Here is a 115,343-nt window from a genome sequence, read left to right on the forward strand (position 1 = left end):
CGCAAAGGCGCTTGTCCCGCACATTCCGGCCAGCCTGTAATTGTACCGGGTTCGATGGGCGCGCCCTCTTATTTGCTGGTTGGGAAGGGGAACGATCGATTTTTGCGATCGGCTTCTCACGGTGCAGGTAGGGCGCGATCGCGCTTCGATATGAGTCGCGCAGGTGCTGACAAAACTGACTCCGCTTTGGGATTAACGGGCGTAGATTGCATTACCTGGCGCGAAGAACGCAGAATCGAAGAAGCACCGACGGCTTACAAGCCAATTCAACCAGTAATTGACATTCAGGTTGAGGCGCAAATAGTTGGTGCAGTCGCTAAAATGAAGCCAGTGTTAACGTTTAAAGCCTAGGAACGGGGCATTTGAGAATTAAAAATTAAACAAGGGTAAGGTGCGCGCGGATCGCCCTACTAATTTTTAATTCTCGACCCTATTTCCGATGCCCAATGCCCTATGACTGATTCTCAAGCATCACCAAATCAATCAAAACCTGTCCATCCCCTAAAGCGGCTGCTGAAGTACGGGCGCCGCTACCGCCTGAAAGCTTGGCTGGCAAGTATCTGTTCGCTGCTGAATAAATTCTTCGATTTAGCGCCGCCAGCATTAATCGGTATTGCCGTTGATGTGGTGGTGAAACAGCAAGATTCTATCCTCGCTCAGTGGGGCATAAAAGATGTCTTTTGGCAACTGGCAATTATCACTCTTTTGAGCGCGGTTGTTTGGACGTTGGAATCTCTTTTTGAATATGCCTATGATTATTTGTGGCGCAATTTGGCTCAGGATATTGAACACGATTTGCGTCTGGAAGCTTACAGCCATTTACAGGAATTAGAATTAGCTTATTTTGAAGAACGCAGCACGGGCGGTTTGATTTCTATTCTCAATGATGATATCAATCAGCTAGAACGTTTTTTGGACGACGGTGCTAATGAGGTGATTCAGGTAATTACAACGGTTGTTGTGATTGGCGCGGCTTTTTTTGCTGCTTCTCCTGGTGTTGCTGGGCTGTCCATGCTGCCGATACCTTTTATTATTTGGGGTTCGATCGCCTTTCAAAATCGCCTCGCTCCTCTCTATGCTGATGTGCGGGAAAAGGTGAGTTTTCTGAACGGGCAACTGTCGAATAATTTGATGGGAATTACTACTATTAAAAGCTTTACTTCCGAAGATTATGAAATTCAGCGCATCGAAACACAAAGCCAAGCTTACCGCCAAAGCAACCGACGGGCGATCGTACTTTCGGCAGCTTTTATTCCGCTGATTCGGGTTGTGATTTTCTTGGGGTTTATTGCAACGCTATTTCTGGGCGGTTTGGAGGTGGTGGCGGGCAAATTGTCTGTGGGAACTTACAGCGTTTTGGTGTTTTTGACGCAGCGGTTGCTGTGGCCGCTGACTCGCCTGGGAAATACTCTGGATCAATACCAGCGCGCAATGGCTTCTACTAATCGGGTGATGAATTTGTTGGATACTCCGATCGCAATTCGCACGGGTGATATTCGGCGGCCGGTTAGTTCGATTAAGGGTGAGTTGGAATTTAAAAATGTGACATTTTCTTACAATCAAAGAAAGCCGATTTTGCAGTATTTTTCCTTGACTCTGCCGGCGGGAAAAACTACTGCGATTGTTGGCGCTACTGGTTCGGGAAAAAGTACCTTGGTGAAACTCATATTGAGGCTGTACGAGGTACAGTACGGGAATATTTATCTCGACGGTATAGAATTAAACAACCTAAATTTAAAAGATTTGCGGAGAGCGATAGGATTGGTGAGTCAAGATGTGTTTTTGTTTCACGGTACGGTGGCAGAAAATATTGCTTACGGCAGTTTTGAGGCAACTAATCTAGAGATAGTAAATGCTGCTAAAATTGCAGAAGCGCACGAGTTTATCGCCCAATTGCCGGACGGTTACAACACTATTGTAGGGGAACGCGGTCAAAAATTGTCGGGGGGTCAGCGGCAGCGAATTGCAATTGCGCGGGCTGTTTTGAAGAATCCGCCGATTTTGATTCTGGATGAGGCTACTTCAGCGGTGGATAACGAGACGGAGGCGGCAATTCAGCGATCGCTCGAACGAATTACCAAAAATCGCACTACAATTGCGATCGCCCACCGTCTTTCTACTGTCCGCAATGCCGATTGCATTTGTGTCATGGAAGAGGGGCTGGTGGTAGAATCGGGGCAGCACGAACAACTGATCGAACAGGACGGAATTTATGCGGCGCTCTGGCGCGTGCAATCTGGTATAAGATAGAAACGCAGCGGTTTTGGGTAATTGCTAATTGGGAATTGGGAATTGGGGATGGGGCATTGGGCATGGGTAACTAATGACAACTGCCAACTGCCAACTGCCAACTGACTACTGACTGCTGACGGTAAAATATTAGTTTATACAAACAAGAAGAGAAAATGTTTCTATTTGATAGCCCTGAATCCAAACCCAACGAAAATAGCTGGAGCCGGAAATTAGATAAATTCGTGAAAGCTAATCAAAATGAATTGGCTGCTTTGGCTTGGGGGCTATTTCTGGAAAGGGGAGAGGAAAGCGAGGAGATTTTGGCAATTGATGTTGCAGAAACTGCGCGTTTTGTGTATTGTAAGAAAGAGGCGGTTGAGGAGTTGAACCGTCAAGTGAGAAGTCATATTCAGGAAGTTGTAGGTGTGTTGAACGCTCACAAGCCTGAGACAGAAGTGGCGATTTTGGCGATCGGGGAAGGTCAAATTAAGTTAATTTTTTTTGAACCTAAGCCTGAACCTCCTGTGTGTTTTGAGGAAGCTGCTACAGATGTGGATACATTGTTGGCTAAGCTGGAACAGCAGATGGTTGAATATATGAAATAGGACTTATATCAAATCCGGTGGCATCGGAATTGATATTACCTACAATCAGGAGACGACGCCGTGCGGTTTCCCTACAATTAATCGCGCGATTGTTACATCTGTTATGGAGGAAAATTGACTATTTTGGGGTAGGCAAACGGCATTGCCGTGTCCTCAGTTGCCGTATTGTCGATGGCTATATCCGATCGCACTCAGAGGGCAATTTCATCCCACAGCCTCTTTCAATCCCTCGGTTAGCTCAACTGCGTATCAGCAATAGGCAAGATGCCTGTTCCACAAAGAGTAAACCCGGACTTATTATCAATATCAGAATAACCAGCAATCAAAATAACCAGCGGGGGGCGAATCGTCCTGAAAAATTTGAGCTTTGTCTAAAGTAGGTACAGCCTCTGCCAACTCTCTACCTACTTTTACCTCAAGCGCCCTGTATGTTAATGGAAAGGAAAATTGATGACTATCTTGCAAATATTTTGCCTTAGCCACAATCTCATCTTTCTCCAAAATCTGGCTGTTGCTACCAATCAAAATGCTATTACTTTCCTGGCAAACACACAGGCACACCTGAGAAAACACACTTTGAAAAGTCGTGATTTTTTCGGCATAAAACTCATCTCTTTGCAGCAGATTTGCTAGTACAACTCCCTCGCTTGACAAGTGTTTTTCGCAGAGGTGATAAAATTCTTTGGTGGATAGGCGGTGCGGAAAGTAGCCGTTGCCAAAAGCTACGTCGATCATGATGATATCGTACTGACTAGCGGATTTTTGCTGCTCTAAATACTCTCTGCCGTCTTGAATTGTTACCGTCAGCCGGTCGTCCAATTTCACCCCAAAACACTTTTTAGCTGCTTCGATCGCGATCGGATCGACATCCGTACATTCTATAACAGTTTCCGGCAAATAGTGGTGCAAAACTAAGGGAATTCTGCCACCGCCAAATCCAGCCATATAGATTCTTTGAGGTTGGCTTTGCCACACTAAACCCAACATCATCGCCTGAGTATATTCAGATACTAGATGTAAAGGATTGTTGAAATCGAAAACAGATTGCAGTAAATCTGTTTGCTGATTTACTTTTTCTACTAAAGATAGCTTAATGTGCGATCGCTCTTTTGTGACTGCAACATAGTGAACACCAGACTCTTTGCAAAAAATAACTTTGTCTGGCTGTTGCTGCAGCCAAGCCAGCCGCTGTCCAATAGCGGATAAATTAATAGATTGCCAAGTTTTGTGTTCCTCAATCATCTGATTTTAAATTTTATTTAAATGCGATATTCTCTAAGAATATAGCCTCATCCAGGCGGTTTCTACCAAAATGGCTGAGTTGCCCGGTATCTGCGAAGAAACCGGGTTTCTAGTCAAGGCTGGCGCAAGTCATGTTCTCATTTTTCAGCAGGGCAGGGGAACTAGAAGACCAGAGAAATTAAGCCGATTACAGCCGCTTGTAGGCTACCAATTCCAAACCTGAAACCGAAAGTTCCACTTTTTGCCAATCTTGCTTGTCACCTTCCAACTTTTCAAAGGCTGCTGAGGTTAGCAAAATCTCTCCCCGTTCCGCCAAATCCTCTCCCAGCTTGGATGCGAGATTAAATTCCGATCCGTACATATCCTCTCCTTCCAGCATCAAAACATCGCCACAGCCAATACCAATACAGAGGTAAATATCCATCTCCGGCGGCAGTGTCGTGTTGACAGCCGCTGTGTGTTTCAAAGAGTCGCTCGCAGCTTCCACCGCCGATTTTACATCGGGAAAAACTGCAAAAATATTGTCTGCTTCCTCCTTAACTACAGTGCCACCGTATTCGGAAATTATCGGTTTGACAATTCCGTGCATCCGGTGAATCATTGCCAAAAAATGAATAATTCCGTGGCGGACTGTCGTGCGCGAAAATCCCGACATATCCATTACTAAAATTGCGTAATTTTTGCGAAAAGTAGTATTGATTTTTTCGTCAATCTCAGCCATTCTTTCGGGATATTCGTTTCTTTCTTGCAGCAGCTTTTCTAAGTTAGCGCGGTTATTTGTTTTCATTTTTGTTTAATTAAATTCCCAATCTCGACACAGTTCTTGAGGGCGGCCAGCAGGATGCACTGCACAATTGATGCCATCCTTACCGTAATAATAATCGCACACTTTGCAAGGTTTAGTTTGCTCTAATTTTTTCATCAAAATTGCCCGGATTTTCTGGACTCGGTTGCGATACTTATTTGCATTCGAGTGACTCGGTTCAATTGTCAAAGCTTGCTCGAAAGCGGCTAAGCTGGAATCGTACAATTTAATAATTTGGGCGCTGTATTTTGTCCAAGCATGGGCATGGCTTTGATACAGTTCGACTGTACTTAAGTTTAAAATTCCGTATTCTGTCCAAGCGTCGGCTGAAGCTCGATCGAACTTAATATTGGCATTGAGCAAAACTTTTTTGATCGTTGCCAAAAGTTCCCTCGGCTGCCAAGGTTTGCTAACATAAGCCTCGGCGCGATCGCCCTGGAACCTCGAAAATAAAGCTAACTGCTGTCCCTTGCCTGTTAAAAATACCACCGGTATGTTCCGAGTTTCGGGATTAGCTTTAATTAAACGACAAACCCCGTAGCCGTCCAGACGGGGCATTATGACATCTAATAATACTAAATCAGGGCAATTTTTCTCAACTTTAGCCAGCGCTTCCACACCGTCTGATGCCTGAATTACATTCAATCCGCTGCATCTCAACTGATGTGAAATGCACTCCCGCTGGCTGCGGGAATCTTCCACCACTAAAACTGTACTCATCACTCCCCACCTGGTTTTTGAGGTAAACTTGTTCGCTGCTTCGAGTCACCCTTGCTGACATCAGTTTACCCGCATTGGATGAATTTATTATCACTGGCGAGCTAAACTTACTCAAATTGCAACAAATCTTAAACTGGGGAGCGAAGGCAATAGTTATCAAAAAATGCTGGTTGCTAATACCCTGATAATTGTTGAAGGTTTAGGCGGCAAATATTCGGCTTTTAAGCCTTAATAACGGCAAATCATACTGATATCGGACGACAACCTTGTTGAATTGCAACAGATAATCGGCTACTGTATACGTTGAAGTTCTCAAGGACGACAAATGAATCGATTGCTCCTCACTTTATTGGTAAGTCCGACGCTGTTTGGATCTGTGATGTCTTTGAGCGCGATCGCAAATCCCGCTCAAATTGGCGAAACACCAAGCCAATCGGCTGATTCGCCTCAATGCGTGCGATCGCCCCACACTCAGCGCATGACTTGCGTGCGCCTCCCAGCCAAAGCTACTGCTGCTAATTCTAAAGTAAGAATCAGTTGGCAGCGGCCGGGTGACGAACAGGTAGCAATGCTGGATTTTACGGAAGAAGAAAGTGATGCGGCGGCGGCGCTGTTTGGCTGCGACTGCCAGGCGTGTATTAACTCGCTGCGGCAGTTGCGCGGTTTGCCACCTCTGGATCTAGCTTCTTGAGGGTTATCCGACAGCATAGGAAGTCAGGGTTAAAAACCAGGTTTCCGATCGCTGCGCGCTTTTGAGTGCTTTTAGCTTTTTCACATTTAGAGAAATTGTAGTCAATTTGTTGCAGGATTTCTAGAGTTTTTTTATCTCTCAAAATCGGGTCTCTACTTTTTAGCTAGAACTTGTTTAAGTTGATAAGTTGCTTGCTCAATTTTTTCGATACTACCTGGGTTGACCAATCCGTAGTAGTCAAAAACGTAAACTCGATTATTTTTTGTGGCTGTTAGTTGATTCCAAAATGAATCAGATTTAAATTGGTCTAAAATTCCTTCTCCCCGATCGACTACAATGATAACTTCGGGATTAGCCTCTAAAACCTTTTCCGCTGAAAGCGTCACGTAGCCTCGCACGGGGCTATCTCCTTGCAATTGGGCTGCGACATTTTTCACGTTAAACTTACCCAGCAAATCTCCAGCCCAACTGCTTTGATTCGGCGATAAAATCGGTTGTCTGCTTACCAAAACTAAAGTGGCGGGGTTTTGATTTGGGATGTCTGATAAAAATGTTTGGTAGCGTTTTAACAGAGGTTGGGGATTCGTATTGAGGGATTTAGCTAAAGTGGTTGTTAACTCTTCTAGCGATTTCCAGCTATCAACTTGAGTTAGTAAAGTTTTAATTCCAAGCTGCTGCAATTTTTGCATTGTTTGGTCGTGAAATCCCGACGCACCTACCACCAAATCCGGTTTCAATGCGATGATTTTTTCCAGATTGGGAGGGGTGCGTTCGGCAGTGACTGCGGTAATCCCTGTAAATTTGGGGTTGCTGCTGACTAATGCGCTGCCGGGAATTCCTACAAGTTTGGTTGGGTCGAGTTGATGGATAATATCGGCGGTTAAAGGTGTTAAAGCTACAACTTTTTGTGCTGATTCGCTGTTAGTTGTTTGTGGTTGATTTGCTGGTGAACCAGCAGGAGTTGATTGCTGAATTTGGGGTGAAGTGGCGGCGGAGCAAGCGGTAAATGCTAAACTCAGCAACAGGATAGCGGTACGATAAAAAAAAGTTTTGTACATAGTTTTGGGTAGAGTTACAGCGAGTTTAGACCAGGTTGAGACAGAATTGACGGGAAGTGCGATCGCACTCAGAAATGATTGTTGAGGGTTGACTGTTGACGGTTGACTGTTTGGATATTTGAACAATACCGATGCAACCGGAAACGATCAGACGGGAAGTTCGATCGCACTTTAGCGCTTAATGATTTAAATATCAATAGTTTACGGTAGATTTTGTATAAAAAACCGCCTTTCTTGCCTGAATGCGGATTTTTTAAGTATCTCTTAAGTTTTATTCGACCCTTTGCAATCAAGACTAGGCAATAGCTTAAAGCCTTTGCCACTCAGATAGAACAGCGGATGGTGGCAATAAGTTAATAGAAATAATTATGAATAAATTGAGAAATTAGTGCGAGCAAAAGTTTATATTTAGCATAAATTTATTAACTCTGAAGAGTAGGAGCGATCGCACAAATCTGCAAGCCTACAGAAGTTTCTAAAATGATAGCTTCTACGCCAAAAGTCTGAGCTAAATTATCAGTAGTTAAAACTTGTGCGGGAGTTCCTACACAAAAAAGTTCCCCTTTATTTAACATAGCAATTCGCGAACTGTACCTAGCAGCTAAATTAATTTCATGCAGCACCGTAATAATCCTCAATTTGTGTTTTAGATTTAGTTGGTTAAGCAAATCTAACAATTGCAACTGATAGCAGATATCTAAATAAGTAGTAGGTTCATCTAATAGCAAAACTTGCGGATTTTGAGCCAAAGCTAAGGCGAGGAAAGCGCGCTGGCGTTCGCCTCCTGAGAGTTGTTCGACGGGGCGATCGCGAAATTCCTCAATCCCTGTTTGACTGATAGCAACTTCCACATTTTCTGCATCTTCCTTGCTCAATTCCCACTGCCACCAACCCTGATGAGGAGAACGCCCCAAACTAACTAATTGCCGTACCGTCAAACCTTCGGGTATTGTTTGGTGCTGCGGCAAAATCGCTAATTTTTGAGCGACAACAGCAGCAGGTTGAGTATGAATTGCTTTGCCATCAAGCAACACACTTCCTTGCTGTGGAGTTAGGATGCGGCTAACTAACTTCAAAAAAGTAGACTTACCAGAACCGTTGGCACCGATGAGACTCAACCACTCACCAGGTTGTAAAGATAAAGTGATGTTGTGGGCGATCGCAACTTCGCCGTAACCACCAGTTAAATTTTGAATTTCTAAAGACATTAGATTTTGGTAATGGGTAATTGGGCATGGGGCATGGGGCATGGGGCATGGGGCATCGGGCATCGGGCATCGGGCATTGGTTACTAATAACTAATAACTGATGACTAATAACTAATAACTAATGACTAATGACTAATGACTAATGACTAATAACTAGAACGCCGATAAAGCAGCCAGACAAACAGGGGAGAACCCAACAAAGCCGTCACCGTACCCACAGGCAATTCTACGGCACCCAAACGAGCCAAAAAATCAGCAAAAGTCAACACCCAAGCACCGGCGATCGCACTCAACGGCAACACAAACCGATAATCATTACCAACCAACAAACGCACCCCGTGAGGCACAACCAATCCCACAAAACCAATCAATCCGCCGATGCTGACAGCACTCGCAGCTAGCAAAGTAGCAACACCCCCAATCAACAAGCGCGATTGCACCAGCGAAACCCCCAAACCAACAGCTAAATCGTCACCCAAAGCCAGCAAATTTATCGATCGCCCTAAAAAACATCCTAACAGCAAAGCACCCAAAATATAAGGCGCAGCCACCTGCAAATCCGACCAACCGCGACCGTTCAAACTACCGATCAACCAATTCAAAGCAGCTTGCAAACGGCTGTCTTCAGCTAACAGCAACAGTGTAGTTTGTATTGCCCCAAACAGAGAACTCACAGCCACACCAGCTAAAACCAAACGTTCCACAGAAATCCCCGTTTTAGTTTTTCCCAAAAAGTAGACCAGCATTGAAGTTAAAATAGCACCTATCCAAGCCGCCAAAGGCACCCAAGTTTGAAATATTCCCAAAGTCAGCATGGTAATCGCAACCAACCCCGCACCCGCCGAAATTCCTAATACAAAAGGATCGGCTAAACCGTTGCGGAGCAAACCTTGCAGCAAAGCCCCCGACATTCCTAAAGCCGCACCAACCGTCAGCGCTGCCGCCACTCTGGGCAAACGCAATTCCCAGAAAATAGTTTGATTGACAGCATCACCTCGGTGCAGAAATGCTTGCCACAATTGATCGGCACTCATCGGCACCGCACCAAAAGAAAGCGAAAGGGCGATGGTTAATAGCAAACCCAATCCTAAGAAGACAACGGCCTGAAAAACTCGATATTTTAGCCAGATTTTTTGCAGCTTCACTACATTACACCACAATCTTGATTAACAGCACTAAATACCATATTTCCTCGGTTGAGAATGCTCGAACTCGTTAACTACAATAACAATAACCGATTCACCTGAAGACGGCTTCAGTAGGAGCAGATGAGCAGGCGATCGCACCCGCCGCCAAAATTAAATGTATAATATTAACGAAGTAAACCGCTACCAGTGAATCATGTCCGCAAACACCGCGCTACCCCCAGCCCTAGCTAAAATCGTTCAGCGCTTTCAGCGACATTCCGATCCAAAACAGCGCTACGAACAACTGCTGTGGTATGCCAAAAGACTCCCAGCATTTCCTGAAAGCGACAAACTGCCGGAAAACAAAGTTTCTGGCTGCGCGTCGCAAGTTTATGTTACTGCAAATTTGGCAGACGGAAAAGTTTTGTATCAAGGCGATTCAGACGCTCAGTTAGTCAAAGGATTAGTTGGCTTGCTGGTGGAAGGTTTGAGCGGATTAACGCCTGCTGAAATTGTCACCATTACCCCAGATTTTATTCAAGACACGGGATTGAATGTGAGTCTGACACCTTCCCGCGCTAACGGATTTTACAACATCTTTCAAATGATGAAAAATAAGGCACTTGCTTGTGAATTGACCAAGCAAGCCGAAGCAAATTAAAAGAATAAACAGCCATGACTCAAACTACAAATTTAACAAAATCAGGTTCTGGCAACTATCCCGCCGCAGTTCAAGAATATATCTGGAATTGGGAAAAAACGCAAATCAAAGTTATTTACGAAACCATAGGACAGGGAAATCCTGTATTGCTGCTGCCTGCTTTCAGTACGGTTTCCACGCGAGAAGAAATGCGTCCTTTAGCAGAATTGTTAGCTCATAAATTTCAAGTCGTGAGCTTAGATTGGCCGGGTTTTGGCGACTCGGATCGCCCGCGAACCGACTATCAACCGCAATTATACCATCAATTTGTCAAGGATTTTGTTGAGGCAATTTTTAATAGTCCGGTTGCTGTAGTTGCTGCTGGTCACGCTGCGGGTTATGCGATGCAGTTAGCGCAATCACAGCCGAATGTTTGGTCAAAGATTGTGTTAGCTGCACCGACTTGGCGCGGGCCTTTGCCGACGATGAGCAAACAGCAAAGCGGATGGCACGGAATGGTGAGAGAATTAGTACGATCGCCCTTACTGGGACAATTTCTATACAAACTCAACACTGCACCGTCATTCCTCAGTTTGATGTACCGCCGCCACGTGTATGTTGATGCAGCTAAAGTCACGCCGGATTTCATTCAAAATAAGTGGAAAATTACGCAAAAACCCGGTGCTCGCTACGGTCCCGCTGCCTTTGTGACTGGTGGTTTAGATACGGCAAAAGTGCGATCGGAATTTACAGATAAATTTCAACAATTAGCCGTGCCGGTGATGGTTGTAATTGCTGAAAATGCGCCACCAAAATCAAAGGCTGAAATGGAAGCATTAACAGAATTACCGGGTGTTGAATCGCGAGTTATTCCTGGTTCTTTGGGTATGCACGAAGAGAATGCAGAAGCGTTAGCAAATGCGGTTAAATCTTTTATTTGAGAGAATTAAGAGAGAATGAACCGCAGAGGGCGTAGAGAACACAGAGGGGAGAAGGGAAGAGGGGATGAATGCAAGCTGTTTTTTTTACGTTAGTTTGGATGGTTTGCTATTGGTTTTGTCTGCCAGTTTATGCTGTCGGAGATTCGCCGATGGTCAATTTGCCAAAGAGTACGATCGAAGGTGCGATCGACTTTCACATTCATTCTTCTCCTGATGTGATTCCTCGCAGGTTGGATGATTTTGAGGTAGCGAAATTAGCTGCTAGTGCGAAGATGAAAGCTGTTGTATTGAAAAATCACTTTGCGAGTACAGCAGCGCGGGCAGTTTTGGTGAATAAAATAGTACCAGAAATCAAAGTTTTCGGGGGAGTTGTTCTCAATAAGTCGGTAGGGGGAATTAATCCCGAGGCTGTAGATGCAATGCACCGCATCGGTGGCAAATACGGTAAAATAGTGTGGTTGCCAACGGTTGATGCTGAGCATCACTTGCAGGTTTTTCACAAGTCGGGAATTGGGATTAAAGTTGCGGAAAATGGCAAGGTTTTACCGGAAACAGCAGCGGTGTTGAAGATGGTAGCCAAAGAAAATTTAATATTGGAAACCGGTCATATTTCCTCAGAAGAAGTGATGGCAGTTGTCGCTGAAGCCAACCTGCTCAACATTAAAAACATCCTGATTACCCACGCAATGGCGGATGTACCCGGTTTATCCCTAGAAAATATGCAAACAGCCGCCGCAGCCGGAGCTTTCTTAGAACTCGCATTTGTGAACGATTTGATGGGAGAAAATGCCGCTGATGAGGCACACAAAAACTGGCATCAAGTTTCTATTACTAAGATGGCAGCAGCGATTAAACTAATCGGAGCAGAGCATTTTGTTATGAGTACGGATTTGGGAAGAGAACCAGATCCTTTGCCGGCGGAAGGTTACAAATTATTTGTGGAAAAATTGATAAATGAAGGCCTTTCTCCGCACGAAATTGATTTAATGACGAAACACAATCCAGCTCGATTGTTAGGCATTTAGAATTGGTAATTGGGTATTGGCAATCGGGGATTGGGAACCGCTAATTGGGAATTCTTTTCCTTCTTCCCTCTTCCTTCTTCCCTCTTCCTTCTTCTTTCTTCCTTCTTCTATTCTTGATTGCCTTTGCCCTTCAAGTATCCGTTATCTGCAATGCGCCAAGCACCCCCAGCATTGCCCGTTAAATCGCAATCTTCCACGGTAGCAATGCCATCTCTGTAAACGGCGATCGCCTCACCTTCATTACCATTAATCCGACACCGGCGCACGAGCAATTTTCCTCCCAATCCGACACCTATTCCCAAACTGCCGTTGTCAAAAATACTGCAATCTTCCACCGTTGCTTTCCCATTATCCGATATAAAAATTCCGTTCCATACCCCATTATGAATTTGACTGCGGCGGAGGATAGAATTTGTATCAGGGCCGCAAATTCCCACCACAGAATAGTCTGCAGAAGTGATATCGCTGTCTTCTATGATTAACTCGCCTTTGCGAATATCTACAGCGTAATATTTCCCAGTGGCCCTCAGCGTTAAACCCCGCACTAAAGCAGTATCAGTTGCCATTTTTATGCAGTTTGAGTTGATACTTTCAACCACAATGCTATCGACCTCTCCGCTGCCGATAATTTCTACCGATTGGTCGAGAATTAAACTTTCACGATAAACGCCTGGATGCACGTCAATGCGCGTGCCGGCTGCTGCATTTTTCAGCGCTTCGCTAATAGTAGTATAATCGCCTTGACCCTGCTGAGAAACAACAAATCCTTGACTCTTCCCAACTTTGGTATCTGAAGTAGATGCTTCAATTTGCTCTGATTCCGAGTCAAAATGCTCAGATTGTAGATCCCCCGCTTCTGAAAGTTGCGATGTTAGCTGCAAGCGTTCTTGATAAACTGTCTCTAGTTGGTGTTCTAACTCGGATACTTGAGATTGAAGTTGAGCTTGATTCTGGTTTGCTGTCTCGATTTGACTTTGGAATTCCGACAGTTGAGAATAAAGGTGCGATCGTTCTCTGTTAGCAGTTTCTAGCTGAGATGTCAATTCATCGCGACTTTGACGCACACTTTCTAACTGACTTTCTAAGTCGGATACTTGAGATAGAAGTTGAGTTTGATTTTGATTAGCTGTTTCGATTTGACTTTGCAATTCCGAGAGTTGAGAAGTGAGCTGAGATTCCAATTCAGAGCGAGTTTGACGCACCCTCTCTAGCTGAGCTTCTAAATCAGATACTTGAGATTGAAGTTGAGCTTGATTCTGATTGGCTGTGTCGATTTGACTTTGGAATTCCGAGATTTGAGAAGTGTGCTGAGATTCCAATTCAGAGCGAGTTTGACGCACGCTCTCTAACTGATGTTCTAAGTCCGATACTTGAGATTGAAGTTGAGTTTGATTCTGATTGGCTGTCTCGGCTTGATTTTGAATTTCCGAGAGTTGAGAATAAAGTTGGGAGCGTTCCGTGTTAGCTGTTTCTAGCTGAACTTCTAATTCAGAGCGAGTTTGACGCAGGCTATTTAGCTGATTTTCTAAGTCCGATACTTGAGATTGAAGTTGAGTTTGATTCTGATTAGCCGTCTCGATTTGACTTGGGAATTGCGAGATTTGAGAAGTGAGCTGAGATTCCAATTCAAAGCGACTCTGACGCACACTTTCTAACTGTTGTTCTAAGTCCGATACTTGAGATTGAAGTTGAGTTTGATTCTGGTTTGCTGTCTCGGTTTGACTTTGGAATTCCGAAATTTTAGAAGTGAGTTGAGATTCCAATTCAGAGCGATTCTGACGCACACTTTCTAATTGGTGTTCTAACTCCAAAATTTGAGATTGAAGTTGATTTTGATTCTGGTGGGCTGTCTCGGCTTGACTTTGAAGTTCCGAGAGTTGAGCATAAAGTTGCGAGCGTTCTGTGTTAGCACTTTCTAGCTGAACTTCTAAGTGAGAGCTAGTTTGACGCACACTATCTAGCTGAGATTCTAAGTCGGATACTTGAGATTGAAGTTGAGTTTCACTCTGGTTTGCTGTCTCGATTTGACCTTGCAATTCCGACAGTTGAGAATAAAGGTGCGATCGTTCTGTGTTAGCAGTTTCTAATTGAGCTTGCAGTTCTGATAACTGAGACTGGAGTTGCGAGTTATCTCCCTCCTTGCGATGTATCTGAGACTCCAATTCTGACAACTCAGACAGCAGTCTTTCTCGCTCTAAAACCACCATTTCCGATTGAAGTTGTAGTTCATGAACTTGAGAGTTTAACTGCATTTTATCCAGATTAGCAGCTTCTAACTGTCTTTGCAGTTCTAATACTTCAAATGGAGGTTGCTGTGCTTGTTCGCGAGCAGTTTGCAATTGAGAGTTTAGTATTTCGCGTTCTTGCTCTGCACTCTCCAGTAGAGCTTGTAGCTCTGACAATTCCCAAGTAAATTGCGATCGCTCTGCTTCCACTAATTCCAGTTGAGCTTGCAAACCCGACAGTTGAGACTGAAGTTGCTGCCGCTCTTCAATGGAGCGATCGAACTTAATTTGAATTTCCGACAATTGGTACTGTACCTGCAATCTGCTTTGGCTAGCCGTTTCCAACTGACTCTCAAATTCAGATAGCAGAGCGTGAAATTGAGAACGTTCTGCATCCACCGTCTCTAACTCTGCTTGCATTTCCAGCAATTGAGCGTTAAGTTGCGATCGCTCCTGCTCCGCAACTTCTAACTGCTCTTTCAGTTCTGCCACTTCTGCTAACTGGGACTCAGATTGTTGAGCATTTTCTAGCTGAAACTGCAAATCAGCAATCAGAGCATCAATTTGCGATCTATCGCGGGCAATTCCTGCCAAAAATTCTTCCATTTCCGACACTTGATTTTTTAACAATTCTTGCTCGCGAGTCACAGTTCCCAACCGACTTTGCAACTGAGACAATTCAGAATTTAGCTGATTTTCATTCTGCACCTTTTGCCGCAATTCCGAAGTTCTGGCATCCAACTGAGCAGCCAAATTCGATATAGCTTCCTGCGAACCCTGCATCCGCACCAAATTGCGTGAATTTCGCTTATTCAAAATTAGCCAGCACACTAATGCCCCGCCTCCAAATCCTATTAATAAAAGTAATGCTTCCATTTGTTTTATCTAATTAAAATAAATTGAGTTATTTTGATGCTGACCCAAAAACGGGCATCCACAAATCGCTATCTTATATCGTTTCCAGTTCCATCGGAATAATAAAATTGAGCCAACAGTTAACACTCAACCATTCAGTTTTGCGACTCCGACTCAACAGTCAACAGTCAACAGTCAACAATCATGAGGAGTGCCACCGGAATTGATATTACTCAAAGCTATCACAACTTGCCAGCCTGTGTTCACTTGGCAAAACAATTTATATTTCTTTACAAATTCCTTTTGTTTACAGGTAAGGTGCGCCCAGCGCACCCTGCAAGTCCAATTAATGAAGCAAATCCACAATATGAGGAATAATTCCGATATGCTGAGTCAACAAATAATCCAACCTATCCGCCAGTAAACTAAAAATTAAATCGTTATAGCTCATCCCGTATTCCGCCAAACCTAAAGCTACCAAACTCGTCACATTTTCCCGTGGATGTTTCAGATCCGGTTTGGGATTTGCTTCCAAAACATAAAGCGAGCCATCAGAATCACTTCGGACATCGATCCGCACCAAACTGTTCAAACTAAACTCCCAATAAATTTTTCGAGCTAACTCAATTAACTCTTGTTTTAGTTCAGGTTCGTCACCGCCCATCAACCGTCCTCGGTCGGCCGTAATCGCCTTTTGATCCATAGAAGTAAAGATGCGTTCTTCCGGCTCCAGCACCCGCTCTACAGTCGAAAAAGCAAAGGGTTGGGTATTTTTATAAAATCTGCCTTTAGCATAAGTAACATAGCCGCAGACCGCTACACAAAATTCTCGTCCCGGCAAATACTTTTCAATTAAAGCAGTATTGTGAGTGTCTCGGTGAACTTCCGAAACCGCCTGAGACAAACCCTCAATATTGTCTACAAAATGAACGTGCAGTGAAGCGCGACCGGATACTGGTTTGACAACAAACGGCCCTTGATAGTCACCAAAAGCAATGGCAAAACGCTGATGCAAATTAGGATGCAACATTCCTTGAGAAGGATGCCAAGTCATAAACGGAGCAGTTTTAATTTCGACTGATTGCAGTTCCCGCTTAAAAGCGTGTTTGTTATCTAAAGTTGAACTATTTAAAGGATTGTGACCGACATAAGGCATTCCCAACATTTCCAACAAGGCGGGAGTGTGACAAACAGGATTGTATCCCTGGACTCCGCCAGTATTCAGCCACACTAAATGGATATTTTTCTGTTTGAGTTGTTCCGGCAACTTCATGTCGTCAGGTATGACAAAGACTTGCTGAAAGCCAATTTCTACTAAGGCTTTAGCAATTTCGCGGGCGACAACTTCGTAGCTCTTCCAAGAGCGGGGATTGTGAGTTTTGTAAATCACTGCTCCGGGGCGAGCGCAGTCGCCGCCGAACACTACCGCAATCCGCAATTTAGCAAACAGCACCTCCAAATATTGAGGAAGCAAACAAAAGTCATAATGCCAGCTCTTCATGCCCATTGATGTGGGAATCATTTAAGTATTTTTTCCTTTGTATTTCATTTTTTAGCCACCGAACCGCTAGATTTCCCCAAATATATTCCCGCCAAAACCACAGAAAAAGAAAACCAATTAAACAAGCTCAAACTTTCTGAAAATAGCACCCAAGCCATAATAGCCGTAATTACGGGTTCTAGCAGCAGGAAAAAAGCTACAAATTCCGAGGACAAACGACCCAGACTGTGGATAAGCAGTCCCTGACCGAAAGCTTGGCAAATCACCGCCAAAGCAATTACAGTCAGCCATCCCTGCCAAGAATAAGGGAAAACTCGATCGCCCGCAAGCAGAACCAGTGGCAAAACCAATATACTGCCAATGAAACATCGCCATATCAATATAGTTTTTGCCGGAAACTTGGTTCGCAAATGTTCTGAAATGAGCAGATTTCCTGCATAAAACATCGCCGATAAAAGAGCAGCAAAGTCGCCGGCAAGATTGTCTCCCGCAGTTTGCAAATCGTCGATTCCGATCGCAATTGCGCCACACAAAGCCACCGCCAGTCCCACCAAAAACCTGTTGTCAAAGCGCCGCCCCAACAGGAGCCATCCCCCCAAAGTAGTAAATAAAGGAGTTAAGTTTCGCAGTACAGTAGAATTAGCGACATTAGTCTGACTTAGTGACCAGGCCCAGAAAACCACAGAAGCAGAAGAAACCACGCCTACGGCTGTTAACAGCATCACATCCTGCAGAGTGTAGTTTGATCGCTCTTCAACTTCAGCCCCAGACATTCGGCGACGCGCAACACCCGCACCATTCCATAGTCCAAATACTACAGTTGCTATCCACAAACGGTTAAAAACAGTAGCATTCGGGCTGATTTCCCGTTCGCTCAACCTAATAAAAATCGCCGCCAGCGACACCGCTAGCAGCGCCGCTGACAGCGAAACGATCGCCCAAATTTTGCCTTGACTTTCAGCTAATTCACCGTTTTTTAAACTGTCCGGCTTTCCCAAAACAATAGTTTGGTCTTCAGTTGTTAAGGCAGAGTTTAGCTCGGTTTTTTCCAAAATATTGTGCTGACGTTCAATATTTGGCTCTGGCAATTCCAGTTTTTTTGACATTCTTAAGAGTTCCAATGAAGGCAAAAGGCAGTTGTGTAGGATGCGTGACCAAAGAATATTTTGGTGGCGAAGGGAATAACTCAAAAGTCACGCACTCTACTTACTAGGGCTGCAAAAACTATTTTTTAGAGTTAACAGCAGCTTAGGTTGAAGGTTTAACAGAAAGCCTTGTCAAAGCCTCCTTTAGTGCCGGTGGCAATTGCCGGATAATCTTGTTCTTGTCGCGATCGACACCAACCAAAGTTACCTGTGCTGTCACATATAACTCCTGAGTATCAGCCGATCGAATTTCGTAATCCCAAAGCAGCCGCACACCCTCGGTAGCAGCGATCCGCGTTCTGACTGCCACAGATTGACCCATTTGTACAGCCCGGTGGTAGCGCAGCGAAAGTTCCACCACGGGCAATTCCAAACCCTGCGCCACCCAGTCTGCATACTCGATGCCGAGAGAGCGCAAACTTTCCACCCTAGCTTCCTCCATCCAAGTAATATAAGTACCGTGCCAAACCACACCGCTGTAGTCAGTATGGTGAGGATACACTCGCACCAAATATTCAAACCAGCCCTCAGAGTCCATCCCGCGCCGATTTTGAATAGCACCAGCCGGTGCGAGTTCTGGTTGAGTTCGATCGTTCTCTAACACTTTACAAATCGTTCCAAAACGCTACATTTCTACAAATCATAAGACAAACTTCAGGCTTATGCTTGACAGTAAGAAACTAGAGTACCAACGCCCTAGTTTAACGTCGCACAAGAAAACTCAACTGTTTTTACCGCCAAAACCATGATAGAAAAAATTTTAGTAGCCGTAGCCGGTCGCGGCTTGTGCGAAGAGATGTTTAATATGTTGATGGACATCCCTTCCTTGCAACAAACCTCTGTCACCGTCTTGCACGTCGTGCCGCCCCAAGTAACCTCCGATGGCATGGCTGAGAAATTGGAAGAAGGAGGAAAGATTTTAGCACAAGCAGTCCAGTCTTTGAAAATAGATCCCAGCAGAGTCAATCCTCGGCTCAAACAGGGAGACCCGAAAACCACAGTTTGCCAAGTCGCAGAAGAAGAACAATCCGACTTAGTAATTATGGGTTCCCGGGGACTCGGACGGCTGCAATCGATTTTGGAAAACTCAGTAAGCCAGTACGTTTTCCAGCTAACATCTCGACCGATGCTGTTAGTCAAAGACGACATTTACGTCAAAAAAATCAAGCGCGTCATGGTAGCGGTAGACAAATCAGAAGCTGCCAAACAGTCATTGCAGCTTGCGCTATCTTTGGTCAAAGAAGTCAGTGGCGGAGAGATAATTTTAGTACACGTCACCAAAGATTTGACGGGAAAAGCCAGCGAAGATTTAACAGCAAGTGCTGAAAAAGACCCCGTATTAGCTCCGGCAGTAGCGCTAACCAAACAAATGGGAGTTAGCTACCGCTGCGTGAGTGCTACAGGCAAGCCAGGGGAAGAAATTTGTCGGATTGCAGACGACTTGAATGCCGACTTGTTGGTAATCGGTTCCCCGGATCGGCGCCCCAGCGTTGCCAAAAACTTTGTGGATATCGATCGACTCCTGGGAAATTCGCTATCAGACTACGTGCGAGTTTATGCCAACTGTCCCGTCTTGCTAGCCCGCACAGTCGGCTAGAATCTCATCGTTAAGAGTTAGCAGCTAAAACTCAACAGTTAATAAAAAAAGCGCCTCAGCAAAAAGCTGTTGGCGCTTTTTTTTGCAAGCAGCAAAGCCAGACAGAAATAGCAGCAGTTGCTAATCTTTTCTACCTTGACGGCTAGCTGTTTGAATGTACAGAATGATTAGAAAAACACTGGGAACCAATACAAACAGAATGGTTGCCACAAACCCTAAATCGTTAACTTCCATGAAGACGCTCGCCTCTATCGGAAAATAGAAAAACACACACAACTAGGATATCACTCAAAGGCAAAAGGCAAACTCGAAGACAGAAGAAGAGCTTACCGACAAGCCTCGAAACCCTCTTTCTGGCTGGATGCCTTGCTGCCCAATCTCTTATTTGTCCTAGAAACCAAGTTTCTTTTCCTAGATCGGCAAAATGCGTGATTATACAGTGAAATAGGAAAAAAAACAAAATTATTGCATTCTGCATTTTTCTTTCCTTCTGCATCTCTAGCATCTCTAGCCTTCTGCCTTCTGAAACTCACGGTTTAGTCTTCACGCTCACCTGGCCATTGACCATAGCTTGACAAGCCAACCGATAGTTTTCGGGCTTTTTCTTGAGCTTGCGGTTCTCAAAGTCAGTGCGGGGCGACAGATTTTCACTGCCCTCGACAATTTCCACAATGCAGGTGCCGCATTGACCGTAGCCCCCGCAGTTCATCATCTTTCCCGAAAATGTGTACAAATCGATGCGGTTTTCTAGAGCTTTGAGTCTCAAATTGGCTCCGTCTGCTGCGATGACTTCCTGATTTTCCTTCACAAACTTGATATTGGCCATTGCCGATCCCTTAACGCAGTTGACATGGAACTCTATTACAAAATATTAACTAATGTGTCGGACGTTTAATACAGGATGTCCAATTGATCTGGTAATTAAAGCTCGCCCCAACTCAATCTCAAGGAGCATCCGAGAGGTTATTAGTCGGAAGATTGCTCACAGCCCGCTGGAGAGACGAAAGCCCCAGGTTGTAGGTGACAATTGCCGACAATCGGTTTCTCTCAGCCCTAGTCAAATCAGTTTCCGCCTGAATCACATCCGTCTGAGTACCCACACCAGCTTGAAACCGCAGTCTCGCCAAACGCAGAGCTTCCCTCGACTGCAAAACCCCCGCCTCAGAAGTTTCGATATTCTCAAAACTCGACTCTAAGCCAAAATAAGCTTGTTCCACTTCCCGGCGCACCTGATTGCGGAGTTGGTCAAATCGACTTTCGGCGATCGTAATATCAGCATCCCGCTGTCTCACCCTGGCGTTCGCCGCGCCCCCATCGAAGATACTCCAAGTCAGACTCGCCCGGATCGAATAACCATCGGCCCAGCCGCGAGCAGCAAACGGGTCCGGGTCGTCAGGGTCTTGCCCCAGCACGTTGTAACTACCCCCAACACTCAGTTGAGGCAAACGCCCCGCCTGAATCGATCGCCTCTGCTGCTTGCTGATATCCCTCTGCACCAACTGCTGTTCCAACTCGGGGCGATTCCTAAAAGCCTGCACGATACTCTCTTCCAAAGACAGCCTCCAAGAGCCGGCTTGCTCTACCGGATCGGCCGCTGTCAAGTTCGTTGACTGGCTGATATTCAAAATCTCAGCCAGACGCCGCTGGGCAACTCGCTGATCGCGGCGGGCTACTGACAGTTGTTGCACTTCGTTAGCCAAATTTGCCTGAGCCTGCAACACAGCAAACCGGGTTCCCACCCCTGCCCGTTCCAAGGCTTCGGCATCCCGCAAACTTTGCTGGGCATTTCTGACCGAAGCTTGGCGGATGGCAACTTGTCCGTCCGCGTTTTGCAAGTTGTAGTAAGCCTCAGCAGTGTCGAAGCGCAGTTCCTCGGCTTGGCGTTCCACATCCAGTTCCCGAAGGCGCACCTGTTCCTCTGCCGCGCGGATGTTAGCGCGCCGTCTTCCGAACAAATCGATGTCGTAGCTCAACTGCAAAGTGCTGTTGAGACTGTTGCTGCCGAAATTTGTGCCGGCTTGGGGGGCGGGCTGCCCGGTTCCATTAGCCCGAGAGTTTAACTGGCGCTGCAATCGCCGGACTCCGAGTTCTCCGCCAGCAGTCATTGAACGGCTGGCGTCCATTTGAAAATTCAGGTCTGGATAAAGAGCAGCTTGCTGTTCGCGCAAAGCTGCTCTGCTTTGTTCCACTTGCTGTCCGGCGATTTGCAAAACTTGGCTGTTGCGGCGGGCGAGGTCGATCGCCTGCTGCAAGGTAATTGACTCAGTTTGCTCGATCCTGACATCCTCGGGGTTTGTCGGAAACAGCAGCGGATTCGGGTTGGGTTCCAGGGAAGCCGGAGGATTGGTGTTTAAAAGACCCCTCGGAGGGAGAGGGGGGAAACTTTCGTTCGGAGTGCCCCGGAGAATGGGTACCGGGGAACTGGGCACAGGAATATTGTTGGGAGGGTTCGGGGAAGGCTGCTGAGCGTCTTTCGGTTCCAACCCTCTTAGAGGTGTCGAACCGCCCTGAGACAGAGTTGATGGGGAAGCCGGAGCAGCCTGTTGAGGCTTTGATGCTTGCTCGGGCTGGGTTCGAGTTGATGCGATCTTTGCTCCCCCTTGCTGCTGAGACTCGGAGGTTGGCGGGTTAAGGGCGATCGACTGTTCGGCCTCTGATGCTGATTCTGCCGCTGTGTTCGAGGTCGATCGAACATTCTGCCCTAATTCGAGCTGATTGCTAAGGGCGGAACTGTCCTGAGGTTGAGCAGGAGTCTGTGCTGAAGCACTCTGTGCGGCGTTGCTGAAAGTAATTGCAGCACCCACTCCGACTACGATGATTTGACGAAAAACACGCATAATTTTTTAATTACTCTGCAATCCTAGAGACAATTTTAGAGCAAGATTGAGGTCTCAAGTTTCTAGTCTGTAGCCTGAACTCGACGGTTACAAGTCACAATTACCCTACTCATCTTAACTTTTGAATGTTCGATTCAAAATTTAGAATTTAACTTCAGCATTTGCCAGACCGATCGCCGCCGAGATTAGTTCCTCTACTCCGCTCACCGGCAAAATCCGGGTTTTCAGCGAGCTGGCGAGCTGTTCGAGGGTCATGTCGTCTAGAAAACGCGGTTCCCCCTGTTTTAGCATCACCGACGGCAGCAGGATACCATCTCCCAAGTCTCGCCCCTGCAAAGCTTCGAGCAAATCTTGCCCGGTGAGCAAACCCGTAACAGTGATAGTTTGTCCCCAGTAGTGGCTGCACAGTGCTGCCATGTTGACGGACAAGCCGGGAATTTGGTTTAGTTGTTGTACGATCGGCTCAAAAGCTTTTTCTACAGCATTCCCCACCACCCAAACGAACTTGCGCTCTGGATCGACTTGCATCGGTTGCAGCTTCTCAAAAGCCGTTTCAAACTGCTGGATAAACTGGCGGATAGAACCGACACCGTTACCGATTTGCGGATAATCTTCGTAATCGGCAGCCGACGGCAAATCTAAACCAGCTATTAAAAACCACTCGTCAGCCAGCCAAATGCACCGCGATTTAGAATTCTGCTTTTTAGCTTTTGCGCCGCCTTTTCCTTGACTCAAAAGCACTTGAATTTTCTGCACTTGTTCGATTACTTCTCGCGCCTTTTCCGCAGTTACTGCGATTAGTTCATCTTCTGGAGGGCGAAAGCGAGTTAAACCCACCGGCACGACAGCCACCGATGCTACAGCCGGAATATTTCCGGTATGAAACTTTGCCAAATCTAACAAAGTGCGTTCTAAATGTTCCCCATCATTAATACCGGGACAAACAACTACTTGAGCGTGAATTTGCAAGCGGCGTTCTTGAAACCATTTGATTTGTTCGAGAATCTTCCCAGCGCGAAGATTTTTTAACAGCCTAATTCGCACTTCCGGTTCCGTAGCGTGTACCGAAACATAGAGAGGAGAAAGCCGCATTTGTTCGATTCTGTCCCACTCTTTTTGAGTCAAATTTGTGAGAGTGAGATAGCTGCCGTAAAGAAAGCTGAGGCGGTAGTCATCATCCTTAAGATACAGAGTTTCCCGCTTGCCCGGAGGCTGCTGGTCGATAAAGCAAAAAGGGCAGCGGTTGTTGCACTGAATTAGTCCATCGAAGAGGGCGGTTTCAAATTCTACTCCCAAGTCTTCGTCATACTCTTTTTCTATTTCTAACTTGTGAGTTTTGCCTTTGGCATCTAAAACTTCTAGTTCGAGAAATTCATCGGCGCACAGGAATTGATAGTCGATCAAGTCGCGGGGTTTTTGACCGTTGACAGCAATGATGGCGTCGCCAGCATCAAATCCAATTTCGGCGGCGATGCTATCGGGGATGACTTTGCTGATTAGGGCTGGTCGGGTTGATAAATCGCTCATATTTATTAGTTAGTGGTTGTTTTTTATTGGTTATTTGTTATTAGTGGGACTCTGTTACACTTGTTTTTAGTTGATACAACTTAGGCTATTTTATCGCCAACGATGACAGCGATTGGAACCGCATAATAAATCTCCTCGCCTTTGAAATGCGCGCCAATTCCGAGACTATCAACACCAATATCCTCTCTAAAAATTTCTCTGATTTTCTGGTCATCGCCGGGGTTGGGAAAAGAAGCAGCTAACTGTTGTTCTAGCCCAAGTTCTACCTTGTAAAAAGCCAATTTAACATTTTGAAGATTGGCATCTGCGACTAATTTTGGAAACTCTTCCAGAGTCAAGGCGCGAGTATGAGAGGGATCGCGCAACTTCTCAATCCGGTCATAAGCATTCACTTTATCCGCTGGCAAAGCAACATCAGCAATCAGGATTCGACCACCTGGACGACATACGCGAACCATCTCTGATAGAACAACATCTGGCTGCAAAAAATGATGGAAAGCGTAACGACTCAGAACAATAGAAAAAGTAGCATCGGGAAATGGTAGTGTTTCAATATCTCCTTGTTGCCAGGACAGATTAATCAAGTTTTTCTGTTGCGCCAGAATCTGGGCTTGTTCGAGCATCGCTGGTGTGATATCAATGCCAGTAACGTGACTGGCAACTTCCGCAAAAGCACAACTAACAATACCTGAACCGCAAGCAACATCTAGAACAGTGTCTTTGTCAGATACACTCGCCATTTCTCTGAGCAGGTACAGAGACTCTTGATTTGTGTGAGCGTACAATTTAGAGAATGGAATTGCCTGACGAGTGAACTGGTCGATGATGGATTCCTGATGTGCGGTCATAGTTTAGGATGTGGCTAGCGGAGAATGTTTACAGTTTAACTTGTCTAGGCTGAATTTGGCGATCGGGCGATCGCTAAATTCCGCCGAGGCGAGTGAATCGTCTTTAACAGAATTGACTTGTGTGGTTACTTAATAAACAGCATTATATTTTTTCCATAAACAGTCCTGCAATCGGCACCTTAAAAGTTATTTCGGGTAGCTGAAGCTACCATCCGAGTTGCACCGCTTGCCGTATCCATTGTGCTACATCAGAGGGTCTTACTGGTATTTCAGAGTGATTTATACTCCCGTTTTGAGGATGAGGTCGATCGGTGAGGATAACTAACACGCCCGCCCGGTTCTTCAGCGTGTTCGACAGCAACATGAAGATTTCCGCCCTGAAAGCACTCTTGTGTATAAGTAGGTTGTCTGCGGATGAGCCAGATGAAAGGCTTCCCATCAACTAGGATTTTTCTTGTTCCTTTTGTCGGTATTGACATAGTTTGTTTCAGCTTAAATATTTCAGCATTTTCAATAAGCATTTATCCACCGAATTTTTGACTAAAAACATAGGTTTTGTTGCAGAGTTTTTGCTCCTAACCGGGTTTATGTGACAGGCGCAAAATCTCAGTTTCAAGCAACCTCAATCATGATATTAAACTGTGCTTTCTAAATCTTCTCCGTCAGATGAAAAAGCGGTAATGTTTCTTCGGTCATTGCTTGCTGCCAAGATTGGTGAAAGCTTGCTGCTCAATTTCCTACTGCTTTGCATGGGCATATCATATCATGTCCGGTGTATTACCAGCGATCGAGACGGTTTGTAGTGCGGACTAAAGTCCGCAGGATTTTGCGGACTTTAGTCCGCACTACGAACTTGATGATGGTTATTTTAGTTTCCCACGATCGCATACCACAAACTCAGCATCAGGCACAAACTCGCTAAATGTTGTGGAATCAAAGATTTAATTGAGCGCTTGGCAATTTTTTGAGTTACAAATATTGTAACTAATAATGATACAATCAAAGTGAAACCTTGCAAAAAACTAATCACTGCTGGATCGCCAACAAAACTCGGTAAATCATCTCTAATTTGTCCGAAAGTGGCAAAAGTTACGGGAATTACTCGACCGCCTTCCTGCAAACCCAATCGCCAATAGTGAGCCAAACTACCGCCCCAGACTAAGGGTAAATAACCGTAGGCGAGAGAGACAAATGAGAGGGGTTTGTAGGTTGTAAATGGCATGGTTTCTGCTTGTCCCAATCGATAAATTGCCTGCATGATTGCGTAGGCAATTAGGGGAATCATCGGCGGGATAATTAACACTGCTATCGACAGTCCTAAATGAGGTAAAAATTGCTCTAAATTGATGCCCAGTCCCAACCAACTATTTATCTCCTGCAAGCGATGCAGATAAATACCGCCTAATAATAGAAATAACAGGGCAACTTCATAACTGTGAGGAACGTGGGTAGTCCATAATTCGATGCCGGGAGGGCGCAGATTTAATTCTACCGATCGATGCGGACAAGCTTTCAAGCAAGTCATACACAACACGCAATCTTTATTATCGGTTAATTGGGCGGGATGGGAATAAATCGGACAGCCATTAGTAGTTAATCCTTCCCCCAAGCCGGGGCCGCCTTTGTAACATTGGTAGGTGCTGCATTCCGCCGCGCAGGTTCCTTGTTGGGCGCGAAGTTCGATAATTGAGAGTTTAGCAAATAATCCATTCATTCCCCCGATCGGGCATAAATAACGACACCAAAATCGTCGCTCGAAGATTAGGGAAAAAATTACCGCCCCGGCGGTGATGAGCAACAACAAACAACTGGATAAATAGGCGGTATTTTCTAAATTCCACAACTCTTCCCACAGAAATATCAGAGTAAATAGCCCAAATAGAAGCCAGCCACCCCATTTCTCGGCTTGTTGGCGCGGCCATTTATTGAGAGTTCGAGGGAAAATTTTCAGCGATAGTTTTTGGACGATTTCCCCATAAATCATAAAAGGGCAAAAAGCACACCACAATCGTCCGATGATGGGGAATAATAATAAAATTAACGGCCACCACCACGCCCAAAAGATATTTAGGGCAAAATTATGTTGTCTATCTTGGGGAGCAACAAACAGGATAATTACCACCAATGCAAACACCCAGGTGGTAAACCAATAATTCACGCGATCGGGATACCAATCGCTCCGTAAAAATTGCCTAAATTTTGGATAAATATTTAATAAATTCAGCCGAAACTTTTGTTTCTTTGCTGCTTGGGCCCAAAACACTTCTTCCGTTAATACCTGACTCCCCTGTGCTTGAACTAAGGCGCGCTCGACCATTCCCTGCAATTCCTGCAAATTCCCTGGAAAATCGTAGGCTTGTAAGCGGCGAATTGCTTCCGGTGTAACTTGGGGCTTGACTAATTTCTTTTTGCGACCAATGATATTGAGATAATAGTTAACCTGTGCTTCTAAATCTGTTTTTCGCACCCGCAAGGATGGGACTTTAATCTTGTGTTGTGTCAGCTTATCTAGCTTGGGCTGCACAATTTCTGAGATTAAAATTATCCGGGCCTTACTAGGACGCGGTGGTCGCGGTATTTGTCCTTCCTTAACAACTGGCGTATAGGTTCCCTCGGTTAATAATTGCTGAATTTGGGGGCATAATTGAGCGGGTAATTCTTGCACGTCATTTAAAATTAACGTCCCTTCTCCCAACCATTCCAATAACCCCGGTTTGCCGCCCAACCGCCCGAATAATTCCGCTCCATTGCTTTGAAGTAAAGCACTTTTAATCTGAATAATTGGCTCGTTGCGGCGATGGGAACCGAAATGAATTAAAGCAGCTAAATTATCCTTTTCTAAACCAGGTTCGCCAGAGATTAATACCGATCGGCTGTCACTCGATGCCGTGCGAATTTGTTGGCGCAATTTCACTGCATAACGACTATTGCCAATGACTCCCCGTCTCGCCCTAGGTACTAGATAGCTGCGGAGGGCATTTTGACGCTCTCGTTCGTAGGCAATTTCTGCTTCTAGCTGCTCTAATTTCGCCGCCAAACGTTGAGCGTAGGCTTCGGCGATCCGTGGATATCTTTCTAGCAAAGCACGCCAGCGATCGGCACTAATTACCCAAAATTGACATTCTGTCCGAGTTATAATTCGGCTATCTGCAGGTTGTGATCGCTGGAGGGCAGATAAATTCACGATCGCCCCCGGCAACAAACTACTCGCCCACATTAATCCCGGTTGTTTGCTGCGGTAGCGATCGGCTTGTCCCCGTTCTAAAATATAGAGATTAGTGATAGGCGTATCCTCAATTACCACTCGAAATCCGGCGGGAAAAGTTGCCATTTCCATTTCACCCGCGATCGCCTGTAAAATCTCGCGGGATAATATGCCTAATTCGGTACTCTCTTCGAGCCAGTTAACTAATGTTTCGGTAGACATCGCTTAGCGTCGGCGAAAGCCGAATCGTGATAGTTGGTGTAGCATATAACAGATTCCAAGTTTATGAAGCACACCCCAGAAACCCGGTTTCTTTGTACCAATAGCTGAAAACTGCTATATATTATAGTGCCAAAAATCCTCATCATAATTCCAAGTTAACCTCAGCCATTGTTGAGTTCCATCAACGAGAGTTTTTCGTTTGAGTAAAGCCACTTTTCAAAATTCACTTTACAGCGTCCCCACTCCTTGTCTGTCATTGCAAACCAATCAGTATCCCTATTTCTGCCACGAACAATCATATGTTGTCGGAAACGCCCTTCATAGAGAAATCCCATTCTGGCGGCCGTAGTTCGGCTAGCATGATTAAGTGCATCGCATTTCCACTCAACTCTACGGTATGAATGGCCGTCAAAAAGATGCTGAAGTAATAAAAACTGTGACTCTGTATTAACTTTACTTTTATGTACAGCAGGGCTAAACCACACATGACCGATTTCTGCTCGACGGTGATTGGGAACGATCGCTAGTAATGCGACAATCCCCACTTGAGTATTACTGGAGTTTTCAAAGACTGTCCAAGTCAAAGGATCTGACTTACCAATCATTTCTCTTTCCATCCAGTATTGCATGGCAGAGGGACTTTCAAACGGACCATAGAACAGATAGTGCCACACCGCTTGCTTTTCACGAGTGCCATGCGAGATCGAATAGAGTTCACCTACATCTCTTGTTGGAACGAGGGGCTTCAGCGTGACAAATTGACCCTTGAGTTGGATATATTCTGGTGGTTGCCAATTCTGTTGCTGCATAATTTTTTATCGTCGATCTACAGCATTTCTTAGCAAGAATTTACTGCTCGATTATAGATTACAATGAAACTGTATAACGACCAAGGTTAGTAGCGGCAGATAACCTTTGCATGACTTCCACAAGCAGGATAAACTTTCAAATTTCCAGTTGACAGGTTGCCACTCAAATCCGCCCCGATCGCAAATGTCCGATACCCGGATACAGAAAATGATAGGCCAACATTAACGTGCGATCGCCTGCAATTTTTTCCTGTACAGCTTGGCGGGTAGTTGCAGCCATCTCTCGATCGGCATCACAACTTAGCTTCCAGTGTGGGTTCCATAAATTAATCGTATTAATGTGAACCGTAACTGAGTCATTAAGTTGATTATATCAGTTCACCATCTTTAATCTTGGTCTCATTTTCAATAGACTCAAAAAATTGCGAAATCTGTTCAGTAGATATGATGTGATAAACACTTTTGCTACTTCGCGCCCGATCGATATATTGGCGATATCATTGGAGTTAAATATTTGTGAGACAACCAAAGCACGCGGTAACCGATCATCGAACCCTTGAATATTGGACTATTTTCTGGCCAGCCTTCGGGCGGATTAAAGTAAGCCGAGATCATTCGTTTAGTCACCCACCAGAAATGCACGTATAGCGGTAGATCGACATAAACCAGAGTATCCGCCTCATCAAGTCGCAGCCAGACGGTTTCCATGCAACCAAACCCGTCAATAATCCATCTGTCAGTCTGCCAAATTTCCTGATGGGCGCGCTTCTAGTGTTCCTGTGACACCTCAACGCCGCCCGATCAATATTTAATCTTGTCCAAGACGTAAAGCGGCAACCCAGTGATGTCGGATAATCTCTTGCTGAGAGTTGATTTACCGCCTCCAGGGTTGCCAAATACTGCTACTTTTTTCACAGCCACTCTCCTTTTAGCGTTACCGAAATTAATAGGATACAAGCCCCATCCTTAGCTTGACGGCTTTTCTATACTACAATAATTACGTAAAGTTTTTCCACGTCAATGATACTTTTAGAGTTTAAGGCTAAGGCAAAAACAACTCAATACGCTGCTGCAGACGAAGCGATTAAAACCGCTCAGTTTGTCCGCAACAAATGTGTCCGTTTTTGGATGGGCAACCGAGGTGTGGAACAAAAAGATATGTATCGTCACAATACAGCGTTGAGAGCTGAATATCCCTTTGTCAAAGCCTTAAACTCTCATGCTTGTCAAGTTGCAGCTCTTACGGCATATATAGGGCAAAAAAGTGTGAGTAAGGTGCGAGGGCGAGCGATTGCTTTCTTACCCATTACCGGACATAACTCACCGCCCTTGAGAAGGGCTATAATTAGGTTCAAGTCAGTCCTATTTTATATATTTCGCACTGCCCCACCTGCGAGCGCCGTTAAAATGGCTACGCCAAAAGCTAGCCGATACAATACAAATATCCACGTCTTTTGAGTTTGCAGGAACTTCATTAGCCAGGCGATCGACAAATAAGAAAACACAAATGCCGAAATCGTTCCCACTATCAAAGCTGCAACTCCAGCATCGCCGATTCCTTGTGCCAAATCACCCTTTAATTCCACTAATCCAGCCAGAGTAATCGCGGGAATTCCCAATAAAAAAGAAAACCGCGCGGCAGCAGGTCTTTCCAATCCCATGAACAATCCTGCTGTTAGAGTGGAACCCGATCGCGAACACCCCGGAATCAATGCGATTGCTTGAGCTAATCCCATCAAAATACCGTCTTGAACAGTTAACTTTTCAAAAGTGCGATTGCGCTTGCCAATTTTTTCTGCTGTTGCTAAAAGTAGCGACATGACTATCGAAGCAATGGCGATGCTGGCCAAACTCCTGAGCGGCGACTTGTCAAAACCTGGAACCAATGCCTTGATTAGCAGCCCAAAAAAGGCTAGAGGTATTGTTCCCAAAACAAATCCCAGCGCCAGTTGAAACTCTTGCGATTTGTAGTCGCGCCGCACCACAGCATCTACAGCACCCAAAGTTATAGTTGTCAAGTCTTTCCAGAAATACCAAAGCACTGCGACAATACTGCCCAACTGAATTACAGCAGTATAAGCAACCCCCGGATCGCCCCATCCCAGGGCGATCGGCACTACCTTCAAATGAGCGCTGCTGCTGATGGGCAAAAACTCTGTTAATCCTTGTATAATTCCTAAAACAATCGCCTGCACCAGATTGATGTTAGCAGGCCCGGAAACCTCAGCAGCGGGCGTTTGGGCGAGGAGTGCGTCAAGCAAAGCTATCATTAGTTGTGAATTCCCAGTTGTCAGTTTCTAGTAATCAGTTTAATTTAAGATCATGCAGCCTTCTGGGAAGCTAGAAGCCCACCCCACCACAAATAAATTTTATTGTGGCGCGGACTGGAACTGTCCGCCCCTGAAAAGTCGATGATCGCAAATAGTGATCTTCGGCCTGTAGAATCGCCTTGTCGATCGCAAGTATCAGCAATTTATGATCATCGAGCCGAAACTACTTTAACCTATTCAACAACCTTTGCCTACATTTTGCTGATAGACTTAGGAAAGTTTTTGCATCTGATTTCGCTTTCGTTACAGCAACTGCCCACAACCTATGATATTTCCTGAGAACAAAAATTCAATTGTTACTGCTGCTTCTGGCATCCGCTGGCTGAGGCGAATCTTGTCAGCCAGTCTTGTAACAGTAGCGATCACACTTAGCTTCATACTGCTAAGCGGCACGGCGCCAGCTTTAGCAACTCTTACGGACGATCGCTTTGACGGTACAATCTTTGCACTCTACGCCGGCAACGGTTCCCTAGTTCCTCCTAAAGTCAAGATTGCAGATTCTTTCAAACGCCATAAACCCGTACTGTTAGTTTTTTACACTGATGACAGCAGCGACTCCAAGCAATACGCGATCGTCGTCTCTCAACTCCAGGAATTTTACGGCCGCGAAGCCGATTTTATGCCCATAACAATTGACTCTTTGCCTCCGCAACCGTCACCAGAAATCACCGAACCGAGCCATTATTACGAAGGTTTCGTACCTCAAACTATCATCCTAGACCAATCGGGGAAAGTAGTTTTTAATGAGAAAGGACAAATACCATTTGAACAGGTAGATGATGCTTTTCGGAAAGTATTTGACTTGCTTCCCAGAGAAAAATCTATCCCGCTCAAACGCCGTGTCGTGAACGAACTCAATATCGAATTGTCGAAGTAATAGGTAATGGTAATTGCTAGTCGCTATAGCAATTTTCAAGGAGTCCTTAACGAGAGTTTTGTTGTTTTATATTGGGTAAGGTACGCAATGCGCGCCCTACATTTAGGGTGATACAGTCAACAGTCAACAGTGAATCATCATTCTGCCTCAGTAATTCTTTACAAACACCATCTCGGGTATCAGGGCAAAATGGACGTGAACTATTTAAACTTTAAACAATGAGTAGAACCTTAATTCCTGTGATTCTGGCCGGTGGTAAAGGCGAACGTTTTTGGCCGCTGAGCCGCAAGCAGCGGCCCAAGCAGTTTTTGAGTCTCGACGGTAGCGGCAAGAGTTTGCTGCAGGCTACTGCGGAAAGACTTTTGGAATTAGGTAACGGTTGGGACGATTTGTGGGTGGTAACGTCGGAAATGTTGGCTGCGGGGGTTCGCGAACAGTTGCCACTGTTACCACCGGAGAATTTGCTGGCGGAACCGGAGGGCCGCGATACTGCGCCAGCGGTGGCCTGGACTGCTATAGAAACTGCGAAGCGTTACGGTGAGGATGCGGTTGTTGGTTTTTTCCCGGCGGATCACTGGATTGGGGAACCACAGGAGTTTATCAAGACTTTGGAGGCGGCGGCAGAGTTGGCGAAAAATCAGGATGCGATCGCCACTTTGGGAGTAAAACCGAGTTATGCTTCGACTGGTTACGGCTACATCGAACAAGGCGAGGAAATTGGCAGTTTTGGGGGTTTTCCGGCTTATCGGGTGGCCAGGTTTACGGAAAAGCCCGATCGCACCACTGCTGAAGAATTTGTCGCCAGCGGCAAGTTTAGTTGGAACGGCGGCATTTTTGTATTTCGAGTCGAAACAGTCTTGACAGAATTGCGAAATCATGTACCGGAAATGATGGCTGCTTTGGAAGCAAAAGGCGCACAGGCTTACTCGGAATTAGCCAAAATAAGCATCGATTACGCGCTGATGGAGAAGACGCAAAAAGCCTGTGTTCTGCCCGTAGGCTTTAGCTGGGACGATTTGGGAGATTGGAATGCCATCGGTCGTTTGCTGCAAGGAGACAAACCGAATGTGGAATTAGCAAAACACGTCGGAATTGACACCAAAGGCGGCATTTTCTATGCAGCCGATGAGAATGAGGTGATTGTCACCATTGGTTTAGAAGATGTGGTAGTTGTCAGAGATGGCAATGTAACTTTGATTGTGAAAAAGGACAGGACGCAGGAGATTAAACAGGTAATCAAAGTGTTGGGAGAAGATGAGAAATTGAAAGACTTGCTGTAAGGGTAGCACAACACTAAAAAAGCCGGTTCGTAGTAAGGACTTCAGTCCTTTATTACCCAACTTGAAAACAAGAACAAAAATCCTTACTACGAACTTTTGGACTAAACCCAATTCACAGCCAACTTATTGATTAGAATCTACTTTCTTCTTGAAATGCTGAGCAAATTCACTTAATGAGTTATTTCGGGCGATCGTTTGATTGTTAATCTCTAATTTTTCTGCAATTTTCTGTGAGTAATTTTCCTCATATTGCGACTTTTTTAAATCCCTTGGTTGAAGTTGAGGATTAATCTTTTTGAGAATGACTTTAGAGAAATCTACTAAATACTCTTTAGCATTTTTCCCCCCTGATTCTGCTTCGATTATTAACTCAGTTCTACCTTTTTGAAATTTTTTAGCCAACTTTACCCATTGCGGATCGCTTCTAGTTTGCTGATTTTTCCTAAAGTAGCAACAAATGCCTAGACAGTCAACTAATAACCAAGCTTCCAGTTCTTGACGTATCATAATCAACAAAGCTTTACCTTGAGATTGTGCTACAACTCTATTAATTCTATTAATTAAAGAATTAGGTTCTTGCAAACGTTTAGCTTCTGATTGTACGCCATCTGCATCCAGCAAAAATATGACCAATTCACTACTTTTAAGGTACGTATCAACTGCTTTTTTTAATCCGTCAGAGTCGGTTTTTTTTATAGCTTGATTGAAAGCTTCCTTAGAACTGTCCAAGACCGTTATATTAGAGTCATAATATTCAACAATTTTTTGAGCTATGCAGCAAACAGTTTTACTATCAAAATCTGACTCTGGAGTCCAAATACGAATACTACTCATGCTATTTTTCTAAAATTTCTTGTAGTAAATGACTGTGATAAACTGCACTGCCTACTCCAAAGTCTCTCATCCATTCAGATAAATCATCCCGACTTTTACTCAACTCATCTAAAAGAAATGCTTGTGTTCCAAAGCCATCTCTTTTGCTGAGGAGAATTACAGAAACATCCGAATTTATTGCCTCCAAATTGAAACAGTCAAGTAACTGAGAACTATGAGTTGTAATAATTACTTGCGTTTTTTTAGACAGTCTTTCTACTACAGATGCAACATCTCTTAAAATTCCGGGATGAAGATTTCGTTCTGGCTCTTCAATACCAATCAGCGTAGGTAGCTTATCTTCATGAAGTAGGGTATAGTAAGCTATAATTCTGAGAGTGCCATCTGACATATTAGATAAGGGAACCTCTAAGCTATCTTTTTCCAAGACTTTAACAATAGTCTCTCCTTCTTCTGTGACGCCTGACTTTAAGCTGATACCCATACAGCTATCAAGTTCTTGACTGATTAAGTCAAACTTTTCTTGCTTGTTTTCAGCCCAGTATTGTAAAACCTCTTGAATTTTCCTACCTCGGCTGCCAAGACTAGGAGTATTTTCTGGTGCGATGGGAATATTGCCACCAATCACAAACATGGCGCTTCTTCTCATCAATTCAGGATCTAGATTGTAGAAGTCCCAATTTTTAATAAATTCTGCTAGTCTTGCAGTAAATGGTTTGTCTCCAAAATCACCAGCAGACTTTAACGCTAAATTACCAGCTTTGGATTGATAGATTTGAGAATTTCTACCATTTTCATCTTTGACTTTACCTTCGCCATTTTTGATGTCTATTACTTTAGTTTTACCTATAAAAAGTGTTTCTTGAGAATAAAAAGGTTTTCCCGCTCCAAGATCCACAGATACAGTATATTCTGCTGTTTTTCGTTTTTCTTTTACGGTAATAGAGAAAGCCAAGTTTTCTTGTACCCCCAACTTTAACAAGTTTTGCATAAATTCAGCCGGAGGAGGGGAACCGGCTTTCAGCATATAACTTATAAGAGCCAATGCTGCCAAAGAGTTCGATTTCCCGCTAGAATTACAGCCTACGAGAATCGTTAAATCTCTAAAATCCAACTTGACATCACCTAAGCTCCTAAAGTTTTTGATATTTGCTGATACAAGTTGAATGCTCATAGGTTCACCTAATTAGTAAGAGAATAAAATAATTTCAACGTCAACAAGACGAAAGCCCGATCGCTACTTTTGCGTAACATATCATTTATAAAACTCAGAATAATAGAGTCTATAGTACCATCAGGAGTAATAGCAAGAGCCTGATCGCCCCTCCCTCCCATATCCCAAAATTCGATCGCGCCCCATTCCCACCACCCCCAAGTTATTCTTCAAGACACTGGTCAGCTTGGTTAACAGCCCTATCCTAGTAGTTATATAGCCCTTAAACCCGATCGACCCGGAAGCCCCTTGTTTAGCCTAGTTCAAAACACTTCTGGCAAAGGAGAAATTCTAGAGGTCGTCTTCCGCAACGGTTGGGGCTACATGAAACCTGTGCTTGTCGCAGAAAAAACGTGATCGCGGGCGAGAACCCAACGCCATCACCCTTTTTCGGCACACTATATGTAGTGTGCCGGAGGAAGTCCTGACTATACAGAATCCCCCTTCGCCGACTTTTGCAATCCGAGTTGCACACTATGACGATTCCAGCCAAACATCGTTTCGGTTTGACGGGCTCACCCTCCCAAGTAGTCTGGCGCCACTTTCGCCAAGAAGTCTCGTTTGCGGCTTCCCGTTAAGTTTTGGGCTGCATCGAGGAATGTCGCAAATCATTGCATCACTCAGCATCTTCTGGCTTTTTTGCGATCTAAAAAGGAGAGACAATCGCCAATCGTGGCATTGCCTCTCCTCTATTCTGCCTGGGACTTTATTTGTTCCCAAGTCCCCAACTATTAACCGTTCCTCAAGAAGGATTAATCAATCAGTTGCGGCGTAGGAACTTGTGCATTAATCTCGGCCTGAGAAAACGAGGGCAGGGTCCAAGTTGTCTCACCCGCTTTAAAAACTTTAGCAGGGGCAACATTCAATTGAATACCACCCGTTGCTGCACTCGTTGTAGCAATTAGCTGCGTACCATCTACAACCTTAATAGCAACCGGTTCAGCCAAAGAAAGTGGCTGAGCCGCCGGGCCGAAAGTAGCTTGAGTCCCTGCTGGCAAGTAAATACCATCGCAATCCCAATCATCATCTGTAATCTCACCCGCTGCCAGGAAATAAAGTTGCGTCGGCGATTTTTTCGGCTTATTCGCATAAACTGCCAGCGTTTGCCCGGTTTGATTGCGGCACTGAGCCCGCTTTTTAGCAGTTTCGATCACGTACTTCTGCATTTGCAATTCGGCCAACCGCTGTTGGTACTGTTCAGGCGTATAACCCGCAGTCGAAGGATCGCTCTGAGCTGACAAAAGTTGATTCAATTCCTGTGTTACTTCCGCATAGTCAGCCCCCTTTGTGAAATCTTTGCCTGCCCAAGAAGGCTGAGCTACAGCTAAGTTTACGAAAAGCACTAAAGCCACCAGAATTAGTTTGAAAAACTTGCTCATTTTTGTTGTCCTTTGTGTAAGAAATCAGAGTTTGTTCTTAGAAAACCCCTCCACTTTGCTGAAGTTATAAATTATTTTTTAACTTCAGCAAAGTGGCGGAAACTTGAACTCTAGCTTGCCTAAATTTTTTCGACTTTAGGTGCAGTCTCTAACGATTGATAACTGTCTTTAAGCAATATCAGCAGCCACAAGCAACTGATAGCTAAAGTAACTACCGTTAAACCGCGATTCTCTAGAGTATGGCTATCGAGCAGGATCAGCGTACCCAGACCCATTAAAACGAAGGGAACAAGGGAATTACCGTAGCGGACAAGTAGGGTCGCGATCGCGCTCATGCGAGTTAGTTGATACGCCACATAACACCAGACACCCACTAGCAAGAAAAAGACGCTCAGAATCACTAGCAGGCTATCCCAAGTGCAGTTGGCAAACAACGGGACATAAATCCCCACATTATCACCTCCATTAGCAAATGTCACCGCAGCTACGCTATAAGTTTGTGGCGATAAAAGACTAGCAAAGATAGTGGATTGAGGCGAATCTGTAGCAGTATTTTCATCATCAGCCTCTGTATCTCTATTTAGCAGGCGGCTGACTCCAATGGCAATTGGTACTAACCCCAACATCCCCACCCAAGGGCGCGGCACCATCATACAGCCAAAGAAGCTAGGAAGACTAAGCAGCACCAGTGCTGCGAACCCAAGATATTGTCCTGTAACAATGTGTTGCCGTCTAAAAACAGCATTGACTTGGGAGAAAAACAGCAGCAAGATGACAATATCATCTAAATTTGTGGCGGCGAAAGCTGTAATACCTGTGGAAATAGCGGTAATGAAGGGGTTCATATCTAACTGCCTAGATTGTGATGCTAGTATGGCTGGAAGAATGCCTGAGATTAATTGATTTATAGGTTTCTTAGGTTAAAACTGTTACTTAACAGATTGGCGAGACTGATGCTCTCATTCACTGGTTAGTAACGTCGCTTGTCACAGCTTGAAATAGCTTAACGCGGATACCGAATGTGTTGATGGCTTTTGAGTTGGAAGTGAAATTGGCATCACTTCTGCATATTTTGATGAGTAAAAGTTCGATTTAAATACTTGGGGAAGTAGTATGGGAACCTCAGCCTTCTGCTTCTGCTCAGAAACAGACGGCTTAGCTGCTTCATTAACTTCGGTAATTGCCTTAACGGGGGCTGGCATCACCATCTCTTTGATGGGACTGACAGATTGCTGTTGCTGATTGAGCTTTTCCATTAAGTCAGGAATGTGGTGGCTTAATCGATCGAGCTTTTCGTGCAGCAGTACCACATCGTGAGCAGCTTTGAGATTAACTTGATGATTGTAGAGGTTTTGTTCGCGTTCGGCATCCGACTGGCGGTTTTGACTCATTAACACAATCGGTGCAGTGTAAGCAGAGGCAAAGGAGAATACTAAGTTGAGCAGGATGAAGGGCTGCTGATCCCAGTGAGGAAGGCCCGGTGTCAGGTTCGCGCCCACCCACCCGGCGAGGATTACTGTCTGTCCAATCAAAAAGGGCCACGAACCCACTTTCGCTGCTAGGGTATCTGCTAACTGCTGTCCGCGAGTTAAGGTTTTTTCCTCTGGTTTTTGAGGCGTAAGCTGTAAAGGTCTTTGATGGCTGGGGGTTTTCATTTTTGCGTTAACGCTGTTGGATAAAGTGGATTTCATGGCAAACCTCACGGGTGAATGTCTAGTTGAAGCTGACTGCTTAATGTTCGCTGGCGTTTTTCTTTGATGCCTTTACTTTAGTCAAGCTCCACTCATAAGAGCAAATGTTCTTTTTTATCAAATCAATCACTTCAATTTATAGACTGGTTGGGAAATAGTAAAGCCAAAGTCAAGATTGGTAATTTATCCAGAGGCGGCAAAGCTAGAAGTTTAGAACCAATCCCAGCAGATGACTGTGATACTCAGTGGCAGACAATTCTCGTTTGCCTTACTCGGTCAACTCGGCTGCAAATATGACGTGGAAGAAACTCAAACCAATTGTACATTTGCTAGAAACGACCTATGAAAAGGGGATTAAGGTTTCATCTCAGGAACTAGAAGAGTACCTCCGGTTCTGGCATCGCTCCGAAATCCTGCCTAAATGGGATATCACAATTGTTCCCACTTGATTGGAGCATAAAAACTCAGGTCTATTTTAGGCTCAATTCGCTTCAAGCGTTGTTCAATTTCTTCTAACCGCTGTAGTACGACAATAAATGCTATACATGAGACAGTAAAAGTGAGGATACTGACCACTGAACCACACTGAGATAGTAGAGTTGATACTTGAGAAAGATTAGAGTTTACTTCACGCAACATAGCAACTACTTCAGGCGGCTGCTTCTGTGCATCCCGCATCACACCGCCAACTCGTAGATACTTCCCACTATTCTAAACCTTCATTACTCGACTCAAAAATTGTAAATATTACATCAACTGCACTCATCTTCTTGACCCTTCCTAAATCTGAATATTTACTTTACTTATATAATTAAATTTATTGACGTATAATTTTTTAATTATAAAAATATTATGTATGCTTTAAATGTATATTACTATGAGGAGTAAGGCCGAAGCCAAAAACCGATCGCCCCCACACCCGAAAGCTGTCACGCCCATTCCCACTATTTCCCCCAAGTTATTCCCCAAGACACTGGTCAGCCCGGTCAACAGCGCTATCCTAGTAGTTATATAGCCCTTAAACCCGATCGACCCGGAGGCCCCTTGTTTAGCCTAGTTCAAAACACTTCTCGCAAAGGAGAAATTCTAGAGGTCGTCTTCCGCAACGGTTGGGACTACATGAAAAGCCTCCTAACCGGCCGCAAAACCGACGCACCCAGTCTCCCAACTCCAGCAGTTCTCCGCAACATCCTCGTCGAATTAGGCCCAGTATTTGTCAAATTGGGACAATTGCTGAGCACCCGTCCCGACCTTTTACCGGCCAGCTACATCGAAATCCTCTCCACGCTACAAGCGGAAGTACCGCCCGTACCGTGGTCACAAGTAGAAGCAATCGTCCGCCAGGAACTCACACAATCTCTCGAAAATACCTTCGCCAAATTTAACACCGAAGCCGTCGCCGCAGGTTCGATCGCCCAAACCCACAAAGCTACTTTAAAAGACGGCCGCGAAGTCGCCCTCAAAGTTCAGCGTCCCGGTATTGAGATTGTCATCGAACAAGACATCGCCGTCCTCCGAGGTTTGGCAGAACTTGTCATGCTCACAGACTTCGGTCAACAATACGATATTGTCGCCCTAGCTGAAGAATTTGCGATCGCCCTGCGTGCAGAACTAGACTTCATTCAAGAAGCCAGCTACACAGACGAACTGCGCCGCAATTTATCTAAAAGTAAATGGTTTGACCCCACACAAGTTGTCCTACCAGAAATTAACTGGGAGTTAACTACAAAAAAACTCTTAGTAATGGAGTGGCTGAACGGAGTCCCGATTTTGTTAGGCGATTTGCAAGGAGTTCGCCACAAAGGAGATATAAATGCCGAACGCGAAGAAATTACAACGCTACTTTGCCGCGTTTTCTTCCAGCAGTTATATATCGACGGATTCTTTCACGCCGACCCGCATCCCGGCAATTTATTTTATCTAACCGACAGCCGGATAGCTTTGCTGGACTGCGGCATGGTCGGCCGATTAGACCCGCGCACTCAGCAGAATTTGACAGAAATGTTGCTGGCAATTGTAGATTTAGATGCTCAGCGCTGCGCTCAATTAACTTTGGAAATGGCAGAATTTGCTCAGCCGACAAGTTTAGTTAATCTAGAGAACGATTTGGCTCGAATGCTACGCAAGTATTACAATGTGAGCTTGTCGCAAATGAACTTGTCGGAAATTTTTTATGAGGTGCTGGAAATCACCCGCAAAAATAAAATTCGGCTGCCCAGCAATCTCGGTTTGTATGCAAAAACTCTAGCGAATTTGGAAGGACTGGCGCGCTCTTTTAATCCCAGATTTAATATTGTAGAGCAGGTCAAACCGCTGATGACCGATATGTTTCGGCGTCAGTTATTAGGAGATGACCCGATACAAGCTCTGTTGAGAACAGCTCTCGATCTCAAAAGCTTATCTTTGCAATCTCCGCGACAGGTGGAAGTGCTTTTAGACCGGGTTACTTCGGAAACTTTGAAGTGGAATTTGACACTAAAAGAACTCGATCCGCTACGCCGCACTCTGGGGGATTCTGCGAACCGACTTTCTTTTAGTATTGTAGTGGGTTCGCTGATTGTGGGGGCGGCAATTATTTCTTCTAACGCGCAAACTTCTCAGCTATCTTTTCTGAGCACTGGTTTGTTTGGGACCGCGAGTTTTTTGGGTTTTTGGTTAATTATTAGCATTCTCAGATCAGGGCGTTTGCGGAGTTGATGGCAAAGAGGAAATGGGGCAAATCCGGAGATATAGCAATCCTTTCGGGAAAGGCGCAACTGGCTTTTTTTGTGAACGAATCGCGAACACGCTATTGACGCGAATCTTGAGAATAGAAGAGAAATATTTCACAATTGATGCCAGGAGTGCTATAGCATCCTCAACTATTAAGCAACATCTCTGACTTAAGATAGGCGATCGCCCGCAGCAGCTAAGTCTAAGCTAGAAATTGTTCCATAAACCTAATTGAGGAAAAAAAGATGAGTAGCGGTCACGCCAGCCATAAAGGCTCTTCCACAAAACCCAATACCAACACTAACGGTCAAATTACATCCCCTGAAGACCAACCCGCTGATCCGCTAAATCAAGAAACATCCGGTTATCCGTTCCATAACGAAGCAATGGAAAATCCTGTTGCCACCGCGCGGCCCGACGAAGAGGCTGATTCTCGCCAAGAACAGCAATAGTTATATCGATTAAATTGGCATCGATATGCTATCTGCAACGCGGTTGATTAGAGGTTTGATAAAAATTAGGTTGGTACTAATTACATCTTGCACTTCCAGAGTCCGCCAGCGATTTCAATCTCTGCCGGACTCTTTGGGCAGGTTCAGTAGTACCTAAAAACTTCAAGACTAAGAACTCAAGTCCTTATGAAAAACCTATTTAACATAAAATTAAAGTTAGGGATTATTGCTAAATGAGCGGGATTAACCAAGTAGTGGAACAGGAAAAATTGCCGGAATTGGGATTAGTTTGTATTACAACATCCGATGCAGTGCGCTTTCGCACTGTCACCCGGAAGCGACTTTTACAGCTTTCGGGAACTGAACAAGAAACGGTATTGCGCGAGCTTTATACAGACAACTTAAAACGGCTTGACAAAGCGATCGACTTCTGTTTTGCTAATCAAATTAAGCTCTACCGCATGACTTCTGCACTGTTCCCTTTTGCAGATACAGATTTGGGGGAAGCAGTGCTACACTCCATGACTGAGGAATTGCGGAATACGGGCGATCGCGCTTTGTCTTTGGGCATCCGTTTGGTACTCCACCCCGATCAATTTGTCGTGCTCAGTTCCGACAAGCCTGATGTCGTTGCAAACAGCATTAAAATTCTCGCCACTCATGCTTTAATTTTAGATATCTTGGGACAGCCCCGATCACCCCAGGCACTGATGAACATTCACGGCGGCAAGAGCGATCGTACTTCGCAACTCAAGTCAGTCATCCGCGATTTACCCGAATCAATTCGATCGCGCTTAACCTTTGAAAATGACGAATACGCTTACAGTTCCTCGGAAATTTTAGAAGTTTGTCTCGATACCGGCGTACCAATGGTTTTTGACGCCCACCACCACGTGATTCACGAACATTTAGAAACTTACGACGACCCCAGCGTTGCGGAAATGCTCGCAGCAGCCCGCAAAACTTGGTCTGTTCCTGAATGGCAATTAGTACACATATCAAATGGCAGAGAATTTTTTGCCGACCCGCGCCACAGCGATGTAATTACAGAAATGCCTAATTGTTATTATCAGGCTCCTTGGATTGAAGTAGAAGCTAAATTCAAAGAATTAGCTATTGAAAAGTTGCGCGCCGAATGGTTGTCTGCGAATGTTCCACAATTTAGCAAGGTGTCGTAGGGGCGGGTTTTACAAACCATCTTTGCCTAACACCAATAATCTCGAAAACCCGCCCCGCCCAACGGTAAATCGCAATCTACCTTTTTGTTAATACCAATTATAAATTATGTGCGGAAGATTCACTTTAACTACTTCAGGTCAAATCATCGCCGAGTTCTTCAAACTGTCGGAAGTTCCCGACATCAAACCGCGATACAATATCGCTCCAACTCAATCTGTTGCCACAGTAACAGTTGAAAAAGAAAAAATGCAGCGACAGTTTCAATTTATGCGATGGGGTTTGATTCCAAGTTGGGCAAAAGACATGAAAATGGGCAGCAAGATGATCAATGCGCGATCGGAAACAGTAGCCGAAAAACCTGCTTTTCGCAGCGCCATCAAGCACAGGCGATGTTTGATAGTCGCTGACGGCTTCTACGAATGGCAACAGCAGGGAAAGAACAAACAGCCTTACTATTTTCAAAAGGCAGACGGCGAACCTTTTGCGTTTGCCGGTTTGTGGGAAAATTGGGAATCTCCAGAAAAAGAAAACATTGTATCTTGCAGTATAATTACTACCGAGGCTAACGAAACAGTGCAGCCGATGCACGATCGAATGCCAGTGATTCTCCCCGACAGCGATTGGGAACAGTGGCTAGATCCTGCTGTTAAAAATGCTCAGGAAGTTTTGCCCTTGTTAAAGCCCTATGCGTCCGAAGCCATGAAAGCAAAAGCGGTAAGTGCGATCGTCAACAGCCCCACTAGAGACACTCCCGAATGTATTAGCGATCGGCAATAAATCATTGGATCGGAGAAAACCGAGATAGTTTGAGTTATGATCTAAAATGATGTTTGAGTTGTAGCTTTGGTTTTATAAGGATCAGTTTAACTCAGTTGTTATTTGCTCAAACATTTTTTTAATCTTAACATCAGTTAGAAGACTAAAAATATGATCGGATACGTTACACTCGGTACCAACGATATTGAAACGGCAGCAAAGTTTTATGATGCTTTGCTTGCTCAAATTGGCGCTCGACGATTCATGGAATTCGAGGGATTTATCGCATGGAGCGTTTCTCCAGAGCGACCAGCACTTGCTATTACAAAACCCTTTGATGGTAACAGAGCAACTGTTGGGAATGGAGTAATGATAGCTCTTCAAGTTGACAGTCCCGAAAAAGTCAACTTAGTTTATAACAAAGCGATCGAACTTGGGGCTAAGGATGAAGGAGCGGCGGGGCAAAGAGGCGTGTTGCCGGGGTTTTATGCGGGATATTTTCGCGATCTTGATGGGAATAAGCTGAACGTGTTTTGTATGACTGAGCCAAACACTTAAGATTTTTATTTTTCGTGAGGCTCTCAGAAAAAAAGCTCTTTCCGATAATTAGCTATTAGTTATCAATCCATAAATAAGAGTTGATAACTAATAACTAATAACTAATGACTAAATTAACTGTCGTACATCCGCGCTTCAGCCGCCTCGGGATTTTCCTCGCAATACTGGTCAAAAGCCGTTTTCTCAAGCTTCATCGATCGCTGGTGAGAAGCCTCAGCCTGCATTTCCTCTACAATATCCCACGCTACCGCGCACTCTCTAGAAGTAGCGCCTTTCTCGGCACAGATAGTTCTGGCATCCGCGATCGCCTGTTCGATTTCTTCGTCAAATAAAATACTCTTCGGCTTCTCGACAAAATCGCTTTTTGTCAATATATCCGTGACCGAAATAATGCCCACTAGCTCGTCCTTAATCACCGGCGCCCGGCGGATGCGGGTGTTCGCGAACAACCTAGCCACGTATTCCACGCCCAAGTCTGGATTCACCGTGATGCACGGTTTGGTCATAATCTCGAAGACGCGGACTTTTTTGGGGTCTACTCCGTAGGCTGCTACTTTATAGACAATATCCGTTTCCGTGACAATGCCGTATGCGTCTTGTTCGTGGCGACGTTCGACAATTAAAGCGCGCAAACACAAATCGTTCATCATCGCCACCGCTTCAGCTACCGTTGCTGAACCGCGAATGGTAACAACTTCTGTTGTCATAATATCTTGGGCTTTCATCATCATTTTTTATTGTTTCCCGCTGATAAAGTCTACTGCGTCCCGATTTGGGGCTGTCCATTTGATTTGTGATCATCATTAGGACTTACCCTCCGAAACCCGGTTTCTACCAAAAGATTGGGTTTAGTAACGATAAATCCGGTCTAGCCACCAGGTTTCTGAGAAATCGTGCGATCGCAAACTAATCATAAAACCTTTAACGGCACTCGGGATGACAAGTTGCCTGAAACAGCCCCTCGCTTCCCCGGAACCTCTGGACTCCGCGATTTAGCGCTCAGACGGGGCTAGCGTGCGATCCTCCAAGCAAGAGTCAAGTATTGGGGCGATCGCTCTTTGAGCTTGTTGGGATCAGATTTTCCAGCCCCAGTCTCAAAGAAGCAAAAGTTAACACAAACTAAGCAAGTGCTTGCGCTCGCAGAGATCCCCGCCTCTGATAAACTTGATGGCTGGGAGTGCAAAAGAGCACAAGGCACGCATCAGCAGTTGGGAGGATCTAGTTCGTGGACAATGTAATCGGTTTAGAGATTATCGAAGTAGTTGAGCAGGCAGCCATCGCCTCCGCTCGCTTGATGGGCAAAGGCGAGAAAGATGAAGCCGACAGAGTGGCTGTAGAAGCCATGCGGGAGCGCATGAACAAAATTCATATGCGCGGTCGCATCGTGATCGGCGAAGGCGAACGCGATGACGCACCAATGCTTTACATCGGTGAACAAGTAGGTATTTGTACCCGCGAAGATGCCAAAGATGTCTGCAACATAGATGAATTGATCGAAATTGACATCGCTGTTGACCCCTGCGAAGGTACTAACCTGGTCGCTTACGGTCAAAACGGTTCGATGGCAGTTTTGGCAATCTCTGAAAAAGGTGGTTTGTTTGCGGCACCGGATTTCTACATGAACAAATTGGCTGCTCCTGCGGCTGCTAAGAATCATGTAGATATTCGCAAAACGCCGACTCAAAACCTCAAAATTATCTCTGATTGTCTCGGCCGCAGTATTGAAGATTTGGTGGTGGTGGTCATGGATCGCCCCCGACACAAAGATTTAATTAATGAAATTCGGCAAGCGGGTGCAAGAGTTCGGTTGATCAGCGACGGCGACGTTTCGGCAGCGATTTCTTGCGCGTTTTCTGGTTCCAACATCCACGCACTTATGGGTATTGGCGCTGCACCCGAAGGTGTGATTTCCGCAGCAGCAATGCGCTGCTTGGGCGGTCACTTCCAAGGACAGTTAATTTACGATCCGGCTGTTGTAAAAACTGGTTTGATCGGTGAAAGCAAAGAGAGCAATATCGCTCGACTTAAAGACATGGGCATCACAGACCCAGACAAGATTTACAATGCTGAAGAGTTGGCATCTGGAGAAACAGTTCTGTTTGCAGCTTGCGGGATTACTCCCGGAACGTTGATGGATGGAGTTCGCTTCTTTGGCGGTGGCGCTCGCACTGAAAGTTTGGTAATTTCTTCTCAGTCAAAAACTGCTCGGTTTGTGGATACAATCCATATGTTTGACCAGCCGAAATCTTTGCAATTGAATTAGTGATTAGTTAGTGGTTAACAGTTAAATGTTAACAATTAACAGTTAACGGTTAACAGTCACCGATGATTAGCAATTAGCGATAAACTAAGAACTAATAACAGGTGACTGTTAACAACTAAGAAAGAAATAGTGACAAATCACAGATATGAATATTGCAGTCGTAGGTCTCAGCCACAAAACAGCGCCGGTAGAAGTTCGCGAAAAACTAAGCATTCCAGAACACAAAGTTGAAGCGGCGATCGCCCAATTGCGCGGCTACCCGCACATTCAAGAGGTTGCTATTCTCAGCACTTGCAACCGCTTAGAGATTTATATTGTTACCAGCGAGTCGGAACCGGGTGTGCGAGAGGTTATTCAGTTCCTTTCAGAATGCAGTAAAGTTCCTTTGCAGTCTTTGCGCCCTCACCTGTTTATTTTGCTGCACGAAGATGCGGTGATGCACTTGATGCGAGTCGCTTCTGGTCTCGACAGTTTGGTGCTCGGAGAAGGACAAATTTTGGCTCAGGTGAAACAAACTCACAAACTCGCCCAGCAGTACAAAGGTGTAGGCAGAATTTTAGAGCGCTTGTTCAAGCAAGCTCTCACAGCAGGGAAGCGAGTTCGCACAGAAACTAGCATCGGTACCGGTGCAGTTTCGATTAGTTCGGCGGCAGCAGAATTGGCTCAAATGAAGGGTCAGCATTTAGCAAGCAGCAAAATTGCAATTATCGGTGCTGGCAAAATGTCGCGGCTTTTGGTGCAGCATTTGCTCTCAAAAGGAGCTAGCCATATTTCGATCGTTAACCGCTCTGTGCGGGGCGCCCTGGAGTTAGCCGGTCAGTTTAAAGATGCTGAATTGCACCTGTATCAACTCTCGGAAATGATGCAGATAATTGCCAATTCTGACTTGGTTTTTACCAGTACGGCAGCTACCGAGCCACTGTTAAATAAAGCTAAATTGGAATCGGTTTTAGACCCGAATCGCCCTTTGATGTTGGTGGATATTTCTGTGCCACGCAACATTGACTCAGATGCGAATGAACTCGCTAATGTGCGATCGTTTAATGTGGACGACTTGAAAGCAGTGGTAGCTCAAAATCACGAAAGCCGCCGCAAAATGGCAATGGAAGCTCAGGGCTTGCTGGAACAGGAAGTAGAGGCTTTTGATCTCTGGTGGCGCAGTCTGGAAACGGTTCCTACTATTAGCTGTTTGCGGGATAAGATAGAATTGATTCGGGAACAAGAGTTAGAAAAAGCTTTATCGCGTCTGGGTTCGGAATTTTCGGAGAAACATCAAGACGTGATTGAATCTTTAACAAGGGGGATTGTGAATAAGATTTTGCACGATCCGATGGTACAGTTGCGCGCTCAGCAGGATATTGAGGCGCGGCGACAAGCGATGCAAACTTTGCAAACACTGTTTAATTTGGATGTGGATGTCAATCAGCAGTACAGCTAGCTGGAGTTTTTTCGATTCAATTTTCGATTCACATTCGGTTAATTGCACGTTATATGTGTAGGGACTTACGCATTTGTCCGTTGCTATCAGCTTAGCACTCAACTATCAGTTAGACAGGGTTTCAAGCGCTGGCTCAAAGCTCAAGTCCTATTGCATAGGATTGAAGAAGTGATTAGTTAATTACTCTTCATTCCGAGGACTCGATCTATTAGCATTGGACTTACGTCTAAGAGTGAGGTTTTGGGTTAAGTTGACAGATATGGGCAATGCAATGTCCCTACTTCTAGCTGATTGTTATGACTTTAAGAAGGCGAATTTATCCCTTAATTTTATCGATTGTAGGGTTGTGGCTGGTTTTGGAGTTTGCCTCCCGCATTGCGGCAGAAATTCTCTGGTTTCAGGAAGTTGGATATCTTCAGGTTTTTCTATTAAAGCTGAAAACTCAAGGGTTGCTGGGGACGATCGCAATTGCTGTTTCTTCTGTCTATTTGCTCGGAAATTTAGCTTTAGCCCGCCGCCTGCAACATCCCGCAGAGGAAATGAAATCGCCGGTTGCGGGGGCGCTATTCGCTTCACTGAGGGCTAACAAAGCTGGGAAGAATTACGAATTACCTGTTGCTAAATCCCAAATTACCTTTTCCTGGCTGCTGTTGACGGTATTCGGATTGAGTTCGATCGCAACTTTTATAGTAATTCACTGCGGGCTGTTAGCTGCAAACAGCCTCACCTATTTCGGTATAGCTGGCAATTTGCCTGCACCGCCCGTGCAGTTGGGAATTGAGTCAATCCAGCAAATAGCTGTGCAGCTATTTTCTCACTGGTGGCAGTTGGGCTTGCTGGTGGGGGCAATGTTAGCTGTGGCAATTAAGCCTGATTTTTGGCTGCAGGCGATCGCCCTTTTTCTCAGTTTGGCGATTGGGCTTATTGTCGCCAGTCGCTGGACAAATGTTTTGCAATATTTTCACCCTACTAATTTTAACACAACCGACCCTCTTTTTAATCAAAATATTAGCTTTTATGTATTTATTTTGCCAATACTAGATTTGCTAAGCTTCTGGCTGACAGTTGTATTTTTGTACAGTTTAGTATCTTGTGCTTTAACATATTTGCTGTCGGGAAATAGCCTGAGTCAAGGGAGATTTTCGGGGTTTTCTCGATCGCAGCAGCGGCACTTGTACGGCTTGGGTGCAGCTTCAATGCTAGCCGCCGCATTCCGCTACTGGCTGGGGCGCTACGCATTGCTGTATTCGCGGGGAGACGTTACTTACGGGGCAAATTATGCTGACGTAACGGTACGGCTGCCCTGCTACGGATTTTTGAGTATTTTGGCGGGGGCGATCGCACTTTTGATGCTGTGCCAGGTTTACCAACTCAAAATTAAAAATGAACTCATAAAAAAGATTACTTTAGCGTGGATAACTTTAAGTTTATTGGGAAGTTTGCTGATGCCAACAATTGTGCAGCAACTCCTAGTTAAACCCAACGAACTAGCACGAGAAAAGCCCTACATTCAGCGCAGTATTGCCTTTACTCAAGAAGCCTTTGACCTCAACAATATAGAAATAAAAACTTTCGATCCCGCCGGAAAACTTACTTATGCCGACTTAGAAAAAAATAAACTTACTATTAGCAACATCCGGCTGTGGGACAAGCTACCGCTGCTGCAAACCAACCGACAGTTACAGCAAATCCGACCCTACTATACATTTCCTGATGCGGATATCGAGCGCTACACAATCAAAAATGAAAAAGCAAAAAAGGGAGATGCTGAAAGCCAACAAGTGTTTCTGGCAGCGCGGGAATTAGATTACACAGCAGTTGCCCCCGAAGCTCAAACTTGGGTAAACGAACACCTGGTTTACACTCACGGTTACGGTTTTACTATTTCTCCGGTAAATACAGTCGGTGTCGGCGGTTTACCCGATTATTTTGTCAAAGATATTGGAGTTGCAGCCCAGAAAGGAGAGACTGCTTTGGAAATAACCAGCGATCGAATTCGGGCCAGTATTCCGATCGGCTACCCGCGAATTTACTACGGCGAAATCACCGATACAGACGCGATGGCGCCCACAAAAGTCCAAGAATTCGACTATCCCAGCGGCGAAGAAAATGTTTACAATACTTACAGCGGTAAGGGCGGAATTGCGATCGGTTCTAGGTGGCGGCGCTGGCTGTTTGCTAATTATCTCAAAAATTGGCAAATGGCGCTGACGCGCAATTTTACGCCAGAAACTAAATTACTGTACCGCCGAAATATTAACAAAAGAGTCCGGGCGATCGCTCCTTTTTTGCGCTACGATTCCGATCCGTATTTAGTAGTAGCAAACGCCAATCTTAGCAATGATGATATAGAAAAAGAAAAAGATGAAAATGGCAACAAGATTAAACCTTCACCCTCGGCTACTGAGAAATCTCCCAACTATCTTTATTGGATTATCGATGCCTATACAGCGAGCGATCGCTATCCGTATTCTGACCCGGGAAATCATGAGTTTAACTACATTCGCAACTCCGTTAAAGTAGTGATTGATGCCTACAACGGGTCTGTTGACTTCTACGTTGCCTATCCCTCCGATCCGATTATTAACAGTTGGATTTCTATCTTTCCTGGACTCTTCAAACCCCTTGACAAAATGCCTCCGGCTCTCCGCAAACATATCAGATATCCAGTAGATTTGTTGAGCCTTCAATCCGAACGTTTGCTAACTTATCATATGGATGACCCGCAAGTGTTTTACAATCGGGAGGATTTGTGGCGAGTTCCCAATGAAATTTATGGCAGCGAACAGCAGCCCGTAGCACCGTATTATTTGATTACGAAACTGCCAACGGAAGCAGCAGAAGAATTTATTTTGCTGCTGCCATTTACACCAGTAAGTCGCAACAATTTAATTGCTTGGATTGCAGGACGCTCGGATGGTGGGGATTACGGAAAATTGCTGCTGTATCTGTTCCCCAAACAGCGATTAGTTTACGGCCCCGAACAAATAGAAGCTTTAATTAACCAAGATCCCGTTATTTCCGAACAAATATCTCTCTGGAATCGCCAAGGTTCCAAAGCACTTCAAGGAAACTTATTAGTAATTCCCATTGAACAATCTTTACTTTATGTGGAACCTCTTTACTTAGAAGCAGAACGGAATAGTTTGCCAACTTTAGTCCGAGTTATTGCTGCCTACGAAAACCGCATCGTCATGGCAGAAAATCTTGACTTGGCACTCAAGGCACTTTTTCAGCAACAATCTACCAATAAACCCGCAATTGTGCGACCTCTAGAAGGAACTGAACCAGCTTTAAAGAGTGAATGAGATAAATTCCGGTTACACTCCTCATGATTGTTGACGGTTGACGGTTGACAGTGAACAGTCAACTCGATTTTATTATTTCTATGCAACCGGAAACGATATAAATTACTGCGATTTATGTGCGCTAGCAGCCTTGATATCCTGCCACCAAACATTGACATAGGGCCACATCAATCTCTCGTCTTCTTCAGAATCTAGTTTCACAGTCACCTCATAACGGTCAATATGCGTGAGTTCGCCTGTTTGGCCATTCAAATACAATTGTTTGGGATTGTCAGTGATAATTTCTACTCTTTGATTCAACAGCGGCAGCATCTGGAAAGAAGAACCCTGAAACGGATTTTTGCCTTTGATCAAATAGCCGCCCATCAAAGAGAAGTACATTGAAGCTAGGAAAAATACTGTACATAAACCCACAATTACCAGCGTTTTTTGTTGTGAAAAACTGGTATAAACGCTCGTATATCCTACGATAATAGTTCCAAAAAACAACAAATTTGGCACGTACAGCCCATCTTCCAGAAACACGCTACCAAAAAACATCAGGGCTACCTGAAAACCAAATAATGCAGCCACCCAACTCCACCCAGTTAGCAACGATGCAGATAGTAGCCAATTCATTGCTAGAGTAAGGGCGATCGCCATTGCTATTGCCCCAAGTGGTGCTGCATAATCGTACTGTCTGAAGGGAATAAGAACAAAAAATACTAAAGCATACGCAAAACCCGCAAAAGCTAGTGCTAATCCACTAATTATTTCGTTCCCGTTCCGCATGGCGATGGATTTTTAGAGCACTAAAGTGAAGTGTTCATCTTCTATTGTGATAGTAGCAGTTGAAAATTCCCAGCGGACTAAGGCCAGAAATTCTAAAGGCCAGAAATTCTAAACGTAGGGTGCGCCACAAGAACCTTACCGCTATATTTAGGGGAGGGAACTAATTTGTGAACCAAGCGTGCTATTCCAGTTTCCCCAGGTGCAAGATTAACGAGGACAGAAATCACAAGTCAGCCGTATCTGAAGGTGAAAGTTTCAGAAAACCAGATTATTTAGGGTCGATCGACTTAACAAATTGTTGCACAGGCTGTGGTAGAGCCGGCACAAAAGTCTTTCTAAAACCCCTAACATCGAACACTCGCCACAAAATACCTACCGCTACCGTCAAGAAAAATAACGCTCCCAAAAAATTGAACACAGTAGACAGAAAACCGCTGTTCCTTTTTTTCGGAGGTGTAATATGTTTAATGCGATAGACAGCCGGCTCGTAATCTCTCGACTCCTCGCGACTGCGCCGCGGCGTTTTGGGGCGCGAACTCGCACTGCGCTTCTCAGTCAAACCCGTTTTATTAGTTTTAGTAAAACTGCTAGCCGACTTCAATTCAGAAGCGCCGCGGGTTCCCGTTAACTGGCTAGCAGAAGCCCCCGTTTTGCCTACAGCAGCATCCTGAATTCTGCTGTTAGGGCGCTGAGTCGATTTGCGTTCGGCGAGGGTACGCATCAAACTTTGCAATTGCTGAGTCGCCGCCGGCGGGCGTTCTCCTTTCCTCGCCCAATTTAACAACATCGCCCCGGTAATCCCGCAGAGATTCGTAGCGCCTACAGAAGCCAGCCGCTTCAGCAGAGGCTGGCTGTTGGACACAAAAATCACCAATGCGTCCGGGTGTTCCTGAGCCAAACCGTAAACGCACTGAGCCGTAGCCACCACGAGCATTGCTGGCTTGCTTTGATTTTTAATCGAAGGTTCGAGAGCTCGGTGTGTTTCCTGAGCGTCAGTTGCAATCCAGCCGCTGTCGGCAAAAAATCGCATAAACTCTCTAGCTACTTGCTCTTGAGCTTTTTCCACCGCTTGCCCTGTCAGACGATCTATTTCGTCGTACACTACTTCCGGGATATAGCAAGTTCCCACCTTGGAATATTCTTGCCACACTTGGGTTCTGCCAGTCATTAAAACATCTGCATCAAAAGTTACCAATACAGGAGGAAGTTGATTAGCCATGACTTTATCCTATAGGCTCAGATAAGTTATTTAAACTTAATCGATCAAGTTTAAACAAATTTTGGGTTATAAATAAATCAACTTTTGGTAGTAGATAAATTGCCCTGGGCAGGGGTCTTAATTGGAACTTAGTAGTTAGGAACCCGATCGCCCTTCATTTCCCAGTTTGATCGCTCAATTCCTATATTCCACTAATTTACCGCAACCCAAGAGCCTATTACCAAAGATGCCCGACTACTGCTAGTTCCCGATTCCCAGACGGCCAGCCAAAGCCGGAGTCAAAGGCAACAGGGCAGCAATCATCAAGAACAAAGCTAGCAAACCCAAAGCCGCGCGAGCGTCGTCAGGCTCAGTCAGCTCGTTGAGGCTCGGCCGCTCCAAATTCCGCTGTAAAATCAGAATCACGATCGCCCAATACAGAGCCAAGGGGTTAACTAAAGAAACGATGGCCAGCACCACAAAAGTCGCTAAAGTAGTGCGACTGGCTATTTTCCGACCGTAGATGGCTTGCACGATTCTACCCCCGTCCAACTGTCCCGCCGGCATCAAATTAATCGCCGTTATTACCAAGCCCAACCAACCGATAACTACCAGCGGGTGAACGTCAACAATCTGCTGCTGCAACGCCGAACCCAAAACCACTTTTGCCAAAGTTCCCACCAAAACCGAGCCCTTGAAAAATTCTGCGGGAATTTGAAACAAACTGCCGGGGTGAGACAGCAGCAAACCCGTTACCAGCATTAGCACAGAAACTATCCCTCCAGCGGCTGACCCGGCAAAAGCGATGTCAAACAAAACTTTACGGTTGGGCAGCAGGGACTCAAAACGGTCGAGCGCTCCAAAACAACCTATCTGCAAAGTTGGTATAAAAAACGGCCAACTCAAGCCAACCTTGTACCGATTTGCCAGCACTCGGCGAGCAATTTCCCCAGAGCCTAAAACCGCCCAAATTCCGGCTGCAATTGGCAAAACTTCTAGATATCTAGCCGGCGAGTTAAAGAAATCGAAACCTAGCAGCAAACCGCCTGTTTCTAAGCTAGTAGCAATTGTTGCCAGCATTAGCACGACGGCTAGGATTTTTTGAGACACGGTTGTTGGCTGCGGGTCGTTGGTGCTGGGCAAGATAATAACTACCGGCTTATCGTCCTGATTTTCTACTAAAAATAGGCGGTAGCGATCGTTTAATCTTTCTTCCAAACTTGCCGTCAAACGTGAGTGTACTTGTTCAGGGTCTCCCCGGAGATTGCCTTTCAAGATTACCCCATCTTGATAGGGAATCGTTTCTGTGGCAAAGAAAGTATCAATTCCAAAGATGCCTTTAATTGCCTTGAGGTCTTCAACTGGAACGGGAATTATTTCTGATTCATTATTCGCAGGCGACGAGGTGACGATCTTAATGGTTTCTGGGCCTGGTGGTCGCTGCGACTCAGGGGCCGAGAAAGCATCGCTTTGGGACTTTACCTCACCAGCATCCGGCCGTGGCAGCACTGTATCGGATGCAGCCTTACGCAATTGCCGACCCAGATAAATGTACAATCCCGTCGATGCCACTAGCAGCAACAATACCGCCACTAGATTGAGGTAAATTCCGGCGGCGAACAAACCAAAGAACAGCAGCCAGGGACTCATCAGTGCAACAGACTGCAACCAAGCCAAAATTCCCAGTTTGCCAAAAGGTCTGGCGCGATAAAATCCCCAACCCAGAATTCCCATAGCAACCAATACGAGCGCAATTGTTGCCGTATTTTCCGATGCAACTATAGGCATTCCGGTTGCTTGCGCCAATAGGGGCTGTAATCGGTCGATCGCGCTGCGGTCGAGTAATAGCATTAAATTTTGGGGAATATGAAATAGAGTTGCTGGGAACATATCCAAACCTGTCGGAAACTAGCCTGATTATTAAGGATAACCCCTGAGTGCTACTCGGCCCACAACCTGCTGCTGGTGCTGTTTAAACATCACAGGATCTGGGCTATTGACACAATAGACTTTTTATGATACCACATCCGCTGTGGCAAGCCTATACTCAGAAGGGTAGCAGTGTCTATCGCCCGGAAGCGGCAAGATTTGCCGCGGTTTGGCAGGGGGCGCTTTTTCACGGATTTGTTTCGGATTCGGGCAGGGGAAACAAATCCGAAGCAAATAAGATCTCAGCCGCTGTTTCCTTGGTGGTAGAAAAGTGCTGAAACCCTTGATGTCATTAAATTTGTGTAACGGGTACGGCAGGACTTGAACCTGCGACTCGCTGCTTAGAAGGCAGCTACTCTATCCAACTGAGTTACGCACCCAACTCAAAAATCGCTAACAAGATTATTGTATCGGTGCAGTGTGCGATCGAGCAAGTAAATTATGTGATGACTTACGCAGAAAGCGCTTTGATGTACAAAAATATGGCGTGCAGCGCGATGGGTCGGGAAAAAAAAACCAAGGTTATGAGAGTGTCTGTGCCTCCAAGACTCTATCTGACAAAAGCTGGAGGACTCACCTGCAAACAGCACAATTGTAAATTTACAATCAAAACTAGGTAGGACGTGAACTCGGGTAAAGTATTTAGAGGTCGAGGTGAAACCCAACTATTTGGTCGATCGGCTCTCTCTCCCAATTAAGACGGAACTCAGACAGCACAAGAGTCACAGGTGCTTTTTCCCAGATTTCTATTGGTTATGTTAACATCCCCTAGTGGCAAAGCCTAAAACGCTGACCGCATTACCTAAAAACCAGAGCTCGTTCCCTGATTTTAGGTATGAGTTGAGACAGAATGACTAATTGGCTGATGTTTAGTTATGTTTGCTAACATTCTGCTCGACTTGATATTTGATAAAAATGTGGTAGAACTAGGATTGAAAGACTCAGGTGAAAATCCCTGATGCTAAGGAGCCTCTATATAAGCTTCCTCTACGGCATCAAAGCAAAACAGTCAATCGCCCGCTCGGCACGAGCGCGAAAATCAAGCGTTGCCAGTACAGCAGTCGTAAATTGTGCGCGGGGGATTTTCCTTCGTGCATTGATTTATACGCCCAGGCTGAGAGACTATCTCAGCTCAGATATTTGTTAGCATTTGTTAGCAAAAAAGTATCGGAACGCTTGAGGAGAGAACCATCTCTAGGTGATCGGGAGCAATCCTGCTAATTTAAGTGGACTCGCTGAATCAAGAATCCCTTTGCCTTTAGGCATGGGGAGTGTCAAAAGCACAGCACCTCGGCCATGACAGGAGTCAAATCGCAGTGTCATGTTTATTCTGAAACGGCAGGATGTTGAAATAACAAATTTTCAACACCCAAAACGGGATCAACAAATTCCCATTCTCAATTATCAGGGGCAGACTTTTCGCCTGATCAGCGCCTTCAACGGCAAGCAAGCAGAAGACGCCAGAGCCTTGTGGCGGGACTTAACCGACAACCGAGGCAAAGCCTGTGTTCTGCTAGAAGAGCCGGATAGATATAGCGTCTGGGGAAAAGTCCGTTTAGATCAGCTTGCCGGTGAAGAACCGGCAGGGAATGAAGCAGCCAAAGCACCACTGTTCGCGCAGGGTTGTCTGCTGCTCCTCCAAGCTGTTTACTTCGATGTAGAAGACCTCTTAGGCGCAAGGCAAGCCACATCGTTTCAGAAAGATATCGCCAAGGTATTTCAGCAGGGAAACTTCCCCCAGGCAGACTCCCCTGATGCGATCAAAAACTGGCTAACCGTTAGTCCCTTGCAAACTCACAAGGTGCCTCCTTGGCAAGAGCAGCATCTCAAAACCTTATTGCAAGAACTCCACCGTTTGGGGAAATCGTATTTTGGCAATACGGACTTTGCTGAGGGAGTCAGCGATGTGCTGCAAGATATGCCCGGCCCGGATCGGACTCAGTTTCTAGATTGGCTGAAACAATCCGCCCTCAACAAATTGTGGATCGCAGGATAGAAAATCTTTGACAATTGCTCAGACAATTGGACTGAGATAATTTAGCTTAGATAATTGCACTGTAGGGGGTACGCGATATACAGGTGGGATTGCCAACTTGTATTGACCAACCAAATTGTTGATTCGATTTGGATGCCACCTATGGTCGGGCAATTTAACTAAGTTTCGATCGCAGTCCCCACCCACAATCATTGATATAAGTGGGGAAGTGTGAAAGCAAAAAAAACAGATACCTCAACATTTGAGGGTAGAATTTCCGAGATAGATTGGGTACTGTAAAAGCCTTAAGGGTGGAGACATATACCGTATTTCTATCATTATATTTCCGGGTACAAGATCGACTAACGACTGATTCCTTGAATTAGTAAATAGATATTATTCTTACTTAGTCTTTCTAGAGTGTACGAGGGCAAAAGTCCCCACGACACACTGAGGACGCCAGTTATTCCGGAAGCGTCAGAGCAAGGTTTTTTTAAGGTTTTTTGGCGAAAGCATCCTCATCTAGAATCAAAGATTGAGATGGGGTGCGTTCAACCGCTAGTTAGGTCTCGTGGAATCCCTATGAGTAGCACTTCAGAAAAGTCATCTACATCTTCATCTTTACTGTCAGCTCAGACCCTAGTGATTGCGGGCATTGTCTGGGCTGTCATGGCGCTGCTGTTCTTTTTGCTGTTCAGCGTCCCCCTCTCAGCAGAAGAAGGTTTACCTCTTTGGTACTCGATCGGCACTTACATTTTTGAATGCGGAGCATACTTGGGAGCGGCTTTAGTCTGTTTTAGAAACTGGCAAAGCCCGCACATGGTCAGCGGGCGCAACGTCTGGCTGGGCATAGGTCTGGGGATGCTGTTCTATTTCATAGCAGGCGTGCTTTTCGGGATTTGGGAACTGTATTTCGAGTTAGACCCGGACGTGTCTCCTGCGGATGCGTTTTATCTGGGCAGCTATGTGGTCCTGATCGGGGGCATGGTTGTAGCTGTGACTTCCAAGCGACTGAATCTAGAAATTTGGCAGTGGGGTTTGTTAGCGGGAATTGCAGCCTTCGGCATTGCTGTAGCTATCTGGGTTGCTGCACCTGACTCTTGGAGGGCCCAGCTAGGAATGGCTCCTGCAGCCACTCAAGAAGTAGTGACAGAATCTGAACCAGCAACCACTGCAACAGGAAGAGCGCCTGCTTTGGAAAATTCCTCTAAGTTGCAGGCAAAAGGAGCAACAGCGACTGATCCTGCATCAGCACCCGAAGAAGAAGAAGCAGAAATCAAAGCTCCCGCATGGGTGATGGCACTAGACAAGCAACTGGCGCCTCACAAAAATGCAATCAATTTGTTTTACATCGTCGGGGACGTTTTTCTGCTGATTATTGCTACTGCATTGCTGCTGGCGTTTTGGGGAGGACGTTTTTCCCAATCTTGGAGAATGATTGCGGCTGCAACTTTTTCGCTTTACATCGCAGATATGTACTTTAAATGGCGCGATACTCAGGCTGAGGGTAGTTATCAAAGCGGCAGTTTGCTGGAAGTCTTTTTTGTTTTCAGCGCCATCCTGTTCGGAATAGGAGCTATCTTGGAACATGACATCTCAACCCGTTCTCGCCAGAGCAGGCGCAGTCGTCGCGCAGCGTAGCGATTAGAGATTGGGGTTGCTTCGGCAAGCGATAGGGAAGCGAAAGCTTTTTTGCCCTTGTCTGCATCTGTGAGCTTGAAATCGAAAATCAAAAATCACAGTTCGCTGACTGCTAGCCTGCGTCTTTTCACGTCTTTTTGCTGGAAAACTTGGCATGACGCCTACAAAACTCTCCGATTCAGACAAACGCGAACTCATCAGGCTGTACCGACAGTCCAACGAGAATACTATCACTCTGGCAAAGCGCTACGGAGTGAGCAGTTCGACTGTAAGGCGCATCCTTCAGGGTGCTTTGTCGGAGCCGGAATACGAATTTCTAGTCCAGCAAAAACAAAAGCGTTTGTCCGATCGCACAAGTGTTTCTGAACCGACAGAGGCGACTACTGAGTCGTCGCCAGATGGCGAAATCGATCCTGTAGCTGTCCCCCTGTCGGAGTCAGTCCCTGTCCTGCCGTCAGCCTCAAATTCGAGACCGACGATCCGAAAGCGTTCTGAATCAGTCCCTGAACCAGTTGCAGAATTGGATGTTTCTGATGTGCCAGATGCCCCAGCAGCCAATCTTGGCGCTCAAAGCCACCGCGCTGTTGTGACTGGTGAACTAAAGGCAATGCTGCCAGCAGAAGGGCTGCTGGCAGGTGAAGACTTTAGCGATTTCGAGGACGACGATGAGGATGATGAAGACGATTTAGATGACGACTTAGACGAAGATGTAGAGGATGAAGACTCTCTGTCTGAAGGTAGTCTCCTCGGTTCACTATCGTCGAGCGAGTTGATCGAGCTTCGGGGTACAGGACTAATTCAAGTTTTGCCTTTAAGCGAAGCATCTCTGCCCAAAATTTGTTATTTGGTGGTCGATCGGGCAGCCGAGTTAATCACCAGACCTCTAAAAGCTTTTGGCGAACTGGGTCAAATTCCGGCGGCGGAAATTCGCGAGAAAACCCTGGCAGTGTTTGACAATCACCGAGTGGCGCGCCGATTTGCTACTCGCAATCAAAGGGTTTTCAAGATTCCTGACAGCAGTATGCTGCAAAAAGCAGCGCCTTATTTGCGAGCTAAGGGAATTACTCGGCTGCTGATTGACGGTCAGGTATATTCCCTCTAAGGGCTCAAATCTATTTAATATTGTACGGTGTCGGATTCTTCTGGATTTGCCTGAAATTTAGGCCGTGAGTTTTGGGAATCTGAAAGGTTCCACAGCGGTTGCAGTAGCGCACCTCCGATCAGTCCTGCACTCAGACTCATTGCCAATACTACTCCTACTGGCACTTGTATCGATTGAAAAAAGATAAAGTTTAAGGATACTGGGGCGGCGTTTTGCACTGAGATAATGCCGATCGCGCTTACTAAAATTGCTACTAAAAAACTAATGGCGAGCAGAGGAATTGTTTTCATAAACCGGTTGACAGGCTAATAATTTAACTTGTATATTTGTTTTATAATTGAAATATATGTGAAATTTTTATTTTTGCAAACACCCCATTATATAACAATATACAATAAGATTAGGGGAAAAGTCAAGTAGAGACGGAAAAAATAGAGAATTTTTTAAATTAATTAAAAATTAAACTAACATAAATAAATTTACACTTCCCAAACTTAAACAAATCCAAGTGTATTGCAAATATATAACTTGCCCAGCAGTATCGATGATTAATGTTCAGAGGCTTTGCCAGAGTTATCAAAAATACGTAAGGTGCACCGAAGCGCACCTCACAATCCCAAGCGCTAGGGGAAAAACCCCCGTTGGAATAGGTAGAAATTTAAACAGGTTCTAACTGGGAAATTACCTTTTCCATGTGTTGGGCAACTTGGCTTTCTTTTTCCACAGAATTGGTTTCCATGTAAACGCGCATCAAGGGTTCGGTTCCCGAAGGCCGCAGCAGTACCCAGCCACCGTCTTCAAGATAAAGTTTAATCCCGTCTTTGCGGCCGATTTCCTTAACGCCGATACCTGCTATTTCTGTGGGGGGATTCTTGGTAAAAGATTCCAAAACGGCTGCTTTGTGGGCTTCTTCTAGGTGCAAGTCCAAACGTTTGTTGTACAGGGGGCCGTCGGCTTCTTTAATGGCTTCTTCGACTAACTGAGAAAGCGGTTTGCCTTCATAGGCGATCGCCTCAGCAACTAGCATATCAGCCAAAATCCCGTCTTTTTCGGGAATGTGACCCAAAACGCTCAAACCGCCAGATTCTTCGCCACCGATGAGTACCGCAGTTTCCCGCATTTTTTCGCCGATGTATTTAAAACCGACTGCGGTTTCGTAGATTGTTAAACCGTACTTGGCGGCCAAATTGTCCAGCAAGTGGGTAGTTGCGACTGTACGGACGATCGCCCCAGTCAATCCTTTATTCTTAACCAAGTGACGCGCCAGCAGCAACAGTACAGTATTTGGAGTCAAGACATTTCCCAACTCGTCAACAATACCAAAGCGATCGCTGTCGCCATCGGTAGCTAAACCCAAATCCGCCGAATCCTTCTTAACAGCTTCCACCAACTCAACTAACTGTTCCCCCTTGGGTTCGGGCATTCCGCCCCCAAACAGCACGTCGCGGTAGGTATGAAAACTTTCGACATCGCAGCCGCAGTGTTCCAAAACGCCGTCGAGATAGCCGCGAGAAGTCGAGTAGAGAGCGTCGTACTTCACCTTCAACTTAGCAGAGCGAATCCGCTCCACATCGATCAAAGTATAAAGAAACTTCAGATATTCGGGTTTCGGGTCAAAACTGGAGATTTTATCGTTGTGGCTGCCTTTGGCTGGGGCATCAGAAGCACCCGCAATATTTGCCACAATTGTATCAGTAATTTCCGGGGTTGCCGGGCCCGCGTAGTCGGGGATGTATTTGATGCCACAGTAAGGTGCGGGATTGTGCGAAGCCGTGAACATCAGGGCTCCTGCAGAGTTGAGATGCTTGGCGCTGTAAGCGATGACTGGTGTGGGGCAATCTCGATCGACCACTTTCACCGTCCATCCCAAATCTGCCAATACTTCAGCCGCCGTGTGGGCGAACTCGTCTGCCAGAAAGCGGGTATCGTAGGAGACTAGGACTGGGCGGTCTTTTGGGTAAGCGGTTTCTAGGTAACTGGCGATCGCCCGGGTGACTTTTCGCACGTTGGCAAAAGTAAAGTCATGGGCAATCAGTCCTCGCCACCCATCGGTTCCGAACTTAATTTCAGTTGAATTGCTGCTAGCGCTCATTTTATCCACTTCCTCTCGTCCTACTAATCCTACCCGAAGCCATAGCCTTAAAGACGTACTGGCCGTGCTGTTTGTGAGGATCGATCGCCCGTGGGGCCCGCATCAACGTCATCCTATCGTTGTAGAGACAGGCTTCGGGCTCCGGAAGAGGACTCGAAAAACTCACCGTTGCCAAAATGTGGGAGCGATCGCGCTACTCAGTCGCTAATTCCGATTTTGAAGGTTAGTTGGCCGATCAAATGGACGACTATTAATTGCGGGCGATTCCCTACGGGATAGCTTCGCTTCACCGGGAAGCTAGAAAACCGATCGCAAAAAAACGCCCCTGGCAATGCTATTAACTAAATGCACATAAATCAGATTTTCATCTCAAATTTAATTTTTTATTTAGAAAAGCCGATCGTTAAATTTGTTATGGTTTCCTAACAATTCCCAGACTAAAAATACATTTCTAATTCAGCTATAGAAATAAATTAACCAAAGTCACCCCTAGATCGTGCTGTAGCCTAGCTTCTTAAAGAGATTAGGGCGCTCACCCAAAGCCCTCCAAAACAAAGATAAGGTATTTCAAGCTGCAGTTTTTTTTAAGCAGGCTTAACTTTAATTCTCAGCTTTTAAGACAAATTAAATTTATTTCCAGCCTTCTTTATACGTCAAAAAAAGAGATTAGGGTCGCGATCACAGAGTAATGGTGATCGATCTCACAATAAATAATGTTATTAACGTGCAGCTTATAAAAGATGCAAGCAGTCGAGCCAAATGGCTTATAGCTTTAAGCGTAATGGCTGATGACTGTTAGCGTACAAATGCAGAAAATTGTAGTTAACAACTTTAAAAATTAGGGGAATAGATCGGGTGCGACTTAATAAAAAAACGAGGTTTATCATGACGGGTATTTCACAAATATCTTCAAAATCTTTACCAGCACCAGACCAACTTCAACAGGGCGCAAGCCAGGCGTCCCAAGGTATTACCGGACCGGACACTGACCAACTCCCAAAAGCTAGAGGTGTCAGCGTTTCTTCCTTCGCAGTTAGCTGGGCAAAAAAATATTACAGTACAGTGGCGGCACGAGAGAAGCAAGCGCCACGCCAAATTCTCCCAAGCCTCGATTTAATTAATTTTGAGGCAAATAGAGCCCCAATAGTTGACAAATTGACAGATACCCTGAAATTAGCCAGCGAGATAGCTTGGAGTAGAGTAGAAGCTCTTTTAGGAAAACAAATAGAGCGGCACGCGATCGATAAGAGCTTAATTAATCCTTTAGAAATTTCCGCCGACACTCGCACCTTATATCAGAAAGCAATAGACGCTTATGCGGATAGAGAACCTGTTTTCCGGTTGTCAGTGCTGGTGGGAAAAGATATTATCAAAGTGAGGCGAAAATACTCAGATACAGATCCGTTAGTGCTGGGATTTGTGACAATGGAGTTTCAATACACTAGCAAAATCTTGTTAGGATGTCTTTCGGACTCAGAGCGAGCGGAATTTGCGCCCTACTTAAAAGTTGTAGACGACTACCTGCACATTCCCTACGGAGAGATTAATGAGGCTGCGGCGAATCAGCCCCCGAATTCAAGAGCTGTATTAGCCGTTCAGCATTTGTTGCAGCACACGACTCAGATTGCTAATGCAGTGTACGATCGAGCTAGTGCCCAGCATCAAGGATACCGCAGCAGCAGCGGGTATTTGAGCGATCGCGAGATAAAAATTTCTGGTATCCGGGATGTCGAGATTTTTCAAAGCTATTTGTGCTGGTGCGTTTTGGAAGGTAGCATTCACCCGGTACAGCAAGAATTGTTTCCAATTTGCGTGATGTTGTACCCGAAACTTCATGTAAGTTGGGAGTTAGTGCAGGATATGCTGCTGATTTTATTTTGGGAAATATGCGAGCGGCTTCCTGCTGAAGATTTAACGGTATTTGTACCTTACTTGCGTACTCTGACTGAGATGTTTTCCAGCGATGTTTTTGAAAATTAGATAATTGGGAATTGGGAATTGGGAATTGGGAATTGCCTCAAATTTTCCAATTGCCTATTTAAAACTAAAAGCTGCGACTGCCAAACATCCCCAACCAACAATAAAAGCAACTCCCCCCAGTGGCGTAATTGCACCCAACCATTTGATGTCGCTCAAACTCAGGGCGTACAAACTGCCTGAAAAGATGATTGTACCCGCAATAAAAGCCCATCCAGCCACTGCAAAAAAGGTTTGAGACTCTTGGGTGCGGCTCAAGAGTAAAGCGACGAGTAATAAAGCCAGGGCATGGTACATTTGATATCGGGCGCCAGTCTCAAAAATGGTTAAAGCTCGATCGCTCAATTGATTTTTCAAAGCGTGGGAGGCGAAAGCACCGCCTGCAACGGATAAACCTCCGAATACGGCTGCCGCTGCTATAAAAATGCGAATTAAAATTAGCGTTGACATAATATTTATTGAATTGGGAAGAAGGAAGAAGGAGGAGGTAAAAACATCTAATTGTTGATATCAAATGTGCGCGGTGCGTGCCTTACTTGTCATTGCGAGCCTCCGCGAAGCAATCGCATAGTAGAGATGTTCACTGGCCTCACTCTGGGAAGGGAAGGTGCGCGGGGCGCACCCTAGGCTGATGATAAATTAGCTTTTTTGCAGATATTTTTAACCTATTTTCGCACAGCTTCCAGCAAGCGAGAATAGTAAAAGCTAGTGCTAGTCATCGCTGTTCTGTTAATAACAAAACCATTGCTTTCTAAGATTTTGATAATATCAGCTTCGCGGTGCTGGTAAGCCCGAGTAGTTTTGCTCGGGCCGGGGAAAAGTTCACCAATTTTTTTGAGGGCGGTGAGTGCTAAAGTTTTGGGTGCAAAACTAAGAATTAGTCGCGATTCGGCGATCGAACTCAGGTGAGCGATCATTTCTGCCGCCTTATTTTGAGGATAGTGGATGAGGACATCCAAACAAATCACTGTGTGGAATTTGCCGGTTAAAGCTTCCAAATCTTGGGCGGCGAAGGAGATGTTGTAGAGCTTGCCGGGAACTGCTGTCGATCGATCGTAAGCTTCTGCTACCATCTTTTCCGAGATATCGCTAGCGCAAACAATTGCCCCAGCGTCAGCCAGAGGAATGCTCAGAGAGCCTACACCGCAACCGGCATCGCAGACACAAAGCCCGGGCAAATTGCCGTCAGCTTGCAGCCATTCGATGACTGTATCCACTGTTTTCTGGTGGCCGGTGCGGATGTCTAGCTGAACTTTATTGACTTTGCCCTCACCGTAAATTCGCTGCCAGCGATCGAATCCCGTCGAGTTAAAATACTGTCTAACAATAGTCTTGTCGTCTACCAAATTCATCGATCTGCCTGCTGCTGAGTTATTGCCAACGGTTAGATATTATATAGCAATCCGGTTCGGAAAATGTGCAACTTGCAACAACAGATTTTATATTGGCGATTTTAGATTTTCGATGAAAACGGCACATCTAAAATCTAAAATCTATCGGGTAATACCAGTTCGCCGCTTCCCACTTTTTCAATTCTTTAATCTAAAATGGTATAACAGGCTAAAAGAGTCGATGCCAAGTCAATTCCTTTGTCGCGGCATTTAAATTCCAGCGCAACAATTGAGTTGCCGATTTGCCAATAATTCCCGAAATTCCGATCGCCCTTCTCGGAGATTCAGTTGCCAGGGCGATCGCACTTTCGGCATCGCAAATCCCCCACTCCACTAAATTCTGCACTCCCGCCAACAGCGGCAGAGTTGTACCCGCCAAAGTAGCATATTCCAGGGGCGAGTGGTAATCTAATCTTACCCAAGCCGTACCTTTTCTGACTTCTATTTGTCGGGAATCCCAAGGATAAACACCGTCAGGCAAACCCAAAGGAGCCAAAGCATCGCTCACTAAAAAAACGCCTTTTTCATACCTACCAGCGCGTAGCAAAAAATCAATCATTGTCGGAGCAACGTGTTTCCCGTCAGCAATTAAACCGCATTTTACGCCCGGATAAACAATCGCCGCTCCCAATAAACCCGGTTCTCTGTGGTGCAAACTCGGCATCGCGTTAAAAGCGTGAGTTACCATTGAAGCTCCCCGCTCAAATGCTTGCTGTGCTTGCTCTGCCGTCGCTTGGGAGTGTCCGAGACTGACGGAAATTCCCAGACTTTGCAAATAGGAAATGACTTCGCCAGAGCTGTCTAACTCCGGCGCTAAAGTAATTATTTTGACAATATCGGCACAATCTCCTAAAACTTGCTTGACATTTTCTATAGTGAGCGGTAATAAAAACTCAACTGGGTGAGCTCCTCGCTTTTGGGGGTTGAGAAAAGGGCCTTCGAGGTGAACACCGATAATTTCCGCTGTTTTGGGCTTAATTGTTGCCGGAGCAGCGGTTTGTACAGTTCGGATATAATCGGCTATAGTCGAGAGCGATCGCCTAAACTTATCCAGCGAAGTTGTCACCAAAGTCGGCAAAAAAGCATCGACTCCCTGATTCCACAAAAATTGACAAATTTTCGGCAAAATTTCAATATGCTTGCTTTCTAAATCGGGAAAAGCAAAACCGAGGGCGCCGTTAATCTGCAAGTCAACACCGCCTAGAGAAAGCCAATCGCCTCCTACATCAAGCACGTGCAAATGGGGAGGACAAATCCGTTTAAATACGGCGTCCATCGGCCAAACTTCCTGAATGATGCCCGTTTCGTCAATAGCAAGCATCTGCAAATCCTTGCAACCGGGGAGGCGAACATTGAGAATATCTGTGGGGGAGGCAGTTGGGGTTGTGGCTTCAGTCATCCGATTTTAGATTTTAGATTTTAGATTTTAGATTTAATATTCGCTACGGATAAATCCGGTGGCTGGCGATGAGGAGGGGGAGCTTTTTGCTTTTTGCTGGCTCCAGGGCTGCTCAGACGGGGGCTTGTGGCAAAATTGCTTTTAAGGGTCAGTTTTGGTACAAAATATCTAAATTTGAGTTAACGCAATCATTATAAAATTAGCACTTATCTGAAATCTAAAATCTGAAAATTTTATGAATCAAGCGACAGTTGGAATTATCATGGGTAGCGATTCGGATTTGCCAACCATGAAAGATGCGATCGCAGTTTGCGAAGAATTCAGTGTTGCTTGCTCCGTGGCGATCGTCTCGGCGCACCGCACCCCCGATCGCATGGTGGAATACGCCCAAACCGCGCACCAACAAGGCTTGAAAGTCATTATCGCAGGAGCCGGGGGTGCGGCCCATCTCCCGGGTATGGTAGCATCTTTAACGCCCTTGCCAGTAATTGGCGTGCCTGTACCGAGCCACCACCTGCAAGGCCTAGATTCGCTGTACTCGATCGTGCAAATGCCAGCGGGGATACCCGTAGCAACAGTGGGGATCGGCAACGCTAAGAATGCTGGCTTGCTGGCAGTTCAGATACTGGCAGCTCATCAGCCGGAATTGCTAGAGCGAGTCTTGCATTACCGCAAAAATTTGTCCGAATCTGTACTGAAAAAACAAAATCAATTAGAAGAGCTAGGCTATCATAACTATCTCAATCTCAACAAATAATCCATAAACTTTTGTAGTAAGATTGGAAAGTTTTCCGAATATTGCTGAGCTTACTAGCCGTAAAGAGGGTAAAAGTGATTAAAATGACTGTCGGAAAGAAAAAGTCGAAACAAGTCAGGTGGGATGCTTTAAAGTTGCCAGCAGCTAATTTTTTGACCAAAGTTAACAGGTTCAAGAAATTACAAAGGGCGATCGCCCGCCTCACTCCCAGTTGGCAAGCCTGCATACCTTTAGCTGCAATCATCGTCTTGGTATGGGGATATGCGGCGGTAGCCCAAACAGCTCCCGCGCCAACCACCGAGGAACAATTAGCCAGCCTTAAGGTGGGCATGGATACCATGTGGGTCATGGTGGCGGCAATGCTAGTGTTCTTTATGAACGCGGGTTTCTGTATGTTGGAAACCGGTTTTTGCCGTCAGAAAAATGCGGTTAACGTGTTGTCCAAAAACTTGATTGTTTTTGCGCTTTCTACGATCGCATATTGGGCGATCGGCTTTGCCTTAATGTTCAGCGACGGCAACGGTTTTATCGGCACCAGCGGCGGATTTTTTCTGTGGAATGTAGCCGATAACAGTCCCGCCACAGGAGAGGCTTATCAAGGCATTTTCGACTCGCTTAACTGGACGGGAGTACCCCTCAACGCTAAATTCTTTTTCCAATTAGTTTTTGCGGGAACTGCTGCCACGATCGTTTCGGGAGCAGTTGCAGAGCGAGTGAAATTCATTGACTTCTTAATTTTCAGCTTGCTGCTAGTAGGCATTGCTTACCCGATTACCGGACACTGGATTTGGGGCGGCGGCTGGCTGGCAAAAGCAGGCTTCTGGGATTTTGCCGGTTCGACAGTGATTCACTCGGTAGGCGGTTGGGCTGCTTTGATGGGAGCGGCATTTTTAGGGCCGCGGATCGGCAAATACCGCGACGGCGATACTGTGGCGATGCCGGGACACAATATGAGCATTGCCACCCTGGGCTGTTTGATTTTGTGGTTGGGTTGGTTCGGGTTCAATCCCGGTTCGACAATGGCAGTCGATCCAAATGCGATCGCCCATATTGCGCTCACCACCAACACTGCGGGTGCCTTCGGCGGAGTTGCTGCAACCGTTACGGCTTGGCTGTACCTGGGCAAACCCGACCTTTCGATGATTATCAACGGCATCCTCGCAGGCTTAGTCGGGGTAACAGCGAGCTGCGCTTGGGTCAACATCCCCAACTCTGCCATAATCGGCACGATCGCCGGTATCCTGGTAGTTTTCGCAGTAACTTTCTTCGACAATTTGAAAATTGATGACCCTGTAGGCGCAACTTCAGTTCACTTAGTCTGCGGCATCTGGGGAACTCTGGCAGTGGGCTTGTTTGCTGACGGCCCTACAACTGGACTTTATACCGCAGGCCCGGCAGCCGGATTGCTGGTGGGCGGAGGTTTCGGTCAACTCTGGGCGCAGTTGGTCGGCATTATCTCTGTAGGTGGGATGACCGTGCTGCTGAGTACGATTTTTTGGGCCGCACTCAAAGCTTTGCTGGGTATCCGCGTTTCTGCTTTAGAGGAGGCTGAAGGTTTGGATATCGGCGAACACGGGATGGAAGCTTACACCGGGTTTGTTAAGGAAACGACCTTGGACAACAGAAGTGAGACCAGCTACGGCGGTTATGGTGGGGGTTCTGGAGGCAAGACTACCAAAAGGTAGAGCGTGCGAAGAGATCGACCAATTCAGCTTTCGTGTCCTACATTAGCTATTTATCAGCTAATTCACGCCTTTATTCAGAAAAACCACAATCTGAAATAGCTGCTAACTCATCGCTGTCTATCGTTGTGCTCGCGTTTCAATCTTCGATGCGAACGCGGGCATATTTTTATTTTTAGTTGACCTTTAATGGCTGACATATGGCGTTGCACAATTTGATGATGATTATTGTGGGGTGTCCCGCCTGCTGTGAAAATACACGCCTTCGGAATCAGGGGCCCATCCCACAAAAAAAATCAAAATCATGCCGCTATTATGCAACGCCTTACATATAGTAGTTTCCGATTGCATGAGAGGTGCGCCGCTAATTGGTAATGGGGAATTGAAAATCTGTAACTAACGAACTTTGCAAGCTGGTGTATTGATTAGAGTTTACCGGCAATTGCTTTAAGTTCTTCAACGACGCGCTTGTTTTTGGGATTCCTGCTGCCATCTAGGCGGGCGGAGACAACAGTGATTATTTCTAGTATATCTTTAGCTAAATCCTCGTCACAGCTAGCATTTTCGGTTTGATTTACAATCACTACCTCTGTCCCAAAGTGTTCGCACAAATTAAAAATTAGTTCAGAACCAAATCTCAGCAGTCTGTCTTTGTGAGTTAATACCAGCCTTTCTACTTGATTGTCTGCGATCGCCCGAATTAAATGTTGTAAACCCTGCTTACTGTAATTAACCCCAGAACCCACATCATCAATGATTTGGAATTGCCAGCCGTGAGATGCACAAAACAATTCCAAAACTTGTTTTTGTCTGTCTAAATCATCTTTTTGGTCGTGGCTGCTAACCCGAGCGTAAGCTATGGTTAAAGCGCCGTTGGGTTTTAAGCCGAGAAGATGAGCTAGGTCATACCGTCTGTGACCGTTAGCCGTGCGTTCCGGTATTAGCTTGCCTTCGGCTTCCCACCTGCGTAAGGTGGAAGCGCTCACACCTTTAATTTTGGCTGCTTCAGTTATAGTTAATTTTTTCATTTTTGGATTTTAGCATCAGAACTGAGTAAGTTCGATCACTTTTAGATATATTTTTGGAGAGTGCTGCCACTGTGACAAATCCGATTGCGGTGCAAGAAAGTTTGGTAGGCAGATTTTTTATGGTAAAGTAGTGCGAAAAAGCAAAGTTCTGCATCGCCGCCCTTGCCCAACACAGCACAGTGCTTGATTATTACAAGAATTGAGGCTTTAATTGAGCGGTAAAATTTGATGCAGCAATGAATGCAAATTATTCGGTGTGAAGCCTGCAAATAGCTTGAGTTTATGGAGAAGTTTGGAGGAGGTAGCAGAAGTAGAACTCATAAATCCCTCTTAGGGATGGAAGTTAGCCGATCGAAAGGTGTTCCGGTTTGGGCTTTGCTATCTTTGGTGACGAACGGGGTACTGATATTCACAGTTGCTCAACTACTGCTGCGGGGACACAACTTGACAGAAAGCTTCCAGGCGAATGATGCGGTGAAGGCAGAAGCGGCTGAGGAACAAATTGGCCAACCAGTGATCTCTACAAAGGCAGTGCTAGACGTGCCTGTTGCCGGACCGCGACATAAATGGACTTACCAGCAGTGGGTGACGCAGTTGGGTCGCGAAGCTGAGGCGGCGGCGGCGAATCGACCCTCAAGGCTGAGTGTTTTGGCTGGGGATTCTCTAAGTATGTGGTTTCCGACCAAACTGTTACCAGTCGATCGAATTTGGCTGAATCAAGGGATTTCCGGGGAGACTTCGGTGGGTTTGCTGAAGCGGTTGCAGTTGTTCGATCGAACTGCGCCGGATACGGTGTTTGTGATGATTGGGATTAACGATTTGTTGCGGGGAACCAGCGACGAAGGGATTTTGGACAACCAGCGGCAGATTATTCGCGATTTGCGGTGGGCTCACCCCAAAGCACAAGTGGTTGTGCAGTCGATTTTGCCCCACAGCGGGGAACAAGCTACTTGGGAAAATCGCGATCGGCTGTTGGCGATTCCTAACAGTCGGATTAGGGCAATAAATCGACGGCTGAAAGAAATTGCTAGTTCGGAAAATGTTTTGTATCTGGATTTGTACCCGCTGTTTGCGGATGCTGACGGGAATTTGCCAACTGAACTCAGCACAGACGGCTTGCACCTTAACGATCAAGGTTATCTGGTTTGGCGATCGGCCCTGCAACTGTTCGATCAGATTCAGTTGAAAAATGAGTCATGAGTCATCCGTTTTAAAGATAAAGGATAAAGTAACATTCTCCCTAACTCTCCTCCTCTCCTCCTCCCCCTCTCCCCAACTCAAAAGTCTTGCCATCTCCTCAACTCCCCCTCCCCGACTACTCTGTTGTCACGGGCTATGTCAAGTATCCACTGATAGATTAAGAAATATGATACTTAGCTATTTAGTATAGGGTGATACAGAATAACTGTTGGTACAAATGGTGCAATCCAAAAGGCATAGACCATTGGATTGAGGGTTGACGAATTTAGATGAGTCCGGCTATACGAAGTCGGCGGGTTGAGGATTGGGGAATTATCTATTGAAGATTTGTTCCGCTAAAACAGGGACTTAAAACCAAATAACTATTGCATCTAAAATCCTCGCATCTAAAATCGGCTCGGTCTTCCCTGAAAATTGCTGAGTATGAGAAGGTACAACTAACGTGATCAAAAAAAGTTTAACGATCGGCTTCATCGCGCTGTGGCTGTTAAGCGTACCGCTGACGGACAATGCCTTAGCTCAAGATGCTGCTGGTACTGCTGCTGCAGTGGTGCCGAATCCGATCGACACCGGCGATACGGCCTGGATGTTGGTCTCCTCAGCACTGGTATTGCTGATGACACCGGGACTGGCATTTTTTTACGGGGGACTGGTGCGATCGCGCAACGTCCTCAACACCATGATGATGAGCTTAGTCATGATGGGAGTTATCGGCGTCACCTGGACGCTGTGGGGCTACAGTTTGGCCTTTGACGTTTCCACTCCAGCGTCCGAAGGCTTTGGTCAAGGGATCGAAAGCTTCATCGGCGGCTTCGACTGGATGTTCTTGAACAAGGTCACAGCGGACACACCAGATCCGATCGGCTACGCACCGACAATACCCCACCAAGTCTTCATGGTTTATCAGATGATGTTCGCCATCATCACTCCAGCCTTGATTTCCGGGGCGATCGTCGAACGGGTAACATTTAAAACCTATTTCTGGTTCGTGCTGCTGTGGTCTACCTTCATCTACTCTCCTTTAGCCCACTGGGTTTGGGGTAGAGGCTGGCTGCAGGCGATCGGATCTCTGGACTTTGCTGGCGGCACAGTGGTACACATCAGTTCCGGTGTTTCTGCGGTTGTCGCAGCTTGGATGATCGGGCCCCGCAAAGACCACTTGAACAAGCCCCACACCCCTCACAACGTACCCTATGTCTTGCTGGGAATAGGGATGCTGTGGTTCGGCTGGTTTGGCTTCAACGGCGGTAGCGCTTTGGGAGCTGGTTCTTTAGCAACAGTGGCTTTTGTCACCACGATGATTTCTGCAGCAGCCGGAGGTTTAACTTGGACAATTGTGGAATGGGTGCTCAGAGGCAAACCGACAGCAGTGGGAATTGCTAGCGGTTTCCTCGCGGGATTGGTGGGAATCACACCTGCGGCTGGATTCGTGCTTCCAGTGGGGGCGCTTTTGATCGGATCGATCACTTCGGTTTGCTGCTTCTTTGCCGTTAGTTTCCGGGCTAAGCTGGGATTTGACGACTCTTTGGATACCTTCCCGATTCACGGCGTCGGCGGAACTATAGGCGCGATTCTGACTGGCGTGTTTGCGACTAAAGCTGTTAATGCTGCCGGAAATGACGGGCTGTTTGCGGGGAATCCGGGGCTAATCGTGACCCAGTTTATAGGCGTTGTAGTTACTTACGTGTTTGCGGCTGTGGGCACTTTTGCGATCCTGAAAATTTTGGGGCAGTTTATGGAACTGCGAGTGCCGTCATCTGCTGAAGACCAAGGTTTGGATATCGGCGAGCACGGGGAAGAAGCTTACGGTGAGGATTTTGCCGGCGGTTTCAGTTCGTTTGAATCGAGTTCTCCTTTTGCACCGAAGAAGGTTTGAAGCTGATTTTCTGAATAAGTTCGATCGTGTAGAGACTCAGCTATCTGGGTCTCTACGCTTTTTTTTGAGTTTTTTTAACGAACCGCGAAGGCACGTTCATTCTTTCTTGGCTCTCAATTAAAGGTGTCGATCGTATAAATAGCATATCCCCTCTCCGCTACTGAACCCATAATCGCGATCGCACCCCAGGCATTCTAAAATCAAAGGTAATTAACCTAGATTTCAACTCGATACCGCATGGATACTAAAGCTTTTAAACGATCGCTCCAACAGTCTGAAAACTACCACCGCAAGGGTTTCGGACACGAAGCTGAGGTAGCTGGGGTAATGCAGACGGCTTATCAAAGCAGTCTGATCCAGCAAATTCGCGACAATAATTACAGGCTAGAACGCGGCGCAGTTACGATCCGGCTGGCTGAGGCTTTTGGCTTTTGCTGGGGGGTGGAACGCGCTGTGGCTATTGCTTACGAGACTCGCCAACATTTCCCCTCAGAACGGATTTGGATTACTAATGAGATTATTCACAATCCGTCTGTAAATCAGCATTTGCGGGATATGGAAGTTGGTTTTATTTCTGTTGAGAAGGGACAGAAGGATTTTTCGGTTGTCGATAGGGGCGATGTGGTAATTTTACCAGCTTTTGGAGCAAGCGTCCAAGAAATGCAGTTGCTTAATGATAAGGGCTGCAAGATTGTTGATACTACTTGTCCTTGGGTTTCTAAGGTTTGGAATACTGTTGAAAAACACAAAAAGAGGAATTATACTTCGATTATTCACGGTCAATACAAGCATGAGGAAACTGTTGCTACGAGTTCTTTTGCTGATAAGTATTTGATTGTATTGAATTTCCAGGAAGCTGAATATGTCAGCAATTATATCTTGCATGGGGGCGACCGCGATGAATTTCTTGCTAAATTTAGCAAGGCTTGTTCTGCTGGTTTTGACCCTGATGTGGATTTGGAAAGTGTTGGTATTGCCAACCAAACTACTATGCTCAAAACTGAGACAGAGAACATTGGCAAGTTATTTGAAAAAACGATGATGCGGAAGTTTGGGCCTGAAAATTTGAACGACCATTTTCAGAGTTTTAATACTATCTGCGATGCGACTCAGGAACGCCAAGATGCTATGTTGAGTTTGGTTGAGGAAAAGTTGGATTTGATGCTGGTGATTGGGGGTTTTAATTCTTCTAATACTACGCATTTGCAGGAAATTGCGATCGACAAAACTGTTCCTTCTTATCACATTGATTGTGCGGAGCGCATCTTACCCGGAAATCGGATCGAACACAAGCCTTTGGGGGCAGATTTGATCGTAACTGAAGGTTGGCTACCGGATGGTAAAATTGTAGTCGGCGTGACTTCGGGTGCTTCTACGCCTGATAAGGTTGTTGAAGATGCGATCGATCGCATTTTCGCGATGAAAGCGGCTGCTGTTGTGTAATTATATTGTTTCGGTACTGCACTCGGAATTATCATTTTCTCAGTGCAGGGCGAGTGTCTCTTTGCGAGTGCGATCGAGACGCTCGCAAAAAGATATAATTCCGATGTTAAACTAATTTGAACCCATTAATTCTTCCCAATTACCCCATCGCATTTCTGATACTATTCACCCGCGTCATCGCCTGTGTGAATTTCTCCCTGCCTCCCAAAGATTATTTATTAAATAAAATATTAAAAATTCGCCTTTTTTTTGTGGTAAAAAGCTTGACTTGGCTAGTTTGATCAGGTATTATTTAATAATGGAAATATTAGCTAAATTTAAAATTATGTCGCTACTCCCATTATCTAAAATATACCCCAAGAATCAACTGGAGTCAATAGGTAAAAACTCTTTTCTTTGCGCCACAATTTGAAACTGCCCAAGGAACACGAACGATACAAAACTCGATACAAAAAAGGCGAATTAAGCTTTGCAGGCTATCTTAGATTGTCTGGTGTCTCGCTGCACCAGGAAACGCAAGAGAGCGATTTATTGAATCTCCGACTAAAGAGGGATGCGAGGAGGAGTGAGGCTAAACTAGACACAAGATCGATCGCACATTTGAGCCTTAAATTTATAGGCTTTAGTCGCCGTTTCTGACCGCGCGAAAAATTTGGGTATTCTTAATCCAGCTACAATAAAAAAAAGCAGGACTCCCACGCCGACTATTTCATGAAACAATCGCTGACTCCCCAAATCACCGCAGGTATCGGAATGGTAGTGGCGCTGCTAATTTTCAATGCGGCAACTTCCTACCGCAACACTCTCAAGTTAATCGAAAACGAACGGTGGGTGAGTCACACTCACCAAGTTTTAACCGAACTCGAAGCTACGCTTTCCACGTTAAAAGATGCTGAAACCGGACAGCGCGGTTATTTGCTGACGGGAGAAGAACGGTATTTAGAACCCTATGACAGCGCGATCGCCCGGATCAACGAGCAAGTAGTCGGATTGCAGCAGCTAACGGCTGACAATAAGCGGCAGCAACAGCGCGTTCGCGATTTGAAAATTGCGATCGACTCTAAATTAGCCGACCTTGAAACAACCCTCAATGTGCGACGCAAACAAAACTTAGCAGCAGCCGTGCGGCAAATAAAAACCAATAGGGGAAAGCAAATCATGGGGGACATTCGGCAGCAGATAGCCGCCATGACAGCCGAAGAAACTCAGCTATTGCAGCAGCGCGCCCGAGAATCTAAAAAAAGCGCTAATTTGACAATCCTGAGTTTTACCGTTGCGAGTTTAGTAAATTTCCTGTTGATGGTGTTGGTTTACTATTTGGTGAAGCGCGATCGAACTTTGCGCGACAAGGCCGAAATCAAGCAAAATCAACTGTTAGAACAGCTAGAGCACGATCGCCACTCTCTACAATTAAGCGAAGAACGTTTCCGCCGCGCCATTATCGAGGCACCGCTGCCAATTATGCTGCACGCTGAAAACGGAGAAGTTTTGCAAATTAACTGCGCTTGGACAGAACTCTCAGGCTACGAACACTCAGAAATTCCCACAATTGAAGATTGGACAGAAAAAGCTTACCATACCCGCCAATCGCTAGTGCAAGCAGATATTGATCGGCTGCACAAATTAAACGCCCGCATCTCTGAAGGCGAATATATGATTGCCACAGCCAGTGGCGAAAGTCGAATTTGGGACTTTTATTCGGCACCTTTAGGCCAGCTTTGCGACGGCAGAAGTTTAGTAATTAGTACCGCCATTGACGTAACTGCGCGCAAACAAGCAGAAGCGGAAATTCGGATGCTCAACGCTACCTTAGAACGGCGAGTAGAACTCCGCACCAATCAACTTCAAGCAGCTAACGAAGAATTAGAAGCTTTCGCCTATACCGTAGCCCACGATTTGCGTGCCCCCCTGCGGGGAATGCAAGGATTGGCTGAAGCTTTATTAGAAGATTACCGTGACCTCCTCGACGAACTCGGTCAAGAATACGCCCAGCAAATTGTTAATTCTGGCCAACAACTAGAAGAATTAATCCAAGATTTGCTAGCTTACAGCCGCCTGAGCCGCACAGATTTATCGCTGCAAGTTTTAGACTTAGAATCAGTTGTGGCCGAGGCAATTGCTATGGTAAAAGCTGACGCTAAATCCAGGCACGCTCAAATCAGTGTTCGATCGCCCTTGCCTGCGGTAATTGCCCACCGCGTTACTTTAGTTCAAGTAATAGCCAATCTGCTCACCAATGCTATAAAATTTGTGGAAGGCGCACCACCCCAAGTGCAGATATGGGCCCAGGAAATTGAGCAGCCTCAAGAGGGAGAGACAGACAGCGATGCAGCGGGAGAATTGGAAAGGGGAACTGTGGGACAGTGGGAACATTCCCAGTTACTTATGGTCAGCCCTCTATTGCCAGTCCCCATAATCCGTCTGTGGGTAGAAGACAATGGTATCGGTATTGCTCTAGAACATCAAAAACGCATTTTTCGGGTTTTTGAACGGCTGCACGGTATCGAATCTTACCCCGGAACTGGTATAGGATTAGCTATTGTAAAAAAAGGACTCGATCGCATGGGCGGTCAAGTTGGAGTGGAATCTCAAGTAGGACAAGGCAGTCGATTTTGGATACAACTGAGGAAGCATGACCCAAAAGCAGACGATTTTGCTGGTAGAAGATAACCCCGTTGATATTCTATTGATGCAGCGGGCATTTCGCAATGAGACTTTTGCTAATACTTCGCTGCAAATTGTCCGAGATGGAGATGCAGCGGTTTTTTATTTAAATGGGGACGGAGAATACAGCGATCGCGATCGCTATCCTTTACCTGCGATAATTTTACTGGATTTGAAATTGCCCAGGCGATCCGGTCACGAAGTTCTGGTTTGGCTGAGGCAGCAGCCGGAACTAAAACGCTTGCCCGTCGTTATGCTTACTTCTTCTAGGCAAACACCTGATGTCAAGCGAGCTTACGATTTAGGGGTAAATTCTTATTTGGTTAAACCAGTCGGGTTTGCTTCTTTATTAGAAATGATGCAGAGTTTTAACGACTATTGGCTCAACTATACCGAACTGCCGGAACCTAGAGAATTTTCTGGTTTGTAGTAGCGGTTTCCCGGTTTTTCTTCCTCGTTTCTTCGTTACCAGGCTATTTCTGGTAACGAGTGAATTAAGTTTATAGTCAGGAAGCCAGTTTTCTATCATCTTAAAGGGGCAACCTCCAACATTTTTATTAGGAGTGATTGATTGGCACTCTAGCTAACGGCCCAATTATAAATTGTTAAAGTGGTACACATTCTGGTAATTGACGACAACCCAACGGATAGGCTGCTCGTCAAACGCGAGTTAGATCGGCAATTCTCGCAAGTGCAAATAACAGAAATTTCCGACGATACATTATTGGGGGAAGCACTGAATCGAGGCGGATTCCATCTGGTAATTACCGATTACCAACTACGCTGGACCAACGGTATAGATGTGCTTAAAACTATCAAAGCCCGTTATCCAGAATGCCCGATTGTAATGTTTACGAATACTGGCAACGAAGAAATTGCTGTAGAGGCGATGAAATCCGGATTGGACGACTACATTATCAAGTCGCCGAAGCACTATGTCCGCCTTTGCGTTGCGGTTCGCGGCGTACTCGATAGAGTTGCCGCCTGGGAACGAGTCGCCCGACTAGAAAATCAACTTAATTCTCTGCTAGAACGCTTAAATGTCGGAGTTTTTCGAGCGACTTCCGAGGGGAAGCTCTTGGAAAGCAATCAAGCTTTTTTGCGCTTGTTTGATGCCAGCAATTTAGCCGATGTCCAAGGGATTTATTTGCAGCAATTATTTTTGCAACCGGTAGATTCCGGGGAGTCTCGGTGTCAAAATCTGGAAATTACATTTCCTTTGGCAGACGGTCGAGTAAAATGGATTCGGTTTAATCAATATGTGTACAGCGCAGAAGGTGAAAGTACGATCGACGGATTGGTGGAAGATATTACGGAACTTAAGCAAGCTGAACTTGCTTTGCGCGAATTTAATGAAACTTTGGAAGAGCGGGTGAGAGAGCGTACTGCTGAATTAGAAGAAGTTAATGCACAGCTCGAATCGTTTACCTATTCAGTTTCTCACGACTTGCGCGCTCCTCTGCGGGGAATTTCGTTTTTTGCTGAAATGTTGCTTAAAGAGAAAGCCAGCGAGTTGGAGGCTACCGCACAGGATTACTTGTATCGGATTAATGACGCTGCAAGTCTGATGAATACTTTAATCGAAAATTTGCTAGAGTACAGCCGCCTCAGCAAAGCTAACTTGCCGCTAAAAGCAGTGTCTCTTAATTTAATTGTGGCTGGCTCGATCGCGCAACTAGAGGCGGAAATTGCCCAAAAACAAGCTCGGATAACGGTTGTTGAACCGCTACCTACTGTATTAGCCCATCCTGCTACGCTGCTGCAAGTCTTGGCTAACTTGCTCTCCAATGCTATTAAGTTCGTGCAGCCTGGGATAGAGCCACAGGTGCGAGTTTATGCAGAAGCTGAGGAGGAATATATCTGTCTTTGGGTAGAAGACAACGGCATTGGTATTGCAGAAAAATTTCAAGAGAGAATTTTTGGGTTGTTCGATCGCCTGCACGGTCAAGAAGTGTATCCAGGGACGGGAATTGGGCTGGCGATCGCTCGCAAAGGAGTCGATCGGATGGGGGGTGCGATCGGGCTGAAATCGACTTTGGGAATCGGTACCCGCTTCTGGGTAAAATTACGCAAGTGCGAGAGTTGAGGAAGCAAGTTCGGCAACGCGCAGTGAATCGGGATTTAAAAAAGATGAGGTTCTACGCAAGAGAGTTTTAACAGCAATATTCTGCTGTAGCTGACAGAATCAATCAACGCGCTTCTTCACACCAGCACACAGAATAAACAAGTAGTATAGTGAGAGTTAACGGAGATATTGCACCGTTCCCGGCTGAGCAGGCTTTCCGATCAGTTCTACAACCACTTAATTAATTTGCTTGTGGGCGATGCTCCTAAAATGCTGGTTGAGTATATTACAGGCTGTAAAATATAATATAAATACAAGTAACTACCATAAACTTATTGGCAAGTCTAATTAACCAGCCAAGTGCATATTTAAATTGTCGAGATTGCTTAATAACATATTGTTAAATTTAATAATGTATGCGCCAATACAAAAACTAAAAGCCCAATGGTGTCTATTCTGTTAATCGACGACAACCCAAACGATCGCCTGATGATCGATCGAGAACTGAGGAAAAGTTTTTCCGATTTAGAAATTAAATCGGTTATTGATATCCAAACTCTCGAACAAGTCCTGGCAGTCGGGGGTTTTGATATAGTAATTACCGACTACCAACTGCACTGGAGCGACGGATTAACTATTCTCCACAAAGTTCACAGCCGCTACCCAAATTGTCCGGTAATTATGTGTACTGACAGCGGCAGCGAACAAGTGGCAGTCGAAGCTATGAAAGCCGGCTTAAGTGATTACGTGTTCAAAGGGCGGTACTTAAAGCGGCTGGCGGGGGCCGTGGGCGAAAGCTTGAAAAAACAGCAGTTGCGCGAGAACTACGCGAAAACGTCGGCGCAGTTGGCAATTTCGGAGCAAAGGCTGAGGTTGGCGATCGAAGCCTCGAAAATGGGAACTTGGGATTGGAATGTATTAACTGGCGAGGTCGTTTGGTCGGAGGGACACGAACTGTTATTCGGGTTGGAAAAAGGCAGTTTTCCGGGAACTTACGAAGCATTTTTTGCCTGCATTCACCCGGATGACCAGGCCTCGATCGCCAACGCTGTTGCCTTTGCTTTAGAAAACAAAACAGAATACAAGTACGAATTTAGAGTTTTTTGGCCAGACGGCAGCTTGCACTGGATCGCGGGTAGGGGCAAGTTTTTTGATGATGATACAGGTAAATCGGTGCGCTCGATCGGCGTGGTTTGGGATATTACGGATCGCAAATTATCGGAAGCGAGGGTGCAAGAAAGCGAGGAAAATTTGCGCTTTGCCCTAGAAGCAGCTAACACGATCGCTTTTACCTGGGATGTGGTATCGGGGGAAGTCCGCCGTTCGTCCAATGCCGAAACGCAAATGGGTTTGGGGCCAGACAGCACCTATGGTACTTTTGAGCAAAAAAAGAATGCGGTGCATCCAGAAGACCGAGAAAGGTTTTTGGCAGATGTGGAGGCCGCATTCAGGGGCACGGGAGTTTACGAGTCGGAGTACCGCAAAGTGCGACCCGACGGCTCAGTGATTTGGCTTCACGACAAAGGGCGAGTGGTTTTTGACGCATCCGGCACACCCCTTCGGCTGTCCGGCGTGGCGATCGACATTACGGATCGCAAACAGTTAGAATACGACCGCTCGCGGGCGTTGGCCCGCGAGCGGTCGTATTTGCACCGCCTGCAAAAGTTAACCTCCGCGTCAGTTGCTATCAACTCCACGCTGTCGGTGGCAGAAATACTTCAGTTAGCTGCCGATAGCGCCCGCCAAATTCTGGAAGTCCACCAGGTAGCGGTCAACCTCAACCCTGCCGCCAACTGGGATGCGGGAATTAGCAAGTTTTCGATGTCAGAAAAATACGCCGCGTGGCAAGATTACTGCGAAGAGCCAGACGGTACGGGCATTTACCAACAAGTTTGGCAGCACCAACAGGCGATGCGAATGACTCAAAGCGAGTTAGAGGCTCACCCGGCCTGGCGGGGGTTCGGCAAGGCTGCGGGGAAGCACCCGCCGATGCGGGGCTGGCTGGCTGTACCGCTGACGACTCGGGACGGCAGAAATCTGGGACTGATTCAGTTGTCGGACAAGTATGAGGGGGAGTTTGCCGAAGATGATGAAACTATTTTAATGCAGTTGGCTCAGGCGGTGTCGGGGGCGATCGACAATGCCCGACTTTACGAGGAATCTCAGCAGGCAAATCGCATGAAAGATGAGTTTTTGGCAACTCTTTCTCACGAGCTGCGCTCGCCCTTAAACGCGATTTTGGGCTGGGCGCAACTGCTCCAGCAACGCAGTTTGAGTCCGGCTGCTACGGGGCGGGCTTTAGAAACGATCGAGCGAAATGCTAAATTGCAAACTCAATTGATTGATGATTTGTTGGATATTTCGCGAATTATTCGCGGCAAGTTGACTTTGAATCCTTGTGCGGTAAATTTGATTTCCCTGGTGGAAGGAGCGCTGAATACGGTGCGGTTGGCTGCCGATGCTAAGTCGATCGATTTGCGGTTGGCTATTGGAGATTTGGGCTTAGAGACTGCTGAATTTTCCAAACTTGGCAAGATTTCTGGCAATCCTGAATCTCAGTTAAATCCGAGATTTTGGGTATCGGGAGACCCTGGCCGCTTGCAGCAAGTAATTTGGAATTTGCTGACGAATGCGATTAAGTTTACGCCGCGCGGGGGGCGAGTTGAAATCCGGCTTTCGAGAGTTGATTCGGAGGTTGAGCTGGCTGTTACCGACACTGGAATTGGGGTTGCACCGAATTTTTTGCCTTACGTGTTTGACTCTTTCCGCCAAGCGGATGCAACGATTACTCGGAATTATAGCGGTTTGGGGCTGGGCCTGGCGATCGTGCGGCAGTTGGTGGAACTCCACGGCGGCACGGTTTGGGCCCAGAGTCCGGGGCTGAATATGGGATCGACTTTTACTTTCCGCCTCCCTGCGGTACAGGTAAATTCGAGCCCAGACGAGGAAGCGGAGGTTTGGGCTGGCGCTGGTAATTTACTGGGAGTTAAGATTTTGCTGGTTGATGACGAGGTTGATTCGCGGGAATTTATGAGGTTCGTCTTGGCAGATTCCGGGGCCACAGTCATGGTTGCATCGTCTGCTGCTGAGGCGTTTGAGGTGGCTTCGCAGTTTAGCCCGGATGTTTTGGTCAGCGATATCGGAATGCCGGAGGAAGACGGCTATTCGCTGGTAAGAAGGCTGCGTTCTTTGAACACGCAGACAGGGAAATTTTGGGCGATTGCTCTGACGGCTTATGCTAGGGATGAAGACCGCGATCGTGCTTTTGCTGCGGGTTTTGACCGACATCTGTCTAAACCTGTGCAACCGGATGTCTTGGTAGAGACTATAGTCCTGTTGAAGCAGCAAGGGCTAACAACCTAAAAAATTATCTTAATAATTGGGAATTGGTAATTGGAAATTGGTAAATTGGAAGTGGGAATTGTGTTTTTAGTGACGACTTTAATCCTAGTAAAACTCGCTCGTACTTGCCTTCCTCACTACAAATCTATAATGCTGATTATACCGGACACGACCTGATTAACCAGACTGGATATCGACGGAAATCGCTCAACTGAGAAATATAAAAATTTGTATTTTTCAAACTTTTAAAATTCTGCTTGTGGGGCTTTGTTTCGAGTTCGTCTAAAATAGGCAATTTCTATGCCGATTAGGTGATTGGTTTGTGTTAATATGCTAAAATATCCAACAACCACGCGGTAATAATTAGGTGGACAAACTTCAGACAGATATAGAAGCAATTTACTCTCAAATTGAGGAATTGCGCCTGGAACGCCAGCAGCTTAGTATTGCCGATGTTGTCCCATCCGGTGATTCCCCCCAAGCGATCGCCGATGCTTATCGGCGTCACGCGAGGGAAACAGCACAAGTGTCGGCCGAAGTCAAGGGTATAGATGACGCGATCGCGGCTCTGTCTGCTCAACTGAGTCAGAAACAGCAGCAGTCGGTAAAATTGCAAAGAATCACTCCCATGGAGGAGCAAGTTGAAGAAGGAAGATTGCTCGCTCAGGGACACGCGGAACGGATTAATGAACTGGCGGCGGAACTGGCGGCGGAAGTGAAGGGACTCAAAGCTATCGCCGACCAAATTAGTCCCAGCTACTGGCAGGTTTATTACAAGCCTTTTATTACTGGTTTTAAGAGTATTTCTGTTCCCTACGTGCGATCGGACGGGGATGTTTGGACTATTGTCAATCGAGTAGTTTAGAGAGGCTGCGGGAGCAGAAATAATCAGCGCTCAAGACAATTTTTTCCTGTCCCTATTCCTCAACCTCAACCTCGCAGCAATTGCTTAATAGTGCCGACCAATTCCTGTGGGTGAAATGGCTTGGCGATGTAAGCGTCGGCTCCTTGTTTCATTCCCCAATAGCGATCGAACTCTTCGCTTTTGCTCGAACACATTACCACCGGCAAATTTTGGGTTTTAGGGTCGCTTTTGAGCCGGCGACAGACTTCGTAGCCGTTCATCCGGGGCATCACGATATCCAGAACGACTAAATCTGGGCGGTTAGCCTTGATCTGTTCTAGAGCTTCTACGCCATCACTCGCTACCGTGACGTTGAGTCCTCTACCTTTGAGCAAGTCGGCGATCATCTCCCGCAGAGTGACGCTATCATCAACAACCATAACTGTACTCATAGAATAATCCCTACCAAGTTTCTGGGTTGAAACGTTCTCATTAACGTTTACACTAACGTTCACCTTCAAAGGTGTCTTTTCCTGATTGAGATTGCGCTCTGCTAAATGTAGTTTACCCACTTTTGCTGATTTCTCAATCATTTTCTGAGTAATTACCGCAAAATTCAAAGATCCGCGCAATCTCGGTTGACACACGAGGCTATGTCCGTTAGTCTATCATTTTCTTTCTCAAATGGTACTATTATCAAAAAATGAGGGTATAGCTTGGTTGTGCGTTTCCGGTTGAGGACGGCGGCGCTCGGCCGCCTGCATCAACATTTGTCTACTTAGGATGTTTCGTACCTAAAGCCGAGAGTTTTTGGTCGTAGAGCGTGTCTAAAACAACCGGGCGCTGGCGGTAGCTGTGACCGGTGTTTTTGCAGCCATTAGCAACGATTCCCAAGACGGAAGCTCCAGAAATCTTTAATTCTTCTAAAACTTTGCGAACTTGCGATCGGTCTGTTTGCCCAATTTGGACGACCATAATCGTAGCGTCTGTGTGAGCTGCGATCAAGTGGGTGTCTGCCAAGCCTGCTAGTGGCGGGGTGTCATAAATTACTAAGTCAAAAAATGCTTGAAATTGCTCCATCAGATAGTGCATTTTTTTGGAAGAAAGAAGCTTGATCGGATCGGGGGGAATTTGGCCTGCGGTGAGTACGAACAAATTTTCTTGGTTCGGGGCTCGTTGAATCGCGTCGTTGAGACTGAGATCTGTGGAAATGGCATCGCCCAAGCCACGCACGTTTGGCAGTCCTAACTTCGCGTGCAGTTGCGGGCAGCGCAAATCTGCATCTACTAACAATACTCTCTGTCCGACGGCTGCTGCTGTGGCTGCCAGGTGCAAAGCTACTGTAGATTTGCCGTCTCCGGCTACGGCTGAGCCGACTAAGAGCGATCGAATTGCCGTGCCTGCACTGAGCAAGTGAATGTTCGTGTAGAGCGATCGAAATGCTTCTAAAAATTGATAGTCCAAGTCGCTCAAAATACTTGGTCCCCCGCTCATCGAACCAGTATCTCTAGGTTCGCCCAGTTCGACTACTTCCACTTTCGAGTTCGATCGAGCCGATGTTAGTTTTCTCTGTCTGGCTGGCGGTCTGCGCTTGACTTTTTTGGTAAACGGAATCACCCCGAGTATTGGCAATCTTGTGGCCATTCTCAGTGATTCTGGAGTGTGGAACACAGTATTTAGTACCTCTACAAGCAAGCCGACTGCTATGCCCAGCAGACTGCTTAAAATTACTGCCAGCGCTAACTGTTTTTTGGTTTGTTTGACGGTAGCTGTTATAGGCCTGCCAAATTTGTCTAGCGGAATTTCCGGAGGATTTATCAGCACCCAGGGTATTTGCTGCTGAGCCGCATCAATCCGCAAGGCTTCTCGTTTTGCCAAGAAGTCCGACAAACTCTTAGTAACTACTTGCAGTTCCCGCTGTAAATTGTCGTATTGTCGGGTTGTAACTGAAAAGTTTCTGATTTTTTGGTTGAGACCATTTTGCAAAGCAGTCATTTCGCGATCACGCGCTTCAACTTCTTTAATTTGGGTTTCTAAATTTCTCATCACCACTTCTCTTGCTTGTTGAGTGGCGGTTAAAACCAGTTCTTCCCGACTTTTTCGCAACGCTAAAACTGGCAAACTGTCTTCTCTGTACTGAGCTAATTTTAATGACAATTCCGAGTCTATTCTCTGAATTTGACCTAAGAGTGCGCCGTAAGCTTGTCCTTGGGTCATCAGCAGCCCTTGAGGATTATTTTCGTTGAGTAGTTTTTCATAGCTTTGGTAGAGGTTTCGCATCCCTTTTAGCTGAACTCTAATTTCTACTTGCTTACCCCGAATGCTTTGAACTTGTTCAGACAGAGATTTTCCCTCTATCTGAGGTTCAAACAAGTTGCTTTGCTGCCGCAGTCTTTGGACTTGCAGTTGCAGAACTTCCACTCTTTCTCGGAGCTTGGGCATCTCCGTATCTATAAATTTAATACCTTGATTAATGCCCATCAGCCGTTGCTGCAAGCTGTAATCTAGATAAGCTTTAGAAATTTTATTCAGTACGCTGTAAATTTTTTTTCGGTTTGAATCTTTGTAACGAACTTGTAAAATTTTTGTGCCTTGCTGTTTGCCATCTTTCGTGTAGCTGATGCGCTGGATCGACATTTTTGATATCAGTTCGCTATAGTTCATTTTGGGATACGAAGCCCGCAATTCCTCAATCACTGGCTGCATCATTTTGGGACTTCGCAAAATCCTAATTTGGGTTTCGTAGTCTAGTAAGCTAATTCCTTCTATATTAATTCTTGCTAAGTCCGCCGCTTGGGTATTGTTTAATTGTTTGGATTGCAAACCTTCAGCCGTGGCTGGTTCTACTAACAGGGAAAAAGAGCCTTCATACTCGACCGTTATGCTTTTAGAAGTGGCGACGATCGCTGTTCCTGCCAGGGCGCTCAAAGCTATCGTGGCTGCTGCCATGACCAGGAAGCGACGGCGCACGACGCCTAACAACCAGGACAAGTCTAGCTTTTCTTCTTCTCTCTCCTCTACGAAGTGATCTCTGTAGTTCTGAGCAGATAACTCCGGCAGTTTGCCATTCGATTTGGGTGTGAAGGGTTGGTAATCTTGTCTGCTATCCATATTCAGCCAGGGTATTTTTGAGGTTGATGTTTTTGAGGTTGATATTTTTGAAGCGGCCAGGTCGCGGTTGGGTAATCTTATTGTTTCGTTTATTCTAGCCTTTGCCAGGAATTATCCACCTCACCCGCCGCCTTCTTACCTGAATAAAAATCGGAGAACGTTTATAAAATTTAACACTCCCGTAGCTGGCCCGACAGGTCCTATTACAGCGTTCATGCGATCGACAAAATTGACGAGCCCCCTGCGAGATACGATAATCATGTCGTTGTTGCGAAGTTGAGGATTGGTTTCTTCGTTAATTCCTTGAGTTAAATTGACTTCGATCGTCCGTTTAGTAGCTGTACCGTCGTTATTGAGGCGGACTAGCTCAACTTTATCCCTTCTAGCTCTGGTATTCTCGTAGCCAAAAAATCCTCTGGAAATTAAAGCTTGATTCAGTGTGGCATTAGCTGGGAGCCTCAAGGGATCGAGGGATGTTCTGAGTTCTCCTACTACATAAACGTTAATGCCGACGGGGGCAAAGTTAGTGTTGGCGAGCACACCAGCTTCTGCAGGGTTGACGATTGTAGCTTTGGGAACGATGATCGTGTCTCCCTCCTGGAGGATGGTATCTTGGGCGCCGTCGCCGGACTCTAGGAACTGCCACAGGTTGACTGGGATAATTTGTTCGCCTCTTCTGGTGACGCGCCGCACTTGGATTTGCCGGATGTCGGCATCGGAGGTGATGCCGCCGGCTAGCTGAATTGCCCGGATGACGGTAGGGAAACCTTCGCGGCTGAGGTCGTTTGTGGTGTTGCCGCCGATGACGACGTAAGCCCCTGGGCGGGTGACTTGACCAACGATGGAGATCGATCGAGGTTTTTCTGGGGGTGGCGAAAAGTTTGCTGTCGCAAATTGACGAGCTTCTGCTTGGTTGAAGTTGGCGACTGTGGGAATCACGATTGTGTCTCTGTCTTGCAAAATGATGTCTTGAGAGATGTCTCCTTCTTGCAAGAATTTCCACAGGTTGACGTTGAGCACTTGATCGGGGCCGTCTCGTTGGGGACGGCGGACGCGGATGTTGCGGATGTCGGCGACACCCGTGACGCCTTCTGCGAGTCTGATCGCTTGGGTGACAGTGGGGTACTGGACACTCGGCGAGGCTCCCGGCCCGGGAGTTAGGGTAATAGTGAAGTTTCCGGGCCTGGTTACTTCTCCGATGACGCCGACGTTGAGGGGACGGGCAGCGACGAGGCTGACTGTGACTATGGGGTCTTTGAGGACGCGGCGGTAGGCGTTGCGGATGATGTTGGTGGCTTCTACTAAGGTGCGGCCACGGATGGAGACCAAGCCGATCAGGGGCAGGTTGACTGAACCGTCGGAAAGGACTTCGTAGCCGCGGCTGAGTTCGGGTACTTCGAGTATTTCTACTTGGATGCGATCGCCGCCGCCGAGTTTATAGCTTTCCGGCGCTCTCCTAACCGGCGGAACCGTCTGGGCTTGCTCTGCGCCTAGGGGGATGGGAAGTTGTGCCGGGGTGCTTCTGGCGTCAGCGATAACAGTGGAAGCAAACAAGACAACACCCACAACCGACGGGGCTATCTGTCTTGGAAAATGGGTGTTAACCATACACCACCTAATTTTATTGACTATGATTTATATAAGTGTAGCCTTTTGAGTGCGGGACAAAAAGCTCATTATTTTAAGCTATCGCCGAAAAAAGGATGCTCTATTTTTGCTTTATCCCTAATTTCTGTGTTAGCGTGGTTGCCGGTTGACGGCTATATTTTATATCTATATAATTTGATATTGTTGGTGACAAAGGAAAGCAATTATGACTCAACCAGTGTCTATACCAAATATGGTGAAAGAGCTGATTTTAGGTACTTCTTCCTTGACATGGATGCTAATTGCTATAGTCGCGATAGTAACTCTACTATTATTTCAATTTGCTAGTTATAAAAAAGTAGGTTTGGCTTTAGAAAAAAGCTTTGCTGGTCTTTACATTTTTATCTCTCCATTTCTGACACAACCTCCTTTTAATTACTTGCATTTTGTTAACTTGAAAGATCCCGAAGGTGGTATCTTAAAACTCATACCTTATTTTTTTTACCCCTGGGTAGTATTAATTTTAACTTCAAGGGTTAAAGTTTTTAGTAGCAATTTTATAGAAGTTTTTGCCAAGATATTGAGGATGAATCCTTTTTTTTTACTTTATACATTACTTCCATTACTATCTACATTATGGTCTCTAGTTCCTGAAGAAACGCTAAGAGCAGGGCTAGCTTTTTCAGGATTTACTGCTTTCGGGTTTTACATTGCAGCCCAATATAAATGGGAGGATTTATCTCGTTTTTGGCGCTGGGGATACACGGCAATCGGTTTGGCAAGTTTTGTAATGAAACCCCCTGGAGCAGGCGATTTTGTCGGCTTAACCCAATCTAAAAATTCTTTGGGGGGAGTCTTAGCTCTCTGTACGGCATTTTGGTATTTGCACTATTCTCAAGGAGCTAAAACTCAGAAAGAGCGCTGGATTGCTTTGGGAATGATGTTCTTTTCATTTTACCTAGTAAGGGCTAATAAATCGGGATCTGCTCTAGTGATTACTATCATATTAATAATTGCAGTGTCCTCACTAAATTTTTTAAAAAAATTAACTTTTCAGTGGGCATTTACTGCGATTATATGTTTCCTGGTCGTCAGCATAATTATGACTGTTTTTGTAGTAGACAACCTAGAGGATATTATTGTAGGTGGGTTAGGCAAGGACTTGACTCTAACTGGGCGGACAGAATTCTGGCCGCAGTTAATGGCTGCGGTCAATCAGCGTCCCTGGTTTGGCTACGGATACGATGGATTTTTTCAACAAGATAAGTTAGGAGCGGGTACTCCTGCTTATTTTATTTATACTCCTAGTGGATTTCAACCTGAAAACCCTCACAATGGGGGGATTGGGATATTGTTAGCCTTCGGTTGGCCGGGATTAATTTTAATGATGACTTCCTTGCTGCTCAATTTAGCTTACGCAGTTCGGTATTTGAGTCGTAGCACGTTGGAAGGAGCAGGAATACCTATTTGTTTTCTAGTCTCTATTATTATGAGCAACATCACAGAAGGTTATATTATAGATATAGGAAATCCTTGGCTGAGTTACGTAATGTTGACGGTTCGACTTGCGATAGATAATGCTAACAATAGTTCTAACAGTAGCACCAGTAACCCTCAAAGGCGTTCTTTAGCTCGCACTGTCCATTGAAGTAACCTTTATTGGGCGGATCGTGGGTCAAGTTGGGGAGCATCTCCTATTTGTAAAAACACTTCTTCTGGCTCCTTCCTTCTTCCTCTTTCCTTCTGCCTCCTGCCTAAAAACTCGAATTTTTAGGTCGGCTGCAAAAGTGAGATGTTCCCTCAAGTTGTGATATGTTGTTATAGGATCAACCAGTCTAATTTTGCGAGATTGCCGACCCTGCTAGAACCGCGTTTGTGTTTTGTAAAGATTTAAAATATTCTGATGCTAGATAAGTTAACTGCGGTCAGTCAAAGGCTCGGCCCTAATCTGCGCCAGGTACTCAGCAACATAGCTTGGCTGTTCACTGACCAAATCTTGCAGATGGGTCTAGGTCTGTTTGTGGGCCTTTGGGTGGCTCGCTATCTTGGTCCGACACAATTTGGATTGCTCAACTACGCGATCGCCTTTGTGTCGCTGTTTAGTTCGGTGGCAACGATGGGGTTGGGTACTCTGGTAGTGAGGAATATCGCTCGCGACCCAGAATGCAAAAATGAGACCCTGGGAACGGTCTTCGGACTGCAATTTACTGGTGGCTGTATCACTTTGTTGTTAACTGTCACCGTGATTGCGCTAGTCAAGCCCAACGACACTCTGACTCGGTGGCTTGTAGGTATCATTGCAGCAGGAACTATCTTTAATGCTTTTGAGGCTATCAATTTTTGGTTCCAGTCCCAAATCCAGTCAAAATATACAGTGTTGGCTAAAAATTCGGTATGTTTTTTAGTTGCTGCTGTCAGAATTGCGTTAGTAACAATTAAAGCCCCCCTGCTTGCCTTCGCCTGGGTTAGATTGACAGAGGTCGCATTGGTAGGAATCGCTTATGTATATTTTTATAAGCTTACGGGGAATAAAATTAAGGATTGGCACTTCAGTTGGGAAAAGTGTAAGGAACTGCTATCGGAGAGTTGGCCAATAATTTTGTCGGGATTTGCAGTTTATGTGTACTCAAAAACGGATCAGATAATGCTCGGTGCGATGAATAAAAATGCCGAACTGGGCTATTATGCTGCCGCTGTTAAAATTTCGGAAATCTGCGATTTTTTGCCGATGATCATATCCAGCTCTATTTTTCCCAAATTAGCGAATTTGAGAAAGACAAATTATGAAGAATATCTAAATAAATTTCAAATTTATTCTGATATAATGATATTTTTGTGGTTGGGAGTTGCCATACCGATATCATTACTTTCTCCCTGGATAGTGCATCTACTTTACGGTGACAAATATGCACAGTCAGCAGCGGTGCTTGGAATCTATGTTTGGGCGCAATTTGGCAGTAACTTTGGAGTAGCACGGAGCACATATTTAAACATAGAAGGTCAGTTGCGCTACGGTCTTTATTTGACTGTAGTCGGATCTACTTTAAATGTAGGGTTGAACTTTTTGCTAATTCCTAAGTATGGAGCTTTGGGAGCAACCACAGCTACTCTGATAACTTATTTTTACGTAATTATATTAGTCAATTTCTTGATTAAGGAATTGCGCCCATTCGCAACTTTCATCTGGCGCTCGCTTAACTTATACAAGGCAGCTTGTAGAATCAGAGGATTAGTAAAGTGATTCAAATTAAACCTAAAATCGAACAGCGCTCGAATTGCCCCTATTGCGACACTGAACTCAATGCAAAAAAAATTTTGTGGCAAGGGATACATATTGTTCTGGACTGTAAGTGCGCGGGATGTGGTAGCGAAATACTCGACGAGTTAAGAGTAGGTCATGGAGTCAGAAACTCTGTCCAAGTTGATACAAACAAAGGTGAAGTTTTTGCAAAATTTGCTAACATAAAAGAATGGCTAGGCAAACCATTACTCAATTCACTCCAAAATCCTAACTCAGAAAAACTGGAGATTGTAAAAGAGATTTTTAAACCCAGCAAGCGGGTAATTATCTTAAACTGTATCGATCATCTTTATGGTCATTCCCTGCTGAAGTTGCTAAATGCACAAAGGCACTTAGAATGGAACTCGGACTTCGGGTTAGTTGTGATAGTTCCTAAGTTTCTAAGGTGGATGGTTCCTGATGAAGTTGCAGAAGTCTGGACAGTACCTATTTCTTTAAAAAATGGTCAAACTTACTATCCTAGCTTCGCCGAGTTTGTAGAGGAAGAAACTAAACGCTTTGATGAAATTTATGTCAGCGAAGCCCATTCTCATCCTAGCCAGTTTGACATCACGCGGTTTACTAGAGTTCCGAAACACAAATTTGAGGAGCCAGAAACAAGAATCACTTTTATTTGGCGGGAAGATCGTTTATTAGTTAACGGTTTGCTGTTCCGAATTCTGAAAAAGCTAAATCAACGAGAAAGGGCATTGCCATTGCAAAATTTAAAAATTCAGCAGTTATTTGAGAAAATTAGGTTGCAAGTACCTGAAGCAAAATTTGCAGTAGCTGGTTTGGGGACAAAAACTAAGTTTCCAGAATGGATTGAAGATTACAGAGTAAATAGTTTTAATGAAAAAGTTGAAAAAGAAATATGCCGTGTTTATTCACAAAGCCGCTTAGTAATTGGTCTTCACGGCTCTAATATGTTGCTACCTTCGGCTCATGCTGGTATGACAATTGATTTGATAGATGAGCGTTGGGGGAACTTTGCCCAAGATATTTTATACCAAGAACGTGACCCGAGAATGGCTAGTTTTCGCTATAGATTTTTGCCCTATCAGACTAGCAATGATACACTGGCATACATAGCGGCTGTGATGCTGCAGAAGTGGTTTAATTTTAAATCGCAGATGACTGCTGAGCTTGTTAATTCCGATGTTGAAGACTACTAGAAAAAGTAGAGTCGCATAAATGTTCAATTACCGAATCCAAACACCCGTCGCTTTTATCATCTTCAAACGTCCAGATACAACGGCTAAAGTATTTGAGGCAATTCGTCAGGCCAAACCTCCCAAATTGCTAGTAATTGCTGACGGCCCACGTCCAGATAGGCCTGGAGAAGATCAAGAATGTGCTGCTGCTAGAGCTATTATTGACCAAGTAGATTGGGACTGCGAAGTTTTGAAGAATTACGCAGACGTAAATCTCGGTTGTCGCCTGCGGGTTTCTAGCGGTATGAATTGGGTGTTTGATCAAGTGGAAGAGGCAATTATTCTTGAGGATGACTGTCTCCCTCATCCTACTTTTTTCCGCTTCGCTGAAGAATTGCTGGAGCGTTACCGAGACGATCAGCGGATTCTGTCAATCTCTGGTCAAAATGTTCAGTTTGGGCGAAAAAGAACTGATTATAGTTACTACTTTTCTCGCTATAATCACTGCTGGAGCTGGGCGAGTTGGAGGCGAGCTTGGCAGCATTATGATTTAGATATGAAGTTGTGGCCGGAAATTCGGGATGGTAATTTTTTGATGGATGTACTAGGAGACTCCCATGCTGTAAAAGTTTGGACAAATACTTTTCAGCTTTGTTATGAAAAAAAATTACAGAGTTGGGCTTTTCAGTGGACATTTGCTAGTTTTATTCAAAATGGTATGAATATTCTTGCAAATGTCAATTTAGCTTCTAATATCGGACATGGTGTAGGGGGAACTAATACGGAGGATGTCAACAGTCCTTATAGTAATATGCCTGTAGAAGCTATAACATTTCCCATGAAACACCCAGCCTTTGCCATTCGGGATGTGCAAGCAGATAATTTTACTGAAAACACTTTATATGATTACGATCCGCCCTTGCTAAGGAAGGTGCAAAAAAAAGTCAATAAACTTTTGAAAAAATCAGGCAAAGTCACCTAGAAATTTAGAGGAGAGGCAGGGGAAATGAAGGTTGTACTTCTCAATAGTTCTGATAGTGAAGGGGGGGCTGCCCGCGCCGCTTATCGACTGCACCAAGGTTTCCAGGGGATTGGTGTGTCTTCGCAAATGCTGGTAAAAAATAAGAGTAGTGCCGATCGCAATGTAATTTCGTCACAGAATAGTATTGCGAATAAGTTTGACAAGATTATTTCAACTTTATCTAACGCACCATTGCGCCTCTACCCTAAGAGAAACCCCGTTATATTTTCTACAGAAGTGCTGCCAGATGCTCTATCGAATCGACTGGATATACTCGCTCCTGATATTATTAATTTACACTGGGTTTGTGGGGGCTATTTACAAGTAGAAAGTATTCCCAAGTTTAAGCAGCCCTTAGTTTGGACGCTGCATGATATGTGGCCTTTTACAGGTGGCTGTCACTATAGTGAAGATTGCAATCGCTACACTCAATCTTGTGGTAGTTGTCCGCAACTTCACAGTAATAAAGATTCGGATTTGTCGCGGTGGGTGTGGCAGCGAAAAGCTAAAGCTTGGGATAAGCTTAACCTAACTTTGGTTAGCCCTAGTGTTTGGTTAGCGAAATGCGCTCATTCTAGTTCTTTATTCAAAGATTTTCGAGTTGAAATAATTCCTAATGGCATCAATACTCAAAAGTACAAACCCATAAATCGTCACTGGGCGCGAGAAATCCTGAATTTGCCTCAAGATAAACAAATTGTACTCTTTGGAGGTGCAAGTGGAACAGGCGATCGCTGGAAAGGATTTAACTTGCTCGTACCCGCTTTACAAAGCCTCAGTAAATCAGGCTGGAAAGATCGGATAGAGTTGCTGGTTTTTGGCTCTTCTCAACCCGACAATCCCATTGAACTGGGTTTTAAAACTCACTATTTGGGAAAACTCGCAGATGATATTTCCCTAGCAACGGTTTATGCAGCAGCAGATATTTTTGTCGCCCCTTCCGTGATAGATAACTTGCCCAATACAGTCATGGAAGCCCTTGCTTGTGGCATCCCCAGCGCCGCATTTAATATTGGGGGACTGCCCGATCTGATCGAACACTGCTCCAATGGCTATTTAGCTAAACCTTATGAAACAGAAGACTTAGCGCGAGGAATTGCTTGGGTTTTAGAAGATCCCAATCGGCATCAAAAACTTTGTATTCGCGCCCGCCAGAAAGTGGAACAAGAATTTACTTTAGACATACAAGCAAATCGCTATTTGTCTGTTTTTAACGATCTTGTGTCCACTCCAAAGTAAAAATCAGATTTTACGTAGTAAATTTTACCAGGCTATCGCTAAAAGCCACCAAATTGCGAATAATGAACCGTACTAAAATCGCCGCCCTTTTAACTTGCTTCAACCGCAAAGAGAAAACATTAGCTTGTTTAGAGGCTCTTTTTAAGCAGGCACTTCCAGCCGATGTTGATATTTTAGCCTATTTAGTCGATGACGCCAGTACCGATGGCACCAGCGAGGCAGTTCGTCAAATCTATCCTCAAGTCAATATTTTTTCCGGCGATGGGAACTTATTTTGGAACGGGGGAATGCGTGGGGCTTTCACCGAAGCAATGAAAGATGATCCCGACTACTACCTATGGTTAAATGATGACACTCTTATTTATCGAGACACCGTAAGTGTCTTGCTAGAAACAACTCAAAAATTATTAGAAAAAGGAGAAACCAAAGCCATCATTGGCGGTTCTACCTGCGACCCCGAAACGGGTCAAACAACATACGGAGGTGTTGTGCGAAATAACCCTTTGCACCCCTTCCGATATGGTATCCTCGAACCAACAAAAGAGCCTCAGATCTGCGATACAATGCACGGCAACTGCGTATTAATTCCCCGCAGCGTTGTGCAAAAGGTCGGCAACCTCGATCCAGCTTTTGTCCATTATATTGGCGATTGGGATTATGGTTTACGAGCCAGACAGAAAGGATGTACAGTTTGGATTGCTCCTGGCTATTTAGGAACTTGTTCTCTCAACCCCCAGGTGACTAAAACGGCTGCTGATAATTTAAGTGAAGGATTGGATAAAATGAGTAAACCCAAAGGTTTATCCTTCAAAGATACTACCCTGCAACCGGCTCAAGAGTGGAAAGTATTTACTCAGCGGCATGGTGGCTGGTTGTGGCCAATTTATTGGCTGCTACCTTATCGCAGGTTAGTTTGGCTTTCAGTGTTGAGTAAACTGGGATTGACTAAAAACAAAACTCAAGGTGAATAGGATGGTTGATAGAAATGAACTCCGCATTGCTTGGCTTGTCCCGGAAGTGGAACTGGGAGCTTACTGGCAGCCTGTTTTGAGGGAATTTACAAAAATTTTTAAGAATACTGTATTTTATACTGGTCGTGTTTGGTCTGGGTTCGATCCTACGCTGCCGGGAGCATCGGCAATTCAGTTGGTAGGGGAGACTACATTTGTCGAGACGGAAAAGATAGAAACAGGATACGATCGCGGATTCATTGTAGTATCGCCTAGTATTATCGGCTATTTACTAAAATTTAGACCTCACGTGGTCTTTCCCCAAGCTTTCTCTTTGTGGACTGTAATTGTTGCGTTTTTAAAACCGCTACTGAGGTGGAAAATTGCGATTATTTACGATGGTAGTTCCCCAAATACAGACTTTCGAGATTCCAGTTTTAGGACATTTGTGCGCCGCATTCTTGTGCGGTTTGCCGATGCTTTTGTTGCCAATAGCAATGCCGGTAAAAAATATCTAATGGAAGTTCTCAACGTACCGGAGGATAAAATTTTTACCCGAACCTATCTCGTACCTGATGCGGGAGCTTTGCTGAAACGATTAGATCAAACTCAGCCACCCAACTTGCAGTTAAAACGCCCGATTTTTCTGTATGTAGGGCGCATAACGGCGAGAAAGGGAATTAAAACGCTTTTAGAAGCTTGCGCTATTCTTAAAAGTCTAGGTTATGTTGATTATTCGCTGTTAATTATTGGCAAGGGAGATCAGCGGGAAGAACTGGAAGCATTTATTAAAGAGTGCGATTTTGAAGAGCAAGTCATGTGGGCGGGATGGGTAGAATATGGAAATTTAGGTGCTTATTTTCAGCAAGCTGATATTTTTGTGTTTCCTACTTTTGAGGATGTCTGGGGTATGGTTGTACCCGAAGCGATGGTGTTGGGAAAACCAGTATTGTGTTCAAATGGTGCAGCTTCCTGTGAGTTAATTATTTCAGGCGAGAACGGTTATATTTTCGACCCTAGCAGTGCTCAAGACTTAGCGGCTCAAATGCAAATTTTTCTAGATGATCCTGATTTGATTGAGTCGATGGGAGAGCGTTCACGACAGATAATTTCTCAAAAAACTCCCGAAACAGCAGCTAAAGCTTACGTCGAAGTTACATCTTTTTTGATGGAGAATAGGTGAAGCAAGTTCGGCAACGGATGAGTGTAAAGGATTTAACGGAGAGAGGGAAGAGGGAAGAGGGAAAATTTAGCAATTACCAATTAGCAATTACCAATTAGCCATGAAAGTTTTATTATCTGCGTTTGCTTGCGAACCGAATCTCGGCTCCGAAGAGGGAGTAGGATGGAATACTGTTATCCAATCTGCTAAACATCACGAAAGTTGGGTGTTTACTCGCACGTTTTGTCGATCGTACATTGAAGCAGAACTAGAGCGGAACCCAGTGCCAAACCTGCACTTTGTTTATTTTGATCCGTTTGGGTGGAGCGAAGATTGGAAGGGGAAACAAGGATTGCTGCAACTTCACTACTATCTGTGGCAAATCTGGGCTTATTTTATCGCTCGGAAGCTCGATCGCGAAATTGGTTTTGACATAGTACATCACGTAACTTATGTCAAACATTGGTCTCCAAGTTTCTTGGCGCTGTTGCCGCATCCTTTTATTTGGGGGCCGGTGGGGGGTGCAGAAGCAGCACCAAAGGCTTTTTGGCAAGATTTTAGCCGCCGGGGAAAAATTTACGAAACGCTGCGGGCATTGGCTCAAAGGCTAGGAGAACGCGATCCGTTTGTGGGTCTGACGGCGCGTCGCAGTGCCGTGGCGCTGGCGACTACGGAAGAAACCGCAGCCAGACTGCGATTTCTCAAAGCAAAAAACGTGAAGATTTTCTCACAAGTCGGTTTGTCGCAGCAGGAAATTCAAGAACTAGAGCAATTTCCTACCCCGCCTGAGCAACCAATTAGATTCATCAGTGTTGGTCGTCTCTTACATTGGAAAGGGGTGCACTTGGGACTCCGTGCATTTGCGGAGGCGAAGCTGGAACAATCGGAATACTGGATTGTCGGAGACGGCCCGGAAAGGCAGCGTTTGGAAGCTTTGGCCACAGAATTGGGACTGGCAAATAAAGTATTTTTTTGGGGAACTTTATCTCGCACTGAAACTCTTTCTAAAATGGGGGAGTCTCACGTTCTCCTCCATCCGAGTTTGCATGACTCTGGTGGTTTTGTTTGCACGGAAATGATGGGGGTTGGTCGTCCCACGATTTGTTTGGATTTGGGCGGACCGGCTACTCAAGTGACGGCTCAAACGGGGATTAAAGTGGCTGCTACTGACCCCGATCGCACTGTGCAAGGTCTAGCAGAAGCTATAGTGTGTTTAGCCCAAGATCGTGAATTGCGAGATCGCTTGGGTCGAGCGGGTCAAACGCGCGTCAGGGAAATCTATGATTGGGATGTTAAAGGTTTATTCTTTGCCCAATTGTGCGAAGATGTATTCGATGGAAAATCAGGATAACTTCTGATGGGTTCGATCGGGCAAAACAAAGAAAACTATATTTTTTCAGGCGGTGAAACGTGGGCGTTGCAATCATTACTGGCTCGGCGGGTTTAATTGGCTCTGAGGCGTGTCAGTTCTTTGCCAAACAAGGCTTAGATATAGTTGGGATCGACAATAATATGCGCCAGTTCTTTTTTGGTGCTGATGGTTCTACAAACTGGAACCGCCAACTGCTAGAAAAGTCTTTGGGTACCAAGTATTATCACTTAGATGTGGACATTCGCGACTATGAAGCGATTACCAATATCTTTCAGCGGTACGGCGAGTCGATCGAATTAGTAATTCACACAGCAGCCCAGCCCAGCCATGATTGGGCTTCCCGTGCTCCGAAAATAGACTTTACCGTCAATGCCAATGGCACTCTCAATCTTCTCGAAGTAACTCGCTTGTACTGTCCTAAAGCGGTTTTCATTTTCACTTCTACCAATAAAGTATACGGCGATACGCCTAACAATTTGCCTTTAATTGAATTAGAACACAGGTGGGAAATTGAACCAGGCCATACTTACGAAAGCGGTATTCGGGAAGATATGTCAATCGATCAGTGCCTGCACAGTTTGTTTGGTGCTTCTAAGGTAGCTGCTGACGTTTTAGTCCAAGAATACGGTCGATATTTTAATATGAACACCGCTTGTTTTCGCGGCGGCTGTTTGACGGGTCCAAATCACTCAGGAGCTCAATTGCACGGCTTCCTAGCCTACTTGATGAAGTGTGCTGTCACGGGAACTCCTTACACCGTGTTTGGCTACAAAGGCAAGCAAGTTCGCGATAACATTCATAGCGCAGATTTAATTTCGGCATTTTATGAATTTTATAAAGCTCCCCGAAGCGCCCAAGTTTATAATACAGGAGGAGGCCGGTACAGCAATTGTTCGATGTTAGAAGCGATTCAGATGTGTGAGGCAATTGCAGAACGCAAATTTAATTGGACTTACGCTGAAGGGAATCGCATTGGCGATCACATTTGGTGGATTAGCGACAATTCAAAGTTTTCCAGTCACTATCCCAACTGGAAAATGAAATATAACGTTAAACAAATCCTACAGGAGATTTATGAATGTAACCGCGAGCGTTGGCTGAAAGAGGATTCCCATGATTGAGCGGGGCAAAAAGAATGTGCTGGGAATTTCGGTAAAAGATTGAAGAATACAAGGTTAAACAAATCTTAGGGGAGATTTATGAGTGTAACTGCGAGCGTTGACTTAAAGAGGTGCTCCATGATTGATAAAGGGAAAAAGAATGTACTGGGCATATTAGTTAATGCCGTTAATTATGAAGCGGCTGTTAGCAAAATTATTGCAGCAGCCAGCGCCGGAAAACCAATGTCAGTTTCTGCTCTAGCGGTTCACGGGGTAATGACTGGAGTGCTCGACAGCACTCATCGTTATCGGATTAATCACATTGACTTAGTATTGCCAGACGGACAGCCCGTCAGGTGGGCGTTAAATTGGCTCTACCATACGGAATTGCCTGATCGAGTTTGCGGGCCGAATGCGATGTTACAAATCTGCGAACGTGCGGCAGAAGAAGGATTACCTATCTATTTGTACGGATCTCAAGCTTCTGTACTGGAAGCTTTATCTCGCAATCTTTGCCAGCGTTTTCCCAAGTTAATTATTGCTGGAACTCAGCCTTCTAAATTTAGGCACGTTTCGCCCCAAGAGAAACAAGAAATTGCAGAGCAAATTCGCAACAGCGGTGCAGCAATTACTTTTGTCGGTTTGGGGTGTCCGCGACAAGAAGTCTGGGCTTACGAATACCGCGATGAGTTATCAATGCCGCTGATTGCTGTAGGTGCTGCTTACGATTTTCATGCGGGTAATTTGGCTAAATCTCCTGACTTTTTATCTAAAATAGGTTTGGAATGGCTGTTTCGGATGATTAAGGAACCTCGGCGCCTTTGGCAGCGGTATGTTTTTTTGAATCCGCTTTATATCTGGCTGTTTTTGCTACAAGCTTTGAAAATCAAACAGTTCGACCCCACAGACGCCACGCCGCCCGCAGAAGAAGTATTATATGGTTGAAATTTAAAAGTTTCTTGTGAATTATGGGTACTCACAAGAAAAAATTAAAAAAGCAAACATATCGTAACTAATCGTTCTGAGGTGGAACTGCGATCCCATATTCAATAAAATTTATATCAAATCCGGTAGCATCCGAATTATAGTGAGAGCTTAAGAGAACGCGATTTTGGTAGCGATCTCTTAAGCTCCCACTGGCATGATCCCAATATATTATTCCGATGCAACCCGAAACTATATTACGCCAGAAAACACTTTTTACATTATCTATGTGGTAAGCTGCGGACTGCACACCTTACATACAAAGTTTGTGCGTCAGTCTCGATCGAGTCAGGTGGATTGCTGGGTCAATAGTAGCATTTGGTTTGACTGTACTCCTGGCATGGGCGATGATGGCAGAGGCTCGCAAAAGTATGGTGAGTGTGTAACCATACTTGATAATCAAAGCCAAAGTTTATTGCCCTTACCTCGATATTGCTATGGCTTTTGTGCCACAATCCGGATCGAGTCGTACTTGTTTTCATCAGCAGCAAAAATTGTTTTCAGCAGTAGCTTCCAAGCTTGGACTTTACTGTTTTCCTTGGGCTTTACTATCTGATGAGAGCCCATTGAATCGAACACACTGAAAATTTTTCTTTCATCATTGATCCAAGTGTTTTCAAATTGGCGATAGTAGCCATTAAACTGGGTAGAAATTATCTCAAATCCTACTTTTTCACAGATAGCGCGAAAGCTCTGCGGTGTGAAGAAATACAAATGCCTTGGTACATCTAGATGCATCCATGCAATCCCTGATGACTTCAGCCCAATACAAGAGTTATTTGGTACTTCCATCACCAATTTGCCGCCACCCACGAGCAACTGCATGGCATTGCGGAGTGCAAGTAAAGGATCTCTGGTATGTTCGAGTACGTGGTTCATCACAATTATGTCGTACTGTCTAGACTGGACTTCCGGGGGCAAAGATTCAGCAGTACCATAAAGTACATTAAGACCTCGCTGCTGGGCCAACACTAAAGCTTGTTGATCGGGTTCTACGCCCCAGACTTTGTGACCATCTGCTTGCAGTTCTTGCAGCAGGTGCCCGTTGGCGCAACCAATTTCTAAGATCGAGGAGGAAGCAGTCCCGAACTGTTGCTTCCACCATTTACTTGTGACATCTACTCCGCGATCGAAACGCCAAGCTAGATGGGTACGCAATTTATCGAAAAAGGAAATAGAAGAGGCAGATACGAAGCCTGTAAAGTCTATATGATGAGTATAATACTCATCGATGTCGTAGAAGCTGGCGATTTTGTTGAGTTCGGGTAGAGGATGAATGCATCCAAGTTGTGACTTTTCGCACCAGTACAATTGAAATGACTCATTGTTTGGAGGTCTGCGCCAATCACCGGGTATGAATAGCCACGGTTTCATACTCTGTCCCGATATCGGGCAGACGACGGTAGGGCTTAAGCACGTTTGACTTTGCATTTTAGTTTTCCTTACTTAGGAACTGGATGTACTAATAACCGCTTATGTTAGATCACTCCGGGACGTTATGTGCCAGTGATAATTGTGTTATCCTCTATACAGGAGATGAAGGCCTAAAACTTATGAAGTTTTGGGAATACCATTACTGAGGCGCGGTTTTCACGTAACATCGAATTTAAGTTAACGCATTTAGCTGGCTTTGTCACTTTTGATAAAAAACTACACCTTCAGCGAGCGGGCGGAGAGTAAGTTTTTCTCTAGTCAAGAATTCAGCAATAATTAAAGTATACATTAAGTTAGAAACATCATATACCTCTAAAGTATGATACTAATAAAAGCATTTGTGCATATACCTAATAAATAATGAAGCCGTTGATTTAACAAGATTTAAACTAAAAACCCTGTTAGTTTTGCCAGTTCCGGTGGAAAGGAAAATGAGTGGGTCACTCGATGGTTGAGAGTTGGTGTGGGATCTGGTAGTTGCCAAGAAAATGTAACCCGTTAAAGGAGACTTGAGAACCTATGGAAGAAGTGCGATCGCCCAGTAGAATTTGATGCTATTAAGTTTGAAAAAAACATCTACATCTAATGGCGATCGCTCACCCCAACCCTTGCCTTTACAAGACCTCCAATTGCCGTGGCTACCTTAATGAAACCTGTCTCAATCATAGGCAGAAGGATTCTTAACGCAGTTGAGTGTACGCCAAAACCATATCGGGAGCCTCACATACTTGACTTTCGGTGACTGGATGAGGCCGCGTTGAGTAGGCAATAGCCTGCATATGTTTTATGCGAGCTTGAAAAGTCTTCTCAAATGTGTGCTGTTGAGCAAACTTCAGCGACTTGAACGACATCGATTTAATTTCTTCTCGGTTGTAGCTGAGTGCTGCAATTTTCTTCGCCATCTGTTTAGGCTGATTCATTGGCACCACCCATCCTGTCTCCGACATTTCTGCAATTCCCTGGAATGCTTCGTTAGCATACCCAACAATTGGCACGCCAGCAGCCATAGTTTCTATGTAAGTACAAGAAGGATCGCCCTGCCGGTGACAGCAAACAAACAAATCAATATTGTTCTTAACAAAGGGGAAAAAATCTGTTTTAAAGTCAGGCACTCCGAGCATTTTCACGCAATCATTAAGTTGATTTGCAGCTATTTGCTGGTGCATCATCTCTTCTAAGTCACCAATACCACTGATGAACATTTCAAATTTCACCTTCAGTTGTTTGAGTTCTCTAGCGACCTCAAGTAAATGATCTGCTCCTTTCATCTTAATTAGGCGACCTGAGAATACTAGCCGAAGAGGCATATCTTGAGAGCGGTTTTCAGTGCGACGTTCAATGTCAGCTTCTGTTGCTAACATATCCTCTCTAATCCGCGTGTCCAAGAACAACTGTGGGTTGCGATTGAGCTGCTTGTATTCTTGGTATGTAGGGGTGCCGTTGCACTGCAAGCCCTCTGCCATTGCGATCGCCTTGCGCTGCTTATATTCCTGACTGTAAGTCCAGATTATTCTCCGCAAGCGAATCAGGGGATTTCTCGTACTCACATTCACGATCTGTTTGCGAGTTTTCAGACTGTATTCGGAAACGTAAATACACGGTACTCCCGCTATTTTACACACTTTACTGATATGGTTCTGTCTGTATTCCGGGGCTGCCAATACCAGCGCACTCTGATGCTGATGTAGTAAAGCTGGGGTAATTTTATCAAAACAAATTATTTCCAGTTTGAATGGCAATAGATCAAGTTTGAATATTTTTGCATCCATCTGGTCGTTGTCTTCTTTCGTTTCTTCCATCATCACAGTAATATCACCCGACCAATACTTGGCTAACTCACCAACTGCTTCAATCAATTTGCGGGTGAGTAAAACTTCACCGTTTGGCAAAAACTTGGCTTTTAGTGGCTGTACGATTGTCAGATTGTTGTTAGTAAGCATAGGGAAGGTAGTTCCTGATTTGAAGTTTTTACGGATGCGGTAGTGAATCTTTGCTGTACTTTGCAAGGGCTGTTGATCGATCTATATAACAGACATCTACCGAATTTAAATTTCGCCGCCTGATACAAGCAACATTTCAGACTCTGTTTGGGAGATATCTAATACTTAAGATGGACGCAGCAACTCGATTAGACCTTTATTATTTAAGGTAAGGTCTGTTTGATATGTCGCCATCATCTGCGATCTACGTATAACTGTCAATAACCTTTTACGAGCTTTACTCAATCTTTATAATTGAGCGGTCAATTATAAAGAAAAGCGCAATTATAGGGTAAATTTGGTTAAAACAAGGGCTGTTACAAGTGTTTATACTTAAATGAAATTATCTAACTGCTTCTAGCTAGCAAGAATGAGCGCCAGTTGCGAGTACGGCGAGGCAAATGCTTTAAGTAAGTCGGCGCGAAAAAACGCCCCTAGGTAAATGAGGGCCAAGTCTCCAAATGCTCTCTACTGGCTGATTTAAGCCTGTTTACATAGTGTTACATTATGCGGTTTAGTCCCGCCTACCTACTTACTGGCTGACTTAAACCTGTTTACATAGTGTTACATTATGCGGTTTAATCCCGCCTACCTACTTAAACCATAAACTTATAAGAAATTTATTAAAACTTTACATAAATAGATATGTTGTAATATAATAATATTTCTTTACAATTAGCAATGGAAAGCAGAAGGAATAAAAAAAACAAATTTTACCCTTCTGTCTTCGCTAATGCGAAGCCTTGATGCTGAACTTTTCTTTAATAAACCGGATATAAAGGTGCTTAAAGGCCGACTTCACCACGCGGGGCATACCAAAGTCAATTGGCACCATGCTTTCCGGCAACTTCCAATCCAAAACCTTGAGAGTTTCCGGCTGCAAAAGCGGAAAATCAAGATCCTCTAAATTCGAGCAAAGTCCCAATCTCATCGCCGCAGCTACAGTGGGAACCGCCGCCGGATCAGCATTAATAATTTCAACTAAAGTTCTGTCCAAAGCAAACACATCATCAGAGGCGGCCAAAATTCCCAAAAACTTCGGTTCGCCGCCGCTTGGTCCATTACCTTCGTGACCGATAATGCCATCCAAAATCGTCAAATTTGGGTTGATTGCCCGGGCAGTTTCTACCAGCATTTCACCGAACCTGGCGCTATCTTTGCCAGCTTCCATGTGCCACCAAGCCTTCATTTTGCCGGGGACGCAGCCGAACAAGTTTTTCACGCCCATTGTCACGGTTAATTGAACGTGAGATTTGAGTTTGGGCAAATTAATCACTACATCCGCTTCCATTGCTTCTTTGCAAATTCGCAGATGATTGAAATCTTCGCTGACAGTTTTGTAGCGTTTTCCTTGAAACTCAACTACTGGCAAATTCAGTTCTTCCAACAGCGGCAAATAACCGTTGGCTTTGGCTACACCCATAGCGCTACCAAAAGCTGGACTATCGCCTAAAAAGGGTTTTCCTCCCGCTTCAATGACCATTTTAGCGACGCAGTAAACCAATTCCGGGCGGGTGACGCATTCTTTTGTAGGGCGAGAACCTGTCAGGAGATTGGGTTTGAGTAAAACCCGATCGCCCGATTTGACAAAAGCCGAGATTCCGCCCAAGGGTGCGAGCAAACTTTCTAAAGATGCTTGCAAGATTTGGCGATCGTATGAATTGGCACGAATTAAACTAACAGCAGACATAATTATGAATTAATTTGTAATTGGTTATCGATGCGGGAACAATCTCAATGTAACGCACGCACGGATCACCCTGCTTAGGGTGATCCGCGCGCACCTTACCAAGAATAATCTCAATACAAATGAGTCCTAAGTATTCATCGGCAATCTACCAACTGCCGCCCGCTGCATGGTACTAACTCGCAGCGAGTTAGAGAATACTCCTTGACCTTGCAGTTCAGGGATAGCAGGTTTAACTTCTACTTTCACCAACCGGGCAGTGCAGATAAAAACCGTTTGATCTGCTAAATGGAAAGTCAACCAAGGTTGATTTAACAAATGCAGCACTTCCTCTTGGAATTCTTGTGCAGGCATCGGAATAGTAAAGGTTTCTGCGTGACCTTCCACATAATGAAATGTCACTTGAGTCGTGTTCTCTTTATCTTGAGTTAATTTTGCAAAAGAACCTGCGCGCATAAATCTTGCTCCCAAACTTTAGACTATAAAAAATCCAGAATTAAATCTCAAAAAATTGAGTTCTGAATTGTTTAACTTTAACCTGTGACAGCACTTAGGCAGAACTCAGAAGGCAGAAGGCAGAATTAAATCGAGTTTAGCCTTCTAGTTTCTAGCTGATTCCTGTGAGATCCTAAACGTTAGCAGAAGATGTTGGCATCGCACTCATTTTCTCTAAATCTAGAACTTTTGCCAAGTCTTCTGCACTCATTAAACCCCTTTCTAGCACAATTTGCCGCAAAGATTTGCCAGTTTCTAGAGATTCTTTGGCGACGGCGGCGGCGTTGAGATAGCCGATGTGAGTGTTGAGGGCGGTAACGAGGGCGAGACTGCCTTCTGCGTAAGCGAGACACCGATCGCCCTTAGCTTCAATTTTGGCGAGGCATTGTGTAGTCAAAGCGCTGATGGTATTGCCCAAAATTTCGATGCTGTGAATGAGATTGTAGGCAATCAGGGGCATCATCACGTTCAATTCTAATTGTCCCGCTTGGGCTGCCAGGGCGATCGCGCTATCGTAACCCATAACTTGAAAACAAACCATCGAAGTCATTTCTGCCATCACAGGATTGTATTTTCCCGGCATAATTGACGAACCAGGTTGCACAGGAGGCAGTTGAATTTCTTTCAAGCCCGTTTTCGGCCCGGAGTCCATCAAACGCAAGTCGTGGGAGATTTTAACGCAATCCTGAGCGAGATTTCGCAGTGCACCGGAGACATTTACAAACGGTGCCATACTCTGCATAGCTGCCATTAAATGCTTTGCTGGTTTCAGGGGGTGATCGATTAATTCTGAGAGAATTTCAGCAACTTTTTGACAGTATTCAGGGTGAGTGTTTAACCCTGTTCCTGCTGCACTTCCCCCCAATCCCAGGGATGTCAAATCATCGGATGCCCTGTCAATTCTCAAGGTATGTTCTCTGAGAATTTGCGCCCAAGCGCCGAAGGTATCGCCGAGTCGAACCGGCACAGCATCTTGCATATGAGTACGGCCGGATTTAACGATATCTTTGAATTCTTCGGCTTTGTTTTCTAGGGCGACTACGGCCTCTGACAAAGCTGGAAAAAGAGTTTTTTCTAACGCCAACAATCCGCCGATCCGAATCGCCGTCGGAATCACATCATTTGTCGATTGACCGTAGTTTACATGATCATTAGGACTAACGCGCTTGTAGTTGCCTTTTTCATCGCCCATAATTTCTAAAGCGCGATTGGAAAGAACTTCATTAACATTCATGTGGTGAGAAGTTCCGGCGCCCGCTTGGTAGACATCAACTACAAATTGATCGCGCAATTTGCCAGCTAGGATTTCATCGGCTGCTTGGACAATTGCTTGACTGATGTCTTGGGGAATGCAGCCGAGTTCGCCATTGGCGATCGCCGTTGATTTTTTAATTAAAACACAAGCATCAACGTAAGTTGATAAAGGCTTAATGCCGCTGATCGGGAAATTTTCAATAGCCCTTAGAGTTTGGATGCCGTAGTAGACATTAGATGGGATTTGTTTGTCTCCCATCGAGTCGCTTTCAGTGCGATAGGTTGTGGTTGGCTTTTGGGTCATATTGTCTGGTTTGTGATAATTAGGAATTGCACGCACAATTTTTTTGTAACAGCGCTGACTGCCACTGCTGCTTTACCGGGTTCGCTGGCGCCGAAAAGCACAAGTCACGATTGTAGAGAATTATCTCACACTTTGGGGCTCAATCTCAAATTAATCCTAGTTCCAAAAAGACTGCAACTGCAAGCAATATCTAAACCTTTGTGATACAAGCAATCTCAAATCTTAAATCGTACAAGGGCGAGCGCACTCCAGCAGATAGACTCAGATATAATCATAGAAGTAAACCCATTTCACAAGATTCTTAAACTAAAATATGTGCTAAAACCCTAGCCTAATTCTGTCTTTTTTTCCGTTCCATTGTATTGAGTAGTTGCGACAGATGCTTGTTGATAATCACATACCCCTGTTCATTTAAGTGTAGTTCATCTGCTCTGTATTTCCGCAACATCATCCCCTGACTATCGGCAAGAATAGAGAAGGTATCAAGCACTATAGTTTTTTCTCCAGCTAATGTGGCGATGTAGGCATTCACTTCTTTAATCGCCCGACTTATCTCATCAGACCAAAAAGGCTTGCGCTGTAGTGGCACTTCTCCTACTGGGAAAATAGTAGTCACGATCGCTACTGCACCTAGATTCCTAGATTCTTCTACAATTCGCTTAATATTCGCTTGACAATTGGCAACGATCGCATCTCTGCGTTCGGGAAACAAGCCAATGGTTTTCAGATCGTTAATACCAACCTGAATGATTACTAAATTTGGTTTTAAAGGGCGCACATGAGCGGCAAATCTTTGGATCGTCTGAACTGAGGTTTGAGAGCTAATTCCCCGGTTAATGAACTCATATTCACTGATATTAGGCGATATCCAACTAGCTGCTCTAGAGTCACCAAAGAAAACCACACGAGTTTGAGCGGTATCAGTAACTTGCTTGAGATTTGTAGGATATTCGTTCAATCCCAGAGGATCTAAACGAGTTTGATTGAGCTCGCGATAAAACTGTTTAGCTCGACTGTAGAGACTAATATTTAGAAAAATTGAACTTCCCAGCACTACTAATACCAGAGTGCTCAACAAAATACTACGTTTGGTCAATATCATGTTTTTAGGCTTGGGCTGCAATTTACTCTCACATCTTACGATCGATTAAGAGTTATCTACCAGCGCTGTTAGCTGCATAGGACTCCAATTCACCCTAAGTTATATTCCTTCAAATTCTCCCATCGCTCAACCCGAATTGTTATTAACTCTACATCGGTTAACGCGTCATGCGCTCCTTTTTTAATTATCGGTGAATTTATGGAACAGTTGGATGCGATCGCCAAAATTACCGAATTGCCTCTGATTACGGGGAAGACAAAACAGGCAGATCGCGATCGGTTATACCAAGCATTCCGTCACAAAGAGATTCCCGGATTAATTCTATCTCGCGTGGGCAATTTTGCCGTCGATTTACCCGATGCCGAGGTGTTGATTCAAGTATCGGGAAAGTATGGTTCTCGCCAAGAAGAAGCGCAGCGCCTCGGACGAATTCTCCGCCCGAAATCTGACGGATCTACTGCGAGTTTTTATACATTAGTCTCGCTACAAACTTGCGATGAAGATTTTGGCCGACACCGCCAACTATTCCTCACCGAACAGGGCTACAACTATCGCATAGAAGTTCAAAAAGATGTTTAGTCAGCGATCGATAAATTCTTGGTAAAACTGCTCATGCAAACCTAAGAAATTATCCATTCCCTCCTTTGTCAGATACCCGCTTTTCTTACCAGTGTGCGGGTTTTCTACGTAGCTATAAATTACTTTTGAAACATTAGGATTCTCACGCCAACTAATGTTGAACGCTGCATACTTTGGGAAAAAGGTCATTTCTGCATAAGCATCAATGCGGTCATGTATCCACCATGCCAATGCTGTCCAATCTTGAGTGCGTTCATAGTAAGGGATGAATGATGTAACAATAATACATACTGTTGCTCCCATATACCCATCTGAATCTTTTACGTCCCAGATATGTTCTGCATAGTTGGACTCATTACTGGCACAGTTGTACTGATTTTTATTCTCTGCTCCTTTGGCGTTCACCGCACAAGAACGATAGGCTGAGCGGATACTAATCCGACCAAGCGCATCTTGAATTGGTTCAAGCACCCTCTCACACAAATTCTTTCCTGCTGCGATCGCCAAATCAGGATCGCTAGGAATGTTAGGGATACCTTCAATTTGAGAGATTTCTGAATAAAGAAACTCACGCATGAAAAAACTCTTAGAGAGTTGAACCCGTCCTAGCTCTTCCAAAGCTTTAACAGTTTGTGGTTTTCTCATAGACTGAACTACAGCAATTAGAGGTGAATACCTTAATGTTACAATACTGACAGATAATTTAGAAGCATTGTTTCAGCCAAAAGCAACGTTCCGGTTGAGTGGCTAGAAATAACTTTTGCATCACCACCAATATCTTTCGGTAGTTCGATCCAACCGGGTTGTTAGACCGCCGCGATCGCCAGTTGACGCTGTTATTGTCCGCGTCCTGGTTTGCAATCTGCAAAACCTAATGCCTCTGTGTCAAGGAAACTAGCGATCGCCATCTCAATAACTGCTTCGATTGGATATTCAATTTCAGCAGCACGAGCAATTAGGGCAGCACGAATTCCTTCAGGAAAACGTCCTAAAATAACTTCGGCATCAGCGAGGGAAAGTTGCTCTTGAAGTTTGGCTTGCATGGCTTTACATCTCAGTTGGAATTTGGACGTTGTAAGGGGGTTCAGCAGCTCTTAGAATGATGGCTTCTAGCTCCAATAGTAACGCAGGGTTCTCAAGCGTGAGAAATTGTCTGTACTGCAATCCGTATGTCTTCATCGCTATATTTATCGAGCCATGCCCAAAAAAAAGCTTTGTGCCCACCACTGAAGCGACCTCGTAAGCTCTTGGTTTTACCGCGATGTAGAGCAATCCATCAGTTCTGTGCCTGATTGCATAAATGCCAGGACGCGCAGGAATGCTCTCAAACCCACGGGTCAAGGGTTGACATTGCTCAAAAGGAATGAAAGCAATCGCGTCTAGAATTCTTCGCGCTTGGATTTGTATGTCAGAATCATTCGTTGGCATGAAGGCAAGAAGGCTGATTGCACAGAAATCATAATCCCACAAATTCTGTTACAACCATCATCAACTAGGGATGGTTTCCTGCGCGATGGCACAGAGAAGGCGATCGAGCCCGAGCTGATTTGAGCCTTGACAGTGCCTGTATTTTTCTAGGATATGGGAAAGGGACAAGCGATCGAGTTTTACCTGCGGGTAAAAAATGTAACGTTATTTCCGTCAAAAACCCGGTTTGTGCGTCCAGGAGTATCAATATGAAATTAAATCTAAAAATCAACAAGTGCAGAATATCTGGCAACCATCCGAATTATACCTCCTAACATCCTGCTACACTATTAATAACCGCATCCTCACCCACATTTATGCTTCCAGCAATCATCGCTGCTATCGCTCCCTACATATCGGGAGTGCTCTCACCCATCGCCAGAAATATCGGCTACAAACTAGGAGAAGCCTTCGGCAATAACTCTCAAAAGTACCGAGATATTCTGATTCCCGCTCCCAATAACTCATCTGATTCGACTGAGATAGAGCGAGCAAAACAGCGTTATTCTCAAGAAATGCTGGAATACGCGAAGGCGAAAGATACCAGAGATCGGGAATTGTTAAAGCTAACAGTAGCACAAACAGCGCGTCGCATTGAGTTGCAGGAACAGGAACAGCGAGACAGACTGAAGTTGGCAGCCTTGCAGCGGGATTTGATGCGGGAATTGCAAGCAAAGGATATTCAGGTCAAGCTGGCTGAAATTCAAACAATTTGGGATAAAGATACTTGGTTTTCTAAGTTAAATCGAGAGGAAACTAAGCAGATTTTACTTCAGCAGCAACATCGCCTCTTAATCTTACTATCACCGCCCAAAATTAGCAAGCGATGCCCGGAAACCTTTTGTGAAGATTTGCCCATTGAAATGAGAAGTGTGGGAGATTTTCTCAGACAGCATTATCCTCAACAGGATGTCTTACGCCCAGTTAAGTTTTATAGCGACTATTTCACAGAGTCGATTGGTGATATTGATGTGGAACGCTTGCAGCGAATTTTATCTCCGGTTCCGACTACAATTTTATATAGCGATATCAGCGACTATGCCGTAACTTTTCGCGTCGGCTTTTGGGGATTCCTGAGTAATCAGGAAGTCTCCCTGTTTTCTACCAAAGTTTTTGACTGGGAAGAGGCAAAAGATGCACTTTTAGCATCTGGGGTAAGTGAGAAAAAAGCCCTCCGCATGATTCGGCAGTTGATTGTAGCGATTCACAAGTTACTGGCTGGATTTTTGGCAGATTTGTATTATCTCAATATTGACCCCGGCTATGAACCTTTGTTATTTAATTTAAAGGATGAATTGGCTGAATATGGATTAGCAGAAGAGTGGGTAAAACCTTATTTTGATATTCTTCAGGATATTCAGCGGCGACAGGGAGAACAGTATGAACAGGAGTTGAAAAAGCTGATTGAGCAAGTAGAAGCGGAACGTCAATCTCAAGAGGCTGCCAAAGCTGAAGCAAAACGCCAACAACAAATAGAAGAAGCTGCCAAATGTGAAGTAAAAAGCCCACAACAAATAGAAGAAAAAATCCTTAGAAAAACTCACTCCTTCAAATGTGTAAAAACTATTAATGGCGTAGGTATGCCATCTGTTGATTGCGTAGTTATTAGTCCAGATGGCAAGACTTTTGCTAGTAACAGCAGTGGAAATTGCAGCAAACTTTGGAATTTGCATACAGGAGAGGTAATTCGTACTTTCTCGGGGCATTCAGTTGCGGTTTATTGCGTTGCTATTAACCCTCATGGAAAAATTTTAGCTACTGGAAGTTATGACAGAACAATTAAGCTGTGGAATCTAGAAACTGGACAAGAGATTACCACTCTCAAGGGTCACTCAAGTTTAATTCGGTCTCTTGCTTTTAGTCCAGATGGAGAAACTCTTGCTAGTGGCAGTCAAGACAATAGTATCAAACTGTGGAATCTGAAAAACGGGCAGGAAATTCGCACTCTCACTGGACATTCATACTCGCTTTGGTCTGTCGCTATCAGCCCGGATGGAAACACTCTGGTTAGTGGCAGTTATGACAATACTATCAAGGTTTGGAATCTGAAAACCAGACAGGGATTTCGCACTCTCACAGGCCATTCACAGTCGGTTTTTTCCGTTGTCATCAGCCCGGATGGACAATTTATTGCTAGTGGTGGTGGAGACAACAATATCAAGATTTGGCCTCTGAAAACCGGAGAGCTAACTCACACTCTCACAGGGCATTCACAGTCGGTTTTTTCCGTGGTCATCAGCCCGGATGGACAAATTATTGCTAGTGGTAGTGGAGACAACACTATCAAGCTTTGGAATCTGAAAACACAGGAAATTCACACTCTCACAGGGCATTCAGCCCAGGTTAATTCGGTCAGTTTTAGCCCGGATGGAAACACTCTGGTTAGTGGCAGTAATGATGGGAGTATCAAGATTTGGCGGTGTGATGGGTGAAGTAAGAGGGAAAGATAAAAATTATGGTCGATTTGCCAATATGGAACTACAAAACTTGACTGCGTGAGAAATAAACCGATAAACGCTTAGGGAAAGTAATTGAAATGTCAGAAACAATTAATTTTGAGCAAGCAGTGTTAGAGAATTTGCGACAGTTGCCAAGGGAAAAACAACAAGAAGTGCTCGACTTTGCACAATTACTCGTGCAAAAATCGGAACAGAAAAAGCCGTTACCCAGCGAAAGTTCTGAGTCTAACAGTTCGTCAACAACCGCACCTACTCTCAAGCTATCACTTAGAGAAATTGCTAGCCTGCCAATAGCAGAACGCCATAAAATACTAGCACCGTATATGGCTGCTACAGCGGAAGATTTTTTGACATATCCTGAATTAAGCGAGTTTTCGGTACTCGATGGCGAGGAGTATTTAATTGAGAAATGTTACACTCGCAGCCACGACACTTTTTTGAAAGGCTACGTACCCGAAGACGAAGGACTTTATGATGACTACAGTACGTTTGTCTAGATTAGATTGTCTGGAAAAGTTTTTGTTGCTAGCGAAAATCGGGCAAATTTCTCAACCAGATGCAGCAGCAGTGAAACAAGTCTGGGATTTGTACGTTAAGCCTCAACTTTAATCATAATTCGATCGCCCTTAACTCCCCAACTCCCCTCAACTGGGTCCTCCCATCCCCCAACCCCGCACAATACTTAATAAAAACTTTACAAAACTTACCCGATCGCCCAACATGGGTTAGAGTTATCCTATAAAATCCAGCAATCCTGCAAAGCGTCAACCTTCTCGTCACTTATCCAGTGGTTCGATGACTCAAACCCAAAGCACTAAAACCGCCACCCCAACTGCAATTTATTCCTTGACAATTGCTCCCGCCTGTGTATTGCGAGGTCGATCGGCCATCGCACAAGCCGGAGATGCGATCGCCCGTTTCGGAAAGCGGCCGCTAATCGTCGGCGGCAGCAACTCCCTCGTCGCCGTTCAACCCTACCTGCAACCAATCCTCGAACAGCAGCAGTTACAATCCGCTGAAACAGCCTACGGCAAGGATTGCAGCGAAACCAGCCTCGAAATCCTCCGCGCAGCAGCCCAAACCCATCAAGCCGACTTCATCATCGGTGTAGGCGGCGGCAAAGCCTTAGACGCTGCCAAACTCGTCGCCCATCAGTGCAAAATCCCGATCGTCACCATACCCACATCAGCCGCCACCTGTGCCGCTTGGACAGCCCTATCTAACATTTATTCAGAACAAGGTGCATTCCAATACGATGTCACATTAGCCAGATGTCCCGACTTATTAATACTCGACTACGGCTTAATTCAAACCGCACCGCAGCGGACATTAGTAGCAGGAATTGGAGATGCGATAGCCAAATGGTACGAAGCATCAGTCAGCAGCGGACACTCCGAACAAACCCTGATTATTTCAGCCGTTCAACAAGCTAGAATACTGCGCGATATATTATTCCAAAAATCAGCCGCCGCCCTCAAAGAACCCGGTAGCGAAACCTGGCAAGAAGTCACAGATGCAGCCGTATTGCTAGCAGGAGTAATCGGCGGAATTGGCGGCGCCCAATGCCGCACCGTCGCCGCCCACGCCGTCCACAACGGTCTAACTCATCTATTAGCAAGTCACGGCACATTGCACGGCGAAAAAGTTGCCTACGGCATTTTAGTACAACTGCGACTAGAAGAAATGCTGCAAAACAATCAACTCGCCGCTAGCGCCAGACAGCAACTGCTAAAATTCTACGCCGAGATTGGATTACCCCAAACTTTAGACAACCTCGGACTCGGAGACATTACAATCACAGAATTGCAGCGCGCCGCCGATATCGCCTGTAATCCCAATTCCGACATCCACCGACTGCCTTTTAAAGTTGTTCCCCAACAATTAATGGCAGCGATGGTTTCTACCACCGCAC

At 45.3% G+C, this 115,343-nt stretch carries 95 protein-coding genes and 1 tRNA gene (2 of these 96 cut by a window edge); 48 read left to right on the forward strand and 48 right to left on the reverse strand.

Features of this window, described 5'->3' with window-relative positions:
• From QUB25_RS09270 to ccmS, 3 genes are all read left to right on the forward strand, one after another.
• A protein-coding gene (locus QUB25_RS09270; protein ID WP_333182921.1) for an RtcB family protein crosses the window boundary here: on the forward strand, positions 1-351 show its 3' end. Its footprint begins 1,113 nt before the window's first position; the window shows 351 of its 1,464 coding nt (coding positions 1,114-1,464); the start codon falls outside the window, past its left edge; the stop codon is at positions 349-351.
• A 102-nt stretch (positions 352-453) separates the two neighbouring features.
• Positions 454-2,250, forward strand: a complete 1,797-nt coding sequence (locus tag QUB25_RS09275; RefSeq protein WP_333182923.1) for an ABC transporter ATP-binding protein — start codon at positions 454-456, stop codon at positions 2,248-2,250.
• A 155-nt stretch (positions 2,251-2,405) separates the two neighbouring features.
• Positions 2,406-2,837, forward strand: coding sequence for a beta-carboxysome assembly chaperone CcmS (gene ccmS / locus QUB25_RS09280; RefSeq protein ID WP_333038598.1), 432 nt, complete (start codon positions 2,406-2,408; stop codon positions 2,835-2,837).
• Positions 2,838-3,143: 306 nt separating this feature from the next.
• Here the strand turns inward: ccmS and QUB25_RS09285 are convergent, their stop codons facing one another.
• The 3 genes from QUB25_RS09285 to QUB25_RS09295 all read right to left on the reverse strand — a co-directional run bounded on the left by QUB25_RS09285 (position 3,144) and on the right by QUB25_RS09295 (position 5,604).
• Positions 3,144-4,079, reverse strand: a complete 936-nt coding sequence (locus QUB25_RS09285; protein WP_333182925.1) for a fused MFS/spermidine synthase — start codon at positions 4,077-4,079, stop codon at positions 3,144-3,146.
• A 187-nt stretch (positions 4,080-4,266) separates the two neighbouring features.
• Positions 4,267-4,866: an adenylate/guanylate cyclase domain-containing protein gene (locus QUB25_RS09290; protein ID WP_333182927.1), complete on the reverse strand. Its 600-nt coding sequence runs from the start codon at positions 4,864-4,866 to the stop codon at positions 4,267-4,269.
• A 6-nt stretch (positions 4,867-4,872) separates the two neighbouring features.
• Complete coding sequence (locus QUB25_RS09295; protein WP_333182929.1) at positions 4,873-5,604, reverse strand: response regulator; 732 nt, start codon at positions 5,602-5,604, stop codon at positions 4,873-4,875.
• A gap of 325 nt (positions 5,605-5,929) precedes the next feature.
• Here QUB25_RS09295 and QUB25_RS09300 point away from each other — a divergent pair, with 325 nt between their 5' ends.
• Positions 5,930-6,295 carry a hypothetical protein gene (locus QUB25_RS09300; RefSeq protein ID WP_333134959.1) on the forward strand — a complete coding sequence of 122 codons (366 nt, stop codon included), beginning with the start codon at positions 5,930-5,932 and terminating at the stop codon, positions 6,293-6,295.
• A 152-nt stretch (positions 6,296-6,447) separates the two neighbouring features.
• Here QUB25_RS09300 and QUB25_RS09305 read toward each other — a convergent pair whose 3' ends face one another.
• The 3 genes from QUB25_RS09305 to QUB25_RS09315 form a co-directional block, all read right to left on the reverse strand.
• Positions 6,448-7,479, reverse strand: coding sequence for an ABC transporter substrate-binding protein (locus QUB25_RS09305; RefSeq protein ID WP_333182930.1), 1,032 nt, complete (start codon positions 7,477-7,479; stop codon positions 6,448-6,450).
• 296 nt (positions 7,480-7,775) lie between these two features.
• Positions 7,776-8,561: an ABC transporter ATP-binding protein gene (locus QUB25_RS09310; protein ID WP_333182932.1), complete on the reverse strand. Its 786-nt coding sequence runs from the start codon at positions 8,559-8,561 to the stop codon at positions 7,776-7,778.
• Positions 8,562-8,707: 146 nt separating this feature from the next.
• Positions 8,708-9,706 (reverse strand): iron ABC transporter permease, encoded by a 999-nt coding sequence (locus QUB25_RS09315; protein WP_333182933.1) that lies wholly within the window; start codon positions 9,704-9,706, stop codon positions 8,708-8,710.
• A gap of 196 nt (positions 9,707-9,902) precedes the next feature.
• On the opposite strand from QUB25_RS09315, the gene QUB25_RS09320 reads away from it, so the two are divergent.
• The 3 genes from QUB25_RS09320 to QUB25_RS09330 all read left to right on the forward strand — a co-directional run bounded on the left by QUB25_RS09320 (position 9,903) and on the right by QUB25_RS09330 (position 12,294).
• A complete protein-coding gene (locus QUB25_RS09320) occupies positions 9,903-10,349 on the forward strand; it encodes a SufE family protein (protein WP_333064207.1) in 447 nt (148 codons plus the stop codon).
• Positions 10,350-10,363: 14 nt separating this feature from the next.
• The gene (locus QUB25_RS09325) at positions 10,364-11,269 is read left to right on the forward strand and encodes an alpha/beta hydrolase (RefSeq protein ID WP_333182934.1); all 906 of its coding nucleotides are present in this window, start codon (positions 10,364-10,366) and stop codon (positions 11,267-11,269) included.
• A 68-nt stretch (positions 11,270-11,337) separates the two neighbouring features.
• Positions 11,338-12,294: a DUF6282 family protein gene (locus tag QUB25_RS09330; protein ID WP_333182936.1), complete on the forward strand. Its 957-nt coding sequence runs from the start codon at positions 11,338-11,340 to the stop codon at positions 12,292-12,294.
• A 107-nt stretch (positions 12,295-12,401) separates the two neighbouring features.
• Here the strand turns inward: QUB25_RS09330 and QUB25_RS09335 are convergent, their stop codons facing one another.
• The 4 genes from QUB25_RS09335 to QUB25_RS09350 all read right to left on the reverse strand — a co-directional run bounded on the left by QUB25_RS09335 (position 12,402) and on the right by QUB25_RS09350 (position 18,624).
• The gene (locus QUB25_RS09335) at positions 12,402-15,395 is read right to left on the reverse strand and encodes a right-handed parallel beta-helix repeat-containing protein (protein WP_333182938.1); all 2,994 of its coding nucleotides are present in this window, start codon (positions 15,393-15,395) and stop codon (positions 12,402-12,404) included.
• 325 nt (positions 15,396-15,720) lie between these two features.
• Entirely contained in the window at positions 15,721-16,896 is a 1,176-nt protein-coding gene (locus QUB25_RS09340) for an ATP-grasp domain-containing protein (RefSeq protein WP_333182939.1), read from the reverse strand.
• A gap of 23 nt (positions 16,897-16,919) precedes the next feature.
• Positions 16,920-17,981: a DMT family transporter gene (locus QUB25_RS09345; protein WP_333182941.1), complete on the reverse strand. Its 1,062-nt coding sequence runs from the start codon at positions 17,979-17,981 to the stop codon at positions 16,920-16,922.
• 142 nt (positions 17,982-18,123) lie between these two features.
• Positions 18,124-18,624: a thioesterase family protein gene (locus QUB25_RS09350; protein ID WP_333038573.1), complete on the reverse strand. Its 501-nt coding sequence runs from the start codon at positions 18,622-18,624 to the stop codon at positions 18,124-18,126.
• Between the two features lie 141 nt (positions 18,625-18,765).
• Between QUB25_RS09350 and QUB25_RS09355 the strand changes: the two genes are divergently transcribed.
• Positions 18,766-19,617, forward strand: coding sequence for a universal stress protein (locus tag QUB25_RS09355; protein ID WP_333064215.1), 852 nt, complete (start codon positions 18,766-18,768; stop codon positions 19,615-19,617).
• Positions 19,618-19,737: 120 nt separating this feature from the next.
• Here the strand turns inward: QUB25_RS09355 and psbM are convergent, their stop codons facing one another.
• The 10 genes from psbM to QUB25_RS09405 form a co-directional block, all read right to left on the reverse strand.
• Positions 19,738-19,851, reverse strand: coding sequence for a photosystem II reaction center protein PsbM (gene psbM, locus QUB25_RS09360; RefSeq protein WP_015177760.1), 114 nt, complete (start codon positions 19,849-19,851; stop codon positions 19,738-19,740).
• Between the two features lie 295 nt (positions 19,852-20,146).
• Positions 20,147-20,443: a 2Fe-2S iron-sulfur cluster-binding protein gene (locus QUB25_RS09365; RefSeq protein WP_333038569.1), complete on the reverse strand. Its 297-nt coding sequence runs from the start codon at positions 20,441-20,443 to the stop codon at positions 20,147-20,149.
• A gap of 118 nt (positions 20,444-20,561) precedes the next feature.
• Entirely contained in the window at positions 20,562-22,454 is a 1,893-nt protein-coding gene (locus tag QUB25_RS09370; protein WP_333182943.1) for a TolC family protein, read from the reverse strand.
• Positions 22,455-22,595: 141 nt separating this feature from the next.
• Positions 22,596-23,981, reverse strand: a complete 1,386-nt coding sequence (locus tag QUB25_RS09375) for a TIGR03279 family radical SAM protein (RefSeq protein WP_333182945.1) — start codon at positions 23,979-23,981, stop codon at positions 22,596-22,598.
• 80 nt (positions 23,982-24,061) lie between these two features.
• Complete coding sequence (locus QUB25_RS09380; RefSeq protein WP_333182946.1) at positions 24,062-24,829, reverse strand: methyltransferase domain-containing protein; 768 nt, start codon at positions 24,827-24,829, stop codon at positions 24,062-24,064.
• Positions 24,830-25,098: 269 nt separating this feature from the next.
• A complete protein-coding gene (locus QUB25_RS09385; RefSeq protein WP_333182947.1) occupies positions 25,099-25,350 on the reverse strand; it encodes a hypothetical protein in 252 nt (83 codons plus the stop codon).
• 347 nt (positions 25,351-25,697) lie between these two features.
• A complete protein-coding gene (locus QUB25_RS09390) occupies positions 25,698-28,256 on the reverse strand; it encodes a sigma 54-interacting transcriptional regulator (protein WP_333182948.1) in 2,559 nt (852 codons plus the stop codon).
• A 161-nt stretch (positions 28,257-28,417) separates the two neighbouring features.
• Complete coding sequence (locus QUB25_RS09395; RefSeq protein WP_333182950.1) at positions 28,418-29,065, reverse strand: GNAT family protein; 648 nt, start codon at positions 29,063-29,065, stop codon at positions 28,418-28,420.
• A gap of 465 nt (positions 29,066-29,530) precedes the next feature.
• The gene (locus tag QUB25_RS09400; RefSeq protein WP_333060734.1) at positions 29,531-29,773 is read right to left on the reverse strand and encodes a hypothetical protein; all 243 of its coding nucleotides are present in this window, start codon (positions 29,771-29,773) and stop codon (positions 29,531-29,533) included.
• A 659-nt stretch (positions 29,774-30,432) separates the two neighbouring features.
• Positions 30,433-31,335 (reverse strand): undecaprenyl-diphosphate phosphatase, encoded by a 903-nt coding sequence (locus QUB25_RS09405; protein ID WP_333060737.1) that lies wholly within the window; start codon positions 31,333-31,335, stop codon positions 30,433-30,435.
• A 325-nt stretch (positions 31,336-31,660) separates the two neighbouring features.
• On the opposite strand from QUB25_RS09405, the gene QUB25_RS09410 reads away from it, so the two are divergent.
• Together QUB25_RS09410 and QUB25_RS09415 are read left to right on the forward strand one after the other, a co-directional pair.
• On the forward strand, positions 31,661-32,272 hold the full coding sequence (locus tag QUB25_RS09410) for a thylakoid membrane photosystem I accumulation factor (protein ID WP_333182951.1): 612 nt from the start codon (positions 31,661-31,663) through the stop codon (positions 32,270-32,272).
• 218 nt (positions 32,273-32,490) lie between these two features.
• Positions 32,491-33,552, forward strand: a complete 1,062-nt coding sequence (locus QUB25_RS09415; RefSeq protein WP_333182953.1) for a mannose-1-phosphate guanylyltransferase — start codon at positions 32,491-32,493, stop codon at positions 33,550-33,552.
• A 123-nt stretch (positions 33,553-33,675) separates the two neighbouring features.
• On the opposite strand, the gene QUB25_RS09420 is transcribed toward QUB25_RS09415, so the two are convergent.
• The 5 genes from QUB25_RS09420 to QUB25_RS09440 form a co-directional block, all read right to left on the reverse strand.
• Positions 33,676-34,386 carry a hypothetical protein gene (locus QUB25_RS09420; protein WP_333182955.1) on the reverse strand — a complete coding sequence of 237 codons (711 nt, stop codon included), beginning with the start codon at positions 34,384-34,386 and terminating at the stop codon, positions 33,676-33,678.
• Position 34,387: 1 nt separating this feature from the next.
• The gene (locus QUB25_RS09425) at positions 34,388-35,560 is read right to left on the reverse strand and encodes an AAA family ATPase (RefSeq protein WP_333182957.1); all 1,173 of its coding nucleotides are present in this window, start codon (positions 35,558-35,560) and stop codon (positions 34,388-34,390) included.
• A gap of 791 nt (positions 35,561-36,351) precedes the next feature.
• Positions 36,352-36,978 (reverse strand): hypothetical protein, encoded by a 627-nt coding sequence (locus QUB25_RS09430; protein ID WP_333182958.1) that lies wholly within the window; start codon positions 36,976-36,978, stop codon positions 36,352-36,354.
• 119 nt (positions 36,979-37,097) lie between these two features.
• Positions 37,098-37,823 (reverse strand): cadmium resistance transporter, encoded by a 726-nt coding sequence (locus tag QUB25_RS09435; protein WP_333060747.1) that lies wholly within the window; start codon positions 37,821-37,823, stop codon positions 37,098-37,100.
• A 141-nt stretch (positions 37,824-37,964) separates the two neighbouring features.
• Positions 37,965-38,669, reverse strand: a complete 705-nt coding sequence (locus tag QUB25_RS09440) for a DUF1003 domain-containing protein (RefSeq protein WP_333182960.1) — start codon at positions 38,667-38,669, stop codon at positions 37,965-37,967.
• A gap of 245 nt (positions 38,670-38,914) precedes the next feature.
• On the opposite strand from QUB25_RS09440, the gene QUB25_RS09445 reads away from it, so the two are divergent.
• From QUB25_RS09445 to QUB25_RS09470, 6 genes are all read left to right on the forward strand, one after another.
• Positions 38,915-39,118, forward strand: a complete 204-nt coding sequence (locus QUB25_RS09445) for a hypothetical protein (RefSeq protein ID WP_333182962.1) — start codon at positions 38,915-38,917, stop codon at positions 39,116-39,118.
• A gap of 595 nt (positions 39,119-39,713) precedes the next feature.
• Positions 39,714-41,366 (forward strand): AarF/ABC1/UbiB kinase family protein, encoded by a 1,653-nt coding sequence (locus tag QUB25_RS09450; protein ID WP_333182963.1) that lies wholly within the window; start codon positions 39,714-39,716, stop codon positions 41,364-41,366.
• A 260-nt stretch (positions 41,367-41,626) separates the two neighbouring features.
• Positions 41,627-41,833, forward strand: a complete 207-nt coding sequence (locus QUB25_RS09455; RefSeq protein WP_333060751.1) for a hypothetical protein — start codon at positions 41,627-41,629, stop codon at positions 41,831-41,833.
• A gap of 233 nt (positions 41,834-42,066) precedes the next feature.
• Positions 42,067-43,011, forward strand: coding sequence for a UV DNA damage repair endonuclease UvsE (gene uvsE, locus QUB25_RS09460; protein WP_333182965.1), 945 nt, complete (start codon positions 42,067-42,069; stop codon positions 43,009-43,011).
• A 106-nt stretch (positions 43,012-43,117) separates the two neighbouring features.
• On the forward strand, positions 43,118-43,789 hold the full coding sequence (locus tag QUB25_RS09465; protein ID WP_333182966.1) for an SOS response-associated peptidase: 672 nt from the start codon (positions 43,118-43,120) through the stop codon (positions 43,787-43,789).
• A gap of 150 nt (positions 43,790-43,939) precedes the next feature.
• A complete protein-coding gene (locus tag QUB25_RS09470) occupies positions 43,940-44,326 on the forward strand; it encodes a VOC family protein (protein WP_333182968.1) in 387 nt (128 codons plus the stop codon).
• Between the two features lie 113 nt (positions 44,327-44,439).
• Here QUB25_RS09470 and QUB25_RS09475 read toward each other — a convergent pair whose 3' ends face one another.
• The gene (locus QUB25_RS09475) at positions 44,440-45,057 is read right to left on the reverse strand and encodes a CP12 domain-containing protein (RefSeq protein WP_333038521.1); all 618 of its coding nucleotides are present in this window, start codon (positions 45,055-45,057) and stop codon (positions 44,440-44,442) included.
• Between the two features lie 494 nt (positions 45,058-45,551).
• Between QUB25_RS09475 and glpX the strand changes: the two genes are divergently transcribed.
• From glpX to QUB25_RS09490, 3 genes are all read left to right on the forward strand, one after another.
• Complete coding sequence (gene glpX / locus QUB25_RS09480) at positions 45,552-46,589, forward strand: class II fructose-bisphosphatase (RefSeq protein ID WP_333038520.1); 1,038 nt, start codon at positions 45,552-45,554, stop codon at positions 46,587-46,589.
• Between the two features lie 145 nt (positions 46,590-46,734).
• On the forward strand, positions 46,735-48,027 hold the full coding sequence (locus tag QUB25_RS09485; protein WP_333060755.1) for a glutamyl-tRNA reductase: 1,293 nt from the start codon (positions 46,735-46,737) through the stop codon (positions 48,025-48,027).
• A 296-nt stretch (positions 48,028-48,323) separates the two neighbouring features.
• Positions 48,324-51,335: a UPF0182 family protein gene (locus tag QUB25_RS09490; RefSeq protein ID WP_333182970.1), complete on the forward strand. Its 3,012-nt coding sequence runs from the start codon at positions 48,324-48,326 to the stop codon at positions 51,333-51,335.
• 102 nt (positions 51,336-51,437) lie between these two features.
• Here the strand turns inward: QUB25_RS09490 and QUB25_RS09495 are convergent, their stop codons facing one another.
• The 4 genes from QUB25_RS09495 to QUB25_RS09510 all read right to left on the reverse strand — a co-directional run bounded on the left by QUB25_RS09495 (position 51,438) and on the right by QUB25_RS09510 (position 55,613).
• The gene (locus QUB25_RS09495) at positions 51,438-52,106 is read right to left on the reverse strand and encodes a hypothetical protein (protein WP_333182972.1); all 669 of its coding nucleotides are present in this window, start codon (positions 52,104-52,106) and stop codon (positions 51,438-51,440) included.
• 268 nt (positions 52,107-52,374) lie between these two features.
• Positions 52,375-53,325: a PIN domain-containing protein gene (locus QUB25_RS09500; protein ID WP_333060758.1), complete on the reverse strand. Its 951-nt coding sequence runs from the start codon at positions 53,323-53,325 to the stop codon at positions 52,375-52,377.
• A gap of 240 nt (positions 53,326-53,565) precedes the next feature.
• Positions 53,566-55,194: a site-2 protease family protein gene (locus QUB25_RS09505; protein WP_333060759.1), complete on the reverse strand. Its 1,629-nt coding sequence runs from the start codon at positions 55,192-55,194 to the stop codon at positions 53,566-53,568.
• 345 nt (positions 55,195-55,539) lie between these two features.
• A tRNA-Arg gene (locus QUB25_RS09510) sits at positions 55,540-55,613 on the reverse strand.
• 941 nt (positions 55,614-56,554) lie between these two features.
• Between QUB25_RS09510 and QUB25_RS09515 the strand changes: the two genes are divergently transcribed.
• The 3 genes from QUB25_RS09515 (at position 56,555) to QUB25_RS09525 (ending at position 59,951) form a co-directional block, all read left to right on the forward strand.
• A complete protein-coding gene (locus tag QUB25_RS09515; RefSeq protein ID WP_333038506.1) occupies positions 56,555-57,229 on the forward strand; it encodes an Npun_F0813 family protein in 675 nt (224 codons plus the stop codon).
• Positions 57,230-57,790: 561 nt separating this feature from the next.
• Positions 57,791-58,849, forward strand: a complete 1,059-nt coding sequence (locus tag QUB25_RS09520; RefSeq protein WP_333038504.1) for a hypothetical protein — start codon at positions 57,791-57,793, stop codon at positions 58,847-58,849.
• Between the two features lie 154 nt (positions 58,850-59,003).
• Positions 59,004-59,951, forward strand: a complete 948-nt coding sequence (locus tag QUB25_RS09525; protein WP_333060760.1) for a hypothetical protein — start codon at positions 59,004-59,006, stop codon at positions 59,949-59,951.
• Positions 59,952-59,965: 14 nt separating this feature from the next.
• Here the strand turns inward: QUB25_RS09525 and QUB25_RS09530 are convergent, their stop codons facing one another.
• Positions 59,966-60,241: a LapA family protein gene (locus tag QUB25_RS09530; RefSeq protein ID WP_333182974.1), complete on the reverse strand. Its 276-nt coding sequence runs from the start codon at positions 60,239-60,241 to the stop codon at positions 59,966-59,968.
• A 368-nt stretch (positions 60,242-60,609) separates the two neighbouring features.
• Positions 60,610-62,043, reverse strand: coding sequence for a phosphoglucomutase/phosphomannomutase family protein (locus QUB25_RS09535; RefSeq protein WP_333182976.1), 1,434 nt, complete (start codon positions 62,041-62,043; stop codon positions 60,610-60,612).
• A gap of 885 nt (positions 62,044-62,928) precedes the next feature.
• On the opposite strand from QUB25_RS09535, the gene QUB25_RS09540 reads away from it, so the two are divergent.
• Positions 62,929-64,023, forward strand: coding sequence for a hypothetical protein (locus QUB25_RS09540; protein WP_333182978.1), 1,095 nt, complete (start codon positions 62,929-62,931; stop codon positions 64,021-64,023).
• Positions 64,024-64,077: 54 nt separating this feature from the next.
• Here the strand turns inward: QUB25_RS09540 and QUB25_RS09545 are convergent, their stop codons facing one another.
• The 3 genes from QUB25_RS09545 to nagA all read right to left on the reverse strand — a co-directional run bounded on the left by QUB25_RS09545 (position 64,078) and on the right by nagA (position 66,810).
• Entirely contained in the window at positions 64,078-64,470 is a 393-nt protein-coding gene (locus QUB25_RS09545; protein ID WP_333182980.1) for a DUF423 domain-containing protein, read from the reverse strand.
• A gap of 215 nt (positions 64,471-64,685) precedes the next feature.
• Positions 64,686-65,372: a magnesium protoporphyrin IX methyltransferase gene (gene bchM, locus QUB25_RS09550; protein ID WP_333060764.1), complete on the reverse strand. Its 687-nt coding sequence runs from the start codon at positions 65,370-65,372 to the stop codon at positions 64,686-64,688.
• Between the two features lie 208 nt (positions 65,373-65,580).
• Positions 65,581-66,810 carry an N-acetylglucosamine-6-phosphate deacetylase gene (gene nagA, locus QUB25_RS09555; RefSeq protein WP_333182982.1) on the reverse strand — a complete coding sequence of 410 codons (1,230 nt, stop codon included), beginning with the start codon at positions 66,808-66,810 and terminating at the stop codon, positions 65,581-65,583.
• A 235-nt stretch (positions 66,811-67,045) separates the two neighbouring features.
• On the opposite strand from nagA, the gene purE reads away from it, so the two are divergent.
• Together purE and QUB25_RS09565 are read left to right on the forward strand one after the other, a co-directional pair.
• A complete protein-coding gene (gene purE / locus QUB25_RS09560) occupies positions 67,046-67,567 on the forward strand; it encodes a 5-(carboxyamino)imidazole ribonucleotide mutase (RefSeq protein ID WP_333182984.1) in 522 nt (173 codons plus the stop codon).
• An 83-nt stretch (positions 67,568-67,650) separates the two neighbouring features.
• A complete protein-coding gene (locus tag QUB25_RS09565; protein ID WP_333182986.1) occupies positions 67,651-69,252 on the forward strand; it encodes an ammonium transporter in 1,602 nt (533 codons plus the stop codon).
• A gap of 422 nt (positions 69,253-69,674) precedes the next feature.
• Here the strand turns inward: QUB25_RS09565 and QUB25_RS09570 are convergent, their stop codons facing one another.
• Positions 69,675-70,277 carry an IS607 family transposase gene (locus QUB25_RS09570; RefSeq protein WP_333182988.1) on the reverse strand — a complete coding sequence of 201 codons (603 nt, stop codon included), beginning with the start codon at positions 70,275-70,277 and terminating at the stop codon, positions 69,675-69,677.
• A gap of 282 nt (positions 70,278-70,559) precedes the next feature.
• On the opposite strand from QUB25_RS09570, the gene QUB25_RS09575 reads away from it, so the two are divergent.
• The 8 genes from QUB25_RS09575 (at position 70,560) to QUB25_RS09610 (ending at position 83,732) form a co-directional block, all read left to right on the forward strand.
• Entirely contained in the window at positions 70,560-71,477 is a 918-nt protein-coding gene (locus tag QUB25_RS09575; protein WP_333182989.1) for an SGNH/GDSL hydrolase family protein, read from the forward strand.
• A 442-nt stretch (positions 71,478-71,919) separates the two neighbouring features.
• Complete coding sequence (locus tag QUB25_RS09580; RefSeq protein WP_333182991.1) at positions 71,920-73,353, forward strand: ammonium transporter; 1,434 nt, start codon at positions 71,920-71,922, stop codon at positions 73,351-73,353.
• 237 nt (positions 73,354-73,590) lie between these two features.
• A complete protein-coding gene (locus QUB25_RS09585) occupies positions 73,591-74,796 on the forward strand; it encodes a 4-hydroxy-3-methylbut-2-enyl diphosphate reductase (RefSeq protein ID WP_333182992.1) in 1,206 nt (401 codons plus the stop codon).
• A 711-nt stretch (positions 74,797-75,507) separates the two neighbouring features.
• Positions 75,508-77,466 (forward strand): CHASE3 domain-containing protein, encoded by a 1,959-nt coding sequence (locus QUB25_RS09590; protein WP_333182994.1) that lies wholly within the window; start codon positions 75,508-75,510, stop codon positions 77,464-77,466.
• A complete protein-coding gene (locus QUB25_RS09595) occupies positions 77,429-77,890 on the forward strand; it encodes a response regulator (RefSeq protein ID WP_333182996.1) in 462 nt (153 codons plus the stop codon). Before QUB25_RS09590 ends, QUB25_RS09595 begins: the two co-directional genes overlap by 38 nt.
• Before the next feature lie 180 nt (positions 77,891-78,070).
• The gene (locus tag QUB25_RS09600; protein ID WP_333182998.1) at positions 78,071-79,546 is read left to right on the forward strand and encodes an ATP-binding protein; all 1,476 of its coding nucleotides are present in this window, start codon (positions 78,071-78,073) and stop codon (positions 79,544-79,546) included.
• 423 nt (positions 79,547-79,969) lie between these two features.
• The gene (locus QUB25_RS09605) at positions 79,970-82,888 is read left to right on the forward strand and encodes a PAS domain-containing protein (RefSeq protein ID WP_333182999.1); all 2,919 of its coding nucleotides are present in this window, start codon (positions 79,970-79,972) and stop codon (positions 82,886-82,888) included.
• 346 nt (positions 82,889-83,234) lie between these two features.
• Positions 83,235-83,732 carry a hypothetical protein gene (locus QUB25_RS09610; protein WP_333039921.1) on the forward strand — a complete coding sequence of 166 codons (498 nt, stop codon included), beginning with the start codon at positions 83,235-83,237 and terminating at the stop codon, positions 83,730-83,732.
• 65 nt (positions 83,733-83,797) lie between these two features.
• On the opposite strand, the gene QUB25_RS09615 is transcribed toward QUB25_RS09610, so the two are convergent.
• The 3 genes from QUB25_RS09615 to QUB25_RS09625 all read right to left on the reverse strand — a co-directional run bounded on the left by QUB25_RS09615 (position 83,798) and on the right by QUB25_RS09625 (position 88,430).
• The gene (locus QUB25_RS09615; protein WP_039886668.1) at positions 83,798-84,163 is read right to left on the reverse strand and encodes a response regulator transcription factor; all 366 of its coding nucleotides are present in this window, start codon (positions 84,161-84,163) and stop codon (positions 83,798-83,800) included.
• Positions 84,164-84,485: 322 nt separating this feature from the next.
• The gene (locus QUB25_RS09620) at positions 84,486-86,822 is read right to left on the reverse strand and encodes a polysaccharide biosynthesis tyrosine autokinase (protein WP_333183001.1); all 2,337 of its coding nucleotides are present in this window, start codon (positions 86,820-86,822) and stop codon (positions 84,486-84,488) included.
• A gap of 135 nt (positions 86,823-86,957) precedes the next feature.
• Positions 86,958-88,430 carry a polysaccharide biosynthesis/export family protein gene (locus tag QUB25_RS09625; RefSeq protein WP_333060783.1) on the reverse strand — a complete coding sequence of 491 codons (1,473 nt, stop codon included), beginning with the start codon at positions 88,428-88,430 and terminating at the stop codon, positions 86,958-86,960.
• 205 nt (positions 88,431-88,635) lie between these two features.
• Here QUB25_RS09625 and QUB25_RS09630 point away from each other — a divergent pair, with 205 nt between their 5' ends.
• The 10 genes from QUB25_RS09630 to QUB25_RS09675 all read left to right on the forward strand — a co-directional run bounded on the left by QUB25_RS09630 (position 88,636) and on the right by QUB25_RS09675 (position 100,632).
• Positions 88,636-90,057 (forward strand): O-antigen ligase family protein, encoded by a 1,422-nt coding sequence (locus QUB25_RS09630; protein WP_333183003.1) that lies wholly within the window; start codon positions 88,636-88,638, stop codon positions 90,055-90,057.
• 255 nt (positions 90,058-90,312) lie between these two features.
• Positions 90,313-91,650 (forward strand): flippase, encoded by a 1,338-nt coding sequence (locus QUB25_RS09635; RefSeq protein WP_333183004.1) that lies wholly within the window; start codon positions 90,313-90,315, stop codon positions 91,648-91,650.
• On the forward strand, positions 91,647-92,864 hold the full coding sequence (locus QUB25_RS09640; protein WP_333183006.1) for a hypothetical protein: 1,218 nt from the start codon (positions 91,647-91,649) through the stop codon (positions 92,862-92,864). Before QUB25_RS09635 ends, QUB25_RS09640 begins: the two co-directional genes overlap by 4 nt.
• Before the next feature lie 19 nt (positions 92,865-92,883).
• On the forward strand, positions 92,884-93,825 hold the full coding sequence (locus QUB25_RS09645; protein ID WP_333039934.1) for a glycosyltransferase family 2 protein: 942 nt from the start codon (positions 92,884-92,886) through the stop codon (positions 93,823-93,825).
• Between the two features lie 24 nt (positions 93,826-93,849).
• Positions 93,850-95,103, forward strand: coding sequence for a glycosyltransferase family 4 protein (locus QUB25_RS09650; protein WP_333183008.1), 1,254 nt, complete (start codon positions 93,850-93,852; stop codon positions 95,101-95,103).
• Between the two features lie 62 nt (positions 95,104-95,165).
• Positions 95,166-96,074 carry a glycosyltransferase family 2 protein gene (locus tag QUB25_RS09655; RefSeq protein WP_333060792.1) on the forward strand — a complete coding sequence of 303 codons (909 nt, stop codon included), beginning with the start codon at positions 95,166-95,168 and terminating at the stop codon, positions 96,072-96,074.
• 1 nt (position 96,075) lies between these two features.
• On the forward strand, positions 96,076-97,236 hold the full coding sequence (locus QUB25_RS09660) for a glycosyltransferase family 4 protein (RefSeq protein WP_333135088.1): 1,161 nt from the start codon (positions 96,076-96,078) through the stop codon (positions 97,234-97,236).
• Between the two features lie 100 nt (positions 97,237-97,336).
• Positions 97,337-98,566, forward strand: coding sequence for a glycosyltransferase (locus QUB25_RS09665; protein ID WP_333060796.1), 1,230 nt, complete (start codon positions 97,337-97,339; stop codon positions 98,564-98,566).
• A gap of 59 nt (positions 98,567-98,625) precedes the next feature.
• The gene (locus QUB25_RS09670; RefSeq protein ID WP_333183010.1) at positions 98,626-99,708 is read left to right on the forward strand and encodes an NAD-dependent epimerase/dehydratase family protein; all 1,083 of its coding nucleotides are present in this window, start codon (positions 98,626-98,628) and stop codon (positions 99,706-99,708) included.
• A 78-nt stretch (positions 99,709-99,786) separates the two neighbouring features.
• On the forward strand, positions 99,787-100,632 hold the full coding sequence (locus QUB25_RS09675) for a WecB/TagA/CpsF family glycosyltransferase (RefSeq protein ID WP_333183012.1): 846 nt from the start codon (positions 99,787-99,789) through the stop codon (positions 100,630-100,632).
• Between the two features lie 474 nt (positions 100,633-101,106).
• Here the strand turns inward: QUB25_RS09675 and QUB25_RS09680 are convergent, their stop codons facing one another.
• From QUB25_RS09680 to QUB25_RS09705, 6 genes are all read right to left on the reverse strand, one after another.
• Complete coding sequence (locus QUB25_RS09680; protein WP_333039946.1) at positions 101,107-102,045, reverse strand: class I SAM-dependent methyltransferase; 939 nt, start codon at positions 102,043-102,045, stop codon at positions 101,107-101,109.
• Between the two features lie 740 nt (positions 102,046-102,785).
• Positions 102,786-104,045, reverse strand: a complete 1,260-nt coding sequence (locus QUB25_RS09685; RefSeq protein WP_333183013.1) for a glycosyltransferase — start codon at positions 104,043-104,045, stop codon at positions 102,786-102,788.
• A gap of 769 nt (positions 104,046-104,814) precedes the next feature.
• Entirely contained in the window at positions 104,815-105,774 is a 960-nt protein-coding gene (locus tag QUB25_RS09690) for a DUF362 domain-containing protein (protein WP_333183015.1), read from the reverse strand.
• Between the two features lie 126 nt (positions 105,775-105,900).
• Positions 105,901-106,227 carry a hypothetical protein gene (locus QUB25_RS09695; RefSeq protein WP_333039953.1) on the reverse strand — a complete coding sequence of 109 codons (327 nt, stop codon included), beginning with the start codon at positions 106,225-106,227 and terminating at the stop codon, positions 105,901-105,903.
• Between the two features lie 172 nt (positions 106,228-106,399).
• Positions 106,400-107,824: an aspartate ammonia-lyase gene (locus QUB25_RS09700; RefSeq protein WP_333183017.1), complete on the reverse strand. Its 1,425-nt coding sequence runs from the start codon at positions 107,822-107,824 to the stop codon at positions 106,400-106,402.
• Between the two features lie 331 nt (positions 107,825-108,155).
• Positions 108,156-108,926: an SGNH/GDSL hydrolase family protein gene (locus QUB25_RS09705; protein ID WP_445251940.1), complete on the reverse strand. Its 771-nt coding sequence runs from the start codon at positions 108,924-108,926 to the stop codon at positions 108,156-108,158.
• A gap of 198 nt (positions 108,927-109,124) precedes the next feature.
• Between QUB25_RS09705 and QUB25_RS09710 the strand changes: the two genes are divergently transcribed.
• Positions 109,125-109,505 carry a helicase-related protein gene (locus QUB25_RS09710; RefSeq protein WP_333183021.1) on the forward strand — a complete coding sequence of 127 codons (381 nt, stop codon included), beginning with the start codon at positions 109,125-109,127 and terminating at the stop codon, positions 109,503-109,505.
• Here QUB25_RS09710 and QUB25_RS09715 read toward each other — a convergent pair whose 3' ends face one another.
• The 3 genes from QUB25_RS09715 to QUB25_RS09725 all read right to left on the reverse strand — a co-directional run bounded on the left by QUB25_RS09715 (position 109,506) and on the right by QUB25_RS09725 (position 110,975).
• On the reverse strand, positions 109,506-110,150 hold the full coding sequence (locus QUB25_RS09715) for a peptidase M15 (RefSeq protein ID WP_333183022.1): 645 nt from the start codon (positions 110,148-110,150) through the stop codon (positions 109,506-109,508).
• Between the two features lie 191 nt (positions 110,151-110,341).
• Positions 110,342-110,548: a hypothetical protein gene (locus tag QUB25_RS09720; protein ID WP_333183024.1), complete on the reverse strand. Its 207-nt coding sequence runs from the start codon at positions 110,546-110,548 to the stop codon at positions 110,342-110,344.
• Positions 110,549-110,552: 4 nt separating this feature from the next.
• Entirely contained in the window at positions 110,553-110,975 is a 423-nt protein-coding gene (locus tag QUB25_RS09725) for a GIY-YIG nuclease family protein (protein WP_333183025.1), read from the reverse strand.
• A 314-nt stretch (positions 110,976-111,289) separates the two neighbouring features.
• On the opposite strand from QUB25_RS09725, the gene QUB25_RS09730 reads away from it, so the two are divergent.
• The 4 genes from QUB25_RS09730 to QUB25_RS09745 form a co-directional block, all read left to right on the forward strand.
• The gene (locus QUB25_RS09730) at positions 111,290-113,404 is read left to right on the forward strand and encodes a WD40 domain-containing protein (protein ID WP_333183027.1); all 2,115 of its coding nucleotides are present in this window, start codon (positions 111,290-111,292) and stop codon (positions 113,402-113,404) included.
• 104 nt (positions 113,405-113,508) lie between these two features.
• Complete coding sequence (locus QUB25_RS09735) at positions 113,509-113,928, forward strand: DUF2281 domain-containing protein (RefSeq protein WP_333183028.1); 420 nt, start codon at positions 113,509-113,511, stop codon at positions 113,926-113,928.
• On the forward strand, positions 113,903-114,040 hold the full coding sequence (locus QUB25_RS09740) for a hypothetical protein (protein ID WP_333183030.1): 138 nt from the start codon (positions 113,903-113,905) through the stop codon (positions 114,038-114,040). The genes QUB25_RS09735 and QUB25_RS09740 overlap by 26 nt, the downstream gene beginning before the upstream one ends.
• Positions 114,041-114,226: 186 nt before the next feature.
• On the forward strand, positions 114,227-115,343 hold the 5' portion of the coding sequence (locus tag QUB25_RS09745) for an iron-containing alcohol dehydrogenase family protein (RefSeq protein WP_333183032.1). 29 nt of this gene lie beyond the right edge of the window; only the first 1,117 of its 1,146 coding nucleotides appear in the window; the start codon lies at positions 114,227-114,229; its stop codon lies beyond the right edge, outside the window.

The organism is Microcoleus sp. B3-D7, from assembly GCF_036705305.1.
In the GTDB taxonomy this organism is placed as follows: domain Bacteria; phylum Cyanobacteriota; class Cyanobacteriia; order Cyanobacteriales; family Microcoleaceae; genus Microcoleus.

Excerpts from the sequence above, each read along its gene's own strand:
- QUB25_RS09275 (WP_333182923.1), top strand. The coding sequence starts at position 454 with ATGACTGATTCTCAAGCATCACCAAATCAATCAAAACCTGTCCATCCC.
- ccmS (WP_333038598.1), top strand. The coding sequence starts at position 2,406 with ATGTTTCTATTTGATAGCCCTGAATCCAAACCCAACGAAAATAGCTGG.
- QUB25_RS09285 (WP_333182925.1), bottom strand. The coding sequence starts at position 4,079 with ATGATTGAGGAACACAAAACTTGGCAATCTATTAATTTATCCGCTATT.
- QUB25_RS09290 (WP_333182927.1), bottom strand. The coding sequence starts at position 4,866 with ATGAAAACAAATAACCGCGCTAACTTAGAAAAGCTGCTGCAAGAAAGA.
- QUB25_RS09295 (WP_333182929.1), bottom strand. The coding sequence starts at position 5,604 with ATGAGTACAGTTTTAGTGGTGGAAGATTCCCGCAGCCAGCGGGAGTGC.
- QUB25_RS09300 (WP_333134959.1), top strand. The coding sequence starts at position 5,930 with ATGAATCGATTGCTCCTCACTTTATTGGTAAGTCCGACGCTGTTTGGA.
- QUB25_RS09310 (WP_333182932.1), bottom strand. The coding sequence starts at position 8,561 with ATGTCTTTAGAAATTCAAAATTTAACTGGTGGTTACGGCGAAGTTGCG.
- QUB25_RS09320 (WP_333064207.1), top strand. The coding sequence starts at position 9,903 with ATGTCCGCAAACACCGCGCTACCCCCAGCCCTAGCTAAAATCGTTCAG.
- QUB25_RS09325 (WP_333182934.1), top strand. The coding sequence starts at position 10,364 with ATGACTCAAACTACAAATTTAACAAAATCAGGTTCTGGCAACTATCCC.
- QUB25_RS09330 (WP_333182936.1), top strand. The coding sequence starts at position 11,338 with ATGCAAGCTGTTTTTTTTACGTTAGTTTGGATGGTTTGCTATTGGTTT.
- QUB25_RS09335 (WP_333182938.1), bottom strand. The coding sequence starts at position 15,395 with ATGGAAGCATTACTTTTATTAATAGGATTTGGAGGCGGGGCATTAGTG.
- QUB25_RS09340 (WP_333182939.1), bottom strand. The coding sequence starts at position 16,896 with ATGATTCCCACATCAATGGGCATGAAGAGCTGGCATTATGACTTTTGT.
- QUB25_RS09345 (WP_333182941.1), bottom strand. The coding sequence starts at position 17,981 with ATGTCAAAAAAACTGGAATTGCCAGAGCCAAATATTGAACGTCAGCAC.
- QUB25_RS09355 (WP_333064215.1), top strand. The coding sequence starts at position 18,766 with ATGATAGAAAAAATTTTAGTAGCCGTAGCCGGTCGCGGCTTGTGCGAA.
- psbM (WP_015177760.1), bottom strand. The coding sequence starts at position 19,851 with ATGGAAGTTAACGATTTAGGGTTTGTGGCAACCATTCTGTTTGTATTG.
- QUB25_RS09365 (WP_333038569.1), bottom strand. The coding sequence starts at position 20,443 with ATGGCCAATATCAAGTTTGTGAAGGAAAATCAGGAAGTCATCGCAGCA.
- QUB25_RS09370 (WP_333182943.1), bottom strand. The coding sequence starts at position 22,454 with ATGCGTGTTTTTCGTCAAATCATCGTAGTCGGAGTGGGTGCTGCAATT.
- QUB25_RS09375 (WP_333182945.1), bottom strand. The coding sequence starts at position 23,981 with ATGAGCGATTTATCAACCCGACCAGCCCTAATCAGCAAAGTCATCCCC.
- QUB25_RS09380 (WP_333182946.1), bottom strand. The coding sequence starts at position 24,829 with ATGACCGCACATCAGGAATCCATCATCGACCAGTTCACTCGTCAGGCA.
- QUB25_RS09385 (WP_333182947.1), bottom strand. The coding sequence starts at position 25,350 with ATGCTTATTGAAAATGCTGAAATATTTAAGCTGAAACAAACTATGTCA.
- QUB25_RS09390 (WP_333182948.1), bottom strand. The coding sequence starts at position 28,256 with ATGTCTACCGAAACATTAGTTAACTGGCTCGAAGAGAGTACCGAATTA.
- QUB25_RS09395 (WP_333182950.1), bottom strand. The coding sequence starts at position 29,065 with ATGCAGCAACAGAATTGGCAACCACCAGAATATATCCAACTCAAGGGT.
- QUB25_RS09400 (WP_333060734.1), bottom strand. The coding sequence starts at position 29,773 with ATGGAAACCGTCTGGCTGCGACTTGATGAGGCGGATACTCTGGTTTAT.
- QUB25_RS09405 (WP_333060737.1), bottom strand. The coding sequence starts at position 31,335 with ATGATAGCTTTGCTTGACGCACTCCTCGCCCAAACGCCCGCTGCTGAG.
- QUB25_RS09410 (WP_333182951.1), top strand. The coding sequence starts at position 31,661 with ATGATATTTCCTGAGAACAAAAATTCAATTGTTACTGCTGCTTCTGGC.
- QUB25_RS09415 (WP_333182953.1), top strand. The coding sequence starts at position 32,491 with ATGAGTAGAACCTTAATTCCTGTGATTCTGGCCGGTGGTAAAGGCGAA.
- QUB25_RS09420 (WP_333182955.1), bottom strand. The coding sequence starts at position 34,386 with ATGAGTAGTATTCGTATTTGGACTCCAGAGTCAGATTTTGATAGTAAA.
- QUB25_RS09425 (WP_333182957.1), bottom strand. The coding sequence starts at position 35,560 with ATGAGCATTCAACTTGTATCAGCAAATATCAAAAACTTTAGGAGCTTA.
- QUB25_RS09430 (WP_333182958.1), bottom strand. The coding sequence starts at position 36,978 with ATGAGCAAGTTTTTCAAACTAATTCTGGTGGCTTTAGTGCTTTTCGTA.
- QUB25_RS09435 (WP_333060747.1), bottom strand. The coding sequence starts at position 37,823 with ATGAACCCCTTCATTACCGCTATTTCCACAGGTATTACAGCTTTCGCC.
- QUB25_RS09440 (WP_333182960.1), bottom strand. The coding sequence starts at position 38,669 with ATGAAATCCACTTTATCCAACAGCGTTAACGCAAAAATGAAAACCCCC.
- QUB25_RS09455 (WP_333060751.1), top strand. The coding sequence starts at position 41,627 with ATGAGTAGCGGTCACGCCAGCCATAAAGGCTCTTCCACAAAACCCAAT.
- uvsE (WP_333182965.1), top strand. The coding sequence starts at position 42,067 with ATGAGCGGGATTAACCAAGTAGTGGAACAGGAAAAATTGCCGGAATTG.
- QUB25_RS09465 (WP_333182966.1), top strand. The coding sequence starts at position 43,118 with ATGTGCGGAAGATTCACTTTAACTACTTCAGGTCAAATCATCGCCGAG.
- QUB25_RS09470 (WP_333182968.1), top strand. The coding sequence starts at position 43,940 with ATGATCGGATACGTTACACTCGGTACCAACGATATTGAAACGGCAGCA.
- QUB25_RS09475 (WP_333038521.1), bottom strand. The coding sequence starts at position 45,057 with ATGATGATGAAAGCCCAAGATATTATGACAACAGAAGTTGTTACCATT.
- QUB25_RS09485 (WP_333060755.1), top strand. The coding sequence starts at position 46,735 with ATGAATATTGCAGTCGTAGGTCTCAGCCACAAAACAGCGCCGGTAGAA.
- QUB25_RS09490 (WP_333182970.1), top strand. The coding sequence starts at position 48,324 with ATGACTTTAAGAAGGCGAATTTATCCCTTAATTTTATCGATTGTAGGG.
- QUB25_RS09495 (WP_333182972.1), bottom strand. The coding sequence starts at position 52,106 with ATGCGGAACGGGAACGAAATAATTAGTGGATTAGCACTAGCTTTTGCG.
- QUB25_RS09500 (WP_333060758.1), bottom strand. The coding sequence starts at position 53,325 with ATGGCTAATCAACTTCCTCCTGTATTGGTAACTTTTGATGCAGATGTT.
- QUB25_RS09505 (WP_333060759.1), bottom strand. The coding sequence starts at position 55,194 with ATGTTCCCAGCAACTCTATTTCATATTCCCCAAAATTTAATGCTATTA.
- QUB25_RS09515 (WP_333038506.1), top strand. The coding sequence starts at position 56,555 with ATGTTTATTCTGAAACGGCAGGATGTTGAAATAACAAATTTTCAACAC.
- QUB25_RS09520 (WP_333038504.1), top strand. The coding sequence starts at position 57,791 with ATGAGTAGCACTTCAGAAAAGTCATCTACATCTTCATCTTTACTGTCA.
- QUB25_RS09525 (WP_333060760.1), top strand. The coding sequence starts at position 59,004 with ATGACGCCTACAAAACTCTCCGATTCAGACAAACGCGAACTCATCAGG.
- QUB25_RS09530 (WP_333182974.1), bottom strand. The coding sequence starts at position 60,241 with ATGAAAACAATTCCTCTGCTCGCCATTAGTTTTTTAGTAGCAATTTTA.
- QUB25_RS09535 (WP_333182976.1), bottom strand. The coding sequence starts at position 62,043 with ATGAGCGCTAGCAGCAATTCAACTGAAATTAAGTTCGGAACCGATGGG.
- QUB25_RS09540 (WP_333182978.1), top strand. The coding sequence starts at position 62,929 with ATGACGGGTATTTCACAAATATCTTCAAAATCTTTACCAGCACCAGAC.
- QUB25_RS09545 (WP_333182980.1), bottom strand. The coding sequence starts at position 64,470 with ATGTCAACGCTAATTTTAATTCGCATTTTTATAGCAGCGGCAGCCGTA.
- bchM (WP_333060764.1), bottom strand. The coding sequence starts at position 65,372 with ATGAATTTGGTAGACGACAAGACTATTGTTAGACAGTATTTTAACTCG.
- nagA (WP_333182982.1), bottom strand. The coding sequence starts at position 66,810 with ATGACTGAAGCCACAACCCCAACTGCCTCCCCCACAGATATTCTCAAT.
- purE (WP_333182984.1), top strand. The coding sequence starts at position 67,046 with ATGAATCAAGCGACAGTTGGAATTATCATGGGTAGCGATTCGGATTTG.
- QUB25_RS09565 (WP_333182986.1), top strand. The coding sequence starts at position 67,651 with ATGACTGTCGGAAAGAAAAAGTCGAAACAAGTCAGGTGGGATGCTTTA.
- QUB25_RS09570 (WP_333182988.1), bottom strand. The coding sequence starts at position 70,277 with ATGAAAAAATTAACTATAACTGAAGCAGCCAAAATTAAAGGTGTGAGC.
- QUB25_RS09575 (WP_333182989.1), top strand. The coding sequence starts at position 70,560 with ATGGAGAAGTTTGGAGGAGGTAGCAGAAGTAGAACTCATAAATCCCTC.
- QUB25_RS09585 (WP_333182992.1), top strand. The coding sequence starts at position 73,591 with ATGGATACTAAAGCTTTTAAACGATCGCTCCAACAGTCTGAAAACTAC.
- QUB25_RS09590 (WP_333182994.1), top strand. The coding sequence starts at position 75,508 with ATGAAACAATCGCTGACTCCCCAAATCACCGCAGGTATCGGAATGGTA.
- QUB25_RS09595 (WP_333182996.1), top strand. The coding sequence starts at position 77,429 with ATGACCCAAAAGCAGACGATTTTGCTGGTAGAAGATAACCCCGTTGAT.
- QUB25_RS09605 (WP_333182999.1), top strand. The coding sequence starts at position 79,970 with ATGGTGTCTATTCTGTTAATCGACGACAACCCAAACGATCGCCTGATG.
- QUB25_RS09615 (WP_039886668.1), bottom strand. The coding sequence starts at position 84,163 with ATGAGTACAGTTATGGTTGTTGATGATAGCGTCACTCTGCGGGAGATG.
- QUB25_RS09620 (WP_333183001.1), bottom strand. The coding sequence starts at position 86,822 with ATGGATAGCAGACAAGATTACCAACCCTTCACACCCAAATCGAATGGC.
- QUB25_RS09625 (WP_333060783.1), bottom strand. The coding sequence starts at position 88,430 with ATGGTTAACACCCATTTTCCAAGACAGATAGCCCCGTCGGTTGTGGGT.
- QUB25_RS09630 (WP_333183003.1), top strand. The coding sequence starts at position 88,636 with ATGACTCAACCAGTGTCTATACCAAATATGGTGAAAGAGCTGATTTTA.
- QUB25_RS09635 (WP_333183004.1), top strand. The coding sequence starts at position 90,313 with ATGCTAGATAAGTTAACTGCGGTCAGTCAAAGGCTCGGCCCTAATCTG.
- QUB25_RS09645 (WP_333039934.1), top strand. The coding sequence starts at position 92,884 with ATGTTCAATTACCGAATCCAAACACCCGTCGCTTTTATCATCTTCAAA.
- QUB25_RS09650 (WP_333183008.1), top strand. The coding sequence starts at position 93,850 with ATGAAGGTTGTACTTCTCAATAGTTCTGATAGTGAAGGGGGGGCTGCC.
- QUB25_RS09655 (WP_333060792.1), top strand. The coding sequence starts at position 95,166 with ATGAACCGTACTAAAATCGCCGCCCTTTTAACTTGCTTCAACCGCAAA.
- QUB25_RS09660 (WP_333135088.1), top strand. The coding sequence starts at position 96,076 with ATGGTTGATAGAAATGAACTCCGCATTGCTTGGCTTGTCCCGGAAGTG.
- QUB25_RS09665 (WP_333060796.1), top strand. The coding sequence starts at position 97,337 with ATGAAAGTTTTATTATCTGCGTTTGCTTGCGAACCGAATCTCGGCTCC.
- QUB25_RS09675 (WP_333183012.1), top strand. The coding sequence starts at position 99,787 with ATGAGTGTAACTGCGAGCGTTGACTTAAAGAGGTGCTCCATGATTGAT.
- QUB25_RS09680 (WP_333039946.1), bottom strand. The coding sequence starts at position 102,045 with ATGAAACCGTGGCTATTCATACCCGGTGATTGGCGCAGACCTCCAAAC.
- QUB25_RS09685 (WP_333183013.1), bottom strand. The coding sequence starts at position 104,045 with ATGCTTACTAACAACAATCTGACAATCGTACAGCCACTAAAAGCCAAG.
- QUB25_RS09690 (WP_333183015.1), bottom strand. The coding sequence starts at position 105,774 with ATGTCTGCTGTTAGTTTAATTCGTGCCAATTCATACGATCGCCAAATC.
- QUB25_RS09695 (WP_333039953.1), bottom strand. The coding sequence starts at position 106,227 with ATGCGCGCAGGTTCTTTTGCAAAATTAACTCAAGATAAAGAGAACACG.
- QUB25_RS09700 (WP_333183017.1), bottom strand. The coding sequence starts at position 107,824 with ATGACCCAAAAGCCAACCACAACCTATCGCACTGAAAGCGACTCGATG.
- QUB25_RS09705 (WP_445251940.1), bottom strand. The coding sequence starts at position 108,926 with ATGATATTGACCAAACGTAGTATTTTGTTGAGCACTCTGGTATTAGTA.
- QUB25_RS09710 (WP_333183021.1), top strand. The coding sequence starts at position 109,125 with ATGGAACAGTTGGATGCGATCGCCAAAATTACCGAATTGCCTCTGATT.
- QUB25_RS09715 (WP_333183022.1), bottom strand. The coding sequence starts at position 110,150 with ATGAGAAAACCACAAACTGTTAAAGCTTTGGAAGAGCTAGGACGGGTT.
- QUB25_RS09720 (WP_333183024.1), bottom strand. The coding sequence starts at position 110,548 with ATGCAAGCCAAACTTCAAGAGCAACTTTCCCTCGCTGATGCCGAAGTT.
- QUB25_RS09730 (WP_333183027.1), top strand. The coding sequence starts at position 111,290 with ATGCTTCCAGCAATCATCGCTGCTATCGCTCCCTACATATCGGGAGTG.
- QUB25_RS09735 (WP_333183028.1), top strand. The coding sequence starts at position 113,509 with ATGTCAGAAACAATTAATTTTGAGCAAGCAGTGTTAGAGAATTTGCGA.
- QUB25_RS09740 (WP_333183030.1), top strand. The coding sequence starts at position 113,903 with ATGATGACTACAGTACGTTTGTCTAGATTAGATTGTCTGGAAAAGTTT.